The 115343-nt window shown below is 33.7% G+C and carries 83 protein-coding genes, 1 tRNA gene and 1 pseudogene (2 of these 85 cut by a window edge); 28 read left to right on the top strand and 57 right to left on the bottom strand.

Annotation, left to right across the window (positions count from 1 at the left end):
* The 40 genes and pseudogenes from AC0J6S_RS14000 to AC0J6S_RS13805 all read right to left on the bottom strand — a co-directional run.
* Positions 1-244, bottom strand: partial view of a PA2169 family four-helix-bundle protein gene (locus AC0J6S_RS14000; protein ID WP_474954369.1) — the 5' portion only. It extends 215 nt beyond the left edge of the window; the window shows 244 of its 459 coding nt (coding positions 1-244); it begins with the start codon at positions 242-244; the stop codon falls past the left edge of the window.
* Between the two features lie 225 nt (positions 245-469).
* On the bottom strand, positions 470-910 hold the full coding sequence (locus AC0J6S_RS13995; protein ID WP_474954368.1) for a hypothetical protein: 441 nt from the start codon (positions 908-910) through the stop codon (positions 470-472).
* Positions 911-1029: 119 nt separating this feature from the next.
* Positions 1030-1251, bottom strand: coding sequence for a hypothetical protein (locus AC0J6S_RS13990; RefSeq protein ID WP_474954367.1), 222 nt, complete (start codon positions 1249-1251; stop codon positions 1030-1032).
* 51 nt (positions 1252-1302) lie between these two features.
* A complete protein-coding gene (locus AC0J6S_RS13985; protein WP_113665907.1) occupies positions 1303-1686 on the bottom strand; it encodes a hypothetical protein in 384 nt (127 codons plus the stop codon).
* Between the two features lie 375 nt (positions 1687-2061).
* The gene (locus AC0J6S_RS13980) at positions 2062-3444 is read right to left on the bottom strand and encodes an OmpA family protein (RefSeq protein ID WP_474954366.1); all 1383 of its coding nucleotides are present in this window, start codon (positions 3442-3444) and stop codon (positions 2062-2064) included.
* Between the two features lie 316 nt (positions 3445-3760).
* Positions 3761-3883, bottom strand: a complete 123-nt coding sequence (locus AC0J6S_RS13975; RefSeq protein WP_395380509.1) for a hypothetical protein — start codon at positions 3881-3883, stop codon at positions 3761-3763.
* A gap of 24 nt (positions 3884-3907) precedes the next feature.
* A complete protein-coding gene (locus AC0J6S_RS13970) occupies positions 3908-4381 on the bottom strand; it encodes a Dps family protein (RefSeq protein ID WP_474954365.1) in 474 nt (157 codons plus the stop codon).
* A gap of 332 nt (positions 4382-4713) precedes the next feature.
* A pseudogene (locus AC0J6S_RS13965) lies at positions 4714-4944 on the bottom strand (class I fructose-bisphosphate aldolase); the annotation flags it as partial.
* A gap of 63 nt (positions 4945-5007) precedes the next feature.
* On the bottom strand, positions 5008-6096 hold the full coding sequence (locus AC0J6S_RS13960) for an alkene reductase (RefSeq protein WP_474954364.1): 1089 nt from the start codon (positions 6094-6096) through the stop codon (positions 5008-5010).
* A 455-nt stretch (positions 6097-6551) separates the two neighbouring features.
* Positions 6552-7934, bottom strand: coding sequence for an NAD-dependent succinate-semialdehyde dehydrogenase (locus AC0J6S_RS13955; RefSeq protein WP_474954363.1), 1383 nt, complete (start codon positions 7932-7934; stop codon positions 6552-6554).
* A gap of 3 nt (positions 7935-7937) precedes the next feature.
* Positions 7938-8306 carry a DUF892 family protein gene (locus tag AC0J6S_RS13950; protein WP_474954362.1) on the bottom strand — a complete coding sequence of 123 codons (369 nt, stop codon included), beginning with the start codon at positions 8304-8306 and terminating at the stop codon, positions 7938-7940.
* Between the two features lie 561 nt (positions 8307-8867).
* Positions 8868-9062, bottom strand: a complete 195-nt coding sequence (locus tag AC0J6S_RS13945) for a hypothetical protein (protein ID WP_474954361.1) — start codon at positions 9060-9062, stop codon at positions 8868-8870.
* Positions 9063-9340: 278 nt separating this feature from the next.
* Positions 9341-13537 carry a CheR family methyltransferase gene (locus tag AC0J6S_RS13940; protein WP_474954360.1) on the bottom strand — a complete coding sequence of 1399 codons (4197 nt, stop codon included), beginning with the start codon at positions 13535-13537 and terminating at the stop codon, positions 9341-9343.
* 326 nt (positions 13538-13863) lie between these two features.
* The gene (locus AC0J6S_RS13935) at positions 13864-16317 is read right to left on the bottom strand and encodes a response regulator (protein ID WP_474954359.1); all 2454 of its coding nucleotides are present in this window, start codon (positions 16315-16317) and stop codon (positions 13864-13866) included.
* 115 nt (positions 16318-16432) lie between these two features.
* Positions 16433-19951, bottom strand: a complete 3519-nt coding sequence (locus tag AC0J6S_RS13930) for a response regulator (RefSeq protein WP_474954358.1) — start codon at positions 19949-19951, stop codon at positions 16433-16435.
* 31 nt (positions 19952-19982) lie between these two features.
* Entirely contained in the window at positions 19983-20555 is a 573-nt protein-coding gene (locus AC0J6S_RS13925) for a chemotaxis protein CheB (RefSeq protein ID WP_474954357.1), read from the bottom strand.
* A gap of 2 nt (positions 20556-20557) precedes the next feature.
* A complete protein-coding gene (locus AC0J6S_RS13920; RefSeq protein ID WP_474954356.1) occupies positions 20558-21382 on the bottom strand; it encodes a CheR family methyltransferase in 825 nt (274 codons plus the stop codon).
* A gap of 90 nt (positions 21383-21472) precedes the next feature.
* Entirely contained in the window at positions 21473-21907 is a 435-nt protein-coding gene (locus tag AC0J6S_RS13915) for a response regulator (RefSeq protein WP_474954355.1), read from the bottom strand.
* Between the two features lie 581 nt (positions 21908-22488).
* Positions 22489-23034, bottom strand: a complete 546-nt coding sequence (locus AC0J6S_RS13910) for a helix-turn-helix domain-containing protein (protein WP_474956371.1) — start codon at positions 23032-23034, stop codon at positions 22489-22491.
* A gap of 342 nt (positions 23035-23376) precedes the next feature.
* A complete protein-coding gene (locus AC0J6S_RS13905) occupies positions 23377-23739 on the bottom strand; it encodes a cupin domain-containing protein (protein WP_474954354.1) in 363 nt (120 codons plus the stop codon).
* 257 nt (positions 23740-23996) lie between these two features.
* Positions 23997-24467 carry a hypothetical protein gene (locus AC0J6S_RS13900; protein ID WP_474954353.1) on the bottom strand — a complete coding sequence of 157 codons (471 nt, stop codon included), beginning with the start codon at positions 24465-24467 and terminating at the stop codon, positions 23997-23999.
* A 3-nt stretch (positions 24468-24470) separates the two neighbouring features.
* Positions 24471-25148 (bottom strand): peptidoglycan DD-metalloendopeptidase family protein, encoded by a 678-nt coding sequence (locus tag AC0J6S_RS13895; protein ID WP_474954352.1) that lies wholly within the window; start codon positions 25146-25148, stop codon positions 24471-24473.
* A 274-nt stretch (positions 25149-25422) separates the two neighbouring features.
* On the bottom strand, positions 25423-25611 hold the full coding sequence (locus AC0J6S_RS13890; RefSeq protein ID WP_474954351.1) for a hypothetical protein: 189 nt from the start codon (positions 25609-25611) through the stop codon (positions 25423-25425).
* Positions 25612-25642: 31 nt separating this feature from the next.
* A complete protein-coding gene (locus AC0J6S_RS13885) occupies positions 25643-26806 on the bottom strand; it encodes an IS4 family transposase (protein WP_474953884.1) in 1164 nt (387 codons plus the stop codon).
* Positions 26807-27050: 244 nt separating this feature from the next.
* Positions 27051-29459 (bottom strand): alpha-ketoacid dehydrogenase subunit alpha/beta, encoded by a 2409-nt coding sequence (locus AC0J6S_RS13880; protein ID WP_474954350.1) that lies wholly within the window; start codon positions 29457-29459, stop codon positions 27051-27053.
* A 186-nt stretch (positions 29460-29645) separates the two neighbouring features.
* Positions 29646-32393 (bottom strand): gluzincin family metallopeptidase, encoded by a 2748-nt coding sequence (locus tag AC0J6S_RS13875; RefSeq protein WP_474956370.1) that lies wholly within the window; start codon positions 32391-32393, stop codon positions 29646-29648.
* A 195-nt stretch (positions 32394-32588) separates the two neighbouring features.
* Positions 32589-33317, bottom strand: a complete 729-nt coding sequence (locus tag AC0J6S_RS13870; protein WP_113665887.1) for an LOG family protein — start codon at positions 33315-33317, stop codon at positions 32589-32591.
* 274 nt (positions 33318-33591) lie between these two features.
* A complete protein-coding gene (locus AC0J6S_RS13865; protein ID WP_474954349.1) occupies positions 33592-34032 on the bottom strand; it encodes an endonuclease domain-containing protein in 441 nt (146 codons plus the stop codon).
* 117 nt (positions 34033-34149) lie between these two features.
* Positions 34150-36981, bottom strand: a complete 2832-nt coding sequence (gene uvrA / locus AC0J6S_RS13860; protein ID WP_474954348.1) for an excinuclease ABC subunit UvrA — start codon at positions 36979-36981, stop codon at positions 34150-34152.
* Positions 36982-37121: 140 nt separating this feature from the next.
* Positions 37122-37814, bottom strand: a complete 693-nt coding sequence (locus tag AC0J6S_RS13855) for a hypothetical protein (protein WP_474954347.1) — start codon at positions 37812-37814, stop codon at positions 37122-37124.
* 18 nt (positions 37815-37832) lie between these two features.
* On the bottom strand, positions 37833-38594 hold the full coding sequence (locus AC0J6S_RS13850) for a hypothetical protein (RefSeq protein WP_474954346.1): 762 nt from the start codon (positions 38592-38594) through the stop codon (positions 37833-37835).
* Positions 38595-38627: 33 nt separating this feature from the next.
* A complete protein-coding gene (locus tag AC0J6S_RS13845; protein WP_474954345.1) occupies positions 38628-38882 on the bottom strand; it encodes a DUF8108 domain-containing protein in 255 nt (84 codons plus the stop codon).
* Positions 38883-39006: 124 nt separating this feature from the next.
* The gene (locus AC0J6S_RS13840) at positions 39007-41988 is read right to left on the bottom strand and encodes a sensor histidine kinase (protein WP_474954344.1); all 2982 of its coding nucleotides are present in this window, start codon (positions 41986-41988) and stop codon (positions 39007-39009) included.
* Positions 41975-42718: a LytR/AlgR family response regulator transcription factor gene (locus AC0J6S_RS13835; protein WP_474954343.1), complete on the bottom strand. Its 744-nt coding sequence runs from the start codon at positions 42716-42718 to the stop codon at positions 41975-41977. Before AC0J6S_RS13835 ends, AC0J6S_RS13840 begins: the two co-directional genes overlap by 14 nt.
* Before the next feature lie 140 nt (positions 42719-42858).
* A complete protein-coding gene (locus tag AC0J6S_RS13830; RefSeq protein ID WP_474954342.1) occupies positions 42859-44643 on the bottom strand; it encodes a chloride channel protein in 1785 nt (594 codons plus the stop codon).
* 42 nt (positions 44644-44685) lie between these two features.
* Positions 44686-45354, bottom strand: coding sequence for a DNA alkylation repair protein (locus AC0J6S_RS13825; protein WP_474954341.1), 669 nt, complete (start codon positions 45352-45354; stop codon positions 44686-44688).
* A 144-nt stretch (positions 45355-45498) separates the two neighbouring features.
* Entirely contained in the window at positions 45499-47184 is a 1686-nt protein-coding gene (gene ggt / locus AC0J6S_RS13820) for a gamma-glutamyltransferase (RefSeq protein ID WP_474954340.1), read from the bottom strand.
* A gap of 16 nt (positions 47185-47200) precedes the next feature.
* Positions 47201-48886, bottom strand: coding sequence for a gamma-glutamyltransferase (gene ggt / locus AC0J6S_RS13815; RefSeq protein WP_474954339.1), 1686 nt, complete (start codon positions 48884-48886; stop codon positions 47201-47203).
* Positions 48887-49025: 139 nt separating this feature from the next.
* Positions 49026-49439: a GxxExxY protein gene (locus tag AC0J6S_RS13810; protein ID WP_395380473.1), complete on the bottom strand. Its 414-nt coding sequence runs from the start codon at positions 49437-49439 to the stop codon at positions 49026-49028.
* Between the two features lie 149 nt (positions 49440-49588).
* Positions 49589-50170 (bottom strand): acyl carrier protein phosphodiesterase, encoded by a 582-nt coding sequence (locus AC0J6S_RS13805; protein WP_474954338.1) that lies wholly within the window; start codon positions 50168-50170, stop codon positions 49589-49591.
* Positions 50171-50289: 119 nt separating this feature from the next.
* Between AC0J6S_RS13805 and glmM the strand changes: the two genes are divergently transcribed.
* Together glmM and AC0J6S_RS13795 are read left to right on the top strand one after the other, a co-directional pair.
* Entirely contained in the window at positions 50290-51678 is a 1389-nt protein-coding gene (gene glmM / locus AC0J6S_RS13800; protein WP_474954337.1) for a phosphoglucosamine mutase, read from the top strand.
* A gap of 200 nt (positions 51679-51878) precedes the next feature.
* The gene (locus tag AC0J6S_RS13795; protein WP_474954336.1) at positions 51879-52655 is read left to right on the top strand and encodes a membrane metalloprotease; all 777 of its coding nucleotides are present in this window, start codon (positions 51879-51881) and stop codon (positions 52653-52655) included.
* A gap of 277 nt (positions 52656-52932) precedes the next feature.
* On the opposite strand, the gene AC0J6S_RS13790 is transcribed toward AC0J6S_RS13795, so the two are convergent.
* Genes AC0J6S_RS13790 through AC0J6S_RS13770 form a run of 5 tightly spaced genes read right to left on the bottom strand, consistent with a single transcriptional unit; the run spans position 52933 to position 58869 of the window.
* Positions 52933-53679 carry a succinate dehydrogenase/fumarate reductase iron-sulfur subunit gene (locus AC0J6S_RS13790; RefSeq protein WP_474954335.1) on the bottom strand — a complete coding sequence of 249 codons (747 nt, stop codon included), beginning with the start codon at positions 53677-53679 and terminating at the stop codon, positions 52933-52935.
* Between the two features lie 21 nt (positions 53680-53700).
* Positions 53701-55617 (bottom strand): fumarate reductase/succinate dehydrogenase flavoprotein subunit, encoded by a 1917-nt coding sequence (locus tag AC0J6S_RS13785; protein ID WP_474954334.1) that lies wholly within the window; start codon positions 55615-55617, stop codon positions 53701-53703.
* 2 nt (positions 55618-55619) lie between these two features.
* Positions 55620-56273, bottom strand: a complete 654-nt coding sequence (locus AC0J6S_RS13780; protein WP_474954333.1) for a succinate dehydrogenase cytochrome b subunit — start codon at positions 56271-56273, stop codon at positions 55620-55622.
* A 44-nt stretch (positions 56274-56317) separates the two neighbouring features.
* Positions 56318-57748 carry an anion permease gene (locus AC0J6S_RS13775; RefSeq protein WP_474954332.1) on the bottom strand — a complete coding sequence of 477 codons (1431 nt, stop codon included), beginning with the start codon at positions 57746-57748 and terminating at the stop codon, positions 56318-56320.
* An 11-nt stretch (positions 57749-57759) separates the two neighbouring features.
* Positions 57760-58869 (bottom strand): porin, encoded by a 1110-nt coding sequence (locus AC0J6S_RS13770; protein ID WP_474954331.1) that lies wholly within the window; start codon positions 58867-58869, stop codon positions 57760-57762.
* Positions 58870-59407: 538 nt separating this feature from the next.
* Here AC0J6S_RS13770 and AC0J6S_RS13765 point away from each other — a divergent pair.
* Positions 59408-60895, top strand: coding sequence for an aminotransferase class V-fold PLP-dependent enzyme (locus AC0J6S_RS13765; protein WP_474954330.1), 1488 nt, complete (start codon positions 59408-59410; stop codon positions 60893-60895).
* A gap of 121 nt (positions 60896-61016) precedes the next feature.
* Here the strand turns inward: AC0J6S_RS13765 and AC0J6S_RS13760 are convergent, their stop codons facing one another.
* Positions 61017-61886 carry a lysophospholipid acyltransferase family protein gene (locus tag AC0J6S_RS13760; protein WP_474954329.1) on the bottom strand — a complete coding sequence of 290 codons (870 nt, stop codon included), beginning with the start codon at positions 61884-61886 and terminating at the stop codon, positions 61017-61019.
* Between the two features lie 114 nt (positions 61887-62000).
* On the opposite strand from AC0J6S_RS13760, the gene AC0J6S_RS13755 reads away from it, so the two are divergent.
* From AC0J6S_RS13755 to AC0J6S_RS13735, 5 genes are all read left to right on the top strand, one after another.
* Positions 62001-62639, top strand: a complete 639-nt coding sequence (locus tag AC0J6S_RS13755) for a rhomboid family intramembrane serine protease (RefSeq protein WP_196853870.1) — start codon at positions 62001-62003, stop codon at positions 62637-62639.
* A 50-nt stretch (positions 62640-62689) separates the two neighbouring features.
* Complete coding sequence (locus AC0J6S_RS13750) at positions 62690-63379, top strand: SIMPL domain-containing protein (RefSeq protein ID WP_474954328.1); 690 nt, start codon at positions 62690-62692, stop codon at positions 63377-63379.
* A gap of 927 nt (positions 63380-64306) precedes the next feature.
* A complete protein-coding gene (locus AC0J6S_RS13745) occupies positions 64307-65065 on the top strand; it encodes a hypothetical protein (protein WP_474954327.1) in 759 nt (252 codons plus the stop codon).
* Complete coding sequence (locus AC0J6S_RS13740; RefSeq protein WP_474954326.1) at positions 65065-65460, top strand: DUF5675 family protein; 396 nt, start codon at positions 65065-65067, stop codon at positions 65458-65460. Before AC0J6S_RS13745 ends, AC0J6S_RS13740 begins: the two co-directional genes overlap by 1 nt.
* Positions 65461-65470: 10 nt before the next feature.
* Complete coding sequence (locus AC0J6S_RS13735) at positions 65471-65695, top strand: hypothetical protein (RefSeq protein WP_474954325.1); 225 nt, start codon at positions 65471-65473, stop codon at positions 65693-65695.
* Between the two features lie 237 nt (positions 65696-65932).
* Here the strand turns inward: AC0J6S_RS13735 and AC0J6S_RS13730 are convergent, their stop codons facing one another.
* Positions 65933-66112, bottom strand: a complete 180-nt coding sequence (locus tag AC0J6S_RS13730; protein WP_121342191.1) for a hypothetical protein — start codon at positions 66110-66112, stop codon at positions 65933-65935.
* Between the two features lie 117 nt (positions 66113-66229).
* On the bottom strand, positions 66230-66652 hold the full coding sequence (locus tag AC0J6S_RS13725; RefSeq protein ID WP_474954324.1) for a DUF6943 family protein: 423 nt from the start codon (positions 66650-66652) through the stop codon (positions 66230-66232).
* A gap of 1358 nt (positions 66653-68010) precedes the next feature.
* On the opposite strand from AC0J6S_RS13725, the gene AC0J6S_RS13720 reads away from it, so the two are divergent.
* From AC0J6S_RS13720 to AC0J6S_RS13675, 10 genes are all read left to right on the top strand, one after another.
* Positions 68011-72708 (top strand): hypothetical protein, encoded by a 4698-nt coding sequence (locus tag AC0J6S_RS13720; protein ID WP_474954323.1) that lies wholly within the window; start codon positions 68011-68013, stop codon positions 72706-72708.
* A 1-nt stretch (position 72709) separates the two neighbouring features.
* The gene (locus AC0J6S_RS13715; RefSeq protein WP_474954322.1) at positions 72710-74788 is read left to right on the top strand and encodes a hypothetical protein; all 2079 of its coding nucleotides are present in this window, start codon (positions 72710-72712) and stop codon (positions 74786-74788) included.
* A 5-nt stretch (positions 74789-74793) separates the two neighbouring features.
* Positions 74794-76074, top strand: coding sequence for a hypothetical protein (locus tag AC0J6S_RS13710; RefSeq protein WP_474954321.1), 1281 nt, complete (start codon positions 74794-74796; stop codon positions 76072-76074).
* 4 nt (positions 76075-76078) lie between these two features.
* Positions 76079-77251 (top strand): hypothetical protein, encoded by a 1173-nt coding sequence (locus AC0J6S_RS13705; RefSeq protein WP_474954320.1) that lies wholly within the window; start codon positions 76079-76081, stop codon positions 77249-77251.
* Between the two features lie 82 nt (positions 77252-77333).
* Positions 77334-78509, top strand: coding sequence for a SprB repeat-containing protein (locus tag AC0J6S_RS13700; protein ID WP_474954319.1), 1176 nt, complete (start codon positions 77334-77336; stop codon positions 78507-78509).
* A complete protein-coding gene (locus AC0J6S_RS13695) occupies positions 78506-84931 on the top strand; it encodes a T9SS type A sorting domain-containing protein (protein WP_474954318.1) in 6426 nt (2141 codons plus the stop codon). The genes AC0J6S_RS13700 and AC0J6S_RS13695 overlap by 4 nt, the downstream gene beginning before the upstream one ends.
* Before the next feature lie 158 nt (positions 84932-85089).
* On the top strand, positions 85090-87552 hold the full coding sequence (locus tag AC0J6S_RS13690) for a TonB-dependent receptor (RefSeq protein ID WP_474954317.1): 2463 nt from the start codon (positions 85090-85092) through the stop codon (positions 87550-87552).
* Positions 87553-87585: 33 nt separating this feature from the next.
* Complete coding sequence (locus tag AC0J6S_RS13685; RefSeq protein WP_474954316.1) at positions 87586-91992, top strand: fibronectin type III domain-containing protein; 4407 nt, start codon at positions 87586-87588, stop codon at positions 91990-91992.
* 49 nt (positions 91993-92041) lie between these two features.
* A complete protein-coding gene (locus AC0J6S_RS13680; RefSeq protein ID WP_474954315.1) occupies positions 92042-92731 on the top strand; it encodes a hypothetical protein in 690 nt (229 codons plus the stop codon).
* Between the two features lie 532 nt (positions 92732-93263).
* Positions 93264-94724, top strand: coding sequence for an alpha/beta hydrolase family protein (locus AC0J6S_RS13675; RefSeq protein ID WP_474954314.1), 1461 nt, complete (start codon positions 93264-93266; stop codon positions 94722-94724).
* On the opposite strand, the gene AC0J6S_RS13670 is transcribed toward AC0J6S_RS13675, so the two are convergent.
* A complete protein-coding gene (locus AC0J6S_RS13670) occupies positions 94678-95136 on the bottom strand; it encodes an Arm DNA-binding domain-containing protein (RefSeq protein ID WP_474954313.1) in 459 nt (152 codons plus the stop codon). The genes AC0J6S_RS13675 and AC0J6S_RS13670 overlap by 47 nt on opposite strands.
* Positions 95137-95409: 273 nt before the next feature.
* Positions 95410-95490: transfer RNA gene (locus AC0J6S_RS13665), tRNA-Tyr, on the bottom strand.
* A gap of 352 nt (positions 95491-95842) precedes the next feature.
* On the opposite strand from AC0J6S_RS13665, the gene AC0J6S_RS13660 reads away from it, so the two are divergent.
* The 3 genes from AC0J6S_RS13660 (at position 95843) to AC0J6S_RS13650 (ending at position 96761) form a co-directional block, all read left to right on the top strand.
* Positions 95843-96061, top strand: coding sequence for a helix-turn-helix domain-containing protein (locus tag AC0J6S_RS13660; protein WP_474956369.1), 219 nt, complete (start codon positions 95843-95845; stop codon positions 96059-96061).
* A 116-nt stretch (positions 96062-96177) separates the two neighbouring features.
* Positions 96178-96381 carry an IS3 family transposase gene (locus AC0J6S_RS13655; RefSeq protein ID WP_474954312.1) on the top strand — a complete coding sequence of 68 codons (204 nt, stop codon included), beginning with the start codon at positions 96178-96180 and terminating at the stop codon, positions 96379-96381.
* Between the two features lie 239 nt (positions 96382-96620).
* Positions 96621-96761 (top strand): hypothetical protein, encoded by a 141-nt coding sequence (locus AC0J6S_RS13650; protein ID WP_474954311.1) that lies wholly within the window; start codon positions 96621-96623, stop codon positions 96759-96761.
* A gap of 325 nt (positions 96762-97086) precedes the next feature.
* Here the strand turns inward: AC0J6S_RS13650 and AC0J6S_RS13645 are convergent, their stop codons facing one another.
* Complete coding sequence (locus tag AC0J6S_RS13645) at positions 97087-99159, bottom strand: hypothetical protein (protein WP_474954310.1); 2073 nt, start codon at positions 99157-99159, stop codon at positions 97087-97089.
* Between the two features lie 685 nt (positions 99160-99844).
* Between AC0J6S_RS13645 and AC0J6S_RS13640 the strand changes: the two genes are divergently transcribed.
* The gene (locus tag AC0J6S_RS13640) at positions 99845-101470 is read left to right on the top strand and encodes an amidase (protein WP_474954309.1); all 1626 of its coding nucleotides are present in this window, start codon (positions 99845-99847) and stop codon (positions 101468-101470) included.
* A 121-nt stretch (positions 101471-101591) separates the two neighbouring features.
* Here AC0J6S_RS13640 and AC0J6S_RS13635 read toward each other — a convergent pair whose 3' ends face one another.
* Genes AC0J6S_RS13635 through AC0J6S_RS13625 form a run of 3 tightly spaced genes read right to left on the bottom strand, consistent with a single transcriptional unit; the run spans position 101592 to position 103446 of the window.
* On the bottom strand, positions 101592-102152 hold the full coding sequence (locus AC0J6S_RS13635; RefSeq protein WP_474954308.1) for an endonuclease III domain-containing protein: 561 nt from the start codon (positions 102150-102152) through the stop codon (positions 101592-101594).
* A 1-nt stretch (position 102153) separates the two neighbouring features.
* Entirely contained in the window at positions 102154-102543 is a 390-nt protein-coding gene (gene msrB / locus AC0J6S_RS13630) for a peptide-methionine (R)-S-oxide reductase MsrB (RefSeq protein ID WP_113633934.1), read from the bottom strand.
* Between the two features lie 36 nt (positions 102544-102579).
* Positions 102580-103446: an alpha/beta fold hydrolase gene (locus tag AC0J6S_RS13625; protein ID WP_474954307.1), complete on the bottom strand. Its 867-nt coding sequence runs from the start codon at positions 103444-103446 to the stop codon at positions 102580-102582.
* Positions 103447-103614: 168 nt separating this feature from the next.
* Between AC0J6S_RS13625 and AC0J6S_RS13620 the strand changes: the two genes are divergently transcribed.
* The 6 genes from AC0J6S_RS13620 to AC0J6S_RS13595 all read left to right on the top strand — a co-directional run bounded on the left by AC0J6S_RS13620 (position 103615) and on the right by AC0J6S_RS13595 (position 113311).
* Positions 103615-105036, top strand: a complete 1422-nt coding sequence (locus tag AC0J6S_RS13620; RefSeq protein WP_474954306.1) for a glycogen synthase — start codon at positions 103615-103617, stop codon at positions 105034-105036.
* Entirely contained in the window at positions 105033-106313 is a 1281-nt protein-coding gene (locus AC0J6S_RS13615) for a glucose-1-phosphate adenylyltransferase (protein ID WP_474954305.1), read from the top strand. The genes AC0J6S_RS13620 and AC0J6S_RS13615 overlap by 4 nt, the downstream gene beginning before the upstream one ends.
* 67 nt (positions 106314-106380) lie before the next feature.
* Positions 106381-108288, top strand: coding sequence for a 1,4-alpha-glucan branching protein GlgB (glgB, locus tag AC0J6S_RS13610; RefSeq protein WP_474954304.1), 1908 nt, complete (start codon positions 106381-106383; stop codon positions 108286-108288).
* Between the two features lie 196 nt (positions 108289-108484).
* The gene (locus tag AC0J6S_RS13605) at positions 108485-110884 is read left to right on the top strand and encodes a glycoside hydrolase family 31 protein (RefSeq protein ID WP_474954303.1); all 2400 of its coding nucleotides are present in this window, start codon (positions 108485-108487) and stop codon (positions 110882-110884) included.
* 89 nt (positions 110885-110973) lie between these two features.
* On the top strand, positions 110974-111789 hold the full coding sequence (locus tag AC0J6S_RS13600; protein WP_474954302.1) for a M48 family metallopeptidase: 816 nt from the start codon (positions 110974-110976) through the stop codon (positions 111787-111789).
* A gap of 196 nt (positions 111790-111985) precedes the next feature.
* Positions 111986-113311 (top strand): MFS transporter, encoded by a 1326-nt coding sequence (locus AC0J6S_RS13595; RefSeq protein WP_474954301.1) that lies wholly within the window; start codon positions 111986-111988, stop codon positions 113309-113311.
* Between the two features lie 34 nt (positions 113312-113345).
* Here AC0J6S_RS13595 and AC0J6S_RS13590 read toward each other — a convergent pair whose 3' ends face one another.
* The 3 genes in view from AC0J6S_RS13590 to AC0J6S_RS13580 are tightly spaced (at most 16 nt apart) and all read right to left on the bottom strand, a layout consistent with a single transcriptional unit that may run on beyond the window.
* Positions 113346-114080, bottom strand: coding sequence for a head GIN domain-containing protein (locus tag AC0J6S_RS13590; protein ID WP_474954300.1), 735 nt, complete (start codon positions 114078-114080; stop codon positions 113346-113348).
* A 16-nt stretch (positions 114081-114096) separates the two neighbouring features.
* A complete protein-coding gene (locus tag AC0J6S_RS13585; RefSeq protein ID WP_474954299.1) occupies positions 114097-115158 on the bottom strand; it encodes a hypothetical protein in 1062 nt (353 codons plus the stop codon).
* Positions 115142-115343, bottom strand: partial view of an anti-sigma factor gene (locus AC0J6S_RS13580; RefSeq protein ID WP_474954298.1) — the final stretch only. It continues 335 nt past the right edge of the window; the window shows 202 of its 537 coding nt (coding positions 336-537); its start codon lies beyond the right edge, outside the window; the stop codon is at positions 115142-115144. The genes AC0J6S_RS13585 and AC0J6S_RS13580 overlap by 17 nt, the downstream gene beginning before the upstream one ends.

The following is a 115343-nucleotide window of genomic DNA, read 5'->3' as shown; positions in this document are numbered from 1 at the left end:
TAATCCAAAGTCTTTTCAACAAACTGTTATTTCTACATTCAAAAACAGGAACTCCTCCCATTTTATGAACCTCTTCAATAAGTTCTGATTTGAATATTGTGCTGGTATTTTGAAATTCAGAAAATAAATCTTTCAAATCATCCTCTTCAGTTACTTTTTTTGCTGTTTTATAAATCTCAATTCTTTCGTTGTTGATTTCAATAAGATTATTTAACACTACAATTGATTTTTCTTTATTCATCATCTTAACTATTGCGTATTTATCTAACTTCGAACATAATTTTTGGGTAGGGAATTTTTGGTGAATAATAGTGATTTATCGTTACTCTTAAATCAGTTTCTTCTAATTCCTTAAAGATATTTTTCGATCGTTTTATAATAAAAATATTATTAATTTTTTTTCAGAACAGTATAATCAAATAAATTGGTCAGTAACAATCTGCTTAATAAATTAAAATTTTCAATTAAACTAAAATCTATTTGTTGTCAGAATTAGTTGCATTCCAGGATACTTTACATCTGCATTATCTTCTGCGGTAATAATTATTTTTGAAGGCTTAAATGACGTAACCGTTTCAAAGGTGGCTTTAAGTTTCGAGGACATAAAACCGGTGTCGCTTTTTATTTGTCCAATATTTTTCACAACAGAATTTTCGGTTTCCATCCAAACAACGTAAACGTTTTTTGAAGGTTGCAACCGATTAACTTCGGCTAAATTTGATATTTTTATTCCAATCGAATAATTTTTGTTACTGTCTTTTTTTACACTCACTTTTCCCTCTGCGGCGGGAACTACTGAGGAGTTTTGAAAAGCTATATTCTTCCCGCATGATGCAAAAGACAACAACATAATTAGTGCTAAAAATCCTGTAAATAATTTTTTAATATTTGAATTTAATCGAATTGTCATTGTATGTTCCTTGAGTTGGTTTATGATACAAATTTCAATAGTAAAGCGGTAAAATATGTTATATAAATATTATAAAAATTTACATTATTCACACGTAAATAATCACAGTCTAAAATAATTTATCCGTTTTTTTTGTTGCCAACCACCAATAAAACAACGCCTCCTATAGCGATTACGATTCCTATAATAGGGGACCAAGCTACGGGATGATTTACTTCTTTGTTTACTTGTATTGGACCTATATCAACCACTTTTTCGGTAGTTGTAAAATTGAAGCTATTGTAAAACAACATTAGTATTCCTAAAACAATCAAGATAATTCCTATGGGTTTCGTTTTCATCTGTAATTTATTTAAAGTTATTTTTTTTAAAGTGATTTTAAGTGTTTAATATTATGCTTCGGAAAAGTATTCTTTTACAAAATTATGTTGCTGGCTTGCGGTCATCTTGTCCGTATTTTTGATTTCGAATTTAATCTTCAGAAAACGCTCGTCTTCACTAAGAAGATCAAAAAGTTCTACTTTGGCATTGGTAGGACCAAAGAGGATTACGCGTTTGTAGTTTTTAATTGTTTCTCCTATTTTTTTGTAATAGTCGTACAATTGTTTTTTCTCTTTTTCAAGCATCAAATTTTCATTTTTTGCCAGATGTTTTTTCTTCTCCTTGAGTGAAAACTTTGATTCAATTGTTTCAATCTCAAAATGTTTTGATGTGAATTCCATTAAATGGGCAAAGGAATGATCCATCCAAATCCCTAATTTTTTTGATGCCGTCATAATAATCTGTTTTTGGAAATAATAAATTTTACATGTTTTAATAGATTACGATAATTAATTATAAAAGTCTAAAGTTCAGCTATTTGTTATTGATTTTTATTATATAAATTTAGATAAAACTTATATAATTCACATGTAAATTCTTTATGAAAAGTTAATCAGATTTAAAACCACGCTCAATAATTTGCATCTCCTTTCAATGGTAAAGGAGTAGTTGGGCAATGAGTTGTTTTGTATTTTTTCTTTGAATGGTCCTCAGAAACTAGATTTTCTGGATCGTTTTAATAAGTGCTCATCTCACTGTAAAGCATAAAAGAAGGGCTGTTGTTTCCAACAGCCCTCCAACTAACCAAACCAAAACCCAACCTAATCTTACTATTTTTCGTAGGTCATTTTCAACTCTACTCTTCTGTTTTTTGCACGACCAATAGCCGTTGCATTTGTAGCGATTGGTTTGCTTTCACCATAACCAACTGCAGTAACTCTTGATGCAGAAACACCTTTTTCCATTAAATAATTTTTAACAGATTCAGTACGTTTTTGAGATAATTCTAGGTTCAAAGCATCACTACCATTGCTATCAGCATGTCCTTCGATAACTAAGTTAGAAGCATCATATTTATTAATGATAGTTACTAATTCATCTAATTGAACTAATGAACCAACTTTTAATTTAGCACTATTGTTTTCAAAGAATATTTTACTTCCTAGGTAAGTAATTCTTTCTACATCTTGTTTTGTGATTTCCGGACATCCTTTATTTTCCATAGTTCCTTTTACTGTAGGACAACGGTCATCAATATCAGCAACACCGTCTCCATCAGAATCTGGACAACCGTTTAAACTCATTGGACCAGCAACATCTGGGCAACGATCTAAATCATTTGGAATACCATCTTTATCATTATCCATAGCACAACCAGTAGCGTCTACTTTAGTTCCTGGTTTAGTATCTGGACATTTGTCATTAATGTCAGCGACACCATCATTGTCTGAATCTGGACAACCGTTTAATAATGCAGAACCTGCAGTATCTGGACAAGCGTCTAAATAATCAGCAACACCATCTTTGTCTCTATCTAATGGACAACCATTTTCATCAACAACTACACCAGCCGGAGTTTCAGGACACGTATCATTACGATCTGAAACACCATCGTTATCAGCATCTTTTTTATCACCTAAATTGAAAGTTAAACCAGCCATGTGAGATAAATAAGCGTCTTTTTTGCCATTATCAACACCGTCTCTTCTGTCTTTATTTGAAAAACTAAAAGTTTCTTGTAGGTTTAATGTAATTATATCATTCAATTTGAAATTTATTCCACCACCCGCTGTAGGTAAGGCGTAATCAATTCTGTCTTGATCAAAGTTTAAATCTTTGTCAAATAACATTGCTCCAACACCTGCAAATGCATAAGGTCTAACAATAGATTCAGGTCCTGTCATGTTAAATCTTAAGTTTAACGCAACCGAATTAAAATCGCTTTTAAAACTTCCTGAAGGACTGTTGTTGTAACCAATTGTTCCCTTAGAAGCTAAAAAGTTCAAATCAAAATAACGACCTAAATATCTAGAAACAGAGACTCCACCAAAACCGTAAAACGCTTTATCAGTTTTGTAAAAATTATTTCCTAAATCACCTTGGTATTGTGTTACACCACCATGAAGACCAACATTCCATTTCTTGTCTTCTGTTTGTGCTTTTGATATTAATGTAAATGCTAAGCATATACATAGTAATAGGATTTTTTTCATCTTTATTTATATTATATTGTTTGATACAAAGGTTGTCAACATTGGGTTGTCAATTGTTATAGAACTATTGTAATAAGTTGTATCATTCACACATTGGGAAGAATTTTTCCTTTTTTTATTCTAAATGTACACCATCAATTAACCATTAGTTAATCGGCAAAAAAAAGAACTATTTAAAAAAATCATTCTTTTGTTAACTGCTCATGGAGAAAGTTTTGAAAGAAGTTTTTTTTAAATGGTTCTAATTAATTTTTTAAAAAGTTTACATTTTTTGTTAAAAACAAAATGGTTGCTGATTCTCTTTATTGACTAAATATTACTTTTGAAAATCCTTTTCTGGTGTCAGTTCAGATTCTTCAATGTATTCTTTAGCAGTTATTTTTCCAACTCTGCAATTACTTCTTGACGTGTAGGACATATCTGGTTCTAAATTTTCCATTATTACAAGGACTTTGTTTATGAATTACTCTAAATATCTTCTCAATGTCCAAGCCATTGTCTCGTGAGCTAGCATCAAACCTGTAAGGAAATCAGCTGTTCCTGCATCTTTATTTTCATCAGCACTAGCGTCAACATCTTTTCTTAACTGAACGATTAGCGTTTCATGATCTTCTAATAACTCCTTAAGCATTTCTTTTTGACCTGGATACTGATTTGGAGATTCCTTGATAATTGTTAAATCTGAAAACTCTTTCATTGTTCCAATCGTTTTTCCACCTAATTTACTAATACGTTCTGCAGTTTCGTCAATTGAAACTTCCAGTTGTGTATATTGTCCTTCAAACAATTTATGTAATTCCATAAAACTTTGTCCAGATACATTCCAATGAAATTTTCTTAATTTAATATATAGCGTCATTTCATTTGCTAAAATTGAAGAAAGGATTGAAATACTGTTTTTTAAATGCGCTTCTGTAATTCCGATTTTAATTTTCATGTTTTCTAAATTTTATTTTGATTACTTATATTTTGTAAAATAATTTGTTTTTTATCTTCTTAAGAGAACTAAAAACTCGTTTATGTTTTATCCAAGAAGTGCTTCTTACAAAGGTCTCTTTATTGCTTTAAAAAAGTATTATAAGATTACAAGAATTAGTTACATCTTTCACACTTTTAACTTAATAACTATTTATTAATCAATAATTTAAACAATAAACAGGGTCGATGTTGTAATATGTGTGGATTTAAAACTGTATTTTCTAATGGAACTTTTTCCTTTTCTATAAATAATTTCAAAGGTGATTGTGTCAGTTCAAAATTAAATATCAATTATGCAATTGAGTCTTCTTTGGCTAAGTAAATTTCTTGAACGGCATGTATGAGCTCAAAACCTTCATGGAACGGCCGTTGAAACGCTTTTCTTCCCATAATCATTCCGGCTCCGCCAGCTCTTTTATTTATTACTGCTGTTTTTATGGCTTCCACCAAATCAGATTTTCCTTTAGATTCACCTCCTGAATTAATCATCCCAATTCTGCCGGAATAGCAATTCATAACTTGATATATCTTTCATTTTAACTTTGCTTTTAAGTGAGTTGTTAAAAATCGAAAAATAGAGTGGAATTAGATTTTATAAACTGGATAATCAGTATATCCTTTTTCATCAGCCGTATAAAATAAATCCATATTGAGGTCTTCTGATAAAGGCCAATCGTTTTGAAATCTTTCTACTAAATCTGGATTATTGATGAAAGGCCTTCCAAAAGCAACAAGATCTGTAAGTCCTGATTCCAGCGCTGATTCTGCACTTTCTTTGGTATAACCACCGCAGGTAATTAAGGTATTCTTGAAGTTATGACGAATTAATTTTTTGATTTCATTGGGAACTGTTGGCGCACCCATTGCCGAATGATCCACAAGATGGATGTGCGCAATATCAAGTTTGTTAAGTTCTTTAGATAAATAATCGTAAGTAGCGTCAATTTCAGGATAATGTGGCATATCACTAGCTACTCCATAAGGAGAAAGTCGAATTCCGGTTTTTTCTTTCCCAATGGCATGCGCTACGGCTGTAACCACTTCTATCACAAACTTGCAACGATTTTCTATGCTCCCTCCATACTCATCGGTTCGAATATTGCTTACCGGGGAAAGAAATTCTTCTAATAAATACCCGTTGGCAGCATGCAATTCGACACCATCAAACCCTGCAAAAAGAGCATTCTCTACGGCAGAAATAAATTCGGTTTTTGCATGCAAAATATCTTGAAGCGTCATTTCATTTGGGACTACAAAATCTTGTAAACCATTGGCATCAGTCCACATTTGTCCAGCTGCCTTGACTTGCGAAGGTGCAAATATTTGCGTGCCTTTGGGCATATTCAGCGGATGACTGATTCTCCCCGAATGCATCAGTTGAACAATTATTTTCCCTCCATTTTTATGGACAATACTTGTGGTTTTTTTCCAGCCTTCTACTTGTTCAGCATTAAAAACACCTGGAATTCTTGCGTATCCTAATCCATTTGGAGATGGTGAGGTTCCTTCGGTTATAATTAGTCCGGCACCAGAACGTTGGAGATAATATTTAGCCATTAGTTCATTGGGAATATTATCAATCGCTCTGCATCTTGTCATAGGCGCCATTACAATGCTGTTTTTAAGGTCTAAGGAACCCCATTTTTTTGGTGTAAATAATTCAAATTTATCCATGATTTTTGTTTCTAAGTTATTGATATAAAGGTACTTATAATTCGTAAATTATAAATTAAAAATATCAGTTAAAATAACGTTATGGTCTTGCAACATGTTCTTTAGCTTTAAAAATATTGTAGATAAAAAGCTTTTGCGAATATTTAAACTTATAGTTAGTCTTCATTTCGTTTCAAAATGATTTTATATTTGCAAAGGGTGATGCATTGTTTAAATATACTTTTTGTTTAACATAATTTTAAACAAAATCTTTGAAAATACTAAAGACTAAAAATTAAGTTAGGCAACATTCCTTTTTAATGTTCTAATTAACGGGTATCAAGCTCGTGTACCGGTTCGTTGGTCATAGGCGGAAGATTGGAAAACCCCTATGTTCTTGATGCCGTTACGCCAATCTGGCAAATCAGAAAAAATGCTACCTAACAAAATATATTTATTTTCAGTTCAATTTAGATCTACATAGGATCTGAAAGCCCGCTAATACGAATGAGTTTCTTGTTTACAAATTCTTGAATTCCTAACTCAGATAATTCTCTTCCGTAACCTGAATTTTTAGTTCCTCCAAAAGGCAAATCAGCTTGGGTCCAAGTTGGGTGATTGATAAATACCATTCCAGTACCAATTTTATCAGCGATACGTTTACCACGTTCTATGTCTTGAGTAAATATCGAACATCCTAATCCAAAACTGGAATCATTTGTCAAAGTTATTGCTGCTTGTTCATCTTTGACTCTGTAGAAAGAAGCTACAGGTCCAAATATCTCTTCATAATAAGCAGGGATTTCTGGCTTCAAATCGGTTAGAATAGTAGGCTGCACGAAAGCACCTGGAAGATCAGACCGAGTTCCACCAAGCAAAATGGTTGCTCCAGCCTCAACAGATTTTCTTATTTGATCTATAATGTGTTCGGCAGCTTCTTCGCTGCTCATCGGTCCTAATTCAGTTGTGGAGTTCATTGGGTCACCAACAACTAAGTTGGACATTTTTTCTTTGAATTTTTCAATGAATTCATCTGCAATTGCTTCTACAGCTATAAATCTTTTAGAGGCTACACAACATTCGCCATTATTATTGATTCTACCTACAACTGCCCATTCAACAGCTTTATCAATGTCGGCATCTTCAAGAATGATGAAAGCATCGCTACCACCCAATTCCAGTACTGATTTTTTTAAATATTTTCCGGCTTCTGATGCTATACTTGCACCAGCTTCCTCGCTTCCAGTAAGCGAAACTCCTTTTATTCTTTTATCTGCAACTAAAGAAGATGCACGTTTTCCTGAAATAAATAGATTCGTATAAAGACCTGCTGGTGCTGCGGCTTCATTGAATAAATCTTCAATGGCAATGGCACATTGCGGAACCATCGACGCATGTTTTATAAGAACTGTATTTCCAACCATAATGTTTGGAGCAGCAAAACGCGCCACTTGATAAAACGGAAAATTCCATGGTTCAACTCCAAATATTACACCAATGGGGCTACAACGAACGTAAGCGCTGCCATATTCGGGTTCCAGATGTTTGTCAGCTAAAAATTTCGCAGCATTAGTAGCATAATAATCAAAAATATCAGCGCTTAATAAAATTTCACCTTCAGCCTGAGCAATTAATTTACCCATTTCGAGCGTGATAATTTTTGCAAGGTATTCCTTTTTTTCGCGCATCAAAGAAGCTACTTTGTGCAATATTTGAGCACGTTGCTCGTAATTAGTTTCTTTCCAGGTATCGAATGTTTTTGCGGATTGTGCAACCAACATATCAACAGTTTTATCAGTCATTTCTTCAAAAGAGCGTACGACTTTATTGGTGTAAGGATTAACAGTTTGAATAGCCATTTTTTATTTTTTAGAAGGATTAATTGTAATTTCTTGTTTTTTTTGTGGGGTAACCAAACCGTACATTGCTTCGTATTGTAAGATGATGTCTTTTTCGCCAATGGAATTGAAAAATTCTTCTAAGCGTTTGATGTGGTCTATCGTAAATTGAAGATGTACTTTGAGTGCATCTGCTAGTTCATCAGTGACAGCATTTTTAATCAATAGGGGAATCGAGATTATCAGTGCTTTTTCTGTAAAGTAAATTTCTTTTAGTTCCTCTACAAAAATATTTCGACAACCTTCACTAGTTTTAGAAGATGTTTCATTTGAATTCCCTTTCCCTTTTTCTAGCATTACTTTTTTATCAGTTTTGGTTACGGTACTTTTCATTTGTTTTTTATTTTATTGAAGTACAAAAATTCGATATCGTAAAGTTGAGGTTATAACAGTTCTAAAGTATTACACAATTAATGTTATGTATTACATCTTTCACATATTATCAAATTAATCTTTTGAAATCAATCAGGAAATAACTTTTGTAATTGCGTTCCTTATTAAAGTACTAAAGCCATTTAGATTTTGATAAAAAGAATGAAGGATTGCAGCTATACAACTCACTATAGGTTGAAGGTCAGTTGTTATTAAAGGATTTTTATTATTTTGATAAATCACCTGCTTAATATCGAATGAAATTAGAGTCTTGGCAGAAAAGACTTTGGAAATGAACAGAAATATTTGTAGGCTATAAAATAAAAAGCTGTAAGTTAAAAAAATGGGAGCGCTTTATTTGGTGTTTTAAGTTCGGTAATGCAAAAAAAGCAATTACGATGGAAATAAAAAAACTTCCTTTTATATAGTAAAAAGGAAGTTATGAATTGTAGTCAACTTATTTGTGCTTGTCTGTTTCAATTTGTTTTAAAAAAAATAGAATCATAAAAGCAAAAATATAATTTATGATTCGTCTTTAGTTGTACGAACTAAGCTAATTCCTGAAACAAAGAATAATATACCTAAAACTCCGTAGATGATTAACGATTTAATATCTGTTGTTTCGCCTGAAGTACTTGCAAATATAACTGCAGTGTAAATAAGTCCACCTATTCCAAGAGCAGTAAGTAATGCTCCGAAGATTCTTTTTAAATTCATGATTTTGATTTTTAAGATTTATATTTTTTTTAGCGATTGTTTTTAACTAAATTAGTTTAAAGACAAACACTTTTAAGTAATTAACATTCCGTTTTAAGAAGGCCCTAATTACTTCACAAATGTATTTTTATGGAACATCCAAAGTGTTACACAATTGTTAATAAAAGTTATATCATTCACAGTTTAAAGTCAATCTGATAAATTTTCACACTAAAATATTATTCTTAGATCATTGATTATGAGTATAAAGAAGGCGTTTTTTTGCCGTAATGGAGTTGTTATTTGTTCCTTTTGTTTTTTGTTAGCTCCACAATTTTTGCAAATAACAACTGTTCGTCGATGGGTTTAGCAATATAATCATCTATTCCTACGGCTTTACATTTTCCTAAATCTACAGTAGTTACATCAGCTGTAAGCGCAATTATCGGGATTTTTAAATTCATAGTTTTTCTAATGTATTCAGTAGCTTCAAATCCATTCATGACTGGCATTTGTAAGTCCATTAAAATAATATCGTATGATTTTTTTTGTAGTTTTTCGATTGCAATTTTTCCATTTTCAGCCACATCTCTTTCAAAACCGAAATCATCCAATATTGTTTTCATCAATAACTGGTTGAGAGCGATATCTTCTACAATTAGTACTTTGATATTTTTTAAAGATGTAGACGACCCTACTAAATCAGTTTCTAAATCCGTAAAATCTAGGGTTTTTTCAAAAGGTAAGGTGAAACTAAATGTGGAGCCTTCATTAATTTTACTTTTGACGCGAATACTTCCTCCCTGAGATGTAACTAATTGTTTAACAATTGCTAATCCTAAACCAGTCCCACCATATTGATGAGAGGTTCCGTTAGTAGCCTGTTGGAAGTTATCAAATATTACCTCTATATTATCTTCGGGGATACCAATTCCACTATCAGTAATTTCAAATTCAATAATAACTTTTTCCTCATCCTCAAACAATATATTGGCAGTAACTGTTATTTCGCCTTTCGATGTAAATTTAACAGCATTACTAACCAGATTTAATATAATTTGGTGTAATCGAATAGAGTCTCCTAAAAGTACTTCAGGTATTTTAGTGTCATAATTAGTAACTAATTTTAAATTTTTTTCCTGAATCTTTGTCTCAAACAATTGAAGCATAGAAGCTAATGAAACAGCCATTTTAAATGGTTTCTTTTCAAAAATCATTTTACCTGCGTCCACTTTTGCTAAATCAAGAATGTCATTTATCAGTGCAATTAAAGTATCGCCACTAATTTTAATTGCATTTAAATATTCTTTTTGTTTATCGGACAATTCCGTTTTTAAAATTACTCTGGTAAATCCAATAATTGCATTCATAGGAGTCCGAATTTCATGACTCATATTAGACAAAAATTGTTGTTTTGCTTTCATTGCATTTTCCGCAATTAGTGTGGCTTGTTCTGCTTTTATTTTTTCGTCTTCAGCTACTAAAGTGGCTAATTCTGCAAAAACTTTAGATTCTATTAGTTCGGATTCAATTCTTTTTTGATCAGTTACGTCTCTGGCAACAATTACAACACCTAAAACATCTCCTTTATCATCTTTATAAACAGATCCGTTTACTAAAACATCTGTTAGCTTGCCACTCTGGTGACGAAGTTTAAGTGGAGAATTGGTTATATAGCCTTTAGCAAATACTTCTTTGTAAATAGCACGAGCTTTTGCAGGCTCCGTAAAATACCCAAAAAAATCTGATCCCTTTAATTTTGCACGGGATAAACCAGTAATGTTTACAGTTGCCCGATTCATATCTGTAATTTTACCTTCATTATTTATTGTGGTTAATGGATCCAAACTTGCTTCAATAAGACTTAGAGAATATTTTTCTTTAAGATAATAACGAGAGCGATCCGTAATATCTTCGATAGCAAGAAGAATTAGTGGTTCACTATTTTTCTTTTGAATAATTAAATGAGCATTAAGCAACATTATTCGTTCTCCAATTCCAGAAAAAGAATGGGTAACTTCAAAGTCTTCGAAACTACTATTTTTCTCAAAAATTTTATTTAGAACTGAACGAAGTTGTGTAATATTCCATTGCTTGTTTCCTAAATTAAATAATAATTTCCCTTCTGTTTCCTCCTTATCCACCATAAATTTTTTATAAAAAGATTTATTGGCTGATATTACATGAAAATTTTTATTAAGAATAAGCATTGGTTCATGAATAGTGGCAATAATAGCCTCTGAATATTCATGTGATTCTATTAATAAATCATGACGCATTTGTAACTCAAAATTGGTAGAAATAAGCTCTTCATTCGTGGCTTCAATTTCTTCTTTTGATGTTTCAAGCTCTTCATTAAGAGTTTGAAATTCTTCATTTGAGGAAACTATTTCTTCATTTGCGGCTTGTAATTCTTCATAAATTGTTTCTTGGGTTTCAACAATGGCAATCATCTCTGTACGTGCACTATTCAGCTCTTCCGTCAGTTTTTTTATTTTTAAATCTTTTAGCGTGGTATTACTTTTCGTATCTGAATTGTTTTCAATAAAATTTTCTACGAGTTCCTGAGGTTTAAACACAATAAGTAATAATGGCTCTTCCCATTCAATTTTTAGAGGACAAACTTCAAATGACATCATTCGCAAAACGGAGTCTACTTTTATTTCGATCCCGGATTTATAGACAGTTTGTTTTGTTTCCAATGCTTTATTAATAGCATTACGGAGTTCAAAAGCAAATTCAGGTCGGGCCATTTTCAAAATATTTAGACTCGCTTTTCCGGAACTATGTTCAAGGTAGGAGGAAACTGCACCTCTGAATTGCAGGATCTCCATGTCTTTATTGACTACAGCACATGCAGGCATATAACTGGCAAGAAGTGTTGAATCGATAGCGTTTTCAATACTTTCTTGATTTACACTTACGTTTTTAGCGGGAGTATTTACTTTTTTATTAGACATATTAGTGCGTGTGAAACGAGGTGTCAAATCAAGTATTTTTTTCACTCCCAAATTATTTTTTCGAGAATAAATTTTAAATTTATTGTTTACAATAGTAAACAGCAGTGAGGATGTCCCAATACTTTCTGCTTTTCCAAGCATTAAAAACCCTCCCTCTTTCAATGCAAAATGTAGCGATGCAAAGACTTTTTTCTGGGCAGCAGAATCAAAATAAATAAGAAGATTACAGCAACTAACAAAATCCATTCGAGAAAATGGAGGATCTCGTAAAATATTGTGAGGTGCAAATATGCACATTTCTCGAAGTTCTCTAATGATTCGATAATTTTCACCTTCTTTAGTAAAAAAGCGAGTTAAATATTTTTTGGGAAGAGATTCCACATCGCTTTGAGAATATTCTCCATTCCGAGCATTCCTGATTGCCTCTTCGCTTAGATCAGTTGCAAAAATCTGGATTGGTACTTTATTCGTTTTAGTATCCTGTAATTCGGCAATAATCATTGCAATGGAATACGCTTCTTGTCCTGTAGAGCAGGCTGGAACCCATATTCTTAAAGTCTCTTCTGTTGATTTACTTTTTAAGAGTTTTGCTAACAGATCAGTTTTTAAAAAATTAAAAGTTTCAGTTTCTCTAAAAAAACTGGTCACATTAATTAATAAGTCAGTATAAAGAATTTCAATTTCGTTATTTTTTTGGAGTAAAAGCTTTACATATTCCTGTATCGTTTTAATTCTATATTGCTGCATTTTATGACTTATTCTTCTCTTTATGGTAGGCATTTTATAGTGACTAAAATCTACTCCGGTTTCTTTAAGTAATAGCTCAAAAATGGTATTTATATCGAAGTTATTATTTTCAATAGTTATTTCTTCCTCTTCCTCTTTCTTAGAATTGGTAGAAATACCTTTTTTACTGATGCGAACCAATGCAGCAGCGATTTCTTCTGGAGACAAAATATAGTCTACCACACCTAGAGTAATGGCTGAATTAGGCATACTGGTTGCTTGTGCAGTTTCATCTTGCGCAAAGGTTACACCTCCAGCATCCTTAATAGCTTTAAGTCCAATCATACCATCACTGGCATAACCCGAAAGCACTACACCAATAACATTTTCTTTATGTGTTTCAGCAAGAGAGGAAAAAAGAACATCAATAGTTAGATTTGGAATATTTTTTTTAATACGGGGATGCAATCGAATGTGTCCATTAACTACCTCTATAACTTTATTGGGTGGAATCACATAGACATTATTGGGTTCCATCTTCTCCATATTATCAATTTCCTGGACTTTCATTTTTGTTATCTTAGAAAGAATTGAAGTCAGTAAACTTTTATGGTCAGGGCTTAGGTGTTGTACGTAGATATATGCCATGCCTGTATCAACGGGTAATTTTTTCAATAAAAGACTAAAGGCTTCCAGTCCTCCGGCTGAGGCACCAATAGCTACAACCGTGAAGGAGTTTTCTTTTGCTTCTTCTTTTAGATTTTCGTTTGGTATCAATTTTTTTGATGAGGACTTTTTGGATGATTCCATTGTATTAGATATATATACTATTTCATAGTTTTAAGGATCAACTATGAGATTTGTTAAAATTATTTTTTTAACCTATTGATATTAAATCACTCAAAAAATATATACGATTAATCTGTTAAATATACAATTCGTTAAGAAGTTTGATATGTTGAATATTTCTCTAATTATACGCCAATGTAAGGATATGTTTTAACTTTTGTACCTAAATTAAGTTAATTTAATTATAGAAATGTAAATTAAGAACTTTGAATATTTAATTAATTGCTTCTTAAATTTAAAAAATACGAAAATACTTTATCAAAATATCTGAGTTATAGTGTTATTTTTCAACTTCTTAAATTGTTAAGTTCCTCCTGTAATTCGTTACAGGCTTGAAGACAAATTTCTTCAAGTTGCTGCACTAATTCATGTATTTCTTTAGATTTTTCTTCTGCTGTGGCTAATTCCTGAATTTTCTTTGCCATATTTTCATAATTTGCACTAATTCCCACGATGGAAAAGGACGGTATCATTTTATGTGCCGAAGCAGCTAATAAAGACCAGTTTTGGTCGGCAAGACTTTGTTTCATAGTTTGCACTAATGGCGGAACTTGTCCTAAATACAGTGCTATCATTTCCATCATTAATTTTGGATTTGATTTTGTTCTCTGGTTTAAATACACGAGATTAATACATCTTGTTTTTTCCCCGGTCACCATGCTATCTTCTAATTTATCACTATGTTTTTGAGGAAACGTATCAAGATGTGACTTATTTAAAATACTAACTATTTTATTATACAATTGTTTTTCGTCTACCGGTTTTGCAAGGTAATCGTCCATTCCTACTGCTTTGCATTTTGCTAAATCGACTGTTGTAACATCAGCAGTCAATGCGATTATTGGAATAGTTGATTTCATTGTATTACGAATGTATTCTGTAGCTTCAAATCCGTTCATTTCTGGCATTTGCAAGTCCATTAATATAATTTCATACTCCTTTTCTTTTAATTTTTCGATAGCTATTTTACCATTTTCGGCTATGTCACGTTCAAATCCAAAATCATCCAGTAATGTTTTCATTAATAGTTGATTCAACGGAATATCTTCAACTACTAATACTTTTATATTTTTTAATTCAGATTCTATTTTTGTTACTTCATTTTCCAGTTGAACTTTGGCATTCGTTTTTTGGAAAGGCAAGGTGAAACTAAATGTAGATCCTTCGTGCATAATACTTTGTACACGAATTGTTCCTCCTTGTGGTTCTACTAATTGTTTTACAATAGCAAGTCCAAGTCCGGTTCCTCCATACAATTTTGAAGTTCCGCTTGTTGCCTGTTGAAAATTTTCAAATATCATTCCTATTTTTTCTTCGGAAATTCCAATTCCAGTATCAGTTATAGCAAATTTGAGAATCACTTTCTCTGGGTCTTCATGCATTAAATCTACACGTACCGTAATTTTTCCTTTGGATGTAAATTTAACAGCATTGCTGACTAAATTTAAAACGATTTGATGCAAACGAATCGGGTCTCCCACCAAAACATTAGGAATTTTAATATCGTATTCTTTTATTAATTTTAAGTTTTTTTCCTGAATTTTATTTTCAAATAAATGAAGCATGGCCGAAATGGAAGATTCCATTTTGAAAGGCGTTTTCTCAAACGTCATCTTTCCGGCGTCTACTTTTGCCAAATCTAATATGCCATTAATCAGAACGATTAAGGCATCACCACTTATTTTGATTGCGCTTAAATATTCTTTTTGTTTGTTGGTCAAATCTGTTTTGAATAGTACTTTTGTAAATCCAATGATTGCATTCATCGGTGTACGGATTTCGTGACTCATATTCGACAAGAATTGCTGTTTTGCTTTCATAGCGTTTTCAGCAATAGCTTTAGCATTTTCAGCATTTATTTTTGCTTCTTCTGCAATTTCCGTGGCTAATTCTGCAAATATTTTAGCTTCAATTAATTCTGTTTCAATTCTTTTTTGATTGGTTACATCTCTGGCAACAATAGCAGCTCCCAGAACATTCTCCTTATCATCTTTGTATACGGCACCATTGAATAATACATGAATCAGTTTGCCATTTTTATGACGAAGAACTAAGGGTGAATCAGCAATAAATCCTTTTTCAAATACTTTTCTATAAACTTCTAGAGCTTTTTCCGGTTCTGTAGAATATTCAAAAAAATCGGTTCCTATTAATTCCTGTCTTGTTTTACCAGTTACTTCAACCGCTGCATGGTTCATATCTGTGATTTTTCCGTGCGGTGAAATTGCAAATAAGGGGTCATGGCTCGCTTCGATAAGACTAAGAGCATAATCAGAACGTAATTTTTGGGTAGTAAGATCGGTATTCAGTTTTTTTAGTTGTTGCGCCTGAAGTAGTAATTCTTGATTTTTGGTATGCAAATCTACAAAAACAGCCACTTTTGCTCTCAATATCTCTGGAGAAAGTGGTTTAATCATGTAATCAACGGCTCCCGCCTGATATCCTTTGAAAATTTGCAAAGAATTATCCATGCTGGCCGTTAAAAAAATTATCGGAACATGTTTGAGTTTATCGATTTGTTGAATTAATTCTACGGTTTCAAATCCATCCATCATAGGCATTTGTACATCGATTAAGATGAGTGCAAAATCTTGTTGGTGAAGCAGAATTTTTAAAGCTTCGTTACCGGAATTTGCTTTGACACATGAATAATTTTCGTCAGAAAGTATAACTTCTAAGGCGAATAAGTTTTCGGGTAAGTCATCGACCAATAAAATTTTAACAGGGCTATTTATTTTCATTTTTAATTGTAAAATAAAAGTTTGAATGTCGTATGTTCTTTAAAAATATTGAAATAACAACAAAAAAATTAACATAATGACTTTGGGGATATACCACCTTTTTGATATCGTTTTATTATTTACTTAACCAAACGCGCATCAATGAGAGTAAACGTTCTACATCAATAGGTTTGGTGATATAATCATTTGCACCCGCATCAATACATTTTTGTTTATCGTCTTTCATCGCTTTTGCCGTCAGGGCAATTATAGGTAACTTTCTAAACTTTATTTGAGAGCGGATGCGTTTCATGGCTTCGTAACCATCCATTTCGGGCATCATAATGTCCATTAAGACTAGATCAATATCGGAATGCTCTTCTACCATTTTTAAGGCATTTTTACCGTCTTCGGATTTTATGACTTCCATTCCGCGTTCTTGTAATATTTTGGATAAAGCAAAAATATTTCGCATGTCATCATCAACTAATAAGATTTTTTTTGTCTGAAATATAGCCTCTTTATCGTGCAAATTATGGATCATCATTTGTTTTGATTTTGTCAAACTGCTGATGGTTCGGTGAAGAAAAAGCGCGGTTTCATCCAGCAATCGCTCTTCTGATTTTATACCTTTTATGATAATACTGTCTGAGTATTTGTGCAGCAGATTATTTTCTTCTTTGGTAAGTTCTTTTCCGGTGTATACGATGATAGGAGGAAGGTTGTGGCCTTTCATTTCGCTCAGCCTATGGATCAGTTCAAAGCCCGTCATGTCAGGCAATCCAATATCCAGAATGATACAATCTATATGATTATTCTCAAATAATGCTATCGCCTCTTTTCCAGTTGCTGCTTCGTAACATTCTACATCACCGGTACCAATGAGTATTTTAATTACTTTTCTGGAATTTTCACTGTCTTCAATAATCAACAGTTTTTTTATTTTTCTATCCACAAAATTCTCAATCCTATTGAATGCCTGTTCCAGTTCCTCCTTTGCTATTGGTTTCATCAGATATTCTACTGCACCTTCTCTAATGGGTTCCAGCGAACGGTCATTTGCGGATATAATATGGACCGGAATATGTCGTACAGAAGGATTTACTTTTAATTCATGTAGCACTTGTTTTCCATTGATTCCAGGCAATCCCATATCGAGAATGATGGCTTGCGGTTTGTATTTTATAGCAAGTAAAAGCCCGTCTTCGCCAGAAGAAGCGGACAGACATTTGAATCCTTTTTTGTTGGCTTGTTTTAAAAGTATAGCCGCAAAATTGCGATCATCCTCAATAATCAGCACTATTTTATCATCGGTTTTTATGAGCTCTCTGTCGTCTTGAATGGTCGGATAATTTAAATATTTAACGTCATTCTCCGAGCGTCGAGGAGCTGAAATTGGTTGCACTGGAATTTCTTGCTCAGATTCTTGTGCAGGGTAAATTGCGAGTGGAATAATAAGAGAAAAAGTAGATCCTTGGTTTAAATTACTGCCTACTTTTATTTCCCCTTCCAATAATTTTGCAAGTTCTCGTGAAATAGAAAGTCCTAATCCAGTTCCGCCATATTTTCTGGAAGTCCCGCCTTCGGCCTGCTGAAAAGCTTCAAATATGGCTGACTGCTTATCTTGTGAAATTCCAATTCCTGTGTCAGTAACAGAAATGTTTAAAGTAGTTTCGGTGTACGGTTCGATGCGTATGGTCACACTTCCATTTTCGGTAAATTTGATCGCATTAGATAAAAGATTTTTCAATATTTGATTCAAACGTTGAGAATCGGTATGGATGAAATCAGGTAAATCTGATGCTAATTCACACAGTATAGTTAATCCTTTTTGTTCCGCTTGATGTTTAAAATCACGAAGTAAATTATGACTGAAATTTTTGAGGGATACTTTTTCAATATTTACATTCATTTTTCCGGCTTCAATCTTGGATAAATCCAACACTTCGTTTATTAATACCAGAAGATCATGACCACTTTTATAAATTATTTCTGCACTTTCAACCTGAACTTCGTCGAGATTTTTCTTTCTGTTCTCAGATAAATCTTTGGAGAGAATTAACAAACTATTCAGAGGCGTTCTTAATTCATGCGACATGTTTGCAAGAAATTCCGATTTGTATTTACTGCTAATTTCGAGCTGTTTTGTTTTCTTTTCAATATCATTTTTTGAAGCTTCAACTTCTTTATTTTTCTCTTCTAATGATTGGGTTTGCTCTTCCAATTCTTCGTTGGTCATCTGCAATTCCTCTTGCTGTTGTTTAAGATTTTGTGCTTGTTGTTCTAATTCTTCATTCAACTGTCTCAATTCTTCCTGCTGTATTTGAAGTTCTTCCGCTTGATTTGAAAGTTCTTTATTCGCAAAACTTAACTCGACCGCTCTTTTTTCTTTTTCATCATTTTGAAAGGCAAGTTCTTCATTTGCAATCGCTAATTCTGCTGCTCTCTTTTCTTTTTCGTCATTTTGATGCGCCAATTTATTATTGGCAATTGCTAATTCTGCAGCTCTCAATTCTTTTTCTTCTGCTTGTTGAACAGTATTTACACTGATAGCAATACTTCTCATTGATACATCAATGAATTCTTTTTCAGTTTCGGTAAAATCATTAAGCTTACCAATTTCTATAACACCTATGGTTCTGCCGTCAAGTAAAATAGGAGTAATAAGCAAGCTTTTTGGTTTCGCATTCAATACCGATGATGTAATACGGATCTGATCTTCTGAAATATCTGTTAATAAAATTTGTTTTTGTTCCCACGCTGCCTGACCAATTAATCCTTCATTCAATTTGAAAATTTCGGTGGTATCTTTGGCTGAAGTAAAAGCAAATTTTCCAGTCAATATCAAGGTATTGTCCTTTTCATTAAGTAGGTAAACGGCTCCAATATTGGCTTTCAGATAGGTACATAAAAAACTTATCGTACTATTTGCCAATTGTACTATGTTTTGATCTCCAATAATTTTTTTATTAAGTTCAGCATTTCCTGTAAGTAACCAATTTTTTCCAGCAGTTTGTGCCTCAGAATTTTTAAGTGCTTTCAAATTTGTTGCAATGATGGTGTATACAGCGATAAGAATCATCCCAATAACCAACAATAATATTGCAAAAACAAAATTAAACTTACTAGCATCATCCTGACTTTCCTGAATTCTTTGAGCAAGTAATGTGCGTTCTATTTCCTGCGCCTGTTCAATTATTTTTCTTATTTCGTCTTGAATTTGTTTTCCTTCACGTGAAGCAACAAAAGCTCTGGCTTTCTCAAAATTAATTTTGCGATATGTAACTCCTGTATTTAAATTTTCTAACCTAAGTTTGATTTGTTTCGAAAGCTCCTCAATATTTTTTTGTTGAATAGAATTGTCTTTCGTTAATTTTTTCACCTTTTCAATTTTCTCAATCAACTTTGAATTAGCAGTTGCAAAGGTTTTTAAAAAAACAGCATCACCGGTTATGATAAATCCTCGTTCGACAGTTTCTGCATCAATGGAATATTTGAGTATTTGTTCGAATTCATATAAAACAGTATTGGAATGGTTTACTAAAGTATTTGAAGCAACAAATTTTTCAGTGTTTTTAAATGAAAAAATTGAAACACCAAAAAGTACTACCGCACAAGCAATAAATCCAATAATTATTTTTCTTCCTAGGTTCATTTTGATAATATTTTTGTAATGATAATGCTGATTATTTGTTCTTTTGATCTATTGTTAGCAGTAACTCAACTATTTTTTCTAATGATAAAACATAATCCGGGATAATGGCTGCAATTGCTGACTTTGGCATATATTCAGATTCAGCTGTTGTTGGATCTTGAATAATAGCTAAACCACCGCATTCCTTTATTCGAATAATTCCATTTGTTCCATCAGTGTTAGATCCTGTAAGTACTATTCCGATTAATTTATTTTTAAAGACCTCGGCGGCTGATTCAAATAAGACATCGATGGATGGTCTGGCAAAATTTACACGCTCGTCAATTGTAAGTGAAAAAGTTTTATCCTTTTCAATCATCAAATGATAGTTTGGAGGAGCAATGTATATGTAGCCTTTTGTGATTTTTTCTTTTTCATCAGCTTCTTTTACATTCAGATTACTTTTGTCATTTAAAAGCTGAATCCATTGACTATCAGATTGTGCGCTTAGGTGCTGCACAATGATAATTGGAATACTAAAATGTTTCGGTAAGGATGATGATAAAAATTTTAAAGCTTTCATTCCTCCCGAAGAAACGCCTATTACAATTGCCTCATAATACATTCTTAATATTTCTTTTTGAATATTCGTTGTTTTGTGTCTAGCTCGATATAATGGGCGTACAAATCAGAAAATCGTAAACTTTCTTTCGAGCCTAAACATAGTACGCCACCATTTATAAGGCTATTGTAAAAAAGATTTTGGACTTTATTTTGTAAATTTTTATCAAAATAAATCAGCACATTCCGACACAATATTAAGTTTACTTCTGCAAAAACACTATCGGTAACCAAATTATGATTGGCCCAAACAATATTTTTTTTAAGAGATTGATTCATAATAACGTGATCATAATTGGAAGTATAATAATTAGAAAATGATTCCTTTCCTCCAGCCAATTGATAATTAGAAGTATACTCTTTTATCATTTTATTCGAAAAAATCCCATCCTTTGCACGGTTCAGAGCCATCTGGTTAAAATCAGTTGCGTATATGGTTGTGCGGTCATACAAACCTTCTTCTTGCAATAATATAGCCATGGAATAGGCTTCTTCTCCAGTAGAACAGCCAGCATGCCATATTTTTATAAAGGGATAAGTTTTCAAAATAGGAATAACATTTTCTCGTAATGATCTGTAAAATAAAGGATCACGAAACATTTCTGTTACCGTAATGGATAAATCTTGTAACAGTTCTGAAGTAAATGTCGCGTCATTTAAAACCTTTGATTGGATTTCAGCAACATCTTCAAATTGCGACACCGCCATTCTATTCATAATCCTGCGCTTGATATGGGCTTGGGAATATTCTCTGAAATCATAACCATGTTTCTGATAAATTGCTTCCAATAACAATGAAATTTCCAAGTCTGATGTCTCTTTATTTCGCATCTTTTTTTAACAATTTTGGTTTTTAATTTGGAACAAATTAAAAAAACTAGTTTTAATCTTTACCTTAAATTCGAACAAAATCAGCATACATTACATACGATCCATGTACCAATTTAATTCTTTTTCCATTTTTTGGTATTTAAAAATAGCAGTAATTATTTTTTGCAACCGTACAAAAGCAGTCTCACTTTTCACGACGTAATCAAATGCTTTATGATGCATACAATTTACAGCTACTTCAATTTTATCTTGAGAGGATAACATTATAACCGGAATATCAGGATTGAAAGCCTTTACTTGGTCCAAAGTCTCGAGACCATTCATAGCGTTTTCTACAATACCATCAAGTTGATAATCTAATATTACTACATCAGGATTATTAGACAAATTTGCTATGCAGAGTTCTCCGGTTGGATAGGTTTCGACTATGAAATCAGCATTTTCTAAAAAATCGATTTCGAGGGATTTCAAAAACAATGCATCATCGTCTACAAGAAATATTTTTACTTTATTGTTGGTGTTCATTTATATGGCATTTTTAATTATGTTTAATTCTTCCTGAAGTTCCTCGCATGCTAGTAAAAATTTTTTTTCAATTCCAAAACTAGATCTATTACTCTTTTAGTTTTGTCTTCTGTAAAATTAATGCACTTATCTTAGTTCTTTGGTTTAAATTGACTAGGTCAATATGTTGTATTTTTTGGATACAGTTTCTTCTTTATTTTTAACTTTCCTACTAATTTGCAAATGTTGGATTTATTAAAAAGGTGTAATTTTATTATGAAATATTGTTAGTTTCCCATTTTTGTGATGAAGTGTAAGAGGAGCATTCGTGACGCATCCATTTACAACAGCGTATTGATATACTGCTTTTACTTTTTGAGGGTTGATTAAATTATTAAAGTAATCACAACCAATTAAACTGTTACGATTAATTCCCGTAATGTTTATTGTTTCATTAACGTCCGAATTTTTACTGCAGGATTTAATGAGATTGTAGGGTCTAGAATGACTTCAATCAAGTTTCTGGCATATTTTGATACGTAACTATATATGATTTCTATTTTTATTAAATTTTTTATCAAAAATTGATTTAACTATTTTCCCTACTTACCAATTTCTTCAATTGGGTTGCGTCTTTTGTCTTTTAGTTGTTTAAAATGAGAAGGGGATAGGCCTGTAACTTTTTTAAATTGGCTGGATAAATGAGCCACACTACTATAATTCATTTTCCATGCAATTTCCGTAATATTCAATTCGCCATAAATTATCAACTCCTTGATGCGCTCCGTTTTATGGGAAATTATAAATTGTTCAATTGTGGTGCCTTGTACTTCTGAAAATAAGTTAGACAAATAGGTGTAATCATGATTCAATTGTTGGCTCAAATAATCAGAGAAATTAATTTTAATGGGTTCAACCGTATGATGCACCATTTGTATAATTACATTTTTAATTTTCTCGATTAACATAGATTTTTTATCATCCATTAATTCAAGTCCTGAATCTAAAAGAGCCGCTTTTAAAAGTTGTCTTTGATCCATAGAAATATTTTCCATTATTTCTACCTCACCTAACTCAACAACCATAAAGTGAAGTTTTAGCTTTTTCAATTCCTCTTTCACTGCCATTTTGCAGCGATTACTTACCATGTATTTTATGTACAGTTTCAAATATTTTTATTTTACAGTTTGCACAAATTTACTTTTTCAATTTAAAGATACATCACAAAATTATAGTTTTAAATTATTAAATAATCTGTTGTTAAGTCTATTTTGCTTTTTTAGACTGATGCTTCAAATTAAATTATATTTAAAACACGACTATTTGTCTGATTTTATTAATTTTACGTTGTGTTTCTTTACGTAAAAATAATCCTTTAGAAAAAAATTACTTTGTTTTTATATGTTTTTTTCTATTAAATTTTTCTAATTCTTTTCTCGTAGTTTCATTTAACAAAGAAACCAATATCATTTTTAATTATAAAGTGTATTTTAATTCTCGTATCCGTTTTTTATCGTTGTTGAAATCATTTTGAACTGCACATTCGCATTAAAAGAATGGGTGCAATGTGCCGGTATAATTATTCCATCTCCCAATTTGAGATTGTGTTTTATTTCATCAATAAATACTTCAGCTGTGCCGTCTATTATCTGAACATAGGAATCAAAAGGGGAAGTACGTTCTGCTAATTCTTCGCCAGCATCAAATGAAGAAGCAGTTATGTTACCAGTTGTTTTTTTTATAATAGTTCTACTTAAAACGGCATTGGGAACATATTGAATGATTTCTACTATAATGTGGGATTCCGATTTTTTTAACTCGCTATTGTCGACTGAATTGATCTTTAAGGACATATTTTTTTTATTTCTTTAGGTAGATATTATATGAGGGTTTAAAGGTAATTTCAGGGAATTAAAAATTTGTTACATAATTATTTCTAAAGCTTGTTTAATTATCACTATTGTTTTACTGCTAATTGGCAGTGTTTTTTTGATAAATAACTTTTTATTAAAAAGGCCAACATAATTAAAATCAGTTGTTTAATTCTTATTTTTCAATTAGATCACTAATTGATAGCCAGCGGATTTTATAAAAAAAATTTAATTGGTATTTAATCCAGCGGAAAAGAATTAATCCAATCTAATGATTTTATGGAAGCTACTTTATTTTCTGCGTTCATCGTAACTCGAAGTTCTTTATTGGCTACTTTTTTAGAATACAAAGCTTTATAGCGAAAAACGATTGTGTTTTCGAAGTTATTTCTATAAGCTTCCACTAATTGAAGATCAATAAAAGTTCCATAATATTGACGAAATCTATTACATGTTTTTGATAACCGCTCAACAGTCGTGTTTTTAATTACTGATGGCGTTGCCTCACTTGAAGTAAAAGGTTTGAATTTAGAGGTGTTACAAGTCATCAAAACTCTTTTTCCTAATTCATACGCTTTACTCTTTTGGTTTTCACTAATTTCAGCTAATCCAATTTTTTCGATTTTAGCTACTTCGGGTTCAGTGACCACTTTTTTTGATTTACATCCAATGAGCAAAAAAATACTCAAAACAATAATTAATTTTTTCATAATCTATTTTATTTTTAATAATATATTAGGGTCTGGACAGTTTTCTAAATAATGATTCAAATCACTTGCACTGCAGACACCGGGATAATCGCCAAAGGAATTTATAATTTTTTTTATAATTTGAAAATGTAAATGCGGGGCATAATCCCCATTTACGGTAGCATCACCCAAAGTGGCTATTTGCTGTCCTTTTTCATAAAGATCTCCAATTTTGATGTGACTTATACTTTCTAAGGATAAGTGTCCATATAATGTATAAAAAGTGTGCTCTTCAATTTTATGTTCTAAAATTATAGTTGGACCATAATCTCCCACGCCTGTATTGTAATTAAAACTATGAATAAATCCGTTAACTGCAGCTAAAACGGGTGTCCCTGCTTTAATCCATAAATCTAAACCAATGTGAATGTTGCGTTCCTCCGTTTTTGAATCGTTGAAGATTTCACTTCTTTTATATAAATTTCTAATTTCGTTATAGCCTCCGTAGGCTACTTTGGCATTGTTTTCCATCAAATAGCTTTCGATATATTTTTCGAAATCTACTGCATTATCAATATTACGTTCTCTAAGAGTTTCATTTTTATTGGATAAATCCAAAGGAATATATTGATTATAATCAATTTTTGCGTCTATCACTTTAACATTTTCAATGTCATGTAAGAACGTTTCTAATGCTATCATTTATAGTAATTTTTTTAAAACACTAAAATTAAATAAAAAATGCCAACATAAAAATTTTACGTTGGCATTATAACCTATAATTTTGAATTAAAGCATTCAATTTTTTTAGAAAACTAATTTAAGAATAGCATTGAGTTTTTTAATCTTGTAAACAAAGCTTTCCCTTTTGTGAAATCTATTCTATTGCTATTTTTTTATCTCCACTTTAGCTTCTCCTCCAGAAACATTCACGCTAGTTTTAGTTTTTCCATCTTTGGTAGTTACGTTTACTCCATCAGTACTTATTTTTATGGCAGTACTGTCTTTCGCTTTCAGTAGAAACTGTGGTAGTTTTTTGGTCAGAAGTTTCATTTGAAGTTTCTGTTTGCGTTTCAGGTGCAGGTACAACGGCATCTTCTTTTTCTTTGCAGGAAACAATAGTAATCATTGCCATCATTCCTAAAATCAAGCTTATTTTTCTCATTTTGTTTATATTAAAATTCACTAGTGTCCACTTAAAATAAGTTGAAAACCAGCTGGTTAGAATCAAGTTCATTGACATTATTGTAATCTGATTTCATAAGTAATTCATTTACAGGTGTTTTATCAAGTAATGATGCTGATAAAATTTGTAGAATTTCGTAGATGGAACGATTGATTTTTAAATCTTTTGCAATTATTGACACCAAGCAATAAGTTATTATTGCGATGTTGATTTGTATGCGAACAGCATTTTCTGTTGTACCCCAAAAGGTCTTAACTTTCAGATGTTGTTTAATCCATTTGAAGAATAATTCAATCTGCCAACGCTGTTTGTAAAGCAAAGCAATTTGCTCGGCTGACAAGTCAAAATTATTAGTCAAAAAGATTATGGTTTTATTATTTTCAGCATCAAAGAACTTCACTTTTCTAATCTTTTCGGGATAATCTTTTGAAGTATAAAAGCCGTCTATTTTCCCTGTTTGGTCATAAATAACCCCAGTAGATTTATCCGTTTTTTTAGAATACATTCTTTTGAATTTTAAATTTGATTTTGCCCTGACTACAAAATAAGCAGTTGATTTTGTGATTTGATAAAGCCTTAAATAATCAACATAAGCACGGTCAAAAATATAGTAAGCAAAAGGTTCGTAATTGATGATGTCCATAGCATTAACATCGTGCACATTTGCCTCTGTGATGTGAATAAATACTGGGATTTGTGTGTTAATATCAAAAAGTGTGTGGAGTTTTATTCCTGCTTTGGTTTTTCGAAAATGAGCCCACCAAAACACACTCAAACACAAGTCAATAGTTGAAGAATCAAAAGCATAAATATTACCTTTTATTTCAAAACTATCGTTGCAGTTTTTTTCTTGGGCAATCAATATTAAATGGTTGGCAAAGTCTTCAAATATTTTATAATTACGATTTTCATTTGCCTTGGATAAGTTGCTTCGAGTTACATTTTTTCCAAATCCTAAATGATACGATTTTGATTGATGTGCTTCGATAACAGTTATCAAATCTCGCAAGCTTTCACGAGAGGATAATTGACCAAAAAGCATACATAAAAGTTGATTCCAACAAGTAAAATGTTTAACACTTTTATTACCATTATATTTTGTTACAAGTCTATCAAAAACACGTTGTGGTAGAAATTCAACCAATTGAGAAAAGACATATTTGCCGTGATTCATTTTCGTAAAGTTAATTTACGAACATAAGAATTCAATTCAAATCGTCACGCTCTAAAATGAGACTTAAAATACAGATTTACAATAATTTCAAAGAACTTTTTTTAATCTATAGTGGACACTAGTGATTAAAATTATTAAATTAGAGAACAAGGTAATATTTTATTTGTTTATCTGAATTCGAATTTAAAATATAAAAAATCCTAACCATTGCTGATTAGGATTTATATCTTAAAATAAATTGATTTTAGTAAAGACTAGGATATTTTGAAGGGTTTACTTCATTCATCATTTCATAGACTTTCTCAAAAATATCTTCTGCAGAAGGTTTAGAGAAATAATCTCCATCCGTTCCATAAGCCGGTCTGTGGGCTTTTGCAGTTAAGGTTTGTGGTTTGCTGTCTAAATAATTATAGGCATCTTGTTGCTCAATTATTTGTTGTAAAATATAAGCTGAAGCGCCACCAGGAACATCTTCATCAATTACTAAAAGACGATTTGTTTTAGCAATACTGTTTGCCACATCTTGATCGATATCAAATGGAAGCAAAGACTGTAGGTCGATTATTTCGCAATCAATTCCAACTTCAAGTAATTCTTTGGCAGCTTGCTGAACCAATCTCAGAGTTGAACCATACGAAACTAGTGTAATATCAGTTCCCTGTTTCAAGGTCTCGACAACTCCGATTGGAGTTTTGAATTCGCCATAATTCAACGGCATTTTTTCCTTTAATCGATAGCCATTCAAACATTCGATAACTAAAGCAGGTTCATCACATTCTAACAAAGTGTTATAAAAACCAGCTGCTTGCGTCATATTTCTTGGAACTAAAACGTGAATTCCTCGTATGGCATTTATAATCATTCCCATAGGAGAACCAGAATGCCAAATGCCTTCTAAACGGTGTCCACGCGTACGTATGATTAATGGTGCTTTTTGTTTTCCAACAGTTCTGTATCTTAAAGTAGCCAAATCGTCACTCATGATTTGGATAGCATATAATAAATAATCTAAATATTGAATTTCGGCAATTGGGCGTAAGCCTCTCATAGCCATTCCAATTCCTTGACCTAGAATAGTTGCTTCGCGAATTCCAACATCGGCAACGCGTAACTCTCCGTATTTTTCCTGCATTCCTTCTAAACCTTGATTGACATCACCAATGGCTCCGGCATCTTCACCAAAAATTAATGTTTCAGGATATTTAGTAAAAATGGCATCAAAATTATCACGCAGAATCATTCGGCCATCCGTGTCTTCTTTAGCATCTTCAGGATATACCGGTAAAACTTTTTCAACAGAAAACACATTTAATTCAGTTTCTGAAAATAAATTACTGCTAAAATTCTTTTGGGTTTTAATTGTATAATCTGTAATCCATTGCGATAATTCTTGCTTTCCATTTTCATTAAGGATTAAACGCAATACTTTTCGCGCTGTCACCAAAATTTCCTTTTTTAACGGAGATTTGATTCCACTTAAATCAGCACTGAATTTTAATATTGTTTCCTTATTATTACTGGATTCCGCTATTTTTTGCAATAATGCAACTAATTCTTTTTGCTCTTCAACGATAGGTTCTATAAAAGCATTCCAAGCGGCTTTTTTAGCTTCTAAAACGTCTTTTTTAGCTTGAACATCAATTGCTTCGATTTCTTCAGGCGATGCAATATTAATAGCAATCATCCATAATTTCATTTGACGAATACAATCAAAATCTCTTTCCCAAGCTAAACGGTCTGCGTTTTTGTATCTTTCGTGAGAACCTGAACTAGAGTGTCCTTGTGGTTGTGTCAGTTCATTTACGTGAATCAAAACAGGAATATGATTTTCTCTGGCAATGGTAGCGGCTTTTTCATAAGTGGCAATTAAGTCCGCATAATCCCAACCTTTTACTCTTAAAATTTCAAAACCATTAGTATCGTGTTCTCTTTGATATCCTTTTAATATTTCAGATATGTTTTCTTTTGTAGTTTGGTGTCTGGCGTGAACAGAAATTCCGTATTCATCATCCCAAACGCTCATTACCATTGGTACTTGTAGAACTCCAGCGGCATTTATTGTTTCAAAAAATAATCCTTCGGATGTACTTGCATTTCCAATGGTTCCCCATGCAATTTCATTTCCTTCCACAGAAAAATTAGAAGCATTTGGTATTCCTGAAACTTGTCTGTATATTTTTGATGCTTGGGCAAGACCTAATAATCTTGGCATTTGTCCTGCTGTAGGAGAAATATCAGCACTCGAATTTTTTTGTTTTGTTAAGTCTTTCCATGAACCATCTTCATTTAAACTATGCGTTGCAAAGTGACCGCCCATTTGTCTTCCGGCTGACATCGGATCTTGTTCAATATCAGTGTGCCCGTATAATCCGGCAAAGAATTGTTGAATAGTAAGTTCACCGATGGCCATCATAAAAGTTTGATCGCGATAATATCCAGAACGGAAATCGCCATTTTTGAAAGCTTTTGCCATAGCAAGTTGCGGTACTTCTTTTCCATCACCAAAAATACCAAACTTGGCTTTTCCAGTCAATACTTCCTTGCGTCCTAAAAGGCTGCACTCTCGGCTTATTATGGCTGTTGTATAGTCCTTTAAAACTTCGATTTTGAAATCTTCAAACGTCAATGTAGTATTGGTTTTTTCTTTTATCATAATTGAAAAGTATAACTTTATGAGGCAAATTTACTTAAAAACAACCTATTTTCATAATACATTGAAAAAAATAGAATTTAATTTTTGCAATTTATTCTACTAAAAAGAACTTTATTTTTTCACTATATATAATTTTATAGATTAATATCTAAGAATAGTTTAATAAATATTGAAAATACTATTGGATTAGAACCATTTTCGATTAAAAAGATTGATTAATGTTTTAGGCGAAAAAGTTACAATAAAACGTATTTTTTCGTTGTAATTATCTTGGGCAATTTCCCATCCATTGTTAGAATAGACTGGAAAATACAATTCAAAATAGTCTGTAACTAAATTCAGCCGAATTCCACTGTCATAAACAAATCGTTGTTTCACTCCTTTATTTTTAATAAACCCAACATCACCATACGCTTCAATCCAGTTCCAAATACTATAACTAGCATTAAAGCTTGTAATCCATTGATTGGCAAAAGGTGTTGCAATTTTTGATTTAAAACCACCTTCCGCTATTACGTATTGTTGACTAAAAAGTCCCGTGCTTTCTGATCTTCCAAAATAATTGTAGTCAAATAGGTAGTCCGTGGGTCTATCCAATGCGAAACTGAAAAAATCCGATTGCGTCTTATTGTACAAAAAACTTCCCGCGTAGAAGCGTAAATTAATTTGGCGATTGTCTTCAAAGAGTTTTCGGTATTCAATTTCACCAGTGATTTTTCCGAATTTTCCAGAAATTTGTAAATCCGTAGTAAAATTAAAATGATTCGTAACCTCAGTTTTTGTGTTAATGTATCTTGCATCAAAAACCGAATAATTTTCAGGTGAGTTATCAAGAACCAAAGCACTTTTCTCCTTATTAACAATCACTTGTCGAAATAAGAAAAGTTGTTTCCTGTTGTCTCTAAAATTTGGCTCTCTGATTCGCAATTGTATGGCCGGATTTAACCTAAAATATGAGGCATCTTCAGCATAATGAAAATAGGAGCCGCTAATAGAAAATCGGGCATTATAAAGGTTACTTTTTCTAAAATTTTGGTTGACTACAAATAAAGCAGAACCGGATAAATTATTAGATTTTGTAGAGTAGGAGGGATTGACATCAAAAATAAATGGTTTTTCCAGAATGGTTTTATTGTGTAGTCGCAGTCCCGGGGCTACACCATCGTACAAATTGTAATATATTGACGGAACATACAATACTTGATTGTAATACGGGTCCTCCAAATCTTTCATAAATACAAATTTAACTGGCCGATTATTAGGAAAAAAACCTTCTAATTTCTTCCAGTTGTTTCTTAAGTTGTATTCTGGCACTTCGTTTTTCAGATTTAAGACAATCTTATCAATACTATTTCTCGGAATCGTAAATGTGCTGTCGCATTCTTCTATATCCAGCCATTGCTTAAAAACAATTTCTCCTTTTTTGGTACCGTAAATTGGAATCGGAATCGGAGCTCCTGTGCGGTTTCTGACAGAAAAAGTGATGCTGTCTTTTGTTTTTATTACGCTTGAAAATTTATAATCAATGATGTCTCTAGAATCAATAATAGTTTTAAAAAACCAACTGATATCTTTATTGCTGTTTGATTTTATGATTGTTTCAAAATCAGATCTGGAAACCTGCGTAATTCGATTTTTTTTGTAAAATTGTTTAATACTGTTCGGCACAACATTGCTTTGTAAATAGTCATCAAGAAACCGAATGCTTAGTCCCGCTCGATATTTACTTGCTATTTGTTCGTTGAATTTCACTAAAGTGTTTTTTGGATCTCCCAACGGCTGATCGAGATTTTTTCGAGCCATCAACATATAAAAATAGCTGTATTGACCATTAAAATCAATATTTGTTAGATTGAAACTTTTAAGCAATCGGATGTTGGAGGCACTTCCCATCATTTTTGTTTTGGGATGATTTTCGTCCATATATTTCATCATTGCATAAACCTGAATTCCATCATAAATCCAATTATCTTTTCTAGGATCCAGATGCAAACTTGTCTTTAAATATTCATTTAAATAGGTTTTCAAAAACTTAATTTCAAAAATAAATTCATCCGGAAACGGACTTAAAAATGATGGAAGTTGATTCAATCCATAAAAAGGATTTTTTTCATAATCCGTCTGCGAAACTACAATTTTTTCATACGGATATTTACCAATTAAATTACTGGCAAAATTTACAATTCGATCAATTACAATCGCTTTTTGAATATTGTCTAATTTGTTGTTTTTTAAATCAGTCAGCACTTCAACGGAGCTATTTTTGTAACTCTCAAAACTGGATTTAGGTTCAATAATCAAATTGAAATCAGTTCGGTTATTTCCTGATAATCGGTAATATAAAAAGTCATCATTTCCAGTTGTTTTCTCGCTATTTAAGTCGGAAGTGGCGTCTAAAGTTTTAGAAATTTTAAGGTCAATTTCGTAATCTGAAACAGCATTGGCAATATCTTCCAGATTGTTATTACTGTTTTTTATAAAAGTATGATTTTCATATCTGGCAGGAGTCAGGTACCAGTTCTTAAGGTTAAAGCTACCATTGTTAGTATAGCCATATTTGGTAAACTTTTCGTTGGGAATTTTAGTAATATAGGAAAGATGTAAAGCTACTTTTTGATTTGGAAGTAACGAATTTTTAAGTTCAACAACAATATAATCGGGGTTTTTCTCTGTTCTTTCCCAAGATAAAAACTGTTGAGTGGCATCATTAATAATCAAATTTATTGTACTTCCGCGTTCCTCTTCTTTGGCTAAATGAAAACCCCTATAAAATTCATCTGAAAACCGCTTGGCAAGAGGTGTGTTTTTATTGGAAAAAGCATGATTCCAGTCATTCAAAACAATCGATGTCAAAGTGTCCTCCGACTGATTTACAAAAATAATTTCCTGCTTAATAGCCAGTGTTTTATTAGCAGCATTAAGCTCAACTTTCATCTTAGATTGATGCTGGGCATATTGATTAAATGAAGCTAATAAAATAAGGAATTGGAATATTATTTTAAGATATGCTTTCAAATTTTGGTATTATTTATTAAAAAAATAAATATACTTATAATTCGATATAATTATTCAGATGTTTACTAAAATTAAGCAAAAAAAAGAAGCTGTTTTTGAAGCAGCTTCCTATTTTTAAAAGTTTGGTGATAAATCGTATTTCTTATAAAAGGCATTTAGCACATCAACCACTTCATCTTCAGTGTCTACAATTTTAAATAAATTCAAATCTTCCGCATGAACTGTGCCCTCTCTTTCTACTAATACTGTTTTTATCCAGTCAATTAATCCAGTCCAGAAACTGCTCCCAACCAATATGATTGGGAATTTGGCTATTTTTTTAGTTTGAATCAAAGTCATCGCTTCAAACATTTCGTCCAAAGTACCAAAACCTCCTGGCATCACTACAAAACCTTGTGAATACTTGACAAACATTACTTTTCGAACAAAGAAATAATCAAAATTCAGATTTTTATCACTGTCAATATATGGATTATAATGTTGCTCAAAGGGTAATACAATGTTTAGTCCCACTGAGGTTCCACCGCCTAAATGGGCTCCTTTATTACCCGCTTCCATAATTCCTGGTCCGCCGCCAGTAATCACTCCATAACCAGCTTTACTGATTTTATAAGCAATTTTTTCGGCAAGCAAATAATATTCATGCTCTGGTTTTGTTCTAGCAGAGCCAAAAATAGTTACGCAAGGACCTATGCGACCCATGCTCTCGTAACCGTTCACAAATTCGGCCATTATTTTAAAAATCGCCCAACTATCATTGGTTCTAATCTCATTCCACGTCTTTCTTTTTAATCGGTCTTGGATAACTTTATCCTCATCATTGTCAAAATCTTCTAATCTCATACTCTATATTTTATAATCTTATTTTTTTGGAGCTACTTCCAGCTATTCGTTTCAATCTTAATCGCCGAACCCCGGCTCATAAGGATTTTCACTGCTATCTGGGCTAGGGCTTCTAAATACTAAAACAATTCTTTTTTCAAAAACTGCGCTGTATAACTCTTCTTAATTTTTTATAATTTTTACAAGAAGTTATTTTTACATCGAGTTGTTATTGTATTTTTCCCCTCATTTGGAGGGGTGCCCGTTAGGGCGGGGTGGTTTTATTGTCTAAATTTCAACTAATAGCCTCTTTATTTCCAAATTCTAAAACAATATAGCTTTCCAGTTCCAACATTACATTATTCAAATCATGTTTTACCCTTAAATCAGATATTCTGTAAACCTTTAATCCTAAAGAAACGAGATAATCTTCTCTTGTTTGGTCGTAATCTTCTTTATTATTATGGCTTGAACCGTCAATTTCAATTACTAAACCTAAGGTTTTTACATAGAAATCTACAATATAATTACCAATGATTCTTTGTCTGTCAAAATCTATTTTCCAAAACATTCCTTTGTGCACTTGCAACCAAAAGATAACTTCTGACAACACACCTGCTTTGCGCAATGCTCGGGATCTAGCTTTTAATTTTATGTTGCAGGGTAAGTTTTCGATGAAATTTCTATAAATAGGCTGTATGTTTATATAAGCCGTTATCTCGCTATTGTTTTCCATAATCGTTGTTTCTATTCCCTTTTTTTAGAACGAACCTTAGGAATAAATTTACAAAAAAAACACTAATAGTAACGAAAACCACCCCGCCTTTCAGGCACCCCTCCAAATGAGGGGAATTTAAGCCAGTTCTTTTTTCAAAAACTGCGCCGTGTAACTCTTCTTAATTTTTATAATTTCTTCAGGAGTTCCTTTGGCAATAAGCTGTCCGCCACCTTTTCCGCCTTCTGGACCAATGTCAATTATATAATCGGCCAGTTTAATAACATCCATATTATGTTCAATAATCAAAATCGTATTTCCTTTATCAACCAGCTTATTGATTACTTCCATTAATACTCTGATATCTTCAAAATGTAGTCCTGTTGTGGGTTCGTCCAGAATATAAAACGTATTTCCAGTGTCTTTTTTAGATAATTCTCCCGCCAATTTGATTCGTTGAGCCTCGCCACCGGAAAGCGTTGTACTTTGTTGGCCAAGCGTAATATAACCCAAACCAACATCCTGAATGGTTTTTACCTTTCTGTAAATCTTCGGAATCATTTCAAAAAATGGAACTGCTTCATCCACGGTCATATTCAAAACATCCGAAATTGATTTCCCTTTATATCGAATTTCTAATGTTTCTCTATTAAAACGTTTTCCTTGACAGGTTTCACATTCTACATAAACGTCTGGCAGAAAGTTCATTTCAATTGTTCGTACACCGGAACCTTCGCAGGTTTCACAGCGTCCTCCTTTGACATTGAAACTAAATCGGCCCGCTTTGTATCCCCGAATCATACTTTCAGAAGTCATCGTAAACAGATTTCTTATTTCGGTAAAAACCTCAGTATATGTGGCCGGATTACTTCGTGGCGTTCTTCCAATCGGGCTTTGGTCAATATCAATCACTTTATCGATATGTTCCAATCCTTCAATTTTTTTATAGGGCTGCGGTTTTTTGACACCGTTAAAATAATAAGCGTTCAAAATAGGGTAGAGCGTCTCATTAATCAAAGTAGATTTACCACTTCCCGAAACTCCAGTCACGCAAATCATTTTACCCAAAGGCAATTCTATTGAAACATTTTTTAAGTTATTTCCTGTTGCTCCCGTCAGTTTTAGGAATTTTCCATTTCCTTCTCTACGTTTTTTTGGAACTTCAATTTTCATCTCGCCATTCATGTACATCGCCGTAATAGTATGATGTTTCAGGATTTCAGCAGGCGTTCCTTTACTGATGATTTCTCCTCCATATTTTCCTGCTTTTGGTCCAATATCAATTACATAATCGGCACGCTCAATCATGTCTTTATCGTGTTCCACTACAATTACAGAGTTTCCAATATCTCGTAATTGTTCCAGCGAATGAATTAGTTTTTCGTTGTCTCTTTGGTGTAAACCAATACTTGGTTCATCCAAAATATACAAAACACCAACCAACTGTGAACCAATTTGAGTTGCCAAACGAATACGTTGTGCCTCACCACCCGAAAGTGATTTTGAACTTCGGCTTAAAGCCAAATAATCCAAACCTACATTCATCAAGAAGTTTAATCTATCCTTAATCTCTTTGATTACTTCAGTAGCGATACGCTTTTGTTTATCAGATAAATGGCTGTCTAAATCATTAAACCAAACCGTCAAATCCGAAATGTCCATATCGCACAATTCGGTAATATTTTTTCCATTAATTTTAAAAAACTGTGCCTCTTTTTTCAAGCGAGAACCTTCACAAACCGGACATTTTATTTCGTCCATGAATTCTTTTGCCCAACGTTTTATGCTTGTTGAACCACTTTCATCATGTTGATTTTTGATGAAATGCGAAATCCCTTCAAAATCAATTTTGTATTCTCTGGCAACACCTAAATCTTTAGAGTTGATCGTAAATTTTTCTTTTCCGCCATTCAAAATCATTTCCATCGCCTCAGCAGGAATGGTGTTAACTGCATCTGTTAATTTGAAGCCATATTTTTCACCAATAATTTCCAATTGCTTGAAAATCCAGGATGATTTATATTCTCCTAATGGAGCAAAGCCTCCCGCTTTTATTGATAATTTTGGATTTGGAATAATCTTCTTTGGATTAATTTCATTTACCGTTCCTAATCCGTTGCAGTGGTCACAAGCACCTTTTGGCGAATTGAAAGAGAATAAATTCGGTTCTGGATTCTGGTAGGAGATACCGGTGGTTGGACACATCAAATTTCTGCTAAAAAAACGTACTTCATTTGAATCTTGGTCTAAAACCATCAATACATTTTCCCCGTGATGCATGGCTGTATTGATACTTTCTGTCAAACGTTTTTCATTATCAGCAGTATCTTCAATAACCATTCGATCCACAACAATTTCGATGTCATGGGTTTTATAACGGTCTAATTTCATTCCCAAAGTAATATCCAGAACATCGCCATTTACGCGAACTTTAAGGAAACCTTGCTTGGCAATTTGTTGAAAAAGTTCTGCATAATGACCTTTTCTAGCACGAATAACAGGCGCCAGAATATTGATGCGTTTGCCAGTAAAATCCTGAATTATCAAATCTTTGATTTGCTCATCAGAATAAGAAACCATTTTTTCTCCAGTATTGTAACTGTAGGCATCGGCACCACGAGCGTACAATAAACGCAGGAAATCATAAATTTCAGTGATAGTTCCCACAGTGGAACGCGGACTTTTACTGGTAGTTTTTTGTTCGATCGCAATTACAGGAGAAAGTCCGTCTATTTTATCTACATCTGGACGTTCTAAGCCTCCCAAAAATTGACGCGCGTAAGCAGAAAAAGTCTCTACATAACGGCGTTGCCCTTCGGCATATATGGTATCAAAAGCTAAGGAGGATTTTCCGGAACCCGAAAGACCAGTTATTACAACTAGTTTTTCGCGTGGAATGGAAACATCTATATTTTTTAAGTTATGAACGCGTGCGCCTTGAACTTCAATGGTATTGTCTTTGTCTAACATAATTTTTGCAAAAAAGCAAAGTTACCATTTTGATTTATTCTTTTGATACAACAGTTTAGAAGATTGTGTTAAATTAGGGCATAAAAAAACGCTAATTGGGGTTAGCGTTTTTTGTTCTTTAGATAAAAGTTGTATTTAAATTAACAACCACCTTCTCCATAAATTTTCTTAATAATTTCTTGACCTGTAGCTAAATTTTTAATTGATAATTCTGCGGATTCAATTATTAATATGATGTCATCTTCTAATATTGTTTTTCTTTTTCTAATTTTAATAAAATACGCGTCATTTTTAAACTGATAATCATCCGTATCATCATCTGAATCTATTCTTTTTAGTACATTTTTTGTGTCATTTATGTATAGATTAAGAGAATTATCATCTTCAAATTCTCCCCAAAAACAGATGTACTTTTTTGCTTTATACAATTCTTTGGTTTCAGAATATACCATTGAGCAATTCTTAGGTAGTGCTTTTAATGTAAATGAAGAAATAACAAATGGAGTTTTCATTTTTAACTCTAGTATCGAATCTTTCAAAACAGCCACCGTTTTGGTCAATATTTTAGAATTGTCTTCACTTTGTTTTTTTAGTAATAGTAACGAACCAATTTTTACTTTTTGAGCTTCTATAGAATCTTTAGAAGCAATGAAGTTTTGGTTTAGTAAATCTAGTTCTTTCTCTTTATTGCTGCTAATTGATACCAAAGAATCTTTACTCGCATTACTATTTTTCAAAGCTATTCTCAATTCTTTTTTATCCATTTTTTCGATGTCTTGGGAATAAGTTGTTAGGCTAAATCCAAAGATTAAAAGGAGTAATATTTTCTTCATAAATTTTTTTATCAAAAACTATTTGTTTTCCAAAATCCCACAGGCTTTTACTGCTGCAATTCTATTCTGTTTTACTACATTATTTATATCTTCTCCCATCCCACAATTTCCCCCAGTAAAGTCAGATATTATTTTTTTCTTATTTTCATTATCTAATTCAGGGAAATAGGTATAATCATCACTACACCATGCTCCTAGGTCATGACGGTCACTTCTTTTGGAATTAATTAAATAGCCCTCATATTGGATTACATCTTTTAATTCTCCATTTGACAATAGTCTAAAATCATATACTGTCTTGTATGAACATACAACAATAAATGCTCCCTTATCGAAATATATTTTTTCAGATTCATACATTTTTTTTCTGCTCACTTCATTCTTTTCAACTTTTAGTTCGTAAGCAATACCATTTGTATCAGTAACTTCTTTGTAATTGTTGTCTAAATAATATTTTGTGCTTTCGATTTGAGAATCTCGACCTTCATTATTTTTTGATACTACACCTGATGTATTTTCATCTTTATCTTGTAAAAACTCAGTTATTAAATTTATACTTATAAATATTAAAAGCCCAATGAAAGAAACAATCCATTTTGTTTTAGATGTAAGTTTTAAATTTGCTTTTTCTTCTATTAAAAATTCGTATGATAATGGAATTATAAATAAACTAAGTGGGATTAAGATTAGGGCCATATAATCTCCTCGAGTTGTTGAAATTAACGCTACTAATAAAAGGATTATTCCTATTATCCATTTTAAAATTATTTTTATTGTCATTTTTTTGTTTAAACAAATTATTTATAATAAATATTACTTAACAATTTTCTTAGTCTTTCTTTTCGCTAAATAATATAAGAAGTTTGCAATGCCAAATGACCACCAACCAAAAAAGATAAAAATTAAAATATGTACTGTTGTGGAACCTTCATTCCTTTTTAGTAAAAAATATTCAGGTGTTTCTTCTTTCAATTGCCAGTCATTTGCTAGATACATTTTCATATCTCTTTTAGCTTCTTCTCGTGCTAGTCTTGTTTCTTGTGCGCTTTGGTTTTCTTCTAAAATCATTTGTTATTATTATAGGTTGAAATCCAAAACTATAAATATAAAAAACAATAAAAAACCCCGAAAATGTAATTCGGGGTTTCTATGCTATAAAACATTTATCCTGTGCTATAATTAATTTTTGGGATTAAATAATTAATTGGATTTTTACAGTAGTTCCGTTTTCTGAAAAATCAATTTTTAGTGGGTCAATATTGGTGGGTTGCATAATCTGTAGGCGTTCTTTGGCTATCGTAATACCTTTGGAAATATGCGTTTTTGTAGTTTTTGTATTGCCTTTTCCATTATCGGAAATTAGGATTTGCAGTACGTTTTTGTCAAGTATGGTAAATTCAATTTTGAAGGTAGGATATTGTGATTCCTCATTAAAAGCGTGTTTAAAAATGTTTTCTACAAAAGGCTGTAGCAACATCGTTGGGATTTCAGTATATGCTTTATTGATGGCTTCATCAACTACTATTTCATATTGAATTCTATTTTCAAAATGTAGGTTTTCTAGTTTGATATAGGTTTCCAGATAAGCTATTTCATCCTCAATTGTGATGGTTTGTTTAGATGAATTGTCTAATGTTTGACGCATCAAACTAGCAACTTCGCTAATATAGATTGTTGAATTTAGAGAGTCATTATTAAAAACAAAACTTTGAATTGTATTCATAGCATTGAATGTAAAATGTGGATTCATCTGACTTAATAAGGCTTCCAGTTTTGCTTTTGCAATTCGATTTTCGGTTTCCGATTTTTGCCAGGCTCGCTTTTTTATATTGGAAATTATAAGAACAACTCCTAAAATTAAAAGAACTCCTAATAGTCCGTAAAACCATCCTGTTTTCCAGAATGGAGATTGGATAGTTATTTTTAAAATATTGAATCGCATTGTTTTTCCTGCATTCAAATCTAAAACTTCAATTTCTAAATGATAGATATCATTAGGTAAATAGGACAAATAAATAAAAGGCTTTTCAGAATACGGACTCCAACGATTCGTCTTTTTAAGGCGGTATCTAAATTTTAATTTGTTAGGGAAAGAATGGCCTTTTGGTACAAAATCTATAGCAATAGTATTGTGCTGATAATCGCAAACTAATTGATTGGAAATGTATGAAAACCAACGAAAATTCGATTGATTTATTGGAACCGAATTGATCGCAATATTCCTTATTTCTATACTGGAGACGGTGTTTTTGCTTGCTGTAAGTTTTTTTAAATCAATAGTGTAAAATCCTTTTTTGGTACCAAGAAATAATTGGTTATCAAAAATATGTGAACTGCTAATCCCAGCATCTTTTAGTCCTTGTTCTTTGTCAAACAATTGTATTATCCCGTTTCGGTAAATGTTGATTCCTTTTTCGGTGCCAATAAAAATGAAATCTTTGTAACTTTCAAGAAAGGTTACAGTATTGCCTATAATCTGATTTTTTGGGATGGTTTGAAGTATTCTAAATGATTTGGAGACATCGATTACGGTAACAGCACCAAATTCTGAAGCGATGATTAGGTTGCCTTTTTTGTTTTTGGTAATGAATTTTAGTTTGCTTTCTTTCCAAATATTTTCATTTAGCAGCGATTGGAATTTCTGGTTTTGATGAACAAACAATCCTTGAAACACCGAAATCAAATAGGTTTTGTCATCCGTATTTAAAATTCCAACAATATCAACTGGCGTATTTTTATCAAATTCCGAAAAGTGTTTGGCTTTCAAATGATACAAGTCATCATACACGCGAACGCCAGCATAAGGAATGGTTTCTATGAATTTATTATCATTGGTAAACCCAATTTTATAACTGTGAATGGGAATGTAATTTATGATTTTGCCTTCAAAATTCATTTCGAAAACTCCGATATTACTAATAATCCAAACCGATTTTTGATGTTTTAGAATTTCATAAAACTCGATTTCGGGTGCTGGGATGTTGTAATTTAGCTCATAAAATCCATCGGCGTGTGTAGGTAATTTTTGTTTTGAATTCTTTATATATTGAACTTGATATTTTTTAAAATCATACAAATCAATTGTTTCAGAAACGGAATTATTGGTATTCAAAAGGGATATTCCATCTTGATGAAGTATAATCTTCTGGTTTTCGAAAGTTTCAAAATCTACAATGGCTTTATTTTTAAATGGATTGTATTCGATGGCTTTATCTAACTGAATTTCGTAAATTCCTTTATCTTTTGAACCGACGTAAAGGATATCTTTTTTTGGACTGTAAACAACATTCAACAAATTTTTAGAATCGATTCCGAATTGTTCAGAAACGTTAGACATTTCATTATTAGCAATGGAATAAAGTCCGCCACTTAAATCAAACACACCCCACGCAGCCGCATATAAATTGTGTTCTTTGTCTTTTGCGAAATCCCAAGCGATAGTTTTTCCAAATGGTTTTGAACCTGTTTTTCCAGCAATTAGATTTTGAATTTTGAAACCAACAACAAACCCTTTGTTTCCACTATAAATAGTATCCTTAAAAAAACCTAAACTATATGCAAATTGATACTTAAATACACGCTCGATTACAGCAGTATTATTTTTATAAGCGATTTTAAAAAGCCCTTCATTTATGGTTGAAAAATAAACTTCATTATTATAAATAAAGAAGTCAGAAACCATGAAAACACCAAAATGAGGCAAAATTCCTCTTGGAACTGTTAGTTTATTGGTCTTGATATCGATTATGGCAATACCTAATTCTGTACCTGCAAAAATCTTTTCTTTGTAAGATAATAATTTGCGGGTTCTATCTGTTGGCAAGCCTTTTTTTTGATTGAAAACCATAAACTTTATGCCATCAAATTTGTAAATACCACCACCATAGCTGGCAAACCACATGTTTCCATTTTCATCTTGAGTAATATCCCAACAACTATTATTAATTATTGTTTTAGGTAAAATGAGGTTTGAAAAAGTACCATTTTCTAATTTTGTTATTCCATTTTCTGTACCAATCCATAAATTGGAATTTTTATCTAAATATAATGAGCGAACAGAATTGTTAGGTAGTCCATCAGCAGTTGTATAGTTTTCCGAAGGCTTATATTGAGCAGCCATAAGAAAACTGCTCAAAAAGAAAATGTAAAGTTGAATCTTATTAATTAAGTGCATCCATCAATGTAGATTTATTGAACTCTGTAACCGTAATTAAATAGCCATTTGAAAGTGTCAATTTTTTTTCTTTAGTATTAAATGACTTTATGAAGCTTTTATTTATAATGGCGCTACTACTTACTTTTAAAAATGAATTTTCAGGAAGTAATTGAGCTATTTCTTTTAATGATTTTGTAATTACAATAGTATCATTCATTGTTTCTATTTTGCATTTCCCATTACCATTTCCGGTTTCACAATAAATAATATCAGAAACAAGTACCACTTTAAAACCATCATTATTCGGAAAAACAATAGATTTATTATTTTTACTATTTAAATTGTCTTTTAAAACTTTAATCCGATTTACACCATTAGCTATTTGAATCTTATTTTCAAATCTATCTACAATCGATTTTATGTTAAGTGGATTTATGGGTTTCATCAAATAATTCAAAGCACTTACTTCAATGGCTTTAGTATACTGGTTTGCATGTCCAGTTACAAAAACAACTTCAAAAGGTAATAAATCAAAGTTGTTTATTAAATCGAAACCATTTTTATCTGGCATATCAATATCTAGAAAAACTAAATCAGGATTGTTTTTTTTAATAGAAATAATTGCAGTATCCACAGAATTACATAAATCTAAAATATGTATTTTATTATCGCTGTAGTCCTCACAAAAGGTATGGATTAATTCTCTTGATTTTCGATCATCATCAACAATAATAGCTTTTATTGGCATAAAAAATTCATATAATTATTGAACCGTAAAAAAAACATTAAATGTATCATTCTTTTTTCACTAAAAAGCAAAGTTACCATTTTGATTTATTCTTTCGATACAACAGTTTAGAAGATTGTGTTAAAAGAAGTATTAAAAATTTATTCAATTGTCATGGATTTTAATTTGGTTCTGTAAGCTTCAAGCGCAACAGATTTAGAAATAAAACCATAATATTTCCCTTCTTGAAGAACGGGCAAGAATGCTTTTTTAGATTTTTCAAATTTATTCATAACCATTTCCATGCTGTCATCCGGTGAAATTGTTTCAACGGGTTTTAGCATTATTTCCTTTACCAATGTGTATTTTACTCGATAATTATTGAATATTATTTCTCGGATATCATTAAAATGAACAATACCCAATAAGTTCTGTTCGGTATCAACTACTGCAAATATCACTTGGTTGGAATGAGAAATGAGATCAACGAGTCTTTCTAAATTTTCATTAGGAGTTACCGTAAGAAAATCTGTTTGAATAATAGTACTTGTCTCTAGTGTAGAAAGTACATTAGTGTCTTTATTACTGGTAAAGGCATGCCCTTTTTGCACGAGATTTTTCACATCCATCGAGTGTTTTTCAAAACGTTTTGAAATGGCAAAACTGATTGATGCTACAATCATAAGCGGAATCATCAAGTTATATCCTCCTGTAATTTCAGCAATTAAGAATATCGCAGTCAAGGGAGCATGAAATAAACCGCTCAAGATTCCTGCCATACCCACTAAAGTGAAATTACTTACGGGTAATTTAGTAAGTCCAGTCAGATTTAAAAATTTAGAGAAAAAGAAACCAACATAAGAACCCAAAAACAATGAGGGAGCAAAATTTCCACCATTACCACCACTGCCTAAAGTAATTCCTGTCGCAAAAACTTTTATCATCATCGTGCACCCTACAAAAAGTAAAAGTGCCCAACTGTTATCCCGAAAACTGCTGAATAAAGTGTTTTCTAATAATTTTCCGGGATCGTTCTCTGATAATGTTTTGATACTTTCATATCCTTCTCCAAAAAGTGTTGGAAAAATAAAAATAAGAATGGCTAAAATTGAAGAACCAAACAACGCTTTTTTATAGGGTGATAATTTAAGTCTTGCAAAAAAATGTTCTACTTTCTGAAAATTTCGGGAGTAATAAACGGAAATGAATCCGGTAAATAAACCTAAAAGAATATAAAAAGCAATATTATGATAATCAAAACTCTGTTGCTGTTTGAAAGATAGTAAAATTTCCTCGTTTAATGCAATTACAGAAACCAAAGCTCCTGTAGCCGCAGCTATCATGATGGGTGTAAAGGCTGCAATACTAACGTCTACCAACAGTACTTCGATAGCAAATAATACTCCGGCAATAGGTGCGTTGAAAGCTGCGGCGATTCCAGCTGCAACTCCACAACCAATTAGTAAAGTTCGGTCTTTATAACTTAATTTATATTTTTGAGCATAATTTGAACCAAAAGCAGCTCCTGTAATCACGATGGGACTTTCTAAACCTGCGGAACCTCCCAAACCAACTGTCAATGAGCTAGTTAAAATTTGAGCGTACATTTGTTTTTTTGGAATAATACTCGCTTTTTTGGCAACAGCATATAAAATCTGAGAAGTTCCTTTTTGGATTTTTCCTCCTAAAACTCTTTTGATGACAAAAACGGTGAGCACAATACCAATTATAGGTAGAATACTATTAATGAAACCCAATTTCAAAATTCCGCTGACATAAGTTGCAAAAGAAAATACCCAATGCGCAAAAGTTTTCAGAACTATTACGGCAAATGCAGAGGAGATTCCAACCAAAACGGCAGATAAGAATATAAACTGTTTTGGAGTCAATATAGACTGTGCTACGGCAATTATTACTTCTAGTTTGGCTATTACTTTTTTGAACATGATACTTTTTAAGAGGGCTACAAAACTACTATTATTTTAATCCTAACACATATTTTTTAACGCTTCTTTTTTGCTTAATGGCTTTAAAGTATTGGTTTTTACAAATTCTTGAACATCTTCAGGATTTGATTTTGCATATTCCCGTAACGCCCAACCGATTGCTTTTTGAATAAAAAATTCTTTAGAATGCGAATGCTTTAAACATTCGGAAAATAATAAATCAGCACTGGTTTTTTGTTTGTACCCCAATTGAAATAAAATTGCACTTCGGTTCAACCACATATTCTCAGACCTTGAAAATCGTTCTATTACATTTTTGGTTTCTAATGGAAATTCCAAAAGATACTCACCTAAAATATATTTTGCAATTGTATCCACGCTGTCCCACCAAGAGTTATTCAGTATCAGTTTTTCAATCAGTTGAATGTCATCTTTTTTGTAATTTCCTTTAAGTTCTTTTATCAAAATTTCAATGGCACAATACTGAAATTCCCGTTGTGGTTTTGAATATAATTCTAAAACAAATCTCCTTGCGTCTGCGGAAACTTCTTCTTTGTTTTCTTTCCAGATTTCCTTGAAAATGCATCTTCGTTCCTCCGTTTTTATTCCAAAAAACGGAAAGTTGTTCTTCATGTATTTTGCCATGGCAAAAGCATTTTCAGAATTTTGATTTGCTTCAAAAGCGTTTTCTAAGGCAAGTATAAAGTTCATAAATAGTAAATTTCAATTGCAAAATTCAATTTCAATTGCAAAATTCAATAACAATGGCAAAATTCAAAATCAACTTTAAAAAACGTAAACATAAATCAGAGTCCTAAATTTCTTTTCTCTTATCTCTATTTTCTCACATCTCCTCTAAAATCCAACTGCTTTATCGTCTCCTCTAAAATCTGCGCCACCTTCGAGTTTTTTATTTGGTAAAACCAAAATGGCATCTACTTTTCCTATTACAGGTGTTGTTTTCTCGTTAATAAGATATCCTTTTGATTTTAAAGTTTCAAAAGTTTTAGTGTCGAAAGTGTTGGGTTCGAAAGTGATTAAATCCGGTAACCATTGGTGGTGAAAACGAGGTGCATTCACAGCTTCCTGCATACTCAAACGATACTCATAAACATTTAATATCGTTTGCAATACTGATGTGATAATCGTAGAACCACCCGGAGAACCCACAACCATAAATAAGTTTCCGTTTTTTTCTACAATAGTTGGCGTCATCGAACTCAACATTCGTTTTTGTGGTGCTATACTATTGGCTTCATTACCTACTAACCCAAACATATTCGGTTCACCTGGTTTGGCACTAAAATCATCCATTTCGTTGTTGAGGAAAAATCCCAATTCGTCACAATAATATTTGGAACCATAACCGTCATTTAGTGTAGTTGTAGACGAAACCGCATTACCAAACTGATCCACAATTGAATAATGGGTGGTCTCCGTACTTTCATTATAAGTTACTTTTCCTTCTTTTATGTCTGATGATAAAGAGGCTTTTTCAAAACTAAAATTTGACATTCTTTGTTTCAAATATTCATCAGCCATTAATGCTTTCAAAGGAATTTTTACAAAATCCGGATCTCCCAGGTAATAACTTCTGTCGGCATAGGCTCTTCTTTCGGCTTCTACAATAACTTGAATGGCTGCCGTTGAGTTATGTCCCATTTTAGCTAGGTCAAAAGGCGCTATCATTTTGAATATTTCAGCCAGACATATTCCGCCACTGCTAGGTGGAGGCATTGAGATTATCTTTAAATCCTTGTAATCAAAAGTAAGCGGCGTTCTCCATTTGGCTTCATATTTGGCCAAATCTTCCAAGGTGATTATTGCTCCTTTTTCCTGAAGGTATTTGACTAATATTTTAGCAGTTTCTCCTTTGTAAAATTCATCTCTGCCATTTTTTGAAATTCTTTTTAAGGTGGTAGCCAGCGCAGGATATTTTATAAAATCATTTTCTTTGAAAGCAGTTGCAAATAATGTTTTATCGCCATTTACTTTTATGATTTTATCTCGATAAGCAGCCAATCTATCTTCTTGTTTTTTGGTAACAATAACACCTTTTTCTGCCAATTCAATTACAGGTTTCAGAATTTCTTCAATCGGCAAAGAACCCAATTTTTCATGAACCGCAAAAACGCCTGCAATTGTTCCTGGAACTCCAATAGCAAGAGGAGATTCGGTACTTTTTCCTTTAATGACATTTCCTTTTTCATCCAGAAACATATCTTTTGTAGCTGCTAATGGCGCTTTTTCTCGGTAATCCAAAGAACCAACTTCACCGTTTGCTTTTCGATAAACCATAAAACCGCCACCACCAATATTTCCCGCAAATGGATAGGCTACAGCCAAAGCTAATTCGGTTGCAACCATAGCATCAAAAGCATTTCCGCCTTTTTTCATGATTTCAACTCCAATTTTTGAAGCTTCTTCCCGTGCTGAAACAACCATTGCCTGACTTGCAACTTCCCCAGTGGGCTGAATCATATTTTTTTGGGTTTTACAACCAATAGACAAAATGCTTAAAAGAATAATAATTTTTTTCATCCGAAATTGTATAAATTTAAAAACCAACCGCTTTATTATCACCTCTTTTATCTGCGCCACCTTCCAATTTTCCATTTGGAAGAACCAAAATAGCATCGACTTCACCAATGATTTCTTTGTTTTTTTCATTGATGATGTATCCTTTTTTCTTCAAATTAGTTAATAATGCTATATCGAAAGAATTAGGTTCAAAAGTAATTTCGTCCGGCATCCATTGATGGTGGAAGCGTGGTGCATTTACCGCTTCTTGCATACTCATATCAAATTCATAGACATTAATTATCGTTTGTAAAACTGATGTGATAATGGTAGATCCTCCAGGCGTTCCTACAACCATGAACAATTTGTTATCTTTCTCTACGATCGTTGGTGTCATGGAACTCAACATTCTTTTTCCGGGAGCTATGCTGTTTGCTTCACTTCCAGTCAATCCGTATAAGTTAGGAATACCCGCTTTAGCACTGAAATCATCCATTTGATTATTCAAAAAGAAACCCAATTCTTCGCAATATATTTTAGAACCATAATTATCGTTTAAAGTAGTCGTTGCCGAAACTGAATTTCCTTTTGAATCCACAATTGAATAATGCGTGGTTTGATTGCTTTCATAGCCTTTGATTGCTCCATGGGCAATATCCGAAGATTTAGAAGCTTGATCGAAGGTAAAGTCACTCATTCTTTTTTCTAAATACGATGGACTTAATAATTCTTTAACAGGAAGTTTAACAAAATCTGGATCACCTAAAAAGTAATTCCTGTCGGCATAGGCTCGTCGTTCGGCTTCTGTAATTACTTGAATCGTTTTTACGCTGTTGTGTCCCATATGTGAAAGGTTGAAAGGCTCGATCATTTTCATGATTTGATTCAAACAAATTCCGCCACTGCTGGGAGGCGACATTGAGGTGATTTTTAAATTTTTATACTGAAAAGTAATTGGAGTTCGCCATTTGGCTTTATAACTGTTCAAATCTACTAATGTAACATTTCCACCTTTTTTAGCAAGAAAAGCAACTAACTTTTGGGCCGTTTCTCCTTTGTAAAATTCATCCCGACCGTTTTTCGCAATTCGTTTTAATGTTGCTGCTAGTGCGATATATTTTATGGTATCATTTTCTTTATATGCTTTAGAAAACAAACTATTCTTTCCATTACTTTTTATAAAGGAAGCTTTGTAATAAGCCAAACTTTCGGCTTGAAATTTAGTGACAACAACACCTCTTTCTGCTAATGCGATTACAGGTTTCAGAATTTCGCTTATGGGTAAAGAACCGTATTTTTTATGGACTTCAAATATTCCGGCAATGGTACCCGGAATTCCCGATGCCAACACCGTTGCGGTACTTTTTCCTTCAATTACATTTCCTTTTGTGTCCAAGTACATGTCTTTTGTGGCTGCTAAAGGTGCTTTTTCTCTGTAATCTATTGCTCCAGTTTCTCCATTGGCTTTTCTGAAAACCATGAAACCTCCACCACCAATATTTCCTGCCTGTGGATGTGAAACCGCTAATGCCAGTTCTGTTGCAACCATGGCATCAAATGCATTTCCACCTTTTTTTATGATTTCAACCCCAATTTGCGAAGCTTCTTCACGGGCTGAAACGACCATAGCTTTTGAAGTTACTAAACCAGTTGGTTCAACCGTTTTTTCATTTGATTTGCAACCTAAAACAGCTAAGGCGAGTAGGAAAATTATTTTTTTCATTGTATAATATATTTAGGGTATTGTTTTGGTTGTTTTTAATAAGCAATGCTACAAATGGTCTAACCACGTAGAGACATAGAATTTTATTTTGTGTATTAAAGAAGCTTCGCTTAGAAATAAATTTCATAGACGAATTTAATTATTCTTTTGGTAAAGTTTTATAAAATTCATTAACAAAGGTCTTTTGTCCTTCTTTGAAAATATTATAACAGTTAAAATTTATCAAAACACCTTTTGGTGATTTTAATAATTTCATATGATTCAAAAGTTTTGCTTCAAAAGCAGGATGCATTTCTGATACTGCTTTGAACTCAATAACAATTAAGTTTTCAACTAACAAATCACATCTAAAATCAGATTCCATGATTTTGCCTTTGTAAATGACAGGTATTTTAAGCTCTGATATAAAATTAATATTCCGCACCCGTAATTCCTCTTTCATGCATTGGTGATAGACACTTTCTAATAAACCCCTACCCATGATTTTATGGACTTCTATTGCTGCCCCAATAATTTGAAAGCTTAATTCATTTAGATATTTTTGTGTAGTCATCTTTTTTTAGCCATTTCGAATTATTAATGTTCTTAGAGCGTTATTGTTTTAATTAAAATATTGTCTTTGAAATATTACTATGTTTAAAAATTATTTTCTAATCTTTTATTGTAATAAAAAAAACCTATGTTTCTATGTGGTAAAAAAAATTAACCAATTCTTTTTTGTGTTGCAAAAACGTTCAATTCTTGAAAGAAATTGGTGAATTCCTCTTCAAATTCTGTATAAAATTCAGAAAGTTCATCAGTTGCAAAACGCATTTTAGATTCGTTTTTGGTACGTTGATCCATTTGCGTCAAAATTCGATTGATGCCTTCGATTGTTTGATAACTCACCAGCCAATTGTGTTCAATCATGTAAGGCATCATTCCCTTAGTTCTCTCCGAAAGAATACTGTGATTGTCGTGCAAAGATTGGTAAAAGCGTTCTACAAATTCTTCTAACTTTTCATCAGAATATGTATTCCAGTTTTTAGCTAAAAAATGATCATAAAAAACATCCACAATTACACCTGCATAATGATGGTATTTCTCATGTAGTTTTTTGGTGCTTTGCCTGAAAATGGGATGTGCATCAGTAAATGCGTCAATTGCACGATGTAAAATAATTCCTTTTTGAATTTCTAAATGATAACTTTCAAAATGCTTCCCCCGAATACCATCGGCCATAAAATTGCCAATTTTTATTAAATCATTATCACCAGAAAGATAGATGTGCGCTAGAAAATTCATTCGCCTAATTTAGGAATTTAAATTAGGAATTTTGAAATCTAAATGACTTTTATAAACTGTCAATTATTATATTTGTGAGCAGTTTAAAATTTATAATTCAAAATTTAAAATAATAATCAATGACTTTAATAAAATCAATCTCAGGAATTCGTGGAACTATAGGAGGTAAAGTAGGAGATAATCTTACGCCGGTTGATGCGGTAAAATTTGCTTCGGCTTATGGAACTTGGTTAAAAAAATATATTGGAAAAGAAAAAATTACTGTCGTAGTAGGTCGGGACGCCCGTATTTCGGGACCAATGATTCACAATTTGGTGGTAAATACTTTGATTGGTTTAGGAATTGACGTGATTGATTTAGGACTTTCGACAACGCCAACTGTTGAAGTTGCTGTCCCTCTTGAAAAAGCCGAAGGTGGAATTATTCTTACTGCTTCGCACAATCCAAAACAATGGAATGCCTTAAAATTATTAAATGAAAAAGGAGAATTTTTAAACGGAGAAGAAGGACTTAAAATTCTTGAAATTGCGGAAGCGGAAGCTTTCGATTTCTCGGATGTGGATGATTTAGGAGCCATTATGATTAACGATGCTTACATGGATATCCATATTGATGAAGTATTGAATTTACCTTTAGTAGATGTTGATGCAGTAAAAGCAGCTAAATTTAAAGTGGTTGTTGATGGTGTAAATTCTTCGGGAGGAATTATTATACCAAGGTTATTGAAATTAATGGGCGTTGAAGTGGTCGAATTATACTGTGAACCTAATGGCCATTTTCCTCATAACCCGGAACCGTTGAAAGAGCATTTGACTGATATTTCAGAATTGGTGGTAAAAGAAAAAGCCGATTTAGGAATCGTTGTAGATCCTGATGTGGATCGTTTGGCTTTCATTTGCGAAGACGGTGAAATGTTTGGTGAAGAATATACTTTGGTGGCTTGCGCCGATTATGTTTTGAGTAAAACACCAGGAAATACGGTATCGAATATGTCATCTTCACGTGCGTTGCGTGATGTTACTAATTTGCATAACGGAAGTTATGAAGTAAGTGCCGTGGGCGAGGTTAACGTGGTAGAATTAATGAAAAAAAATAACGCAGTAATAGGAGGAGAAGGAAACGGCGGAATCATTTATCCGGAGCTGCATTACGGACGTGATAGTTTGGTAGGTGTGGCGTTATTTTTAACACATTTGGCCAACAAAAAAATGACTGTTTCTGCTTTACGTGCTTCGTATCCGGAATACTATATGAGCAAAAACAAAATTGAATTGACCCCACAAATTGATGTAGATGCTATTCTGGTTGCAATGACCGAGAAATACAAAAACGAAGATATTACAACTATAGATGGTGTGAAGATTGATTTTGCTGAAAACTGGGTTCACTTGAGAAAATCGAATACGGAGCCAATCATTCGTATTTATACGGAAGCGGCTTCACAAGAAAAAGCAGATGCTTTGGCACTTAGAATCATTGATGAAATAAAAGCAGTGGCTGGAATATAATTCCGCATTTTATATAAAAAAACCCTTTCAAAATAGCATTTGAAAGGGTTTTTTCGTTTGAGATATGATAGTCTGAGTTTTCGTTTAAATTATTGAAGACAATAATATTAATCCAAAAGACGTTAGTTTTCGTAAATGAATAAGAACATATAATTTATGTTATAGTAAGATAGTATCAATACTCCTAATTTAAAAAAACTTTGAAAAAAATATTTACATTACTTGCGATTGTTTTGTTCCTCTCAGTAGTATCCTGTTCAAAAGAAGATGATCCCATAGATAATCCGATTGCAGTAAATCCTATAACTAACAAACAACCAACAGGAAGTTCTGCTAACGATTTATTATCGGATAAAAAGTTTAAGAGCATGGTTATTGAAGTAGTGTATGTAACCGGTTTTGAGCCAAGCAATACTGCTATAAATAATTTTGTAAACTTTCTTACATCCCGAACATACAAACCTAATGGCATTAGTGTTATAAAACGTTCTATACCATCTCCGGGGAATTCACCTTATACTAATGAAGAAATTGTAAGTATTGAAGATGCGAACAGAACTAAATACAATAATACTGATGAAATAGTGGTTTGGGCATTTTTTGCAGATGGAAAATCTTCAAAAGACACTGATACGTCAGTTATTCTGGGAACGGCTTACAGAAACACTTCTTTTGTTATTTATGAACAAACGCTTCTAGCTTTAAGCGACAGTCCATTTGAACCTAACAGAAGTTTATTAGAAACAACAGTAATCACTCATGAGTTCGGGCACATATTAGGATTGACTAATCTTGGCACAGCTTTGCAAAGCAATCACGAAGATGCTGAACATCCGAAACACTGCATTGAAAAAACGTGTTTGATGTATTGGTCCTCTGAAATTGGAGGCGGTATTGGAAACATGGTTTCAAGCGGTGCAGCTCCACAATTAGACGCGCAATGTATTGCGGACCTTCGGGCTAATGGAGGAAAATAATTATTTTGAAGAAGAACTTTGGCGCAAAGCTAAGTTTTGCAAGTAGAAAAAATATAAAATTAAAAATCTCCAAAATCATTTGAGTTTGGAGATTTTTTTGTGATTTAACTATTTTTAATATTAAACATAAAACGTGAAAGTAGCAGTTTTAATTCAAATTATTATTTTAGAATCAGGCGTTTATTTACTTTTATTTAAACCAAAAACTAGCATTTTTTATCAAGTAATTTATTGCTTTTAAGTACTACACGAATTAGATAAATTAATAGAGAACAGACTATTTTTTTAAGAGTACCGCTTTATTGTATTCATAATTCATCTTTGCAATTGATAGCACCGATATGTCCTGCGGGCATTCCACTTCGCAAGCTTCCGTGTTCGAGCAACTTCCAAAACCTTCCGCATCCATCTGGCGAACCATCGCAATGACTCTTTTCGAGGCTTCTAATTGTCCTTGTGGCAATAAAGAAAGATGTGTCACTTTGGCACTGGTAAACAAAGCTGCACTCGAGTTTTTGCAAGTTGCCACACACGCGCCACAGCCTATGCAAGCAGCCACATCAAAAGCAGCTTCGCTCTGTTCATACGTAATGGGAATGCTATTAGCTTCTGGCGCTTGTCCCGTCCCTGTATTGATGTACCCACCCGAAGTAATGATGGCATCAAAGGATTTTCGGTTAATTTTGAGATCTCTCAATATAGGAAATGCAGCTGCCCTAAAAGGTTCTATATAAATGGTATCACCATCTTTGAAACTTCGCATATGCAGCTGGCAAGTGGTGGTATGTTTTAGCGGACCGTGTGCTCTTCCGTTTATCATAATACCGCATTGCCCGCAAATACCTTCCCTGCAGTCATGGTCAAATTCGATAACTCGTTCCCCAAGCTGAATAAGCGATTCATTTAAAAGATCCAGCATTTCTAAGAAAGACATCTGTTCGGATATGCCGTCAATCTCATAATTTTCCATTTCTCCTTTTGAAGAAGCATTTAGTTGCCGCCATATTTTTAAAAACAGTTTCATATATACTTTTTTAGGTTCAAATTATTTATAGCTTCTAACTGCAAGTTCCACAGATTCAAACGTAAGAGGCTCTTTATGAAGTTCAGGAGGCAGTTTTTCACCTTTCCACTCCCAGGCAGAAACATAACAGAAATCACTATCATTCCGTACCGCTTCACCTTCTGTGGTCTGATATTCTTCTCGGAAATGCGCTCCGCAGGATTCTTCTCTTTGCAGGGCATCGTGACACATCAGTTCTGCTAATTCGATGTAATCTGCCACTCGGCCTGCTTTTTCTAATTCGCTGTTTAGCGTATCATCGCCGGTTATCAGTAGATCTTTTTCGAATGATTCTTTAAGTAATTTTAAAGAAATAATTGCCTCTTCCAGATTTTCTTTACTTCTGGATAATCCACATTTTTCATACAACAGTTTGCCTGTTTTTTTATGAAAATAATCCGCTGAGAATTTCCCTTTGGTATTCAGGAAACGGTCCAGTTGTAGTCTGGCGGCTTTTTCTGCTTCCGCAAAAGCTGGGTGATCCGTTGTAATTTTGTCCGTTTTTAATTCCCCCGAAAGATAATTTGGAATCGTATAAGGTGCTATAAAGTAACCATCAACGCAGGCCTGCAACAGGGAATTTGCTCCAAGTCTATTTGCTCCATGATCCGAAAAATTAGCTTCTCCAAGTGCGAAAAGTCCGGGAATGGTGGTCATCAATTCATAATCGACCCAAAGTCCACCCATCGTAAAATGTGCTGCGGGAGAGATAAGCATCGGTTCTTTGTAAGCATCTATTCCGTTGATTTTTTCATACATCGAAAATAAATTGCTGTATTTAGCTTTGATTTTTTCAACGCCTTGAGCAATAATAGCTTTTGAAAAATCGAGATACACTGCATTTTTCATTGCGCCTGCGCCAAAGCCGGCATCGATCCGTTCTTTTGCTGCACGCGAAGAAATATCCCTCGGTGCAAGATTTCCAAAAGCAGGATACCGACGCTCTAGATAATAGTCACGCTCTTCTTCCGGAATGGCATTGGGTAATCTGTCATCACCCACTTTTTTCGATACCCAGATGCGTCCGTCATTTCGAAGAGATTCTGACATCAAGGTTAGTTTAGACTGATTTTCGCCGTGCTGAGGAAGACAAGTAGGGTGGAACTGTATCCAACTTACGCCGGCCATGTAAGCGCCTTTTTTGTGTGCACGCCAGATAGCTGATCCATTGCAACCCATGGCGAGTGTAGAAAGATAATAAACCTTGCCATAGCCTCCTGTAGCCAGTACTACCGCATCTGCTTCATGACGTTCCAGAGTTCCTGTCTCTAAATTTCGAGCGATAATTCCCTTTGCTTTTCCATCAATAACGACTAATTCCACCATTTCATGACGAGTGTGCATCGTTACTTTGCCGGTGTTTACCTGACGCAAAAGCGATTGGTAAGCACCTAATAAAAGTTGCTGACCCGTTTGTCCGCGAGCATAAAAAGTACGCGAAACCTGCACGCCTCCAAATGATCTATTGTTGAGATAGCCGCCGTATTCTCTGGCAAAGGGAACACCTTGGGCTACCGCATGGTCAATAAGAGAAGCGGAACATTCAGCAAGACGGTAAACATTAGCTTCTCGAGATCGGAAATCGCCTCCTTTTATCGTGTCATAAAACATTCTAAAAGTACTGTCGCCATCATTTTTGTAATTTTTGGAAGCGTTAACGCCACCTTGTGCTGCCACAGAATGGGCGCGTCTTGGAGAATCTTGGAAACAAAACGACTTAATATTGTACCCTTGTTCCGCAAGCGAAGCAGCGCAGGAAGATCCGGCGAGTCCCGTTCCCACTACGATAACGCTGAGCTTGTTTCTGTTGGCTGGATTTACCAATTTTGCCTTTGCTTTGTAATTATTCCATTTATCAGCAAGCGGTCCGTCCGGTATTTTTGAATCTATCTTTTCCATAACTATTTAAAATAAATATAAAGAGGTATTGCCATGAAACCTCCGGTAATGGCGAGGGAATAAAACCATCCTATTATTTTCACTGCTTTTGCATACTTTGGATGATACAACCCTAGTGTTCGGGATGCACTAAAAAAACCATGCAATAGATGAAAGCCTAATGCCAAGAAGGATATTTCATAAATTATAACATACCATGCTTGAGAAAAGGAACTGATAACAACCTCGTACAAATCTTTGTTACCATTAGCATCCACCGGCAATGCAGTAAACTTGTAGGTGTACCAATAATCCTTGAAATGAACGATGAGAAACAAGAGTAGGATAGTACCCAGAATTCCCATATTTCTGCTGTTCCATGCGCTGGCAAAATTTCTCTTGTCATATTGGTAGCTTTTTCCGTTGGCCGTATTATTTTTTACAGCAATAATTAAAGCATATACGGCATGACCAATAAGCGAAGCATATAATATCCAAGAAATTACCTTGATCAAGAAATTACCTGAAAGCATGTGCGAATACCAATTGAACTGTTCTCTTGCAACATCTTCGGGCAACAATAACTGCAAGTTTCCAAGCAGGTGAATCACCAGAAAAAAGCAGAGGAAAAGTCCCGTTGAAGCCATGATCAGCTTGTTATTTAACGTGTTTTTCATAAGATCAATAAATTTTCGAATTCATGTTTTAAGGACTATATTATTTACCAAAGCCCAATTGCTTTCCACCAAAGCCCGCCAGCTACAAACCATACAAGAAGAAATAAAATGCTCATAAAAAAACCTTGTTTCCACCAGTCTTTCAGATCTACATAGGTGCTACCAAAGAAAATAGGAGCAGGTCCGTGACCATAATGGGTAAGCGATCCCATTAGCGAAGCACAGGCTCCCAGAAATATGGCTAGCATTGTGCCCGGAATACCCACTGCGATACCCACTGCTAGAAACACAGAATACATGGCAGCAACTTGTGCTGTTGCGCTGGCAAACATATAATGACAGTAGGAATATACGATTATAATCAACGGAAAGGCTACTTTCCAGCTTAATTGTGACAGTTCATCGCCAACCAATTTCCCGAACCAACCTATCAAACCTAACGAATTTAAGTACGATCCCATCATTACCAGAGAAGAGAACCAAACGATAGTATCCCAAGCTCCTTTTTCTGATTTGACATCTTCCCAAGTCAATACGCCGCTCAACAACAGAATGCATAGTCCGATAAGCGCTGCGGTTGTTGCATCGATTGCAAATAAGTTCCCGAATATCCAAAGTACTAATAATATGATGAAAGTGGCGACCATCAACCATTCTTTTAAAGAAATCGGTCCCATTTCCTTGAGCTGTTTTGCCGCTATTGCCGGTGCTTCTTTGGTCTCTTTTAATTCAGGTGGATAGGATTTGTACAGAAATAAAGGAATCAGCAAGAAACAGATTAGCCCGGGAACCGATGCCGCAAGCGCCCAGCTTCCCCAAGTGATTTCTACTCCTAAATCAGCAGCAAATTTTTGCGCCATCGGATTGCTCGCGGTAGCTGTCAAGAATAATACAGAAGTAATCATGTTGGCATTGTAGCTGCTAAGAGTAAGGAATGCCCCAATTTTCCTATGCGTTTCTGGTTTTTCAGCGTGCGATCCCATGTTTGTGGCAATTGATTTCATGATGGGATAAATGACACCTCCAGCTCTGGCTGTATTACTCGGAATGGCTGGTGCGAGTATAAGGTCAGCCGTATTCAATCCATAGGCAAGACCCAGCGGGCTTTTGCCAAATATTTTGATAAAGTTGTATGCTATTCTGGTTCCAAGGCCGGTTATAATAAATCCCCTTGCGATAAAAAATGCAAGACCAATCAACCAGATGGTAGAATTTCCAAAACCGCTCAAGGCATTAACGATAGATTTTGTAGGATCTCCAGGAGCCAAAACCTGTGTGACTGCGCAGAGTGTGATTCCAATAATAGCCATCGTTCCCATAGAAGCCGCTTTTGAAATGATTCCAACAATGGTGGCCACAAAGATCGCGAGGAGATGCCAGGCATTTGGCTGGACGCCTTCTGGAGCTGGAATGAACCAGATAGCTAGTCCTATAACGCAGGTAATTAGACCTGATTTGAAATTGATTTCTTTCATAATAATTGTTTTTAGAATCTCACCTGTAATTGTACGTAGGAAAGGCTGTGTGTATTTGTTGTTGTTAATGGAATATCTTTGTCATAAATATCGAAAGAAACGCCCATTTGCAGCGCGGCATAAAAATCATCTGCAAAAATCAGCGATAGATTTGGAATAATAGTCTGTCTGATATTACTGTCTAATTTGTAATTTTCATCAAAATATTCATAACGGGAAGAGAACTCAATTGCTCTTAGCCGGCGGTTCTGGCAATTGTATCGTAAAGTGGGCAGCAGATAAAAACCATGCATTTTGAATTGGTCAAGAGCAGGTTTTACTATTTGGTTTTCATCGGCTTTGCTAGCACTGTAAGCTAAAAAGTTCGTTCCTATCTTTCCTTCCGCCATGATTAAAAGTTGCCATTTATCTGAAAAATCAAATTTACCCGTTAGGTCGGCACCATATGCGTTGCCAATACCGCTTTCGCCAAAGCTACCTCTGGAAACATTGGCTCCTAAAGTCAGACTCTTATTAAAATCAGTCTCCAGTCTCAAATAGGTGTTTTTAGAATTATTGTCATCTGTTTTTTGGTTTTTGTTATTTCCATTATAAGCTCCTGCATAATACCTCAAGCTCCCGTCAGGAACTATTTTTCCAAAAATAGAAAGTCCCACTTGGAAACTCTGCCATCCATTTTTCCCAAATGCATAATACTGGTTCGAAAAATCAAGTGTGCGTATAATATCTACAGGAACAGCATCTTCAATACCGAAAAAAGGGCGAAATTGTCCTGCCTGAAGGCTGAAGTATTTGCTAACGGTATACTTTATATAGGCATTTTCAAGTACCTTGTTAGAAGGATTATCATTAAATTCGGCAAAATTTGCTAGAACGTTTGCTGAAAAATGATCATTAATATCGGTTTTTAGCATTACTCTCGCTCGTTTCAGCATAAAAGTATTGGTTATTCCACTTGTTGCCTCGGGATCAAAATTCTTTCCATTCACATCAGAATCCTTATTTAATGAAAATACGTATCGAGTTTGAAGTACGCCAGCAAAGCTCAATTTTCTCTTGTAAGCCGAATAGTTTTTGATCGTATCTGTTGAGGAAGTGCGGTCTTTTTGTTGCGCTTTCATTGGAAGAATTATAAAAGTGGTAAAAAAGTCAAGCAGGATAATTCTATTCCTTTGTGCAGATCTGGGGCAGCTTAAAATTTTATTAAACATGTTTATTATTGCTTTAGTGTAAATATAGTGCAAATGACTGACTTAACTTTTGATGCGAGTATGACAATTATCATATCGTTCGGGATAATACCGTTATGGGTTTAATCAGGCAAGTTGTACAATATATTTTTTCTGGATTAAATTTTAATTATTGATTCATAAGACTACGGTTTTCGTATACTGTGCGGCAAATAGAAAATCAATATTTATGATATAATACAAACCTTTATAAATTAAATGTCAAAAATCTGTTCTAATTCCTGCTTATTATGCGTAAATTAACAATAGTTTTCATTTCAATTGTAAAACGAATCAAAATCACACTTTGTCAGCTACTTTACATTAGGGTCTTGTTTATAAAATTTATTTAAAAAAATAAGTCTTAACAAAAATTAGAAAAAGACTATTTGGTAAAAATCAATATCTTTGAACACAAATTAGACATATAATGATTACTAAAAAAGCGCCAACACAATTAGAGCAATACTTTCAACAGTATCGCGATAACATAATCGGAATAAATCAAGAATTTGAATCTCCTTACGGAAATAAACAAATTATTTATACAGATTGGACTGCCAGTGGTCGATTATATCGTCCTATTGAAGAAAAATTAATAAATCAATTTGGTCCTTTTGTGGCCAATACCCACACTGAAACTACAGTTTCAGGAACTGCAATGACTAAAGCGTATCATCAAGCGCGTCATATTATTAAACATCATGTGAATGCAAGTGCTAATGATGTTTTGATTACCGATGGAACCGGAATGACGGGTGTTGTAAATAAATTCCAACGAATCTTGGGTTTAAAAGTACCCGAAAACTTAAAAAATTTTATCACAATTCCCACCGAAAAGAAACCAATTGTTTTTATTTCGCACATGGAACACCATTCCAATCAAACGTCTTGGCTGGAAACTATTGCCGATGTGGAAGTGATTCCATCTTCGGAAGATGGTTTGTTCAGCATCGAAAATCTGGAATTATTATTGGAAAAATACAAAGAAAGACCCTTCAAAATAGCTTCTATTACCTCGTGTTCTAATGTTACAGGAATCAGAACGCCCTATCATGAAGTGGCAAAAATAATGCATCACCATAACGGACTTTGTTTCGTAGATTTTGCTTGTTCAGGGCCTTACGTGAAAATCGACATGCATCCAGAAGATACTGAAAGTTATTTGGATGCCATTTTCTTTTCGCCACATAAATTCCTCGGCGGACCCGGAACTTGTGGTGTTTTAGTATTTAATAAAAAATTATATCAAAATTTAGTTCCTGATAATCCAGGTGGCGGAACCGTAAGTTGGACAAATCCTTGGGGAGAACACAAATATATTGATAATATTGAAGATAGGGAAGATGGTGGTACGCCGGGCTTTCTTCAGGTTATAAAAACCGCATTGGCGATTCAGTTGAAAGAGCAAATGGGAATTGAAAATATCTTAAAAAGAGAGCACGAAATCGTAGATTATATTTTCTCGGAATTAGGAAACGTTTCCAATATTAAAATCCTTGCGGGACAGCATCATAATAGGTTAGGAGTGATTTCTTTCTTTGTTGAAGACTTGCATTTTAATTTAGGTGTAAAATTGTTAAATGATAAATTTGGAATTCAAACACGTGGCGGTTGCAGTTGTGCGGGAACCTACGGACACTTTTTATTACATGTAGATCAGGAAACCTCTCATAAATTAATTGATGAAATTACGCTTGGCGATTTAATCAGAAAACCGGGCTGGATCAGGATGTCTATTCATCCAACAACTACAAATGCTGAAATTGAATTTGTTTGTAAAGGAATAAAAGCATTGGCTGAAAATCATAAGACCTGGGCTTTGGATTATGATTATAATTCAGCGACAAATGAGTTCGTGAATAAGAACGCTCAACCTCTAGAAGATGAATTGGTGAAATACTGGTTCTCATTATAAGAAAGATGAGGTTTTCATAATATAAAAAAATCACTTAATCAAAAGCGTATGTTTTTGATTAAGTGATTTTTTTTTTAAAATAATGCCATTTAGGAATGTGACTGAAAACTGCGATTGAATACTATCTTCTGTGTTTCCATCTTTTGTGCGTCCAGAAATAATATTCAGGTGCTTCCCGGATTTGTTTTTCAACTTCTTTTATATAGGCACTTGTAATTCCAAAATTAGGAACGGAGTTGGGATTGTCACTAATTGGGATTATTGTAAGTTCATAATATCCTCTTTCAATCTTTTTGACTTTTGCAAAAACAACAGTCATATCATATTTTTTTGCTAACATTTCAGGTCCTGTATGGACAGGAACTTCAACGCCCATAAAGCTTTCCCAATGAAATATTCGATCTGCTTTTGGGGATTGATCACTGGCGAGACCATACACACAATGAACACCATTTTTTTGATTATCGGAAATTAAAGGAATTGTTTTACTAGTTGGTACTAATTCCGTGTTGTATTTAGATCGAATGTCTCTTACGAGTTTATCAAAGTATTTATTGGCTAATTTTTTATAAACGGCTACGCCGCGAAAAGATAATTTTTGGTTCAGTGTAATCAGCCATTCCCAACTTGCATAGTGGGAGGCGATAAGCATAATGCTTTTTCCTTTTTTTTCATATTCTTCAATGACTTCTAGATTGGTAATTGTAAATCTTTTATTCATTTCTTCCGATGAAATAGTCATGGTTTTTATCATTTCCATAAACATATCACATAAATGATGGTATGATTTTTTTTCGATAACAATACGTTCTTCATCCTTTAGATGCGGTAAAGCTAGAGCTATATTTGCGCGAACTACTTTTTTTCGATACCCAATAATATGGTAAACTAATAAATAAACTCCATCTGACAATCCATAAAAAACACGAAATGGCAGTATAGAAACGATCCAAAGAAAGGGGTAAGCAATAATAAAAATAAGGAATTGCATGCAGAAATTTTTATGCAAATATAAGTCAAAAATGTAGACTGATATAAATTTTGACACCTTACTGCATCCGTATTTGAGAATGACTATCTTTACAATTCACAATAATCACACTTTATGAATATCATTTTAATAGCAATAATTGTTGTAAATGTTTTAATTAGTTACAAAGGATTTAATGACCTTTCTTTTTTTAGAAAATACGAATTTCATGTTGGCAGTATTCGTTCAGGAGAACAAATTAGGATGTTATCCTCTGGTTTTTTGCATGCCGACATGACACATTTGATTTTTAATATGTTGACACTTTGGTTTTTTGCTCCGGTTGTCATAAGTTATTTAGGTGATTTTTCGTTTTTGCTTGTCTATTTTGGAAGTTTGATTTTTGGAAGTTTGTTGACTATGGTTTTTCATAAAAATGACTACGGGTATAGGGCCGTAGGTGCTTCTGGAGCGGTAACGGGCGTTTTATATTCGGCCATATTGTTGCAACCTGACATGATGTTGGGAATCTTTTTTATTATTCCAATGCCTGCCTATATTTTTGGAATTCTTTACTTATTGTATTCTATTTACGGAATGAAGGCTAAGAATGATAATATTGGTCATACGGCGCATTTTGGGGGCGCTGTAGGAGGTTATTTGATTACATTATTAAAAGAACCTGCTTTGTTGGTAGATCATACTTTGATGGTGATATTATTGGCTATTCCAATAGTCATTCTTTTCGTGATGGAAAAAATGGGAAAACTATAATGGCACAACTTTTGGAAAGAAATTAGTACAAACAATTAAATTTTATAAAAATGAAAAAAGCACTCTTGATTCTGTCGGTTCTATTTGTTTCTATGTCATATGGACAGGAAGTGAAGCAAATTCCTCAAATAAATGTAAACGGAGAAGGCAAAGTAAAAGTTGTTCCGGATCAAGCTATTATTGCGGTAACTGCCGAATCAAAAGGAATTAATGCTAAAGATGTAAAAAAACAAAATGATGAAAAGATTGAGGCTGTTATAAAATTTATCAAAAAAATGAATTTGGCGCCGGCGGATTATAAGACCCAACGTGTTGCATTGAATCCGCAATACGATTACGAAAAAAAGAAGCACAGCTACAATGCTACTCAAACCATTGAAATATTATTAAGAGATTTATCAAAATATGATGAGTTGATGGAAGGCTTGGTGAATGAAGGAATTAATAGAATTGATGCTGTTACGTTCCAATCTTCGAAATTAGCACAATATCAATCGGAGGCTAGAAAATTAGCGATAAAAGAGGCAAAATTAAAAGCGGAAGATTATGTATCAGTTTTGGGACAAAAAGTGGGTCGTGCGATGACTATATCTGACAATTCACAAACCTATTATCCACAACCAATGTATGCAGCTATGAAAACAATGGAAAGAAGTGATACTAACGAACCAAGAGAAACTCTCGCAGTAGGAGAAATCAACATTACAGCTAATGTTACTGTAAGTTTTATTTTAGAGTAAAGAAGTTAAAATTGTATTCAAAAAAATTCCATCTTAGATAAATTAAGATGGAATTTTTTTTTGAATTACCTAAATGCAAAATGATGAAAATATTAATTAGTGTGAATAAAAAAAACGTTTCAATTGCTTGAGACGTTTTAGTGGGGAGAGCAGTCCCGAAGGTTCGGGAGAAGCTGCTAAATTGTTTGCAAAAAAAAACGTTTCAATTGCTTGAAACGTTTTAGTGGGGAGAGCAGGATTCGAACCGTCTTGCTAAGCCTTTGATATATAACGTATTGTGTTATTTTGAAAAACAGGGTCTCGATTTTGCATCTGAACTGCAAAAAACATCTAATCTTATGATGTAAATTTAATGATTATCGAGAATATTACCAAATTATTTACTTAATATCATACTAAATTTTGAACTAGTTTTGATTGGTTTCGAATGGATTACAGACTCTTAGCTGTTCAATTGTTATCCAACTATACATCGCACCACATGTTCGATTTTAAGCCCTGTATACTCACAAAATTCCTCTATCGAGATTAACTGATAAGGCTCTTTATTTAGATGTTTTTTTATCTTCAATAAATATAATCTTGCCTGAGCATATTCCTTTCCCATGATGCGCTGCACGTCTTTTGGATATATACATACCCTCGTGTTGCTTGGTATCACTTTTTTAAGTTTTAATGCTTTAACTATGCCTTTGACTAGGGTTTGCCTAACCTTTGGGAGTTATTACAAATCTAAATAATTTCTGATAAATATCGCATGTTATTTTAGTTGATTTTATATGTTTTTATTTGGTTTCTAATGTCTTGTGTTTGAATTATGATTTTATTACCTGAAACTTTGTTTAAATCATTCGGGATTTAGTTGCAACGATTATCGAAATGAAAGTGAAATATGAAAACGATTATTAATCAAAAAGTTAAGGAATTATGGCAAGACAGAAAGGCATAATTAAATTGAAAGGTACTATTGGAGATATTACTTTTTACAAAACGCAAGATGGTCATTTGGCAAGAGAAAAAGGCGGTATTGACGCCAATAGAATTGCCAATGATCCAGCGTTTCAAAGAACACGTGAGAACGGATCCGAATTTGGTAGAGCAGGGAAGGCCGGTAAAATTTTAAGAACGGCATTGCGAGCTGTTTTAATAAATTCAGCTGATGGAAGAATGGTAAGTCGATTGACGCAACAAATGATTAAAGTTATTCAAGCTGACGCAGTAAGTGTAAGAGGATTACGAAATGTTCTTGATGGTGAAGCGGAACTTTTAGCAGGTTTTGAATTCAATATTAGAGGTAAACTAGGCACAAGTTTATTTGCTCCTTTTGTTGCATCTATTGACCGTGTTACTGGTGCTATTATTGTTGATTTAGCTTCATTTATCCCATCGAAAATGATTGCTGCACCTAGTGGTACTTCTCATTTTAAAGTCATTTCAGCTGGGGCAGAAATTGATTTTGAAGCAGAAACTTTTGTAGTTTCAAATTCAGAAAGTGATATTGTACCGTGGGATATAAACCCGTCGGAAGTTATAAGCCATTCCAATCCGGTTACTCCAGCAAGCACAAAACCTTTGTTTCTGGCTTTGGGTATTGAGTTTTACCAAGAGGTGAATGGGCAAATGTATCCATTAAAAAATGGCTCTTACAACCCATTATCAATTGTGAAAGTAGATAGTGGCGTATAATGGTTATCACGATAATCAGAACTTATTTCCCCGATGGAACTAATGGTAAACTCGAATGCGAGGGTAAATTCATTTGTAATACCATTGAATTACCTTGGAAGGATAACGAAACGAAGGTTTCCTGCATTCCAGAAGGGAAATATTTTATAAAAAAGCGATATAGTAAAAAATTCCAGTGGCATTTGGAGATTTTGGATGTAGAAAATAGAAGTTTGATTTTATTTCATCCTGCCAACAATGCTCAAAAAGAATTAAATGGATGTATTGCTACAGTAACTAAAATTTCTGGACCTGGTTTAGGTTTAATGTCTCGAAAATCTTTTAAAAAGTTAAAAAATTTAGTCTACAAATCATTAGAGACCAGAGAAAGTATAAGATTGATTGTTTCATCTTAAAAATCTAATTATGAATATTATAAAAAGAGTGAAAACTCCAACACCAAAATTTTTCAAAGTGCTTCGAAATATTGGTTTGGCATTGGCAGCTGTCGGTGGAACTATTTTAGCTGCACCACTTGCATTGCCAGTTCTGATAACTACGGTAGGAGGTTATTTGGCTGTGGCAGGAGGTGTTCTATCTGCAGTTAGCCAATTGACGACAACGGAGGAGAGAAGTAATGCAGGCAAGTAATCATACATTTATGGGTACCGCTGGCGGTACATTTTTAAGTGTATTACCGAATTTGCATTCGGAAGATGTTTTAAAAACGGTTGTGCTAGCTTCTGTTGGTGCGTTTGTTAGTTTTACAATATCTTTGATTCTCAAATTTTTCATTAAGAAGCACAAAAAATAGTCTAATTCCAGTTGTGGTGACCTTTGAATTAGATCATACTGAGCCCATTCCGCAAGGAATGGGCTTTTTTGGTTTTAGATTTCTTCAAAAATATTCAATGTTATCTCCAGAACAACAACTTTAGAATTACAGTTGCTAAGCTCCTGCCATTTTGCGCTTTCATTCGCTTTAGCTCTAGTGTCAAAAACTCCAAAGCATATTCTAGAAGCTTTGCTTTTCCAATTATCGGTTTGGTATAAAATAAAAAGTTTCATATATGTATAGTTTAATTTTTAGCGGTCAGATATGTTATCGCCTTATATTTATTGGTGTTTGTTTGCAACAAACAAGTTGTTAGTGACGATTTCATTTTTAATAGCTTTAAGTTTAAATTATTTACTGCAATACCGGTGTAAAATGACTCTACGTAATTCATTTATAAGATTTATGTTTTCGTGAAATTGCTTTTCTTTTTGCTCTAAAATTTTAAGAGTTGCAACATTTTTAATATGTTCATCATGTTCTTGCATCATCAACCTTGCTTTTGTATAGAACTCGTTTCTGAAATCAGGAAGTCGTAAAAATGGAATTACGGAACCAACTAAAGATTGGTGCCAAAATTTAGATTTCCACAAACTATAAGCCAACCAATAAACTGTTTCAGCATCTTCTTCATTTTGAAATAGGATTACAAAACTATTGGTAAAAGGTTCTTTCTGAGGCTTACCACTATTCATCCCTTTGTTGAGAATGAAGATTTGGTTTGCTTTGTAAACTGCATTTTTTTGGTGCGTTTTAATGATGAAATTCGGCATGGAGTATTGGTTTTAAAGATTCGACCTTAATTTTTTGAAAAGAAAAAAGAGAAAAAAAGAAAGCCGTTAAAACAGCAGAAATGACGAACGAAAACGGAGGGCGACCCTGAAAAAAATATTGGAACAGAGCCTGAAACAAGTTCAGGGTAAACCGACTGAAAGTGAGGAATGGATGCTATGTTTGCTGGATTTTTTTCTTTTTCTTTTCAAGAAATTGCACCATCGTCTTGTTGAGGTTCTTCGGGGGATGTTGTTATGGAAACGGCAATCAAACACCCCCAAGCACCGGAGTCTTGTCCTTTTCGGACGAGACGAGGAGCGCAGTGGCGGGGTTGCGGCAATCGAACAGCCACCTGAAGCCGAGAATTGCAGCTGGTGAGGAACGAAACGCAAAATGAAGGAGAAAGAGCGTGTAACGGCGGGGAAAAAATAAGAGACAGCCGAAGGCGTTCCTTGATTTAGGGCAAAGCGGCCGAATTAATTATGAATTGTGAATTATGAGTTATGAATTTATGGGGATGGTATTGTAAGACTCACAGAGAGGGAGCGGAGCCAACCCCGATGGCTGTGCGAAGGAGCAACCGCTGAAAAAATAAAGGGCGGCAGACATCATACTGCTGGAATGCAGTGAAACGGAGCCTGCGGAGTATAACGAAATGAAGCGGTATTGTGGCTGTACTAGCCCTGCCGAACGCAGGAAGTGAACGTGTGAAGATGAGGAACGCAACAGTGCAAAAAAACAGTGGCTTGTTTTCAAGTGGCTTTTTTTTAGTGCTGTGAAGTGTCTGCGGAATGGAGGGAAACCTAACTATTGAATTGAAGTAATAAATTGCTTATTTACTAAAAAATGTTTTTATGTAATTGTAACGTTGACCGACTGAAGCTGCCGAACGGAACAAAGAGAACGACCGAAGAGAGACCGCTTGATGGCCCGTGATGTTTATAGGATATGTTATTTGGTTTAGTTGTAAGTTGAATAGAACTAGGGGATTTCATAGGGAACGTTATGCGGCAATATTTAGCAACATAATTTGGCTTAAGGTATTAGCTGTTATTAAGATATGCTGTATTGGAAAAATATGTCAAGGGATTAGCCGATGTACTTAAAATACAATTACTAAAGATGAAGTAGGATAGCTTTTGCGTTAATTAACACAGGTAATTATTCATTGTAGAACCATTAATTTAAATAAATATTAACAAAACATAACTTACAGAGTATATTATTTATATATTTGACGCCTCTTAGGTTATATGAATTTGGCTACGCTATTGTAGTGAACTATCTTATAAATAATTGTATTTTATAAATACTTTTTGTTGCCTAAGCGTTTATTTAGGAATATAAAAATAAAAGAGTGAAAATAAAAAATTTAAAATCAATCCAACTTTTAATAAGTATAGGGTTATTTATCATTAGCACAAATTGTTTTTCAAATACTTTAAAAGACACTTTAAGTAGCTCTAAAAAGAGTGAAGAAATTTCGAGAATTAATGTACCGCAAAAAAGGAGTGCAAAAAAAATAGCCACAACGAAAATTACTTCAGCTTTACAAGGAAGCGAGTTTACGGATGGTTTCATCAAAAAAAATTACCCAGTTTCTAACTTGACTAATGAAAGTCTGAGTAAGGCAATTGCTACTTGCAAAGCAATTGATGAGAATGAAAATGTGACCGACTTGTTAGAGACCAAGAGTTTGTCTATGTTGCCTTTAGGTATAAAAAAGACAATTGGAGGTATTCAATATATGTTAGGTATAAGTAATGCCAAATTCACCCCTGAATATACTGAGTTAACTGCTTTTGTTAGAATCATACTTCCTCAAATAGATTCACTAGGAAAGCAAAAAGAACTTTTTTTTGGAGCTAATAATATCAAACTTTCGCACAAAGGAGGATTAGTTGGGGATACTAATTTAGTGTTACTTGGTGATTTCCCTATGAAACTTTTTGGAGATAAAGCATTACTAGTTCTAAAAGGGGGAATGGATATGCAAACAGGGGAGATCCAAAATAAAACCTATGTAACTATTGATTGTAATGGATTTAAGGATTTAGGAATTGCTGCAGAGATCAAATTCTCAAGAAACTTAATAGAACCAGTCAACGATAATTTCATAGCGTTGCCAAGTCCCGCGCACGTTACAGCTAATTTTAAAACTGTAGTATCAAACTGGAATGATATTTTAGTAGAAATATCAATACCAAAATTTCAGCTTGCTTCAAAAAAAGGCTTTTGTTTTGAAATAAACACTGCTGTTATCGACTTTAGTGACTTACGTAATTCCGATAACATAAAATGGCCCATTGATTATGAATCGAAATATTTAGTACCTGGGAACCAAAATCTATGGCGAGGTCTCTATATTAAATCGCTAAAGATCGTTTTACCAGAGGAATTCAAGAAGAAAGAGAGCAAAGAGAGAATCAGATTTGAATCTACAGATTTAATTATTGACCGAATGGGGGTTTCTGGCACTTTTTCTGGTACTAATTTGATTAGCATAGATGAAGGAGATGCCTCCGGATGGCAAATGTCACTAGATTCTTTCAACATAACTCTTGTTGCAAATTCGCTGACTTCAGCTAGTTTTGGCGGTGATATTCTTTTACCAGTATCGGAGAAGTCCTCGAATTGTAATGAGGGACAGAGATCTGAATTATCATATCGGGCTATAATTGATCCTGTAAAAAATGAATATGTTTTGAATGCCCAAGTCACAAATGGGGTATGTTTTCAAGCATTTAAAGCAAGTGCAATAATTGAAAAAAATTCTTATATCGAACTCAAAGTAAAAGAAGGTATTTTTTTACCAAAAGCGGTTTTATTTGGTACACTATCTCTAAAAGCAAGTAACAAACCCGTCACAGCTGCTGAAGCACAATTAGGAAAAGATGCAAAAACAAAAGAGACTGTTGATTTTAAGGGTATTATTTTTCAAAATTTAACTTTGCAAACAGTACCTCCTTATTTAAGTGCCGATTATTTTGGATATAAAAACATTCAAGACAAAGATGCAACTGTCAGTAATTTCCCAGTAACTATTAATGAAATTTCCTTAATTACTGCGCCCGAAAGTGCTAGTTTAAAAGTTGATTTGGCCATAAATATAATGGAAAATCAATTTACAGGTCAAACTAAATTTTACGTCATTGGAAAATTTGGTAAAGAGGAAGGCATTCAAAAATGGAAATACGACAGTCTTAAATTTGAACAAATTACCATTGGAGCAGATATAGGAGGAATGAAGTTAAATGGTAGTATTGCTATAATGGATAATGATCCTATTTATGGTAAAGGTTTTAAAGGGATGCTAAGTTGTGATTTTACGGGAGGAATCAAGGTGGAGGCAAACGCTATTTTTGGAGCTACAACTTTTAGGTATTGGTATGTTGATGCTATGGCAGATAATTTAAATATTCCATCAGGAGCAATCACTTTTAAAGGTTTTGGAGGTGGCGCATCCTATAGAATGAAAAAGGAAGGGTTCAGTAGTAATTTTACAGCATCAGGGTCTAATTATGTTCCAGATATTGCATCTGGTTTAGGCGTAAAAGCTATGATTAAATTTTCAGGAACAGCTTCGGCAGATGCATTTTGGGGAGGTGCAGGTTTCGAAATTGCTTTTAATAGTAATTCTGGTATCAATAGAATCAGTATTTATGGTGAGGGACATGTAATGCAACCTTTTGAAATTCCCATACCAGATAAACTTAAAAAGGCTTTGAAGGATGTTAGTGAAAAAGAAGCTAAATTTTCAAAAGAAATCCTAGAAAAACTAAAAAAAGAGAATTTATCTAAAGCAGCTGAAGATTTATATCCAAATGATATCAAAGGTTCAATGGGTATCAATGCTTTTGCTGCGATACAATATGATTTTACATCAAAAACATTACATGGTACATTCGATATGTATATTAATACACCAGGAGGAGTAATTAAAGGCCGTGGAAGTAATAATAGAGCTGGCTGGGCTGTGTTACACTTTGGTCCAGATAAATGGTATATCCACATGGGTACTCCAAAAGATCGGTTAGGATTAAAAATGGCTATAGGCCCCATTGAGGTTGAATCTGGTGGATATTTCATGATGGGGGATAATCTTCCAGCTAGTCCGCCTCCACCAGCTATTGTTGCTGATCTTTTAGGATTAAAACTTGAGCAATTAGACTATATGCGTGATGAAAACAGTCTCAGCGCAGGTAAAGGTTTTGCTTTTGGATCTGATTTTAGTATTAAAACCGGCGACATAACATTTTTGCTATTTTATGCTAATTTTCAAGCTGGTTTTGGTTTTGACATTATGGTAAAGGATTATGGTGATGCTGCCTGTCAGGGTTCTGGACCAATAGGCATTAATGGTTGGTATGCAAATGGTCAATCTTATGCCTATTTAAAAGGCGAATTAGGTATTAAGATAAAGCTCTTTATGGTAAAAAAGAAAATAAAAATTATTGAAGGAGGAGGAGCCGTTTTAGTACAAGCTAAACTACCTAATCCAGTATGGATTAGAGGATATCTGGGAGGTCACTTCAATTTGCTTGGAGGATTGGTAAAAGGACGATTCCGATTTAAAGTCGAATTTGGAAAAGAATGTGAGTTTATAAATAATACCCCTTTAAATGGCTTAAAAGCTATAGCAGATATTACTCCTGCAAAAGATGCAAAAGATGTAAATGTGTTTGCAGTACCTCAAGTAGGATTTAACATGCCTATTAATAAAAACTTTACAATAGAAGAGGATAGCGGCCTAAAAACATACCGTTTAAAACTCGAAGATTTTTCTGTAAAGAAAAACGGTAATCAAATACTTGGTTCCATGAGCTGGAATACAACCAATGATTTAGTTAGCTTCAATGCAACGGAAGTATTACCGCAAAATTCAGACTTAACGCTAACTGTAAAAGTTAGTTTTCAAGAATATAGTAATGGTAACTGGAAAACTATTTATGATAACGGCCAAATAGCTACTGAAGATGAGACTGTTAATTTTACAACCGGGACAGCACCAAATAACATACCAGTAACAAATATAGCGTATTGTTACCCTGTTTTTGATCAAAAATATGTATATCAAAACGAGAGTAAACAAGCTTATGTAGTTCTTAAACAAGGTCAATCTTATTTATTTGAATTAAAACCAAGTCAAACTCAAAAAGCATTTTACAAAACAGGAACTAAAACTGTCAATGGTACAATGTCCTATTCGCCTAGTTTGAAAAAAGTAAGTATAGATATACCTGTTTTAGAGAAAACGAAGTCCTATAATATTACTTTAATGACCTTAGAAACGCAAACAGAGGCAAACAGCAATTTAAAAGAAAGTTATGAAACACAAAATTTAGACTCACAAACTAGCGTTGAAACTAAAAAGAATGAGTTAAAAGAAACCATAACTGGAGGCCAAGGTATTGAACTATTGCAGTACAATTTCAATACAAGTCAATACAATACTTTTGAAGAAAAAATGAATGCAAAAAAACCAAGACAAACCTTGGTAGAAATCATCTACTCGGATGTACATGCTTTACATTCTATCAATAATTCTTCAGAACCATTTGATGAAATTGAAATTATTGGTAATGCCAAGACCTTAAATATTCCTTTAGTGACTACTGAGGCTATACTTGACGATAATTATTATATCAATGAGATTTTTCCATTGATATATAAAGGATATCCCCTAGAAAGTGATTTAACATTAAATAGAAATACAAGTACACTAGGGCTACCGCCTACAAAAGGTGTTGAAACACTTGCTTGGTATCAGGATGATCTTATGAACAATGCAACTAGTTTTATGCTGAAAGAGTACCTACCATACCGATATAATTTACCTTTCTATTTTAAAACAGACTTTGTGGATTTAAGATATAAAGTAGTAAACAAATATTTGAATACTGCCAATCAAGTCATGAAAACAAAGTATGATTATATTATCAATGGGACATTCCCGTACCTCAAAAAAGGGAACTATAACATAAAATTGAATTATACTTTACCAGGCGGTCAACTAGGAACAAGTTCTATTTTTACATTTAATAAAACCAATTAAAATGAAGCCCAAATTTTTAATGTTCCTTATTTTAACTGCTATACATTTAGGGTTTGCTCAAAACCCACTAATTAAAGAGCCTAAAATATCTGAAAATAAACTAGAAATAAAAGTACTTACAAGAGTTCAAAAAGATAAGATACTTTTACGCTGGGCCGTGACCGATGCTATGGCTTGGAAAAAATTAAACAAATACGGCTACTTAGTAGAGCGGTTTACTATTGCGAGAAACAATAAAACGCTATCAAGTCCAGAAAAAGTTGTTTTAGCCAAACAAATTAAACCAGAGCCTTTAGCATCTTGGGAAACAATAATAGATACCAATGAAAATGCCGCTATCATTGCTCAAGCACTTTATGGTGAGGATTTTTCAGTTAATGGAACTGATAATTTACAATCGATCATTAACCTTTCTGAAGAAATAGAGCAGCGGTTCACATTTGCTTTATACACTGCCGATAAAGACTTTGAAATTGCTAAAAAAGCAGGTTTAGGATTTGAAGATACTACTATTAAAGAAAACGAAAAGTACTTATATCGAATTTCTTCTAATGTTCCTAAAGAAGAATTAGATATTGATTATGGAGGTGTTTTTATAGATACTAAAGAAGTTGAGACATTACCAAAACCAATGGATTTTTCAGCAAATTTTACAGATAATAGCACCATGTTGAGCTGGAACTTCAATATACTAGCGCACGCCTATGGTAGTTATTATATAGAACGTTCAGAGGATAAAAAAATATTTAAACGTATTACAAATAAACCCTACACTAGTTTAAATCAAGAAAACACAAACAATAACAAGATTTTTTATGTAGACTCTATTGCAAACAATCGAGAATACAGTTATCGTATCCAAGGAATTTCTGTTTTTGGAGAATTAGGTCCTTATTCTGAAATTGTTAGTGGAAAAGGAAAATCATTATTAAAATATGTACCGCACCTTACGGTACAGGAATTTAAAGATGATACGACTGTTAACCTAATTTGGGAATTTCCAGAAGAAGGAGATGAAGAAATAACTGGTTTTGAACTTAATCGTTCTGATAAAGAAGATAATAATTATGTTACGGTAGTCAAAAACATTTCACCAAAGACTCGCAACGTAATTTACAATAAATTAAATCCATCAAACTATTTTACTATAACCGCAGTGGGGAAACAAGGAAGAAGTAGAACCTCCTTCCCAATGCTTGTTCAGCCAATAGATTCCATTCCCCCTAGCAAACCTCTAGGATTAAAAGGAACTATTGACAGTCTGGGCGTGGTAAAAATTTTATGGGATACCAATAAAGAAAAAGACCTGTTGGGTTATCGAATTTATAAAGCATACAATGCATCTGAGGAATACAGTCAGCTGACAGTCAGCCCAAATGAAAAGAACACTTTTGAAGATAAAGTAATACTCAAAACCTTAAATAGTAAAGTTTATTACAAAGTGATTGCTGTAGATTACAGATACAATATGTCTGAATTTTCAGAACCACTTGTTCTAAAAAAGCCAGACATTATTCCTCCTGCATCGCCTGTTTTTTCAAAATACGAAATTAAGGAAGGGAGTGTTTTTCTAGAATGGTTCAGTAGTCAAAGTGAGGATGTAGGAGTACATGAATTGTATCGACAACAAAACGATCAAAAGGAGTGGAAACTTGTTTTTGAAACCAAAAATAACGAAGAACAATTTCAAGACAAGTCTGTTGAAGAGGGGAATACCTATACGTATGCCATTTTTGCAAAAGATGAGTCAGGGCTTCAATCGCTCCCTTCGCCTAACCTATCAACTTTTGTTCCTTTTTATGGAGTAATGGAGGGTATAAAAGGCTTTTTTGCTCAAGCTAATAAAACTACAAACACTATTGATTTATCTTGGAGTTACAGCAATCCTCAAGTTGATAGTTTTGAAATATACAAAGCATCCGAGAAAGATGCATTGCAATTGATTCAAATTGTAGATGGAAAAAAAAGACAACTATCTGACCCAACCATTACCATAAACACCAATTACAAATACGGCATTAGAGCTGTTTTTAAAGATGGAAGAATGTCTAAAATGGATTTTTATACGGTTAAATTTTAAGAAGTATGAAGAACTTTTACTTATTTCTATTAATAGCTGTTAGTACACATACTTTTGGACAAGAGTTGAGTTATAGCGGTACTCTAAATTTTAATTTTCCTTTTGCAGGTAATTTTGATGAGAGTGGTTACGGTTCATTTACACTTGGTGAGAATGATATTTGGTATTTTTCATCTGGGAATATGACTATTAATAGTACAGATATACCCTTTTTTGATTTTTGTTATTTGGAAAGTATACATTATAAAAAATTAGGAATGAGTTGTTTAAAAAAAGAAAGATTTACAACTAATCAATTACTTATAAATAATTCTATTACTGTTACAGCATGTAATTTTAAAACCATTCTTTCTAATTTCAAGCCAAATAATCTTAAAATTTTTATACCAAATAGCGAAGTATGTGCCGGAGCTCAAGTGAATTTAACTGCCTTACCAGCCGGATACCCAAATGAAGCGTATCATTGGCAATATAGTTTAGACAATCAATTAACTTGGATTGATGTTCCCAATATATTAATAAATAATTTACCAGCAAATAACTCTCCAACACCTAGCTTTACGATTAGTGATATTTTAGGAAATCAGCACTCTAATTATTTTGATTTGATTCATTTTAGATTAGGCTATTCCTCTTTTTCTATAGATAGACCATTTACAGATCCAATAGCCATTAAATACTCTCCATGTGCTCCAATACTTGTGGATAGAACATATATTGCTCCAGATTGCAAAGGAGGTCCTATAAAAGAAATAACAGCTTACTTTCAAAGACCATTAGAGCCAAACGAAACAATAAGCCCTATGCAAATAATTCCATATCCGAAAGTAAATGGTGATCCAATATTTTTCTCTCAACAAGAGGAAATAACAAGTCTCGTTTTTGATGCTACAAAAAATCTTTGGGCTTATAAATTTGAAAACTTAGATAGTGGTAGGTTGATCAATAGCAGAAGGTACATTATAGAATACCAAGCAAAGAAGAATGGAGTACCAAGAGGAACACTTCAATCATTTGAACCATTCATATATAATGATCCAACAGCTGTACAATTCGAGATTGTCAATGCTGAAAACCCCTTGTGTCACGATGGTACTGGTGAAATTGTCATTAGTGTAACAGCCGGTACAGGTGCTTATAAATTTTATGATGACACAATAGAAATAATTCCAGCAGCAATAAAAGGAACTGACGGTTTTTATCATCTAAAAAATTTAGCATCAAAAGAGCACAAAATAAAAGTTACGGATTCAAATGACTGTATTGATAATGGTAAATATGACTAGGCGTATGAAAAAAATTACCTTTCTACTGCTTGTTTTAATAGTGAATTATGCTGCCTATTCGCAAAATAATTCATTTGGTATATTAGTTAAAACTATACAACCTCCAGCATTTCCGAATGGAAAAGGTGAATTAGTTAAAGCTAATCATAATATAAATATCGAAACAAATTCATTAAACTTATTTACTAACACAACAGGCCCTACACAATATTTTGAAGAATTTTGGATAGTTAGTAACAATGAAGCAGATATCTATTATAATTTTGAGGATAGTAGCGATAATAACCTGTGCTACCAGTCAGGGACAATAAGCTGGAATTTACTTACTGAACCAAACAAAATAATTACTGGTTGTATTGCAGAGACATATTTATATGCAATCCATGTTACATCTACAGACGCAGATAACAGCAGCAAATGCCCTGAAGATTTAATTGACTTAAATTTCGGCTGGAATTGGCAATATAGTTTTGATGGTACAAGTTGGATAGATTTTGCTGCTAACTTTCAAGAGCAAAGATCAATATCTTTTAAGATTAATGAATTGGATGGCTTTGAAAACAAAACAAAAGTATTTTTTCAAGCAGGATATGGAACGCAATTTACTAATATTTTACCTTACGATATTATACCTTGCTCACCGAATGTAACAGCACCAATAGAAAAAGAAAACACTTCATGTGCTTATCAAAATGATGGAATAGTATCTCTAATATTTGATAGACCATTAATAGAAAATGAAAGTTTTGAGTTTTCTTTCTTTAAAAACAATGCTCTAATTACTACCCCTCTTTATTCTGTAGATGCTGCAACCAATAAAAAATATACTTTTTCAGGTTTAGCAGCTGGGAATTACTACATAAAATATCAAACCTTTATTGGTTCCAAACCAACAACTGAAAACAAAGAGCCTAATCCTTCATTCACCATTAATCCTGCTACTCCACTAACTTTTGAGCTTAAAAACCCAAAAAACCCAAGTTGTTTTGGAGCAGAAGATGGTAGTGTTGAAGTCTTAATTACCAGTGGCATCCCAAAGTTTTTTGAAGTAGATGGCGAAAGTGTTATTCCAGATGAATTAGGTCCAAATCTTTACAGAATAAACAATCTAGAAGCAAAGCCTGATGGACATAAAATAAAAGTTACTGATGCCAATAACTGTATTGACATAAATTAATAACTAAATGAAAAGAAAAATACTATTTATACTATTAGTTTTGATTGTAACAGCTAGTTCCTCTGCTCAGGTATTATATATTATGAAAACCAACTATGGTGGTTGTTCTCAATATAGAGAAGGACAACACATGTATGAAGACGATTTTGAATATACAATTACTGGAGTTAATGGAAATGATGATTGGGTATGCCCTATAATTGAAGTAAATGGTTATTTAATATTTGATAAAAAACCATATTCATACACATTTTACTCATATCAAGCAGAAACGTATCACTGTAGTGGCCCCTGTGGCACATATCATAGTGTTGGCCTTATTGCAGATTTAACATCTGATTGTCAAAAAAGTGTTGGGACAAACTATGGTTATAGTGGTCCTGAAACCCCATATTTTGAATTAATTAGTAACCAAGTACTAACTTCACCAGGAGTAAACAATGCATTAACGGATAAAATCAAATTAAAAGCAACAGGTTGTACTGGAACACAAATGTTTCATTGGGAGTACAAACTTAATGGAGGTCAATTTCAAAAAATGAATATTAGTACTTCTTTTAATGAAGAATTTGAATTTATAACTGCAAATTTTATCCCATTAGATTACTCTGGTTTTGTAGACTTTAGAGTAGTCATTGATTCGGATCCGTCTATTACCGAAGAAAACGTATATTCTAATATTATTTCTTACAATGTTACAAGAAAAGCTCCAAAAATTATCTCAACATCTTCTCCCAATTTAACTAACTGCTCCTATTCGAATGATGGTGCAGTTACCTTCACATTTGAGAGAGAATTACAATTTGAAGAGCAATATGAAATGGCTCTTATGTATGAAAATGGTGCAGCAGTCCCAAATGGGAATAAAATAATTCCTAAAGATTCGATGACTACTCCAGCAACCTATACTTGGACAAATTTACCTGCTGAAAAGTATATACTTACGTATCAAACCAAAAAAACTATAGGGAACTCCGAGCTCGTGAGTGATCCAGAACAAAAAAGCTTTACAATATCATCTCCACAACTTTTTTCTTTTTCTGCAACGGAAACTCAACCAAAATGCTATGGCGAAAAAGGTACCATAACCATAATTGCTACTGGAGGCACACCACCTTACTATTATTATTTAAATGATGACCCACAAATTGAGTTTACCTCTCCAATAACCATTGACGTAAATGCTGGAAATAATTCCATAAAAGTAGAAGACAATAAAAACTGTATTGACAATACTAAAAATGATACAAAATCATGAAAAAATTTATAACATTCCTTATTTTATGTACCACAACAATAGTATTTTCTCAGAGTACCGGTATTAAATTAGTAAAAATAACAAATCCTGCTCCTATTGAGGTCGATGGAACATATACAACAACAAATGCTACGCGTTTTGATTTAGCAGATGGAAAATTATATATCGCTTTCAAGGGGAGAACAGAACCCTATACGTATTTTTGGTCAAAAAATGGTAATTCATTTACCCCTACAAAAGATCCAGAAAATCCAAATACTTGGATTAATCTGGCTGCTGGCAACTATACCGTTATAGCTTCAAAAGATGGCTGCAGCAGTTTACCAATTAATTTCACAATATACCAACCAGCCGAATTATTAATCAGTCTTGATCAGCCTAATAAAATTGGTTGTTTTGATGGTACAACAACGCTAGCCATAAGTAACAACACCGCTTCAGGAGGTTATCCGTACGTTGGCTCTAAAAATTATACCTACACATGGTACAAATGCGATAATATTACTGGAGCAGGTTCTCAAAAATTGCCTTATGATGCAAGAACCACTCCTGTAGCAGCAGGATTTTATTATGTTGTAGTTGATGATACAAAGAATACAAAAACCTCAAATATAGTTCCAGTAACTCCAAATGAACAAATAGTCGCTTCAGTAAGCAAAATAGAGCCTCCATGTAAAGGAGACAATGGAAGTGTTACAATAGCTATTACAGGAGGAACAGGTAGTTATAATGTAACTTGGACTGGAGATGACATTAACACTGCAATAATTACCAATAATGGTGAAAATTTATCAGGCAAAGCTGGTACTTACAATTATACCATAACAGATGCAAGTGTTTTAGGATGCTCTATAACTGGATCAATCAATTTTCAAGACCCAGAACTTTTAACAATAACCTTTATAAGCCAAACACAACCATCATCATCAACCGCCACTGACGGTGCAATAACAGTCATGGCAACTGGGGGAACTTTGCCATATACTTATGTCTGGACAAAGAATGGGGTGCCCTATTCTCCTAGTACAGATATTACCACAGGCGTAACGACGGGACTTACAAATGGAAATTATCAGATTGTCGTAAGCGATGGAAATACTTGTTCACAAACAAGTCCTTTAATTGTATTAGATGCATTGGCTGTCACGCTTTTGAATAAAGTAAATATCAATTGTAAGGGAGAAGCCACTGGTAGCGTAACAGTTAAAGGTAGCGGAGGCTCCGGATCAGGATATGCCTATCAGTGGTACAAAATGAACGGTGCAACAGAAACTATTTTGACGGGTGAAACAAATTCATCTTTAAACAATCAAAATTCGGGAATATATCGCGTCAAAGTTAAAGATAATACAAATCCATACATTTCTGCAGATTACGAATTATCGGAACCATCGCAAGCACTTGCGGTACCTTTTACGGCCACAAATGTAAGCTGCTATGGAGGTACTGATGGTACCGCTACAGTAACTCCTTCGGGCGGAACCGCGGATAATGGGAATTATACTTATCAATGGTTTAAGAACAGTATTTTATTGCCTGCAGTCACTACAGCTAGTTCAAACGCGCTTTCTGCAGCTGACTACAAAGTGATAATTAAAGATAAGTTACTCTGTTCTAAAGAAGTGATTTTCACTATTACTGCCCCATCTGCCATAATTGTTCCGGATGCAACAATAACTAAAGTGGCTATTTTTGGCAAAAGCACAGGAGCAATAACACTTGATCCGATAATTGGCGGGAACGGAGGATATACCTACAAATGGAGCTATGATCTTGATTCTTCGTTTAGTGAATCAACACTAGATATTTCGGGACTAAAGGCGGGTTCCTACACTCTTGAAGTGCGCGATGCCAAGGCTGGCGTTACTGATAATGCAGGATGTATCGCAACAAGAACTTATGTAGTAACTCAAAATCCGGAATTACTGGTGGCTTTACAGGAAACTCAATCTATTAAATGTAACGGAGATTTTAATGGTGAAATAAAAGCCAATGTCTCTGGTGGTGTTTCAGCTTACTCTTATCAATGGTTTAAGGATAATATTGCGATTGCAGAAACGACAAATACTATAGGAAATTTAGGATTGGGACAATATAAAGTAATTGTTACAGATTCTGAGGGAGCTGAAAGAACTTCGGCACTATTAGATTTAATACAACCAGACAAATTAACAGTATCCTTAGTAAATAAAGTGGATGTTTTATGCCATGGAAATGAAATTGGAGCCATAGATATCAATGTCGGGGGAGGAACAATACCCTATACGTTTGAATGGAAAAAAGACGGCGAAGTAAATGTATATTCTACCATTGAAGATATAGAGGGATTAAAATCAGGAGTATATTCGGTTTTAATTACAGATAAAAATAATTGCGAGATAAGATTGTCAAATATTGCTATCACACAACCTGATGCAGCGTTACTAGTAACAGATGTTGAAGTGAAGAACCTAAGTGGCTTTAATACTAAAAACGGTAGTATCGAGGTAGCCATATCTGGAGGAACTCCAACTTATACTTACGCATGGAGAATTAAAGGAATTTCCGCAATTATTGGGAATAGTACTATATTAGATGAATTAGCTAGCGGTACTTATGAACTTACGGTAACTGATAGTTATAATTGTGGCAAAACCAAAGAATACACTTTGACGCAGCCCGATAAATTAGAAATTACAAATACAACCCAAACGCAATTTATCAAATGTAGTGGAGATAAAACGGCCAGTATAACAGCTGTTGTAATGGGTGGTGTACTGCCTTATACTTATAAATGGTATAATGTGCTGACTCCGGCAGTGGTCGAGTCAACAACTGCTATTGCCACTAACTTAGGTGCGGGCAGTTATAAACTTGAAATTTCAGATATAAATAATAATACGACTTTTGTAATCACTGATATTAGCCAGCCGGAACCATTGTCAGTTACTTACACTCAAACTAATGTTTCCTGTCAGAATGGAACCGATGGAACAATAGATCTTAGCATTACAGGAGGGACTGGCGCTTACAGTATTGTATGGAGTTTCAACAATACCATAAACAAAGATAAAATAGCGATTAAAGATCTTGGATTTGGAGAATATACTGCTATAATTACCGATGTTAACCAATGTTCCACTTCTCGAACCATTACTATTACGGAACCGCAAAATGCTTTGGACTTTGCCTCAGAAAATAAGGTAAATGTTTCTGGATTTGGACTCAATAATGGTGAAATTACAGTAGCCGTTAATGGAGGAACTCCAAATTACAATTACAAATGGTATGCAAATGGTCAAGAAATAGTAGGGCAAAACAATGCCATCCTTGATAAGTTGTACGCGGGTTCTTATAAACTGATTGTGACTGACAGTAAAGGCTGTACAATTGACAAAACGTTCATTATTAGCGAACCACTTGAACTAAAAGTGACTGTAAGTATCACCAAGGATATAGATTGTTTTGGCGGTTTAGGCACTATAAAAGCCACTGCTAAAGTGGGTACAGGTGTACCAAATGCCCAAGGATTCTTTACCTATCAATGGTATGATAAAAACAATACTCTACTCAGTACAATCACCGCGGCCGATGCGAGTTCCGGTACAATTCCAACTGGTGAATATTATGTTGTAGTGACCGATGCCAACAACAACCAAACTACTTCGAATCCGATTGATTTGAAGCAGCCTAGCGCAATTATGGTGGCAGTAGCCTTAAAACAAAACGTGAGTTGTTTTAATGGAGAAGATGGAGTACTACATATTAATGTTGGCGGAGGAACTCCAGATTTATCTTCAGGAGCTGAGCCGTATACCTATTTATGGAGTAATGGGAGCACCATAAAAGATCAAAGTGGTTTGAAAGCTGGAACTTATGCAGTGCAAGTTTTTGATGGTAATACTTGTTTGGGAACTTTAAACAATATGATAATAACCGAACCTGAAGATTTTGGTTTTGATCTCAATAAAATAGTTCCTACGTTACCCACAGCAATAAATGCCACAGACGGTGCTTTGCATATTGAAATAATTGGAGGAATTGCTCCCTATACTTACGTTTGTAAAGATAGCAACGGAGCGGTTGTAGAAACTAAAACAGCTTCACAATCAAAACAAGTTGACTTTGTATCACTTACAACAGACAATTATTATATATCCGTTACCGATGCAACAGGATGTACAAAATCAACAGCATTTGATTTTAACAATAATGTTTTGACTGTAAGTCTGACGCAAGCTACACCGATAACTTGTAATAATGGCACTAACGCTAATTTGGATGCAGCTATATCAGGTGGTTTCGGTGTCAAAACAATTAGCTGGTATAAAAATAATATTGAAATGGCGAATGAAACAAATGTTCAACTTACAAATGTGGGAGCAGGAACCTACTATGCCATCGTAAAAGATTTTAATAAAGTAGAAGTAACAAGTACACCTATTATCGTTACACAACCAGATGCTATTGTTGTTACGGCTTCCCAAAAAGAGGTAAGCTGTTTAAGCGGAAATGATGGAGCCATTTATCTTACTGCTTCCGGAGGAAGTGGTGTCTATCAATACCGTTATAAATCCCAGGGGTCTGTATATGGGAATTGGATTTTATTTTCGGATGCAACGGCAACATTATCTAATTTAAAAGCCCTTTCTTATGATGTACAAGTTCAGGATAGTAAAGGCTGTACTTATACTGCTAACTTAAACCGTAGCATTTTAGAACCTACACAATTGAGTATAAATAAAACTACAATTACCGCAACAACTGGTTTTGGTCTTTCCAATGGTAGTATAGCTATAACTACTCAAGGGGGCAATGGCGGTTATACCTACAAATGGTTTGACGAGACGAATGCTGAATTAAATCAAATCACAGCAACAATAACGAATTTATTGGCGGGTCAATATTATGTGATTATTACTGATGCAAAGGGATGTCAAATCACTTCTGAACTATTTGAAGTGACACAACCAGATAAATTAATCACAAGTATCAATAAAGGAAATTCGGTATTATGCAATGGAGACACAAACGCAAGTCTTAAAGCAAATGCAATAGGAGGTATTTCGGGCTATACCTACCAGTGGTTTGCCGTAAATAATGCAACACAATTAGGAACCGGTGCTACTCTTACTGGTATAGGAGCGGGGACTTATTTTGTAATAGCAACCGATTCTAAAAACAATGTAGCTCAAAGTGATCCTTTTAATGTAAGCGAACCAGCTATTTTAAATAATACACTTACCTCAGATTATACCCTTTGTGGTGATGCCAACGATTGGACGATTGCTACAACACCATCTGGAGGAACTGCACCCTATACGTATTTATGGAACACGGGAGCTAAAACAGCAAGTTTACAAAATGTACCTCCTGCAAAATATACGGTTTTACTAACTGATTTTAACGGTTGTAGTATATCTAAAGAGATTCTAATCACTGCTCCGATTCATTTGGCTGCAGTTGAAGTACTAAAAATACCAACATGTTATGCTGGCGCTGATGCGACAATTACAGTAACGGCTTCTGGAGGTAAAGCACCCTATATTTATTTATGGAACACAGGCGAAAAATCAAATGTACTAAGTAATGCTTCAGCTGGTGAATATACCTTAAAAGTAACTGATAGTAAAGGTTGTATCATTAATCATACTTATACTATCGCAAATCCTCCAAAGGATGTCATAAATATAGGGGAGGATATGACATTATGCATCGGTCAAAGTGTAACTATAAATGCCACCATAAATGACAACAAGGCAACTTATTTATGGAAATCAGACAAAGGATTTACGAGTGATAAACCAATCATTACTATTTCTGAGGCCGCAACTTATGAGTTAGTTGTAACAAATAAATTAGGTTGTCAAGCTTCTGATGCGATAAAAATATCCTATCAAGATATCGCTATTGATGCTGTATTTGCTATTTCGTCACAGGTTTTTGTTAATGAAAAATTTGTAATTGTTGATATTAGTAATCCAAAAGCCGACAGTATCGAATGGATATTACCTGCCGCAGCAACCGTTGTTTCTAAAAACAAAGATTTTGCCGAACTGAGTTTCGAAAAAGTGGGGGAATATGAAATCACATTGGTTACCAAAAAAGGAGATTGTAGTGCTTCCCAAACCAAAAAGGTATTAGTTGTAGAAGGAGAATACAAAGATCCAGATAGTACTGATTTGCAGAAAAAATTTGACATGAAAATTTATCCAAATCCATCCAATGGTATTTTTAGCGTGGATGTAACTTTAGATAAAATGATGCCTGCTCACGTTAAGGTTTATAATCTAATCAATAATGCGATTGTTGACTCTAAGTTCGAAAACGGTAAAGAGGTTTATACGTTTAACTTTAATTTAAATGGGCTAACCGCCGGTGTCTACTTTATCCTTTTCGAATCTCAACAGGGAAATATCTTAAGGAAGATAATTATACAATAAATCCTCCCCCCACCCCCTCCGAAGGAGGGGGAGCCGGAGCCAGATAGATAAAACGATATAATTGAAAATTTTAGCTTAAAAGATAAAAAACAAATAGATTTATTCTGTTTTACTCCCTATTATTTGGTGAGTTGTAAGAGGATAATAGATTAAATAAGATGATTTTAAAAAAAATATTTTTTCTTGCAATACTCATTTTTGTAAGTGCATTAGGTTTTTCACAAAATTTTAATGTAGAACAGGTGGCCAAGGCCAAATTAGTAAATGTAAGCGGGGGGGCAACGGCCAATACTGTTTTTTATTCTGGTGATGCATCACGGGACCCTTTTACTTATTTCTTGAACGGAAATATCAATATAAATGTGGCAGGACTCTATAATTTACCTTTTTCATTTTCTTATACCAGTCAAAAATTTGGTTATAACAAACCTGTTTTAATGAACCGATTGAGCATTCACCCTTCTTATAAATGGATTACTGCCCACATAGGAGATGCCAGTATGAGCTTTTCACCCTACACCTTGAGCGGACACCAATTTACTGGTTTTGGAATCGATCTTACACCGCAAGGGAAATTTAAAATTAGTGCCATGTATGGTCGTCTTATAAGAAGTAGTGAATTCGATACAAACAATGCCGACTTAGTACCTACTTATAAAAGATTTGGTTATGGTTTTAAAACTTCATACGCATTAGACAAAGTCAATTTGGGATTTACTTTTTTTAAAGCAAAAGACCAGGTGCAATCATTATCAATTCCCATTCCGTTTGAATTAGGGGTTAGCCCAAAGGAAAACGCAGCAATAAGTTTTGAAACTACGTTTAAACTCTTTGACAGATTACAAGTGGTTACAGAATTTGCAAACAGCAGTATTACCGAGGATTCCAGGATAATTGCTAATGGAAAACCCAAAGGATTTGCATCCTATTTTTTAAGTACCAATGCAACCACGACCAGTTATAATGCCTTTAAGGGGCAGCTTGTTTATCCAGCCGGAAATGGAACCTTAGGACTGGGTTATGAACGAATAGATCCTAATTACAGAACATTAGGAGGCTATTTTTTTAATAATGATTTAGAAAACATTACTTTAAATGCATCGCAATCATTATACAAAAATAAAGTTTCGTTAGCTTTAAATTTAGGAATACAAAAAGACAATTTAGACAAACAGAAAGCGAGCCAAATGAAAAGATTGGTATCCTCTGTAACGATGGATTATAAAGCGAGCCAAAAATTAAACATCAATTTAAATTACTCCAATTTTCAGTCTTTCACCAACAGTAGAAATCAATTTGATTACATCAACCAGACTTCTGATTTTGATTATCTAGATACTTTAAACTTTAGGCAAGTGAATCAGAATGCAGGAGTGGCAATAAATTATTTACTAAAAAACGACAAGAAAATAAAAAAGGCACTAAATGTTAATTTCTCCTTACAAGATGCAGTAAATCAACAGCAGGGGAAAACAATACCAGGAGGAGCAACTATTTTCTACAATTCGGCAGTTGCTTATAGTGTGGGATATCCGGAAAAAGCATTAAACTTTACGGGCTCTTTGAACAATACCTATAGTAAACTGGAAGGGGGAAATAATTTAATTATTGGACCAACTCTAGGCGTAAATAAACTTTTTTATGATAAAAAATTAAACACGTCTTTTTCCAGCAGCTACAATACTAGCTTTACCAATGGTGATAAGAAAAATGATGTTTTTAATTTTCGTCTCAGTAGTTCCTATCTCTATTTAGAAAAGCATAATTTCAGTTTGGGGGTTATTTCACTTCTAAGCAAATCAGTAGGCATACAAAATAATGATCTCACAGCCACTTTTTCTTATTCTTATTCTTTTGATAAAATAAAAATGAGAGCAAAAAAAGAGGTCAAACCAGATGAAAAATTGACCTTAGACACGACCTTAAAAATAAATTTTAAAGGCCGGATAGTAGAAGGAACTAAAGAGGAGATTAGAGCACAATTACAAGATTTACAGGGTCAGTTGCAAGCCATGCCTATAGCAGAAATCGTTATTTTAGAAGACTTGTTAGCACAGGTTGGTTTAGCGCAAAACGATAAAGAATTTAAAGATAAAGTGCTGGATTATCTAGAAAAAGAAGATGCCAATTCAGAAATAATAAAAACATACAATCAATACTTGGTTGAAGTCATAAAAAAGCTGGAACAGGAGATGATTGCTAAAGACGAAAGTCTAGAAAACACTTATGTAAACGCTAGAGCAAAAGTAAATAAGCATAAATTACACGGGTCGAATGCCAGTGATGTTGCTGATAAAATTAGTTACAATTCCTATTTGAAATTGGTGGAAAGAAGCAGTAAAAACGAGGCTGTTCTTCGCAATCAGCGATGGATGCACCATGAGTTTGCCTTACTTTCAGATGCGGATAGTAAAGAGAGGCAACAGAACGGCTATTTAGCCAATTTTAGCAAGCAAGAATTAGAGGAAACTTTCAATTTGATAGCAGCTAAGAAGGAGGAAATGGAGATCAAAAATAAACTGGAGCAAAAAATCATTCTGTTTTATCACGAATTGGCAGGAACCAATTCAGGAAATGATGACGTTGAATTGAAATATATTTATAAAAACACAAAACAATAAAATAAAAAAATAGTTGCCTTTAAATTACCCAAAATGATAAAAAAACTACACCTATTACTGGCTCTTGGCTTTTGGCTTGTAACCTTTACCGGATTTGCACAAACGTACCCCGTTACCATAAGTACGCAACTGACGCAGCCCTCGCCAATATACTTGAGTAATTATGCGGATGCTACTACCATAAACAGCCCCATAAAAATACAGCTTGTTCTTAATGATTTAACCATTTCGAACCGACAAATAAGGTTAAAATGCTATTTTCAAGGCAATGGAATTTCTTTGGTAACCAATGATTTTGTGGTAGGTGCAAGACCTTTATACCTAGAAGGAGGATTCCCTTTGCAATTAACCAATCTCGAGTTGGCTCCCTATTTTGAATTTCAGAATATGTTAGGAATCAATCCCAATCAATATGCTCAGGCTTTGCCGGAGGGCATTTATACGTTTGCGGTAGAAGTGTATGACTTTGCCACGGGCAAAAAGTTGTCTCGTAAAACAAGTGTGACCACCATTATTTTCCAGAACGACCCCCCGTTTTTGAACCTGCCTTTGAACGATGCTTCAATCATGCAGCAAAACATTCAGAATATTGTATTTAGTTGGACACCACGCCAAATCAATGTGAGTAATGTAGAATATGAATTCTCTTTAGTGGAAATATGGGATAAATACACCCCGGTACAAAACGCTTTTGCTTATTCGCCAGCACTTTATACCACCACTACCCGCAGCACCACTTTGCAATACAGTATTACGGAACCCCAATTGATTCCCGGAAAACGCTACGCCTGGCGCGTAAAGGCAAAAGCCATTTTTGGTGCCGAGGAAATTGGTGTTTTTAAGAATAACGGTTATAGCGAAATCTATGCTTTTACTTATGAGGTGTTTTGCACGGCACCAGTTGGTATAACTACAGACGGTGTCAGTCAAGATAAAGCAAAAATCACTTGGAGTGGCGACGTAGCTAATTATGATTACCAGGTAAAATACCGCGAAAAAAATGCGGATTCTAAGTGGTACGACCTGGTTACCCCAAGAGAAAATATAACGATTAGTAACCTAAAACCAAACGCAACCTACGAATATACCGTAGGGGCATCCTGTGATTTAGGTAAATATGTTCACAGTAGCATTTATGAATTTACAACCTTGGCCAATGACGAAATCGCTTTTGCGGGATGCGGAATAAAGCCCGACCCAAAAGACTTAGCGAACAAAACTCCATTGCCGGATCTTTTTCCTAATGATGTAGTTACCGCGGGTGATTTTCCTATCGTAGTATTGCACAGTACGGGAAGCAATGGTACGTTCTCTGGTGATGGGTATGTAACGCTACGGTTTCTAGAAAAATTTAAAGAATTGATTGACGCTGCTGACGCCTTGGGTGGCGGTAAAATAAATATAGGTAAATTCTCCCGTATCAGGATTACATTCAACAATATTGGGGTAAACACCGATTTTAAGTTGATTTCAGGGGAGATTGTAGCGAGTTATGACCCGGATTGGGGTGGTATGGTAGATGGGGATAAACTCGTTAATGATATAATGGGCGATACGGGAACTGTTATTCCTATTGATGTACAGTTTGAAATTAAAAGTGTTGTAAAAAACCCTGATGGTACTCTAACAATAACAGGTACAAATGGTGCTGTTAATATCCAACCAAAAACAGCAAATGATGTAATAATCACCGACAGAAATGGTAACCAATATGCTGTTTCTCCCAATGCGCCAGCAGGAGAAATCAAATCTACTGGAAAAGCAGCTCCCGGGGGTGTACCTACTCCCCAAAACACAAACGGAATGGGATCTGGCGGCAATATCAAAGAAATTTCCTCTCCAGATGTTACTATAACCTTTGCAGCAGGTGCAGGTTTCTATAGCTTGGATGAAAACCCAAACCAAGATCCTAAACTTAAGGACAACACCAAACTTAATAACACCTACGATATCATTCCTAAAAAGGATGGCACTAGCTATTATGTACATTACAAAGTCATATCGGATGCGCCAAAAGCAGAAGACTATGTAACTGCAAAAGCGACATTCAGCAACGGAAAAACAACTGCCGATATCGTATTTAAAACCGAAAACGGTACCGAAATCAAACCTGTCTGGTCAGGAAATGTAGCAACGCTTCCATTAAAAAGAACTTTAGATTTTGCCAAAGAATCGATACTGGCAACGGTAAGACCTCCTGTTCAAAAAGACAGCGTAAAGGTAACCGCCAAATACGACATTGCAGGTACATTCAATATGTGGCACATGACTACCAAAAAAGTAAATGTTACTTTGGTAGGACTTAATGGTGGCGAAACACCAACACAAAGCCAAGCTCAAGAATACCTTAATAGCATATACGGTAAATCAGGAATTCAATTTGAGGTTAGTACTATAAAAGCTGATATAGAAGACAGTTGGGGCACTAGCATAGAAACTGGAGACAGTGATTTGCTCAATACTTATACCAATGGACAGCAAACCATTACTAACGATTTCCAAACCCAATTAGGAACTAATTATAAAAACGACACTTATTATGTGTTTTTTACTAAAGTTCATGCAAGTAAACCAGATGTATCGGGCTTTATGCCACTCAAACGACAGTTTGGTTTTGTGTTTTCCCAGTCTGAGGATAAAAAACTTCGTACCTTAGCACACGAGCTTGGGCATGGCGTTTTTGGGTTGCAACACCCATTTACGAATTACAAAACCACTGTTATTACCGATTTATTAATGGACTATGGAACAGGAACTGCATTAAACCACAACGATTGGGAGATTATGCACGCTCCAGGGTTGCAGTTGTATCAGTTTACTCAGGGGAGTAGTGCGGGGGAGCAAATTGCATCTGGTTACAATTATTTAATGCCAAACCATCAACCTTTTAGATTTCAAACAAATGACGGAAAATTGGAAAGCGATTGCATCATTATTACAAGTGCTAATAACGGTAATTTCCCAAATGGAACACTCTATGCTTTTAACATTAACGGTAAAGACTACCAGTTTATTAAAGATGGATTTTATACCAAAGGGATAGCTATTCCGTATACGAATGCCTTTAACAATACGAATGCCAAAGAAAATTTTAGATTAGTCATACAACAAGTGGGTAATTCATGTAATTACGCTTTAGCTTTACGAAAGACAATAAATTTTGACAATCCTAATTTGATTATTCAACCAACTGATGTCTTTAATAAAGCTAAAGACTGTAATAAAATACCACTTTCGAATGAGAAAGAAAGCAATACAAATCCGAACGAAATCTTGAATGTTCTGGCTAAAATAAAAAAGGCAGTAGATTTGGATGTGAATATATTGAGCAGTGATTTGCCAAAAATTGCCAACGCTATGGCAGAAACAAATGTAACCCTCGAAGGAATGAAATACGATTTTATTCAGTTAGAAATTCAGAATACGAATCTGGAGGTTCATCCAAAGGGGAAAATTACAAGAATACAAAGCAAGAATATGTATGGCGCTTTGTTTGGTTTGGATATCGATGGTAAAATTCAAATTTATGTAGATAAGGAACAAGTTGAATTTATGTACAATTATTTGATGAATCTAAAAAGTGACAATTTTATTTTATTCGTAAACGGATACGATCCTGCCAAAATAGCGGATGATACTAATGAAGTTTTTGAATATGACAAACTAGATTATTGGGGTACTATAGACGATAAGTTTGCAACGGCCATAAACAGTAAAAGCCATCTTATTTATGCTGATGGAGATAAGGATATCGACACCAGTAATCACGAAACTACGTGTAATTTTGTTAAGAGTTTAGCCAGTGTAGAGAAAAAACTTGCTGTAGTACTCAATACACTAGGTGCTTTAGGAGGTAATTTCACCACCGCAGTTGCCCTAGAATGCACCACAGCTGTGTCTAAACCCTATCTTAACATTGCCCCTAATTTAGGTGGTTTTGAAAAAAGAAAAGAAGCTGGAAAAATGGCTGCAAAAAACTTCATCGATAAATTAAAAAACGGCACCATAAACTGCTCTAAAACCATAAAAGAAGGAAAAATGTCCGTAAATGGCGTGGTCGATATTGTAGCACACAGTATGGGCTTTGCCTACAGCTTAGGTATGATTGAAGTTTTACAAAAAGAAGGTATCGAGATAGGGAACTATTACGTACTCGCTCCCGAAAATCCTTGCTCGGGTACTTTACCCAGTAACATTCGCAATAGAACTTGGCAATATGGGAGCGATGAAAGAACTACCAATGAAAACCCAATAGAAATACAAGATGGTGTGGCGCCTCAGTGTGCTATTAAGGAAATTGATCCTTTAAAAAGAATCTATATCCCGATAAAAGAGCGAAAACCCGAACAATTAGGCTTTACCCAAAGCCACTCCGTAGTGAATTATGAATGGATATTTAATAGACAAAATCAAGAGGGACATGTTATACCGAGAAACTAAGATCTTTTTATTAGTATTATCTCTTTTATTAGTTTCTTGTAAAAGGGAATTGACAAAAGAGCAACAGGCTGAAAAAGCAAAAAAAGAAGCAGAAGAAACGAGTAAGAAAAGAATGCTTTACTTTTCTTACTCGAAGAAATTAATAGGTGAAAAGGAATATTATAAAATTTATAAAGAAGCAAATGATACGATTGAAAATTGGGTAGTTAATAATCTAAAATGCTACATATTTAAACCATATCAGTTAGATTCTTTACTATGTTTTAATTCAAAAAAAGATAAATTCTTTGGTGCTCTTTTAATTCCATGCTACGAAAAAAAATGTGTTCAAGATGATATTAAATTTTTTTATGGAGCTAAAATAAAAGCAAAATGGTATTTTTCACGTGGCCCAACTATTGTACTCCCTCGTGAATACTATCAAGACGACATTCACAAACCGCTGAGTTTCGAAAAAATGAAACAAATAGCCATAGACGAAATCTTTAGCGGGTATTTAATTGAAATACCATCGGATGATACTTTCAAGAAAGGAACTTATAAAATTAATGATTCTGAATTTATCAGAATGGAAGCTCGTAATGGTAATGATGGTACTTTTGGTTCTTGTAGTAATTGCAAAACATTTGAGGAGTATGTAATTTATTTAGTAAACCTTAATTGGAAACAACCAAATGCTAAAGGGAATATAGAATATAATAATCTTACTGCCGAAGAAAAGGCACGGGCTGGGTTATAAAAATGACTTAGTCAAAACAACTAAGCTTTATTCATGGCAGCAAAAAATTTCATATCTAAATTAAATAACGGCAGCATAAACTGCTCAAAAACCATAAAAGACGGAAAAACGACCGTAAATGGCGTGGTCTATATTGTTGCACACAGTATTAACCCTATCACGAGATGGAGAAAAGGTATTTTTCGGGATATCGGCTGAAGTATCCAAACCTAATAGGATGTCAGCAGATGCAGTGGAAATTTGGCATGCAAAAGACAAAATGATATTTCCCGACCGAAAGTTATCTGCTACAGTAAAGTATCCACAATACCTCGCTGTTTGGTATCCTAAGAGGGCTATTGTGCATCAAATCAGTACTGCGGAGCAGCGCTGGGTGATGTTGAGCGGTAATCAAGATTATGCTCTTGTGGCTGACCCTTTGCAGTATAATCCACAATATAAGTGGATTGCCGATATGGATTATTATCTGGTACATCTTGCAACCGGTAAACGGGAATTATTTTTAAAGGGACATTCGGGTCTTATTAATCACATGGGTATTTCGCCGGATGGACGGTATATTAACTATTATAAAGAAAGTAATTGGTGGGTTTATGATCTAAAACAGCAAACTCATACTAATGTCACCAAGGGACTTGATGTATCATGGGATAACAGTGCCACTGATCCTGGGAACCAATTGAATGTGTGGGGACAGCCCGGCTGGACTATAGACAATCAATGGGGAATTTATTATGATTATCATGATATTTGGGCCATTTCTCCTGATGGACTGGTACGAAAACGCCTGACCGATGGTAAAGAAAAGCAGTTGCGTTTTCGTTTTGATGTTTCAGCCCTTTCAGATCGACATGATTTTAATTATAAAGGAAAAGGAATCTTTAGATATGACCTTTCAAAAAGCCTTTTGCTTACCGTACTTGATTTATATGGAGGCTCAACTGGATACTACACTTTACATCCTAAAAAGGGTGTGGTGTCTCTTGTGATGGATACTAGTTCTATCAGTAAATTACAAAAGACCAAAGCGCTGGATGCTTTTGTCTATGTTACGCAACGCTTTGATCGACCTCCCAGCTTGATGTTTCGAAGCAGTATTGATAAACCGGCTACAGTTTTGGTGCAAAGTAATCCTCATCATGAATTGTATCAATGGGGGAAATCAGAAATGATTCATTACACCGATAGTAAAGGCAGGATTTTGAACGGGGCTTTGTTTTATCCCGCAGGTTATGATTCGACCAAACGATATCCCATGGTGGTTTATATTTATGAAATAGTATCACGTGATGTCAACAATTATGTCAATCCTACACAATACAATACTTTGGGTTTTAATATAACGAATCTCACTAGCAACGGATATGCTGTTCTTTTACCAGATATTGCTTTTGAGAAAGGCAATACCGGATTTTCTGCTGTAGATTGTGTGACAAAGGCAGCCTCAAAAGTCATTGCAATGGGAATAGCTGATGCCGGAAGAATAGGGTTGATGGGGCATTCATTTGGGGCTTATGAGACCAATTTTATCATCACTCAGACTTCCATGTTTGCAACGGCCATAAGTGGCAACGGAGTTTCGGACACTCTGGGGCATTATTTTACTATAAATACTGACTACAATACCATGGATGGGTGGCGGTATGAGAACCAACAGTATCGAATGGGATTTTCTTTTTTTGAGAATCGTGAAGCATATTATCGCAATTCTCCTTTAGTTAACGCAAGATCGATTACAACTCCTTTACTGACTTGGGCAGGTGTATTAGATCAGAATGTACAGCCTAGGCAGGCAGCGACTTTTTATGCGGCACTGAGGAGATTGCAAAAAGAGCATGTTATGTTGGTATATCCTAATGATGGTCATATTTTTTTTAATCCTAAAAATCAGATTGATTTGACCTATAAAATTCAGGATTGGCTTGGTCATTATTTGAAAGGGGAGGTCAATTATATTTCCACAACAGGAAATTTTGAATATGATTTAAAGTAACCTCAAAGCGCTGCAGAGTTCCATATGCATACTTTTTCCCGACCAATTCTTTCATTTTGTCATTATGATCCTGAAATATGGGAATAAGTGTTCTATGGTTTTTATACAATCCTTTAATTATTGATTGTACGTTTTGGAGAGATACATCTTCGTCCTTATGAATTAAGTCCATTTCGGCACTTAAAACCTTTGACCTCATCATATCGAGATAACTATTTATTGAACGGGCTTCTTCCGTGTTCCCTTTCATTTTCGCTAGCTCCGTTGACCATTTTGATTTGTCTATGAATTTTTTAGAACTAAATTCAGTTCGTTCGCCATTAATGGTTAACCGAACATAAATAGGCAAATTGCCGTTAACATTCATTTTTGTACTTTTTGCATAAAAATGTAAAGTGATTTTTGTTTTCATAGTGGTGACCTTTTAATTATTATTCAATTTATATTACTGAGTAATAACAAACAAGATGTACATCTTTTGAACAGCATAATGAACAGGCTGGAAGTACAGTGTTTGCAAGCCTTAAGAAGATTAAGCGAGACCCTAGAATTGAATTTTTTCTAGGGTCTCGATTTTGCCCCTTAAGATTTAAGATTGAATGAATATTTTGAAGTTGTCAGAAAAACAAAAACCCAGTAAATCATAAGATTTACCGGGTTTTGAGATTGAATGAATTCTCAATCGTGGGGAGAGCAGGATTCGAACCTGCGAAGTTTGCACAGCAGATTTACAGTCTGCCCTCGTTGGCCGCTTGAGTATCTCCCCAAGACTTAACAAGTGTTACTTGTTGTGCTAACCGGGTGCAAATATAAAAACTGTTTTGATGTTTCCAAACTAAATTTGCACTTAATTTCAGTATTATTTTTAATGCGTTGGTATTGATGGACATGCCCCAAAAAGTTAGACACTATTTGGGGCATTTTTTATGGAAAGAAAAGTAAAATATGATTATACATTTAAATTAGAATGTGTAGAATTAGTTTTAAACAAAGACCAATCATGTGGTGTTGTATCGAAACAAAAAGAAATAATAAAATCCCAAGTTCAAAAATGGTTAAGTTTATTTAAAAAGCATGGTCAAAAAGCTTTGCAATGAGCAAGGAATTAGACTTATACCATTGATTTTCAGGTAAATGTTTTAAAAGCATTATCCAAAAATCAATTATCTTTAAGAGAAGCGTGTTTGTTATTTAATATTCCTTCAGAATCTACTATTTTAAAATGGAAAAAAGATTTTGCTAACTTTGGTATTGAAGCACCACATTCAAAAGCAAAAGGCAGAGAAAAATCTACGAGTAATTTAAAACGTAAAAAAATAAATCAGACAAGCCATTAACCAAAGAAGAAGAACTTCTTTTAGAAAATGAAGCATTACGCTGTGAACTTGATTATTTAAAAAAAGTTAAAAGCCTTAATTCAAGCCGAAGAGAAAGCCAAAAAGCGCAAGCCATAATGGAGTTAGGGCATAAATTTGATTTAGAATTACTTCTAGATCTAACAAAAATGGCACGTAGTAGTTTTTATTATCATCAAAAGCAGAATAAATTACTTGATAAATACAAAGAAATTAAAGAGTTAATTAAAGCCATTTATCAAAGACATAAAGGGCGCTATGGTTACAGAAGAATAACGGATGAGATACAAAAAAGGGAATAATTATCAATCATAAAACCGTTATTAGATTGATAAATTTATTGGTATTAAAAGGCATTTTTGAAGTAAAAAAGTACAAATAGTATAAAGGAGAATAAGGTAAAATTGTTGCAAACATATTAGAAAGAAATTTTAAAGCAACAGCACTAAATCAAAATGGGCAACTAATGTAACTGAATTTAATATTGCAGGAAACAAATTATATTTATCGCCAATAATCGACTTATATAATCAAGGAAATAATGAGTTATGAGCTAGCAGAACGACCAGTATTCAATCAAGTGGTAATGATGTTGACGAAGGCATATAAGAAAATATCAAACAACACTAATCTAGTTTTACATTCTGATCAAGAATGGTCACATCAAATGAAACAATATTAATACTTACTAAAAGAAAAAGGAATAATACAAAGTATGTCAAGAAAGGGAAATTGTTTAGATAATGCAATAATTGAAAATTTCATCGGAATACAAAGTCCGAATTATATTACTTGAAAAAGTATCAATCAATAGAACAATTAAAAAAAGAAATAGAGGAGTATTAAATTATTATAATAACGATCGAATTAAGTCAAATTTAAACCAAATGAGCCCAATAACATATCGAGCCCATTAATATCAAAATTAATTATAAATTTGTCTAAACTTTTAGGTGCAGTCACAGGGGAAATTTTTTTATGGAACATAAAGAAGAATATTTTTTTATTTAATCCAATAATTCAGGATTATTAAGTATCAATTCAATTTTTTTAATAGTAATTGTGATCTGACTCATTTGTAATTCTATGTTTCTAAAAAAGAGGCTAATATCTCTATTAACCCAACTTTCAGAAATAACTCTGGCACCCAAACTAATTCTTAAAATAGCGCTTTCAATTTCTGTAGTATATTTTACGTTCACTGCTTGACCAATATGACATTTTTGCGCAGCAAGCCGAATGATTTCTAAAGAAGAACCTTCAAATTGATCTGATAAATCCGAATTCAATAAAGTATATAATTTCTTTACTTTATCAACAGATAAGACTTCATTGTTTTTAAAAATAAAGAAAGGAAAAATGGTACGGATGTTTCGTATTCCAAATTCCTTACTGTTGTAACTCTTCGTTTTTGTTTCATCCCCATAAATAGGCTGTAAAAAAGCAGCTTCTTTTATGGAGTCATCTACAAAATTGCAAAACATTTCAATACCCATATTTCGATATAAAATAGGTGTTTTGTAATATCTGTCCATTTCAACAACGGCAGCATTCCAGCGCATATAAGAACCATAGTTATAGCCGTCAGATAATTCATTGGAACAAAACCAGGAAGATGGCCAATCCGAATGATTATAATATTGGGTTAAGCCTTTGGGTAATGTGTTTTTTACAGAATGAATTAATTTATTGACACTTTTAGGCAAAATTAAGGCACCGCAGTATGGAGGTCCTGTGAAGAACTTACTCCCTGTTATGGTAACAATATATCCTTTGTTTAAATAATTTTGTATGTCTTTTGGGTCTAATCTTAGCTGTGAGCCATCCACAATTATTTGAATTGATAAATCTTCAAGTGTATTTAGTTTTTTAATAAATGCGTCACTGGGAGATTGATATCCTAATTTTGATTGGTCCATAGTATGCAATACTATGTGCCTGCCTTGATTTTTAGTCTTAATAACGGCATCAAATACTTCCTTATCTAATTGATCAGAAGGTTTTAATGCGCCATTTTGATCTCTAAAAGGAATTTGAATTAAATCAACATCTCTAAAACCTTCAATTTTTGTGTCTTTTTTAATTGGATAATTTAAAGCAGTAGTATTTTCAAAATGACATCCTTTTAATGCCGCAGCTACACCACTGCCAGTTTCATCAGAGGCAACCAAAATATGTGTAATTTCTTTATCGGAAATAATTTGGGTTATAGCTGCTATTTGAAGTGAAGAATCAGTACCTGATGGTGAAAAAATTATTTCACATTCCTCATTTAATTTGAATATTTTTCTAAGGTTGTTTTTTAGCAATTCAGAAAACTCGATAGTAGTATTTTTAAAACCATTTTTCAAGCTATTTCTAATTAGTATGCTTCTCACTTTATCAGTCTTATCAAAAGCAAAATTAGAAACACTGGAAGCTGTAGATGAAGCAAAAGTAAATGCATCAGGTCTTGGGAATGGACGACATCCGTATTTGTTTAGCAAATGAATTTCGTCGATATTCAATCTAAGATCTCCGCCAGACATCAACATGTATTCTGTGGGTTTTGCAAGATTTTCGATAATAGGTTTCCAAGATTCTTTGAGTTCAATGTTAGAATTTTTCATACCATGAAAAGACTGAAGCTCGTCGTTTAGTAATGAAGATTCAGTACTTAAATCAATATCATTTTTGATTAAATTAATTAAAACATAATCAAGATTTTCTAATTTTTCTTTATCATCTTTAGGCAGTAAATTATAAAATATCCGCGTTACTTCAAGAGCTGCAATATCACATAAAACCACATCCTGTTTTTCGATATTCAAAGCTTTATACCATAGCTGCCATTCGATTCCATATCTTAAATATACTAAAGCTAAAATGGGTTTATTCAAAAAAGAGGAACCAATTATAATTGATTTATTAGGGATAATTTTGAAAATAGTAGGCGCGCTGGTTGACGTGATAATATTGATGTTATTTATCTTTGGTACGGTATTAAATCTTTTTAAAATGCGAACTAAATAGTCCACATTTTCTTTTTCAAATAAACTGGTTCTTTTATATTGATTTTCAATAAGAATATTGTTTGTCATATATGTTATAATTTTAAGCGTTCCTTAGAACGATATTCTGTATTGGTAAATTTAGATTGCTAACTAAACTCAGGCAATCAGGGACAATATTTTGTAATAAATTATCACAAAAAATAATTGTGTTACCAATGGATTGAGGTTTCGCCTATTTTAAAGCGTTACATATTGCAAAAGTCAGCAAATATAAGAAACTTGGTAGCAGTAAAAAAGACATTAAAAAATACTCGTTTGCGAAATCATCTATTTTTATTTAAAGTCAGTTATTTAAACGGTATTTATAAAGTGATTTACAAGGATAAACTTGTTAAAAAAAAATAATTTCTAAATTATTAATTTATTGCTTGAAAACTTGAGAAAAAGTGAAAAAAGATAGGAGAACACATAATTCCAAGAAACTATTTGGTTTGAGTTGTAAATATATTTTTAGCATATTTTAAAAAGTAATTCAGAGAAGACTTTAAATAATAAATCACAGAGGCTATATTTATATGGGTATCTATCATTCAATTTTGATTCCCATTTAAGTTGCGTTTTTTCTATGTTAATGAATTTTTAATTTTATTCCACTCAGCACACAAACTAAACTTTAACATTTGTTCCAATTAACAGCGTATTGTTTTTAGCGAAAAAAAACTACTTTAGAGCACTATTATGCAAATTTTTAGCCAAATTAATGATTTAACCTATGAAAAGAAGATCTTTTTTAACCACTGCAACACTTGCCTCAGCAGGTTTAACCACACTTTTGATTACAGGTTGTACTTCAAATACAAAGAAAAAGGAAGAAGAATCAGTATCGGTCGCAGAGACTAATGAAGCCTTTGAATTGGACGAAGAAACAATCGGGGGTTTAAGGGAGAAATTAACTTCTGGAAAATATACTTCGGAACAATTAGTTCAGTTGTACTTGAAACGCATCGAAGCTATTGATGCTTCTGGACCAAAATTGAATTCGGTTATCGAAATTAATCCTGATGCAGTTGCTATTGCAGTTGCAATGGATAAAGAGTTCAAGACAGGCAAAATCAGAGGACCTTTACATGGAATTCCTGTTTTAATAAAAGACAATGTAGACACTGCAGATAAAATGCAAACAACGGCTGGTTCTCTTGCAATGGAAGGGAATATTGCTTCAAAAGATGCTTTTGTGGTAAAAAAACTCAGAGAAGGCGGAGCTATAATCATTGGAAAAACAAATTTAAGTGAATGGGCTAATTTTCGTTCGACCCAATCATGTTCAGGATGGAGCAGCAGAGGCGGCCAGACTAAAAATCCTTATATTTTAGATCACAATCCATGTGGTTCAAGTGCTGGATCAGGAGCTGCAGTTTCAGCGAATCTTTGTGTAGTTGCTGTTGGAACTGAAACCGACGGTTCTATTGTGTGTCCAGCATCGGTAAATGGAATTGTGGGTATTAAACCGACAGTAGGTTTGGTTAGCCGCTCTGGAATTATTCCAATATCAAAAACGCAGGATACGGCCGGTCCAATGGCGAGAACGGTAACTGATGCAGCTATTTTACTAGCAGTAATAACGGCGATTGACGAAGATGATTCAGTAACTCTCGAAAGTAAAGGAAAATCACAGACGGATTACACAACGTTTTTAGATGCCAATGCTTTGAAAGGCAAACGTATTGGTATTGAGAAAAAACCACAGGGAAATAATAAATATATTAACGCACTTTTAACTGATGCTATAAACCTGCTCAAAAAGCAAGGTGCTACCATTGTTGAAATCGATTATTTAGATAAAATTAATGCTGCAGGTCAGGCTGAATTTGAAGTTTTGCAGTATGAATTTAAAGCCGGTTTGAATAGCTACTTGGCTACAGCCAATGCAAAAGTTAAAACTTTAAAAGAGGTAATTGATTTCAATAGCGCTAATGAAGATAAAGCAATGCCGTATTTTAGACAAGAAACATTGGAGAGTTCTAATGCAAAAAAAGGACTTGATGATAAAAAATATACAGAAGCATTGACTGCGAGTTTTGAAGGAAGTAAAAGTATTTTAAATGCTGTTTTTAAAGCAAATAAATTAGATGCTATTTGCGGAATAACTATGGGACCGTCATGCAGTATTGATATGATTTACGGCGATCGTTGGGGCAGTTATTCATTGACTTCGCCAGCTGCGGCAAGTGGTTATCCACATATTACTGTTCCTTGTGGACTGGCTTATGATTTGCCTGTTGGGTTGTCATTTTTTGGAAAACCATATACAGAAGGTGAATTAATAGGTTTAGGATTTGCTTATGAACAAGCGTCTAAAAAGCGTTTGAGACCTAACTTTAAGCCTTCTTTTTTATAAAAGATATTTTAAAAGGGTAATAAGTATTTCACTTTTTACCCTTTTATTTTTTTATGATACTTACAAATCGAGTTAATAGGACATTCAGGACATTTAGGTTGTGGGCGGCAAATTTCTCTTCCTAAAAAGAAATAGCCATCCCAATTTCTCCCCAGATTTCTTTTGGAAGCACTTGCATCAACTGTTTTTCGGCTTTAATTCCGTCTTTGGTTTCTGAGATTAATCCAATTCTGGGTGCCACTCTGATAACATGTAAATCGGCTATAATTCCCTCTGCTGGAATTTTTGCTTCTCGCATAATTACGTTAGCTGATTTTCTTCCAATTCCTTGTAATGCAACTAAACCTTCCATTGTCAATGGAATATTTGCATCATTTAGAACAGTTTTCGCTATTTCCAAAAGCCATTTTGCTTTGGTTCCAAAATTCCTCACTTCAGAAATATACGGAAATAATGCTTCCTCATTAGCAACGGCTAAACTTACCATATTTGGATATGCATCAAATAAAGCAGGAGCAATTTTATTGATATTAGCATCAGAATCCTGAGCCGAAAGTACCACCATAACCATAAGTTGGTATAAATTATGGTACTCCAGCGGATGTTTTTGTCCTTTATATTTCGTTAGGATAGGTTTTAGTTTTTCAGTCCAATCAGTAGAATTTCCAAATAAGTCCATCATACTATTCTTTAAAGTCTACTGATAAAGAGTTTACGCAATAACGTTGTCCGGTTTTTGTAGGTCCGTCATCAAATACATGTCCTAAATGGCTGCCGCAATTAGCGCACAAGATTTCAGTACGTTTCATGCCATGAGAAACATCTGAAATGTATTTTACTTTTCCAGGAATGGATTCATCAAATGAAGGCCAACCGCAATGTGCATCAAATTTTGAATTACTTTCAAATAAAGGTTCTCCGCAAGCACCGCAACAATAAGTTCCTTTTTCGTAATGTAAATTATAAGTTCCCGTATGAGGATATTCTGTTCCTTTTTGTCTAAGAATTCTGTAACGTTCTTCTCCCAATTGTTCTTTCCATTCTTGTTCTGTTTTTTCTAAAGGATATTTCATGATCTATTTTTTTTACTAATTATAAAATGTTGCATTCTATTTATTTTGAATGAATTGAACCGTTTTTTCGATTACTTTAGAATTGCCAAGAATTTTGCGATGCCCTAAACCATCGGTTAATAGTAGCTCCCCATTTTTTAGATACTTATGAATATGAATTCCCGCTTTTACAGGAACTTCAGGGTCATTATTATCATGTATTACTAAAACTGGAATAGCGGTTTCCTTTGCAGCCAGAAAAGCAGAATAACTATTCATTTTTTCTCCATATTTTTTTTCGAAATGCAAGCGCAAAAGAGTGCCAACAGTTGGTTTCAATTCTAATTTTGCCACAAAATCGTCTATAATATCTTCAACGATATCGCCACTGCCAATAACCACAGCATGATTTACTTTTAAACCTTTTTTTATTGCATTTAATACGGACATTCCACCCAATGAATGACCGATTGAAGCTTCGAAGGGACCAAATTGCTTTTCTATTTCTAAAATTGTAGCGATAAAATCGACCATGATAGTATCTTTTCCTGGTGATTTTCCATGGGCTGGAGCATCAAAACTAACGGTTGAATATCCTACTTTGAGCAATTCATCGGCAATTTTGAATAATTGTGTTCCTCGACCTGACCAACCGTGTACTAATAAAATTTTCTTTTCATTTTTGCCATATTCGTAAACAACAACTTCTTTGCCAATTGCAGGAATCGAAACTAATTTTTGGAGACTGTTTCTCTCCATTTCTAATTCTCTTTTTGGAATTTTATGTTTTATAGGTGTTGTAAAGAGTTTAGCAGCAAATAATGTAATCAGTTTTGGAGAAATAAAAGAGATTAATTTACTGGTTAATAAAATAATCTTAGGAATTTTCAATGATTGGGTATGATTAGAAGTTTTTTTTGTCATTTCAATAAATTTTCAACCGAGTTCTTATATTATAAATTTTTTACTAAATTTAGAAAACATAAAAGTAGTATTTTTTATAAGGTCTTTATGGGTATTAACATAAAAGACGGAAATATTAATAATTAATCGAGTAGCATTACAATACTCAAAAATATCAAAATTTCATAAATGGAAATATTTCATATCAGCGCAGAATGTTATCCCGTTGCAAAAGTAGGAGGTTTAGCTGATGTTGTTGGCGCTTTGCCAAAATATCAAAATAATGCAGGACATTTAGTAAGAGTCGTTATGCCATGTTACGACACCAAATTCAGGAAGGATAATGATTTTGAATGTGTTCATTGGGGTCATGTAAAATTGGGTAATTTTAATTTTCCTTTCAATATTTTAAAAGAAAAAACGGACCACCTTGGATTTGAATTGTATTTGGTCGAAATTCCAGAATTGTTTGATAGAAAAGATGTTTATGGATATAAAGATGATATTGAACGATTTTTGTCTTTCCAAATTGCCGCTTTGGATTGGATAATTGGTAGAAAAGACATTCCAGATGTTATCAATTGTCACGATCATCACACAGGTTTGATTCCATTTATGATGTTGTACTGCCATAAATATGAAAAACTGCGCAATACACCGTCTATGATTACCATTCACAATGGTTTGTACCAAGGTCAGTTTGGTTTTGATAAATTATATTATTTACCAGAATTTGATTTGGCTCATGTGAAAGTTTTAGAATGGGATAATTGCATTAATTCATTGGCAGTAGCCGTAAAATGTGCTTGGGCTGTAACTACAGTTTCGCCAAGTTATCTGAATGAAATCAATTATTCTTCAAATGGATTGGAATCCTTATTTAATTTGGTACGCTATAAATCCAAAGGAATTTTAAACGGAATTGATATTGAAGTTTGGGATCCGGCAAAAGATGCGATGCTGGAAAAAAATTATTCGGTTAAAAATTTTGAAAAAGGAAAACAAGAAAATAAAGATAAATTATGTAACCTTTTTAATTTAGATCCAACAAAACCACTTTTTAGTTTCATTGGAAGATTATTAGAGGAAAAAGGAGGCGATTTATTGCCACATGCCGCCGCTCTAGCCTTATCAGAGAATTATCAGCAAATAAATATTTTGATTTTAGGCTCAGGAAATACGGCCATAGAAAATCAGTTGAATAGTTTGTTACAAGATTACAAAGGAAATTACAACACATTTATTGGTTATAACGAAGAATTAGCGCATTTAATTTATGCTGGTTCTGATTTTTTGCTAATGCCTTCCAGAGTAGAACCTTGTGGTTTGAACCAAATGTATTCCTTGCGTTACGGGACAATTCCCATTGTACGTCGAACGGGCGGATTAAGGGATACTGTAGTTGATTTTGGCGATGACGGAAATGGGATTTGTCATGATCAAGCCACAGTTGGTGATATTTGTTACTCGATTCAGCGAGCAGTAAATTTATATGATGATAAAAAACATCTGAATGAAATAAGAAAAATAGGAATGAACACGGACCATTCTTGGGAGCGTGTTTGTCAGGAATATATAGAAATGTACAATCTAATAATTAACAAGAAATGAAAGCCAAAAAGAAAAATGTAATTGCAATAATTTTAGGTGGAGGACAAGGATCCAGATTATATCCGTTGACAGAATCAAGATCAAAACCAGCTGTTCCAATTGGGGGAAAATATAGATTGGTTGATATTCCAATTTCAAATTGCATGAATTCAGATATTTATAGAATGTTTGTATTGACACAGTTTAACTCAGCTTCCTTGAATGCTCACATCAAAAACACTTATAACTTTAGTATTTTCAGCCATGCTTTTGTTGATATTCTTGCTGCAGAACAAACTCCTGACAACCCAACTTGGTTTCAGGGAACGGCTGATGCGGTAAGACAATGTATGCCTCATTTCCTGAATCACGATTTTGATTATGCGTTGATACTTTCCGGAGATCAGTTGTATCAAATGGATTTCAACGATATGTTAGAAGAACATATCAAGAGAGAAGCAGATATTACCATTGCGACATTACCCGTAAATGCAAAAGATGCACCTGAATTTGGAATTTTGAAAACAAACTCCGAAAGTTGTATTGAATCTTTCATTGAAAAACCAGCGAAGGAATTATTGCCAGATTGGGAATCAGATGTGAGTGAGCAAATGAAAAGTGAAGGAAAAAATTACTTGGCTTCGATGGGAATCTATATTTTCAATAGAAAATTATTGGTAGATATCATGTCTAACAAAGAAACCAAAGATTTTGGTAAAGAGATTATTCCGCAAGCCGTTGGTCACAAAAAGATTTTAAGTTACCAATATGAAGGATATTGGACGGACATTGGTAATATTGATTCCTTTTTTGAGGCGAATATTGGATTGACCGATGACTTGCCTAAATTTAATTTATTTGATAACGATAATAAAATTTTTACCAGACCTAGATTACTCCCGCCGTCCAAATTCCAAAAAACAATGATTGATAAATCATTAATTTCGGAAGGTTGTATTTTAAATGCAAAAGAAATAAATCGATCTGTGATTGGAATTAGATCAAGAATTGGTGAAGGAACAATCATTCAGAATTGTTATGTAATGGGGAATGATTTTTATCAGAATATAGATGATATGAATGAAGATCTTAAAACCGGGAAACAACTAGTGGGAATTGGAGAAAGATGTTTTATAAGCAATGCTCTAGTGGATAAAAACTGTCGAATTGGGAATGATGTTTACATCAGTGGAGGCAGTCATTTAGAAGATTTCTCAAATGAGTTGTATGCCATAAAAGACGGAATTGTTGTTATCAAAAAAGGTGCAGTTATACCGGATAATTACATTATAAAGTAAACTTTTAAACTGTTTTTTCTTAAAAATAATATTCTATTTCTAAAAGGTAGAATTATACAATTATTATATGAGTAAAGTTATCTCGCATTCCCTTTTTACCGATTTTGATATTGATTTATTTAAAGCAGGAAAACATTTCCGACTCTACGAAAAACTTGGAGCACATCTTATTTCAGTTGACGGAGTTGACGGCGTTTATTTTGCAGTTTGGGCTCCTACGGCACATTCGGTATCGGTAGTTGGGGATTTCAACTTTTGGACACAAGGCGAACATTTGTTAGAAGTTCGTTGGGATTCATCCGGAATTTGGGAAGGTTTTATTCCAAATGTCAAAAAAGGGACAACCTACAAATATAAAATACAATCTAATAATGGCGGTATAGTAACTGAGAAAGCAGATCCTTTTGCTTTTTACTGCGAAAAACCTCCACATACGGCTTCAGTGGTTTGGGATTTAGATTATAAATGGAAGGATAAAAACTGGATGGAAACCCGTCAAAACCATAACGGTCTTGACAAGCCTTACTCAGTTTACGAAGTCCATTTAGGATCATGGAAACGTCATGCCAATGATAATCGTTTTCTCACCTATCTTGAATTTGCCGAAGATTTAGTAAATTATATAAAAGAAACCGGCTTTACGCATGTAGAGTTCATGCCAATCATGGAATATCCGTACGATCCGTCTTGGGGTTACCAACTAGTGGGCTATTTTGCACCAACTTCCCGTTTTGGGAATCCACAGGAATTCATGCATTTAGTAGATAAATTGCATGAAGCCGGAATTGGAGTAATCCTGGACTGGGTTCCTTCTCATTTCCCTGATGACGCGCATGGATTAGGATTTTTTGATGGATCGAATCTCTTTGAACATCCCGATCGCAGAAAAGGGTATCATCCGGATTGGAAAAGTTTAGTTTTCAATTATGGACGAAATGAAGTTCGTTCCTTTCTGATAAGTAATGCTTTATTTTGGCTGCATCATTATCACGCCGATGCATTGCGCGTAGATGCTGTTGCCTCAATGCTGTATTTGGATTATTCCAGAAATGATGGCGAGTGGGAACCAAATATTTACGGTGGAAGAGAGAATCTGGACACGATTAGTTTTCTGAAAGAATTCAATGAAGCCGTTTATTCTAATTTTGAAGGCGTTCAAACCATTGCTGAAGAAAGCACATCGTTTCCTATGGTTTCGAGACCAACATCAATTGGTGGTTTAGGTTTTGGAATGAAATGGATGATGGGTTGGATGCATGATACGTTAGAGTATTTTCAAAAAGACACCGTATATAGAAAGTACCATCAAAATGATTTGACATTCTCGATGACCTATACGTTTTCGGAAAATTTTATGTTACCGCTTTCTCACGATGAAGTGGTTTACGGAAAAAAATCCATTGCAGGAAGAATGCCTGGAGATGAATGGCAAAAATTTGCGAATCTACGATTACTCTATGGCTATATGTTTATGCATCCCGGGACAAAATTATTGTTTATGGGAAGTGAATTTGGACAAAGTAACGAGTGGAATTTTGAAGGAAGTTTAGATTGGCATTTGTTGCAATATCCGTTTCATGCCGGTGTCAAAAAATTGATTACGGATTTAAACAAATTATATAAAACCCAGCCTGCCTTGCATGAAAAACAATTCAGTGCGGAAGGTTTTGAATGGATTAATTATTCCGATCATCAAAATGCGGTAATGTCTTTCATCCGAAAAGGAAATAATCCAAAAGATGACGTCATTATAATTTGCAATTTTACGCAAGTAGTGCGACCTAATTATCGAATTGGTTTGCCCAAAAAAGGTAAATTGACAGAAATTTTCAATAGTGACTCTTCAAATTATGGAGGAAGCGGAGTTTCAAACGCAAAAAAAATAGCAATTGAGTCCATGCCTTATGATGGAAGAGATTATTCAACAGAATTACTTTTGCCACCTTTAAGTGTTACTGTTTTTAAAATTTCATAAGCGTAAAATTGTTCTTTTAAAGATAAGCATAACTAATGGTTTTCATTTATAATGGAAACCATTATTACATCTAGTTGATTGTTACATTGAAACAAACTACAACGTTATCGTGAATAAAACACACATATTTAACAGTTTACAAAGTATTTTTGTAAGTTTGAATTCTAGAAAAAGATTAAAATTAATACCATAAAACATGATTACAAATACAGAATTAGAATACAAAGGAGATTTATATCCCACAAAAATAGTCTCTTTTGAACATGAAGTCGATTCCATAAGTTTCCACACTGATAATAGTGTCATATTAAAAGTAACGGTATTAAGAGACAGTTTAATCCGATTTAGATTTACAACAAAAGGGTATTTCAGTAATGATTTTTCTTATGCAATAGATAAAAATCATTCCCATGGATATAATCATCTGGAAGTTTCAGAAGTAGAAGATTATTATCAGATTAAAACCAGTAAGGTAAAGTGCAGGATTCAAAAAAATGACATGAGATTGTCTATTTTTGATTTAGAGGACACTATTATTTTAGAAGATGAGTTGGGATTTCATTGGGAAGAAAGCTATGAATATGGTGGAAATATCGTAAAAATGAGTAAAGCTTCCAAAGATGGAGAATGTTTTTACGGACTTGGCGATAAAGCAACTCAACTGAATCTTAAAGGTAAGAGACTGGAAAATTTTGCTACAGATCAATATGCTTTTCAAAAAGACCAAGAACCATTATACAAAGTAGTTCCGTTTTATATAGGACTTCACAACAAAAAATCTTACGGGATTTTCTTTGATAATACATTCAGGACCTATTTTGATTTTTGTCACGAAAGAAGAAATGTAACGAGCTTCTGGGCTGAAGGAGGTGAGATGAATTACTACTTCATTTATGGGCCTGAAATGCAAGATGTCGTTACAACCTATACTCATCTAACGGGTAAACCAGAGCTACCGCCGCTTTGGGCACTTGGATATCACCAATGTAAATGGAGTTACTATCCAGAAAGTAATTTAAAAGAAGTTGCCGCCAAATTCAGGGAATTAAAAATTCCTTGCGATGCGCTTTATTTGGATATTGATTATATGGAAGGTTTTAGATGTTTCACTTGGAACAAAGAATATTTCCCAGACCCAAAAAGAATGGTCGCTGAACTAGCCGAAGATGGTTTCAAAACAGTGGTAATTATCGATCCGGGAATCAAGATTGACAAAGAATATTCAATTTATAAAGAAGCTTTAGAAAAAGATTATTTCTGTAAAAGAGCAGATGGTCCATACATGAAAGGGAAAGTTTGGCCGGGAGAATGTAACTTCCCGGATTATACAAATCCTGCGGTAAGAGAATGGTGGGCTGGATTGTTCAAAGAATTAATTTCGGAAATTGGAGTAAAAGGAGTGTGGAATGACATGAACGAACCTGCCGTTATGGAGGTTCCTAATAAAACGTTTCCTATGGATGTACGTCACGATTATGATGGAAATCCTTGCAGTCATAGAAAAGCGCACAATATTTACGGCACACAAATGGCTAGAGCTACTTACCACGGTGTGAAACGTTTTGCGTACCCAAAAAGACCTTTTGTAATAACAAGATCAGCGTATGCAGGCGCGCAGCGGTACACATCGTCCTGGACCGGAGATAATGTGGCCACTTGGGAACATTTGTGGATAGCAAATATTCAGGTACAACGCATGTCAATTTCGGGAATGGGTTTCACAGGATCTGATATTGGTGGATTTGCAGAGCAACCTTCAGGCGAGCTATATGCACGCTGGATTCAATTGGGCGTTTTTCATCCATTTTGCAGAACACACTCTTCCGGAGATCATGGAGATCAGGAGCCATGGGCATTTGACGAAGAAGTTATTGATATCACCAGAAAATTTGTCAATTTGAGATATCAATTATTACCTTATTTATATACCATGTTTTGGCAGTATATTGAGGAAGGAATTCCTATGCTCAAACCATTGGTCTATTATGATCAGGAAGATATTCAAACACATTACAGAAATGATGAATTTGTTTTTGGAAATCAAATATTAGTTTGTCCTATTTTAGAACCAAATTCTTTGGGTCGAAGAATGTATATTCCACGTGGACAATGGTATAATTATTGGACGAATGAAGAAGTAAAAGGAGGTAAAGAAATTTGGGTGGATACTAAATTTGATCAGATTCCAATTTTTGTAAAAGCGGGAGCAATTATTCCTAAATATCCAGTGCAACAATATGTAGGTGAGTTAGAATTTGATGAACTCACTTTAGATATTTATTATAAAGAAGGTAAAGAAAAATCAGTGGTGTATGAGGATGCTCAAGATGGTTATGATTATAAAAAAGGGAGATACAGCTTCTTATCGTTTCAAACAACCGGTAAAGAGAAAGAATTGATTATCCAACTGCATAAAGAAGGAAAATACGATACGAATTATTCTAAGTACAAAATAAATCTTATTGGTCTGCCATTTAAAGTTAAAATGATCGAAATTGATAATGTAGAAGTCCTATTTGACAGTTTTACTTTAGAAAATGAAAATTATTTAATTGTAGATAAGGAGTTTACAACTTTTCATATCATTGGGGAATAACAAAAAAAGTTGATACTTATACAATTAATTATGTAAATTTAAATGTTTATAATAATTGTATTTTTGTTAAATATTTAATATTTAAAATTATGAAAAAGCATTTATTAATAGGGATTTTTGCGGCAGGATTGGTTTATTCTTGTGCTACTAATCCAATTACAGGGAAAAAAAGTTTAAATTTTGTTTCTAACAGTGAATTGTTTCCAACATCTTTTCAACAATATGGTACTTTTTTAAAGGAAAATAAAGTAATTACCGGAACTGCAGATGCTAGAAAAGTTGAAGCAGTTGGAATGCGAATTAAGGCTGCTGCAGAAAAATATTTAATTTATTTAGGGCAATCACAATATTTGACTGAATACCGTTGGGAATACAAATTAATTGACAATAAAGAAGTGAACGCTTGGTGCATGCCAGGAGGGAAAATTGTCGTTTATTCCGGAATTTTACCAGTAACACTTAATGATTCAGGTTTAGCAACTGTAATGGGACATGAAGTTTCTCACGCCTTAGCAAATCATGGAGCTCAACGTATGAGTGCGTCTCAATTGCAACAATTAGGAGCTGTAGGAGTTGCTGTAGCAACTGGAGGTAAAAGTGAACAAACACAACAAATATGGGGCCAAGCGTATGGATTAGGATCTCAGTTTGGTGTTATGCTTCCTTTTAGTAGAAATCACGAGACGGAAGCAGATAAAATTGGTCTTACTTTAATGGCTATTGCAGGTTATAATCCGGAGGAATCTATAACTTTCTGGTCTAGAATGGCTGAAAAATCTTCAGGTCAAGCACCGCCGGAATTTATGAGTACGCACCCGTCTGATGCGACTAGAATTGCAAATTTGAAAGCATTGATCCCGGAAGCTAAAGCTTTAGCAACCAAAGTGGGTATTATCTACAAGTAACAATTTGAAATCATAGTGTTCTTTATCGAACATTTAAAAAGGCTATTCTCAAGTGAGAGTAGCCTTTTTTTGTTATACTATTTTGCGACTTTTAAATACATTGCAATTATGACGCAATTTGTTAATATCAAATAAAGCTGTTTTTTGGATTTTATCAATAAAAATTAAATAAATTCGCAACATAAATAAAGTAAACATGGCAGATTTAGAAAAAGGAAGTAAAAAATTATTAAATGCTTGGGCTTTTTATGATTGGGCTAATTCTGTTTATACGCTTACCATCGCATCTGCTGTTTTTCCAATTTATTATGAAACCTTGTTTTCTGAGCGAGATCATTATATTGATGTTTTTGGTTTACATCTTAAAAATTCAGCTTTAATCAGTTTTGTTACTTCTTTTGCATTTTTATTGGTCGCTTTTATTTCTCCACTATTATCTGGTATTGCTGATTATGTTGGAGATAAAAAATCATTTATGAAATTCTTTTGCTATTTGGGAGCATTATCATGTATGGGATTGTATTGGTTCAACCTTGAAAATATATACCTTGGTTTAGCATTTTATTTCCTAGGATTGATTGGATATTGGGGCAGTTTAGTTTTTTATAATTCCTATCTACCAGATATAGCTTTTGTAGAGCAACAAGATAAAGTTAGTGCCAAAGGGTATTCGTTAGGATATATTGGAAGTGTCCTTTTATTGATTATCAATTTAGCGATGATTATGAAGCCAAAAATTTTTGGGATTTCTGGAACTGATGGTGAAGCAGCTATGAAAGCCATGCGATATTCCTTTGTAATGGTTGGTGTTTGGTGGGTTTTATTCAGTCAGTACACGTATTATTTTTTACCGAAAGGAAATAAAAACGCAAACAGCAAAGTAACGCACCATGTTGTATTGAATGGTTTTAAAGAGTTAAAAAAAGTATGGTTTTTATTAAATGAAAACATTGCATTAAAACGATATTTAGGAGGATTTTTTGTTTCGAGTATGGCAGTGCAAACTGTAATGCTTGTCGCCACTTATTTTGGAGCACAAGAAATTGCTTGGTCTTCTAAAGCGGAAAGTACAACGGGTTTAATTATTTGTATATTAATCATTCAATTAGTAGCTGTTCTTGGTGCAGTTCTAACTTCCAAAGCCTCAGAAAAATTTGGTAATATTCCAACTTTGATTTTCATTAATTGTATTTGGGCAGTTTTTTGTGCACTTGCATTTTTTATCACTTTACCCATACATTTTTATGTAATGGCGTCAATTGCAGGTTTGGTGATGGGAGGAATTCAGGCTTTATCGCGTTCTACTTATTCTAAATTATTGCCAGAAACGCAGGATACAGCTTCTTTTTTTAGTTTTTATGATGTTGCTGAAAAAATTGGAATCGTAATTGGAATGTTAGTTTACGGAATTATCGATCAGATTACTGGCAGCCCGAGACTTGCCATCGTATTTCTGGGAGTATTTTTTGTAATAGCCATTCTCTTGCTGAAAAGAGTGCCAAAAAAAGGCGTTTTAAATTAATAAAACACCTTATTGTATAATGCTAAATTCGAAGTTAAGACTTTGAAATATTCCCTGATCCAGTCACTTTGGTATCTTTTTTCTTTGGATTGCCTTTGTATTCAATATCTCCCGAACCTGAAACTCTGGCATGAAGGCTTTCACTGCAGAAAACAGTATTATCTCCTGATCCAGAAACGGTTGCTGTTACGTTTTTAGCTTTTAAATTTGCGGCATCTATATCGCCTGATCCGTTTAAATTACTGTTTAAATTTACCGTTATTCCGGTTAATTTTAAGTCTCCGGAACCATTTAAATTGGCGTCAAGATCGTTTGCTTCTACTTCTAAATTCATGTCGCCTGAGCCAATTAGTTTAGCTGAAAATGATTTTGATTGGATGCGATTTTTAGTCAACACATCTCCGGAACCGGTCAAAGAAACTTGATTAATACTTTCGAAAGGAACAGTTATAATAATTTGTTTTCCTTTGCTGCTACTAATGTATTTGTTCTTTTCTGAATAAATTTTCAAAACTTGATTCGCAACTTCAATTTTGATGTATGGAAGTAAATTTTCTTCTCCTTTTACAATTATGTTTCCTTCATTTCCTGAAACTAATTCCACATCAAAAAAGCCTATTACAGCAATTTCATCATACGAAGATGTCGTTCTTTTTTCTGATATAACAGTGCCATTACCAGTTATTTTAGCTTTAGAGGACCATTGCGCTTGAGCCATCGATGTGATTAATATTGCGCAACTGACAAATAATTGAATTGATTTTTTCATAAGTTTTGTTTTTAGGTTATTGGTTTTTAGTTAATATTACGTTTCCATAATCTGAAATTATATTCAAATTGTTAAGTCCTTTTTTCTTGTGAAAACCACTATATTTTTTTGAATTTGACACTTCTTCTTTAGAATCAATTTCTAAATCAGAGTCATATTTAAAGTTTGCATATTTTAAAAGAACATTAAAATCAAAAGCAAAATTAGTGTGGTATCCAATATTGATTCCAGTATATCCGGCGACTACAGTAACCGAATTTGCCTTTGCATTAATCGATTGAATGGCTAAAGAACTGTATTTTGTGTTCAGTTTTAAATAATCAAACACTTCTCCAATTTTTATTGTCAAATAATTTCCTGATGCGTCTAAGGTTTTTACATTTTGAATTCTGATTTTCCCATATTTACTGTTGTATTTAATGGCATCACTTTGCTCAATTTCGATATCCGTGTAATCAGAAATTAAATCTAACTTAGTTACCTCACCAATTTTTAGATTCGAATATTTTGCTGTTACCATTCCATTTTTTAGAAATGCAATGCTCGAATTAGAGCAATATTCCATTTCAAGTGTACTGTTTCCATACAATCTCCCCAAGATTACCTTTCCATATTTACATTTGATATCCGCTTCTGCGTATAAATCAGAGGTGCTGATATTGCCGTATTTGTTATTGAGTTTTACACTTCCATTTTTTGGAATTTTGAGGGTGTAATTTATTTCAAAATTATTGTTTTTACCGTGACCTTTGTAATTGGAATTTCCTAGAATTGTTTTGGCAGAAATCATTCCTTTCAAAGCGACTATATCAACAGCGATGGTTTCAATACGCTGGTTGACCCAATTTTCATTATCACCGCTAACTTTGATACTTATGTCAAGTTCAATTTTATCTTCGTTCCAAGTGGTTACTGAAATAGTGCCGTACGAATTGTCAATCGAAAGCGTTGCGTTAGGATTGACATAATACGCTTTTTTAATATTTTTTTCTTTCAAATGCAGGAAGTCATTGTCAATTGCATGTCCCAAAAATGGAATTAAAATAAATAAAATCAGTATTTTACATTGTTTTTTCATCAGCTATGTTTGTTTTTTGTTCCTTATTTTCAATATGTTGCAGTACGCTTTGCAAAAAAGAAATCCGCGTCTGAAGATTGCTGATCATTGCATAAATAATCTGTTTACTTTCTCCATTGGTTTCGAGTTCCTTAATTATTTTGTCGTAATCATTGTCCAATGTTCGCATTTGTTTGAGTGCATCA

It is taken from the genome of Flavobacterium sp. TS_SC_5 (assembly GCF_056156265.1).
Note: the sequence above shows the minus strand (reverse complement) of the source record. Positions and strands in the feature narration are given on the sequence as shown.

Coding starts and splice junctions, on each gene's coding strand:
- AC0J6S_RS13790 (WP_474954335.1), bottom strand. CDS start 53,679: ATGAAACTGTTTTTAAAAATATGGCGGCAACTAAATGCTTCTTCAAAA.
- AC0J6S_RS13910 (WP_474956371.1), bottom strand. CDS start 23,034: ATGGTAAGTAATCGCTGCAAAATGGCAGTGAAAGAGGAATTGAAAAAG.
- AC0J6S_RS13955 (WP_474954363.1), bottom strand. CDS start 7,934: ATGGCTATTCAAACTGTTAATCCTTACACCAATAAAGTCGTACGCTCT.
- AC0J6S_RS13865 (WP_474954349.1), bottom strand. CDS start 34,032: ATGGAAAACAATAGCGAGATAACGGCTTATATAAACATACAGCCTATT.
- AC0J6S_RS13845 (WP_474954345.1), bottom strand. CDS start 38,882: ATGATTTTAGAAGAAAACCAAAGCGCACAAGAAACAAGACTAGCACGA.
- AC0J6S_RS13685 (WP_474954316.1), top strand. CDS start 87,586: ATGATAAAAAAACTACACCTATTACTGGCTCTTGGCTTTTGGCTTGTA.
- AC0J6S_RS13925 (WP_474954357.1), bottom strand. CDS start 20,555: ATGTATTATGAGGCAATTGTAATAGGCGTTTCTTCGGGAGGAATGAAA.
- AC0J6S_RS13835 (WP_474954343.1), bottom strand. CDS start 42,718: ATGCCAATAAAAGCTATTATTGTTGATGATGATCGAAAATCAAGAGAA.
- AC0J6S_RS13700 (WP_474954319.1), top strand. CDS start 77,334: ATGAAAACCAACTATGGTGGTTGTTCTCAATATAGAGAAGGACAACAC.
- AC0J6S_RS13765 (WP_474954330.1), top strand. CDS start 59,408: ATGATTACTAAAAAAGCGCCAACACAATTAGAGCAATACTTTCAACAG.
- AC0J6S_RS13710 (WP_474954321.1), top strand. CDS start 74,794: ATGAAGAACTTTTACTTATTTCTATTAATAGCTGTTAGTACACATACT.
- msrB (WP_113633934.1), bottom strand. CDS start 102,543: ATGAAATATCCTTTAGAAAAAACAGAACAAGAATGGAAAGAACAATTG.
- AC0J6S_RS13740 (WP_474954326.1), top strand. CDS start 65,065: ATGGTTATCACGATAATCAGAACTTATTTCCCCGATGGAACTAATGGT.
- AC0J6S_RS13605 (WP_474954303.1), top strand. CDS start 108,485: ATGATTACAAATACAGAATTAGAATACAAAGGAGATTTATATCCCACA.
- AC0J6S_RS13880 (WP_474954350.1), bottom strand. CDS start 29,459: ATGATAAAAGAAAAAACCAATACTACATTGACGTTTGAAGATTTCAAA.
- AC0J6S_RS13895 (WP_474954352.1), bottom strand. CDS start 25,148: ATGATAGCATTAGAAACGTTCTTACATGACATTGAAAATGTTAAAGTG.
- AC0J6S_RS13945 (WP_474954361.1), bottom strand. CDS start 9,062: ATGAATTTAAAAAGAATCTTCGGAGCATTACTTACTGCTCTTGGAATA.
- AC0J6S_RS13780 (WP_474954333.1), bottom strand. CDS start 56,273: ATGAAAAACACGTTAAATAACAAGCTGATCATGGCTTCAACGGGACTT.
- AC0J6S_RS13675 (WP_474954314.1), top strand. CDS start 93,264: ATGGGTATTTCGCCGGATGGACGGTATATTAACTATTATAAAGAAAGT.
- AC0J6S_RS13775 (WP_474954332.1), bottom strand. CDS start 57,748: ATGAAAGAAATCAATTTCAAATCAGGTCTAATTACCTGCGTTATAGGA.
- AC0J6S_RS13745 (WP_474954327.1), top strand. CDS start 64,307: ATGGCAAGACAGAAAGGCATAATTAAATTGAAAGGTACTATTGGAGAT.
- AC0J6S_RS13585 (WP_474954299.1), bottom strand. CDS start 115,158: ATGAAAAAACAATGTAAAATACTGATTTTATTTATTTTAATTCCATTT.
- AC0J6S_RS13750 (WP_474954328.1), top strand. CDS start 62,690: ATGAAAAAAGCACTCTTGATTCTGTCGGTTCTATTTGTTTCTATGTCA.
- AC0J6S_RS13620 (WP_474954306.1), top strand. CDS start 103,615: ATGGAAATATTTCATATCAGCGCAGAATGTTATCCCGTTGCAAAAGTA.
- AC0J6S_RS13770 (WP_474954331.1), bottom strand. CDS start 58,869: ATGAAAGCGCAACAAAAAGACCGCACTTCCTCAACAGATACGATCAAA.
- AC0J6S_RS13905 (WP_474954354.1), bottom strand. CDS start 23,739: ATGTCCTTAAAGATCAATTCAGTCGACAATAGCGAGTTAAAAAAATCG.
- AC0J6S_RS13975 (WP_395380509.1), bottom strand. CDS start 3,883: ATGGAAAATTTAGAACCAGATATGTCCTACACGTCAAGAAGTAATTGC.
- AC0J6S_RS13760 (WP_474954329.1), bottom strand. CDS start 61,886: ATGCAATTCCTTATTTTTATTATTGCTTACCCCTTTCTTTGGATCGTT.
- glgB (WP_474954304.1), top strand. CDS start 106,381: ATGAGTAAAGTTATCTCGCATTCCCTTTTTACCGATTTTGATATTGAT.
- AC0J6S_RS13640 (WP_474954309.1), top strand. CDS start 99,845: ATGAAAAGAAGATCTTTTTTAACCACTGCAACACTTGCCTCAGCAGGT.
- AC0J6S_RS13825 (WP_474954341.1), bottom strand. CDS start 45,354: ATGAACTTTATACTTGCCTTAGAAAACGCTTTTGAAGCAAATCAAAAT.
- AC0J6S_RS13890 (WP_474954351.1), bottom strand. CDS start 25,611: ATGAGAAAAATAAGCTTGATTTTAGGAATGATGGCAATGATTACTATT.
- uvrA (WP_474954348.1), bottom strand. CDS start 36,981: ATGTTAGACAAAGACAATACCATTGAAGTTCAAGGCGCACGCGTTCAT.
- AC0J6S_RS13755 (WP_196853870.1), top strand. CDS start 62,001: ATGAATATCATTTTAATAGCAATAATTGTTGTAAATGTTTTAATTAGT.
- AC0J6S_RS13695 (WP_474954318.1), top strand. CDS start 78,506: ATGAAAAAATTTATAACATTCCTTATTTTATGTACCACAACAATAGTA.
- AC0J6S_RS13870 (WP_113665887.1), bottom strand. CDS start 33,317: ATGAGATTAGAAGATTTTGACAATGATGAGGATAAAGTTATCCAAGAC.
- glmM (WP_474954337.1), top strand. CDS start 50,290: ATGACTTTAATAAAATCAATCTCAGGAATTCGTGGAACTATAGGAGGT.
- AC0J6S_RS13730 (WP_121342191.1), bottom strand. CDS start 66,112: ATGAAACTTTTTATTTTATACCAAACCGATAATTGGAAAAGCAAAGCT.
- AC0J6S_RS13990 (WP_474954367.1), bottom strand. CDS start 1,251: ATGAAAACGAAACCCATAGGAATTATCTTGATTGTTTTAGGAATACTA.
- AC0J6S_RS13915 (WP_474954355.1), bottom strand. CDS start 21,907: ATGAACACCAACAATAAAGTAAAAATATTTCTTGTAGACGATGATGCA.
- AC0J6S_RS13850 (WP_474954346.1), bottom strand. CDS start 38,594: ATGACAATAAAAATAATTTTAAAATGGATAATAGGAATAATCCTTTTA.
- AC0J6S_RS13805 (WP_474954338.1), bottom strand. CDS start 50,170: ATGAATTTTCTAGCGCACATCTATCTTTCTGGTGATAATGATTTAATA.
- AC0J6S_RS13920 (WP_474954356.1), bottom strand. CDS start 21,382: ATGCGAAATAAAGAGACATCAGACTTGGAAATTTCATTGTTATTGGAA.
- AC0J6S_RS13650 (WP_474954311.1), top strand. CDS start 96,621: ATGAGTTATGAGCTAGCAGAACGACCAGTATTCAATCAAGTGGTAATG.
- AC0J6S_RS13960 (WP_474954364.1), bottom strand. CDS start 6,096: ATGGATAAATTTGAATTATTTACACCAAAAAAATGGGGTTCCTTAGAC.
- AC0J6S_RS13625 (WP_474954307.1), bottom strand. CDS start 103,446: ATGACAAAAAAAACTTCTAATCATACCCAATCATTGAAAATTCCTAAG.
- AC0J6S_RS13600 (WP_474954302.1), top strand. CDS start 110,974: ATGAAAAAGCATTTATTAATAGGGATTTTTGCGGCAGGATTGGTTTAT.
- AC0J6S_RS13855 (WP_474954347.1), bottom strand. CDS start 37,814: ATGAAGAAAATATTACTCCTTTTAATCTTTGGATTTAGCCTAACAACT.
- AC0J6S_RS13940 (WP_474954360.1), bottom strand. CDS start 13,537: ATGGAATCATCCAAAAAGTCCTCATCAAAAAAATTGATACCAAACGAA.
- AC0J6S_RS13995 (WP_474954368.1), bottom strand. CDS start 910: ATGACAATTCGATTAAATTCAAATATTAAAAAATTATTTACAGGATTT.
- AC0J6S_RS13985 (WP_113665907.1), bottom strand. CDS start 1,686: ATGACGGCATCAAAAAAATTAGGGATTTGGATGGATCATTCCTTTGCC.
- AC0J6S_RS13735 (WP_474954325.1), top strand. CDS start 65,471: ATGAATATTATAAAAAGAGTGAAAACTCCAACACCAAAATTTTTCAAA.
- AC0J6S_RS13590 (WP_474954300.1), bottom strand. CDS start 114,080: ATGAAAAAATCAATTCAATTATTTGTCAGTTGCGCAATATTAATCACA.
- AC0J6S_RS13705 (WP_474954320.1), top strand. CDS start 76,079: ATGAAAAAAATTACCTTTCTACTGCTTGTTTTAATAGTGAATTATGCT.
- AC0J6S_RS13900 (WP_474954353.1), bottom strand. CDS start 24,467: ATGAAAAAATTAATTATTGTTTTGAGTATTTTTTTGCTCATTGGATGT.
- AC0J6S_RS13785 (WP_474954334.1), bottom strand. CDS start 55,617: ATGGAAAAGATAGATTCAAAAATACCGGACGGACCGCTTGCTGATAAA.
- ggt (WP_474954340.1), bottom strand. CDS start 47,184: ATGAAAAAAATTATTATTCTTTTAAGCATTTTGTCTATTGGTTGTAAA.
- AC0J6S_RS13670 (WP_474954313.1), bottom strand. CDS start 95,136: ATGAAAACAAAAATCACTTTACATTTTTATGCAAAAAGTACAAAAATG.
- AC0J6S_RS13950 (WP_474954362.1), bottom strand. CDS start 8,306: ATGAAAAGTACCGTAACCAAAACTGATAAAAAAGTAATGCTAGAAAAA.
- AC0J6S_RS13655 (WP_474954312.1), top strand. CDS start 96,178: ATGGAGTTAGGGCATAAATTTGATTTAGAATTACTTCTAGATCTAACA.
- AC0J6S_RS13645 (WP_474954310.1), bottom strand. CDS start 99,159: ATGACAAACAATATTCTTATTGAAAATCAATATAAAAGAACCAGTTTA.
- AC0J6S_RS13885 (WP_474953884.1), bottom strand. CDS start 26,806: ATGAATCACGGCAAATATGTCTTTTCTCAATTGGTTGAATTTCTACCA.
- AC0J6S_RS13810 (WP_395380473.1), bottom strand. CDS start 49,439: ATGACTACACAAAAATATCTAAATGAATTAAGCTTTCAAATTATTGGG.
- AC0J6S_RS13690 (WP_474954317.1), top strand. CDS start 85,090: ATGATTTTAAAAAAAATATTTTTTCTTGCAATACTCATTTTTGTAAGT.
- AC0J6S_RS13840 (WP_474954344.1), bottom strand. CDS start 41,988: ATGCACTTAATTAATAAGATTCAACTTTACATTTTCTTTTTGAGCAGT.
- AC0J6S_RS13930 (WP_474954358.1), bottom strand. CDS start 19,951: ATGAACCTAGGAAGAAAAATAATTATTGGATTTATTGCTTGTGCGGTA.
- ggt (WP_474954339.1), bottom strand. CDS start 48,886: ATGAAAAAAATAATTTTCCTACTCGCCTTAGCTGTTTTAGGTTGCAAA.
- AC0J6S_RS13595 (WP_474954301.1), top strand. CDS start 111,986: ATGGCAGATTTAGAAAAAGGAAGTAAAAAATTATTAAATGCTTGGGCT.
- AC0J6S_RS13635 (WP_474954308.1), bottom strand. CDS start 102,152: ATGATGGACTTATTTGGAAATTCTACTGATTGGACTGAAAAACTAAAA.
- AC0J6S_RS13980 (WP_474954366.1), bottom strand. CDS start 3,444: ATGAAAAAAATCCTATTACTATGTATATGCTTAGCATTTACATTAATA.
- AC0J6S_RS13725 (WP_474954324.1), bottom strand. CDS start 66,652: ATGCCGAATTTCATCATTAAAACGCACCAAAAAAATGCAGTTTACAAA.
- AC0J6S_RS13615 (WP_474954305.1), top strand. CDS start 105,033: ATGAAAGCCAAAAAGAAAAATGTAATTGCAATAATTTTAGGTGGAGGA.
- AC0J6S_RS13715 (WP_474954322.1), top strand. CDS start 72,710: ATGAAGCCCAAATTTTTAATGTTCCTTATTTTAACTGCTATACATTTA.
- AC0J6S_RS13875 (WP_474956370.1), bottom strand. CDS start 32,393: ATGAAAGTTGAGCTTAATGCTGCTAATAAAACACTGGCTATTAAGCAG.
- AC0J6S_RS13935 (WP_474954359.1), bottom strand. CDS start 16,317: ATGAAAATAAATAGCCCTGTTAAAATTTTATTGGTCGATGACTTACCC.
- AC0J6S_RS13830 (WP_474954342.1), bottom strand. CDS start 44,643: ATGTTCAAAAAAGTAATAGCCAAACTAGAAGTAATAATTGCCGTAGCA.
- AC0J6S_RS13970 (WP_474954365.1), bottom strand. CDS start 4,381: ATGAAAATTAAAATCGGAATTACAGAAGCGCATTTAAAAAACAGTATT.